Source organism: Mesorhizobium loti (assembly GCF_013170705.1).
Lineage (GTDB): Bacteria > Pseudomonadota > Alphaproteobacteria > Rhizobiales > Rhizobiaceae > Mesorhizobium > Mesorhizobium loti_D.
This window is the reverse complement of sequence record NZ_CP033334.1, coordinates 2,510,909-2,626,251: the sequence shown is the minus strand read 5'-3', so window position 1 is coordinate 2,626,251 and position 115,343 is coordinate 2,510,909. Positions and strand designations below refer to the sequence as shown.

Here is a 115,343-nt window from a genome sequence, read left to right as displayed (position 1 = left end):
GTCCTTGTCGTGGCGCTGCGGATAGATCTCGTTGTAGCGCAGCGCCGAATGCGCGTTACGGCCACGGATCGTCACCCGCGCCCATTCAAGACCGCCCTCGACCGGCAGGACATCGCCCCAGGTCGGCTCCGCGACAAGCACCGCCTTGGCGAGCTTGCCCTTCTTCACCGCGTCTATCGCGCCGAAGCCGCCGGCCTCCTCGTCAACGACGGAATGGATCGCCAATCGGCCTTGCAGCGTGATGCCAGCCTTTTTGATGGCATGCGCGGCGGCCACGCAGGCCGCGACGCCGCCCTTCATGTCGACCGCACCGCGACCATAGAGCCTGCCATTGGTGATCTCGCCGCCGAACGGGTCAACGGACCAGTCCTTCATCTCGCCCACCGGAACCACATCGATATGCCCGCACAGAATCAGGCTGCGGTCTTCGTTTCCAGCCCACTCGCCAACCAGATTGGGCCGGCCGGGCAAGGCATCCCATTGTTCGGTGCGGAAGCCATCCCGCTTGAGGATCGGTTCGAGCAGCGCCTGGACATCCGCCTCGCGGTTGATCGCCGGGTTGGCTTCGAATTTGGGATTGACCGAGGGTATGCGGACCATGTCGCGGGTCAGCCCGATCAGCCAGTCGCGGTCGGCCTCGATCTCGGCCTGCACGGCATCGATGATGGTCTGGGTGTCGGGCATCGTCGTTCCTTCCTCGCATCGCCGCGCTGTCGCTTCGACGCTATTTCCTGGGGGTTCTGGGTTTGGCGGCTTCGTTCTCCGGTGCCGACAGAGCGGCATCGAGGGTGACGGCATTGGCGCTGCGGATCTTCTCGATATCCTCGATGCGCTTGCGCACCCCGGCGCCATGGCCTTCCAGCGCATGGGCGAAGACCGTTTCCATCTGCGCGACGGCGGTGGCCAGCGTGTCGAAGGGCGAGTTGGCGTCGATCGCCGCGACCATGGTCAGATCGGCGATATCAGATATCGGCGACAGCCACACATCGGTGAACAACAGGATGGAGACGCCGCGTTCGTGCGCCTGTTGCGCGAAGCTCACCACGTCCGACTGGTAGCGCCGATAGTCGAACACGACGAGGAGGTCGCGCCTGCCAAGGTCGATCAGGAGATCGAAATCGGCAGGGCTGAGCGAACCGATGTCGCGCACGCCCGAGCGGAATTGCAGGAGGTAGCCGGCAAGCATGGAGGCGATATGCCGGCTGAAGCGGCCGCCCAGCAGCACGACCTGGCCCTTGGTTTCGAGCAGCAAATTGACCGCGCGCGTATAGGCCTGCAGCGGCACCGCCGTGCGTGTGCGCTCCAGGCTGTCGGAAACCGAGTGGAAATAGGCCAGTGCCGTGCCTTCGCTGGAGCCGCCCGGGCGCTTGGCCTCCATCATCAGCAGCGGCGAGTGCAGCCTGGATTCGACCTCGGTGAGCAGACGCGCCTGGAAATCGGCAAAGCCGACATAGCCGAGCTTGGTCATCAGCCGTGTCACGCTGGGGTCGCTGACCCCGGCGCGCCGTGCCAGACGGGTCGCTGTTCCAAGCCCCGACATCGGATAATCGGCTAGCAGGACCTGGACGATCTTTTCTTCCGCCGACGTGAACGCCAAGGTCGTGTTGGCCAGTTCTTCGCGGATCGACATGGTCATCGCCTCTCGCTGACGGGAAGACGATTACCTTACAATTTCATGTGAGATTGTCAAATTTGGAAAATATCTTACAGAACCGTCAGCGCGGTTTCGGCAGGGGTGACGGCCCGAGCATCCGTGTTGCACGACATCTGTCCACGCCGGCCGAACGGCCGCGTCCGCCCCTATTTGAAGCTGGCGATGGGCAGGAACTTGACCGCCGAACCGGTGAAGCGGCGGTGATCGGACGTCTGTCCACGCGGCTGGAATCCGTCGAGATAGACCTGCTCCGGCGCCGTGCGGATGAAATTGGCGGCGATGACAGGTGCCGCCGTCGGCCCGGCTGCCATGCCAAGGCGTCCCGCAAGCGGCCGGCCGGTTGACGCGGCTGGCACAATCATGGCGGTGGCTTCGGGATCGAGACGCGGCTGGACACGATCGGCCTTCGGGCTCGTCCTGACGCGATCCTCGGGTTTCGATGCAGGGACCGCAACCTGTCGAACTGGCAGTCCATGCCCATCGTCGGGATGATGCATGGCCAGCAAGGCAGCGACGGCATCAGCGGATTTGGCTGCTTCCGGCTGAGGCGCCGGGCTTGTCCGGCTCTGCGGCCGCCATGTCGGCACGGGGATGTTGAGCGCCACCATGACCGGCGCAACGGCCGCCGGAGCGGCATCCGTCTTGCCCAAGGGCAGTTCGGCATTGGCTGCCGCCGGCTTGACGCCCGCCAATTCGGCACGTGCCGAGGACGCGCTGGCTACCGCGAACGGTGCGGGTTGCGGCGTCGGAATGCTGGCCGTCGCGGTGGCACGCGGGGCGAAGGCCGGCAGCGGTACCGAGTCCGGCGCCATCGCCATGACGATTGCTTCCGGTGTCTTGCTGTTTTGCTCAGCGAGCGGTTCCTCGGCCGTACCGGCGGAAGCCACCTGGATGTCCGCGCGCCGGGCATCCTGCGGCGGCACGATGGCGATGCCTTGTCCCGCGGTCTTGGGTTCGACGGACCTGGCCGGTTTGCGTGGCGCAGGCACCGCCTCCGCGACATCCTCCGCCTCGTCCGCGCCGCGCCCGCCCAGAAGCGTTGCCAGCAGGCCTCGCGCCGGCCTGCGTTGACCGCCGTCGGCGCTTGCCAGCTCGATATTGGGCGTGCCGGCGGACTTGCGCGACTTGTAGGCGGCGAGCGCCTGGTCATAGCCGGGCAGCGGCCGGCCGTCGCTCGGCACATGCAGCGTGTTGCCGTTCGGGAAGACCCTGGCGAGTTCCTGCCGGCTGATGCCCGGCCAATGCCGCACATTGCCGACATCCATGTGAATGAAAGGCGAACCGGAGGTCGGGTAGTAGCCCACGCCGCCGCCCTGCATCTTGAGGCCGATGTCGCGCAGCTTCTTCAGCGGCACGTCCGGCAGGAAGAAATCCATCGCGCGGCCAACCATGTGCTGGCTTTCCCGGGCAACGCCCTTCGAGCGGCTGCGCAGCATGGCGTTCGTCGCCGGTGAGCGATAGGCGCTGACCACATGGATGTAGGATGTCGAGCCGCTGGCGCGATAGGCCTGCCAGACAAGGTCGAGCAGGCGCGGATCCATCCTGGTCGGCTCGTTGCGGCGCCAGTCGCGCAACATGAAATTGATCTTCTTCAATCCCGCCTGATCATAGCGCCCGTTGCGCTTGAAGACGATCTCGGCCTTCTCGCCGGTATGAAGATGTTGAATCCTCAAGGCGCGCGTCTCGGCGGACGCGCTGGTGACGCACAGGCAAAGGAATGCGACCACGATGGCCGGCAGCCATGTCCAACGATGGGAGGCGCCGGGTGCGCTCTGTTCGCTTTCAATCACGTTCATGCCTTGCACATTGATTCTGTTTCGGGCGATTTGACGTCTTTCGCCAGCCGCCGAGCCTTCTTTCTAAACCTCGACCTGACAAGCAGGGTTGAACAGGCGGACGGGCGGCCGTCGCACAAACTCGTCCTGTCGATGAACAGCATCTTGGTTAACGAATCGTGTCCGTACCGGGAATGGGCCTATCCGCACTGGCCGCTGCCCGGACTGAATTCAATCGATGGCTTCAGCGAAACAGATATTTCGAGACTTCCGGATTGCCGCGCCGCCACATCACATTGTCCAGGAAGTAATGGTGCACGTTGATGAATATCCAGGCGATGAAGAGGAACAGCGACGAGCCGAGCACCGCCTTGTCATAGGGAACGATGGCGGACAGCGCCATCGGCACCAGCCAGAAGCCGAGCGCGCCTAGAATTGCGCCAAAGACGATGAAGGCCAGGACGCGCAGCCTGTAGAGCGGCCCAAGAATGGACAGGGCCTTCAATCCCGGCTTCGCGACGGCATCCGCGCGGTCGCGCTCGACATTGGTCTGGTAGCGCCAGACCACCGCCAGGTATTGCAAGGAATGGAGCGCCGGCACGACGAGCAGCCAGAGCGGGTTCAGCGTCACGAACAGGATCCAGGCATAGAGCGACACGACGTAGGCAACGACGCCGTTATAAGGCAGCGCCCCACCATGCCTGCGCCAGCGATTGATGAACATCACGGCGGTGGCGGCCGACGAGGCGGCGGCAATCGACATGGCGATGGTGATGAGCCATGGCGGGACCGCGAAGGTGTAGTACTCCAGACCCCAGAATTGCCTCTCGGTGATCACCACATTCGTCTGAAGCCAGGCGAACAGCCACACGGCATAGCCGTTGAAAAGCAACACCTTCTTGTCCTGATCGCTGAAGAATTTGCGCTTCAGCACGGCATCCACCATCAGCATGCCGTAGCCTTGCTTGACATAATGCCAGCCGACGAAAAAGCCCATCGCGTTGGTCGCATAGCCCAGAAGACGGACGTTGCCCGTCAGCGAGCCATAGGCAAAGAAGGCGATCATGGCGAGCGGGACGACAATGCCCGCGAGAACATAGCGGATCTGGAGATTGCGGCCGTACCCCTCACCACGCACCTTGCGGGCGAAGTTGCGATAGAAGATCTGGTACGAATGGCCGAAATGCGGCTGGTTTATGAGGTGCGAGAGCAGGAACATCGTCAGCGTAACGGCGGCTTCGTAGCGCAAAGGCAGAAAATACAGGACCGGCAGGATCAGAAGCGCGCTTCCGCCAAGCATGAAGAAGTCGATGAACGGGCCAAAGAGATATTTTTGCGGCGTGGCAGCGACCGAAGCCGGGGCATCCGCCGAAAGGTGAAGTGCCATGGTACCTTCCCCTGTGGATGGTTCATCTAGCCATCGACCTGGTCGCTCGGCAAGGTGTCGACGCAATTCATGATCATGATCCCGTCGAGTGTCCTGGTGCGAAAACCCATTTCATCGACATGATCGCCGACGCTTCTATCGGCTTGCCTCTATCGTCCTCGTGTGCGCTGTCTCAACGAGAGATGCCATCTGACTTCACTTAAAGGGAAGTGGAGCGGCCATCACTGGCCAGGTGCAGGCACTTCCACATGACGGAAACGCGGAAAAAGCATTGGGACGCGCCGGGCATATGCATCATATTCGGGAAACGTCTGCCGAAGGATGCCTTCCTCGTTTCGTGCACGTCGATACTGCGCAAAAAACTGGACCGCGCCTAGCGCCACCATCAAAACCGAAAGATGCGAAAGGATCATTCCAAGAATGAATGTCGCCTCGCAGATGTAGAGCGGATGGCGAACAATGGAATATGGGCCAGAGGTAACCAGTTGGCGGGCCGTAGCCATGATGGAAAACGAGCGACCGAGCCAGTAGAGGCAAAACACAGAACTGACCATGCCTATGAAAATCAAGCACAACGCCGCCACTTGCACGGCCGCGCTTTCCAGCGCCGGGGTCAGAAACATTGCAATGATGATCAGGAAAGTTCCGGCTACGGAAGTGACCCTTGGTTCGATTCCCCGGGCGGTTCCTTTCGGTGGCAGACGACCGACCGTCAGGAAAACCTGCAAGCCGGAAAATACCGTCGCCAAGGCTTGGTTGACGATGGCCAGCGAATTTATCGATCCGCTCTGGTGGAAATAGTAGAACAGAGGAATCGCACTGAGAACTGTCAAGACCGTCATGACACTAACGATCGCGATACGACCAAGAAAATCTTCTTTCAACATTTTGCTCCCCCTGCGAAGCGGCACTGAAGCATTACTTGCGTGCGCCGACAAGAAAATCGTTTCCTAAGCGTTAACGGCCAAGCTAGCCGCCAGTCGACATGTATGATCGAAATCATCAAAGCCACCTGACTAGTCTAGAAAGCCAGCGCATGCTGATTAATTGTCCTGAAACCATTGCCTTGTGTGGCGGACACGAAGTGGTTCTCTCGTCCCGCTATGACATTGGAGATGGAGCGATGGCCGTTGGTCTTATTCTTTCTGGGATTTTTTGAAAGTAGCCCAGCGCCCGCCGGTTACCCCATCAATAGAGATCCTGGGGTCATAAAGCCGTATCCGAGTTGCAAGGCAATCATGCAGATGGAAGCAACTGAGATCGGTACGCCAAACGGGACTACACCCTTGCGATCAAGGTGTTGAACGTAAAGGCGGAAGGCCCCTTGCGGCAGCAAGAAGGGATTTTTCACGACCATGGCCGTGGCGAGGGCGAAAAGCAGAAGCAACACAGAAAACCCGACGAGATCATTTCCGCCGACCAGAAACGGCACGACTGCCATCAGCTTGACATCGCCCGCGCCGACCTTTCGCAACAGCCAAAACGGGAAGAGCGCCACGAACAGAACAAGCGCGGCGATCGTGCTCGCCCCTATGTCCCACCACGATCCGGACTGGAGCGACAGCAGCAAGAGCGATCCGCCTCCCAAGCAGAGCAGCAGTAGCACGTCACGGTTGGCTATCTTCTGTGTCGTGAAGTCCAGCCACGCAATCCTCGCCAGCAAGGGGATGGCGAGTGCTTTCAGCAGGAACACCTCGATAAGCAACATGCTAGCGCTCGATGTTCTGTACGCTCGACGACAGCAGCTTCAGATTGTTGGCCACGGTCGGATCGTTGGGCGCCAGTTCGTAGGCCTTGAGGAAGTTGCTGCGTGCATCCTGCAGCTTGCCGCGCAGCAGGTAGGAATAGCCGACATTGTTGTAATATTCCGGCGTAGCACCAGCCAGCTTGAAAGCCCTGCCATAGGCCCGGTCGGCGAGGTCGAAACGGTGGATGCGATCGCAGGAAGCGGCCAAACCCATCCAGGCGTTACCATCATTGGGGGCCAGTTGCGTCGCCTTGAAGAACAGCGCGCCGGCATTGCCGTAGTTTTCCGCGCGGAACTGGTTCTTGGCTTCTGCCACGGCCTGGTCCGAAGCGTAGTATTCCACGTCGCTGACGGTCTTCAACCCATCGAAGGCATCGCCAAACGACGTGACGTCGCCTTTCGACGGCTCGTTGGTGCGCACGACACCAGCAGTTGTGTCCGCCCCGTTCGTTTGACAGCCGGCGAGCGTCATCATCGACAGAATGGCTGCGGCTGCGAGGCGCATTGGCCTTGTCATTTTTGCCCCCAAGAGTCCACGACTCTATTTTAGAACCAAAGCATATACCTATTCAGAAGAAAATGCCCTTCATGCGAATGATGAGAGGCAGCATGATAACCATCATCACCACCGGGAAGATGCAGAGCCCCAATGGAATCATCATCTTGACCGGCAAGGCATTGGCGCGTTCCTCGGCCTGAAGAATCCGCTGGCTGCGCATCTCGTCGCTGTAGACGCGCAAGGCATCCGTCAGGCTGGTGCCCAGTTCTTCCGACTGCCGGAACAAAACCGCCAGCGCCCGCGCCTCTTCGAGGCCGATACGGTCCGAAAGCTCATGCAGCGCTTCTCGCAACGGCTTACCGGCACGCAATTGCAGATTCATGATCGATAGCTGAATGCCGAGCCATTTGTGGGTGCCGGCCAATTCAGTGCCGACGCGCTCAACCGCCGCCTCCAGGCTCATGCCCGCATCGGCGCAAGTGATCATCATGTCCATGAAGTCGGGAAAGCCGCGGCGGTATATCTGCTTCTGCCCATTCTCGAAGCGGTCGAGCAGGATGCTTGGCACCACGATGCAGGCGAGACCGAAGAGAGAAGCACCGGCAAAAGCGAGAAACCCGGGCAATTGGGGCGGCAACAGCCGGGACAGGAGAGCGTAACTGGCCAGAAAACCGACACAGACCGCACCGAGCCGCGACAGCGTGTAGATTATCGGCGCACTTGCTTGATGGAATCCGGCTCGAAACAATTTCGCTTCCAGCGCATTCGGCTGACCGCGCTCCTTCTCCAGCGCGCGGAAGTAGGCATCCACCGGCCGCTGCGCCGAAATCCTGGCCAATTGTTCCTGACCCAAAAGTGAGCGGCGATTGGTTATGCCCTCGGACAACAGGCTGCGGGCAACCAGCCTTCTGGTCTGGAGGACTGGCGTTATGACGAACGCGACCACCAGAAAAAACGCCGCCGCCGCCCCAAAGACGGCAAGAGAGAGTAGCACGGGCGAATTTCCAATATTGGTCACGAAGTCTATGTCCCGTCCCTCAGAGATCCAAATTGACCATCCGATACATGATGAAATCGCCCAGCAGCGCCCATGATCCAAAGATCAGAAAAACCGGCAGAATGAGCGGACTGTCCCACACGTCGCCATAAAAGGTCGGTGCGATGAAATAGAGGATGCAGAACATGAAGACTGGAAACAGCGAAATGATCCAGGCCGACACTCGGCCCTCGGCCGAAAGCGCCCTTATCTTCAGCCGCATCTTGCGCCGTTCGCGCAGCACGGATGACAGGTTGGACAGGATCTCGGTGAGGTTGCCGCCGGTCTTGGATTGGATCGAGAGCGACACGGACAGAAGGTGAAGCCCCTCGAAACCCACCCTCTCCGACAGCTTTCGGACCGCCTGTTCGAGACTGAGGCCGAATGTGATTTCATCGGACACGATGCCGAATTCGGTTCCCAGCGGATCCGGCATTTCGCGAGCGACCAGCCCGATCGCCACGGTGGTCGGGTGGCCGGCGCGTAGCGAGCGTACGATCATGTCGAGCGCATCTGGCAGTTGCGTGGCGAATTTCTGGATACGCTTGTTCCGGGCGCGCCGCAGAACCAGAATCGGCAGCGCGAATCCGACGAGCAGCAAAACAATGACCGCGACCGTAACGGAAAAATCCAGAAGCAAAGCCATCACAAGTGCCAGCGAGAGGCCCGCGAACAGGAACACTGCCGCGAAAGCCAGTGGGTTACCGGTGATGCCGGACTGGGTGTAGAGCCGGTTCAGCCCTATCGCACCGAAGCTGAAATCGCCGGCCCCTGTCAGGCCGCGCTCTTGCAGCAGTCCCTGCAAGCTCTGTTCCGCGGTCGTTTCTTCTCCAAGCCGCTTGAGCCGCCGGTTGATCGCGCCCGCACGCGCTCGTCTTCCGGCGAAGGACAGATAGAAGGATTCGCCGGCAAGGATAACCGACGCCGCCGCCAGCACGTAAATGAAGTAGAGCAAAGCCTGCCCTGTCAGCATCAGAGTGGAACCTGCGGGTTGAAGGCGTCCTTGGCGAACTGATGGCCGAGCGTCGCCGCTTCCTGGGCAAAGCGCGGCCGAACACCGGTGGCGCGGAATTCGCCCACGATGCTGCCATCGGCGCCCATATCGCGCCGGACGAAATGGTAGATTTCCTGAAGCTGGACGATATTGCCCTCCATGCCAGTGATTTCCGAGATCGAAGTCACGCGCCGGCCGCCGTCGGAGAGACGTTGCGTCTGCACGATGATGTCGATGGCCGACGCGATCTGCGCCCGGATTGAGTCATGGCTCATCGGCATGCCGGCCATGCCGACCATCTGCTCGAGCCGCGAGATGGCGTCGCGCGGTGTGTTGGCATGGATGGTGGTCATCGAGCCTTCGTGACCGGTGTTCATCGCCTGCAGCATGTCGAAGGCTTCCTCGCCGCGCACCTCGCCGACGATGATGCGATCGGGCCGCATGCGAAGCGCGTTTTTCAGCAGTTCGCGCTGGCGGACTTCGCCCTTGCCTTCGACATTGGGCGGCCGCGTCTCGAGCCGGCCGACATGCGGCTGCTGCAACTGCAACTCCGCCGCATCCTCGATGGTGATCAAGCGTTCCCTGGACGGGATGTAGGCTGACAGGGCGTTGAGCAAGGTCGTCTTGCCACTGCCTGTGCCGCCGGAAACCAGGATCGACTTGCGCGCCTGCACGGCGATGCGCAGCAGCTCGATCATCGGCTGACGGATTGAATTGAGCGCCATCAATCGTTCGAGCGAATATGGATTCTTGGAAAATTTGCGGATCGACACCAGCGGCCCGTCGACCGAGACCGGCCGCACCGCAATATTGACGCGAGACCCGTCTTCCAGGCGGGCATCGACCATCGGCGCCGATTCATCGACGCGCCTGCCGATCGCCGAAACGATCTTGCCGATGACGCGCAGCAGATGCGCCTCGTCGCGAAACCGGATTGCGGTTTCCTCGATTACACCGCGCCGTTCGATGAAGACGCGATCGTGGGTGTTGATCAGGATGTCGGAAATCGAATCATCCTTCAGCAGCGGCTCGATCGGTCCCAGCCCCAGCATTTCATCGGCGGTGTCGCTGGTCAGTTGGTCGAGTTCGCGTGCGTTCAGCGGCACGCTTCTGTTTCGGACGAACTCGCGAACGATCGGGCGGATCTCATCCAGGATCTCATCCTTCGAGGCATTTTCAAGAGTGGCGAGGTTGAACCGGTCGATAAGGTGGCGATGGAGCTCGACCTTGAGCGTCAGAAAATCGTCGCCATGCGATTCGATATCAGCGGCTGGCGAAAGGGACGGAGTGACAGGCAGCACCGCCGCCGACTCGGCCTTTGTCGCCACCTGCTGTTCGCCTGCCCCCCTGATGAATCGCCCCAGCATAATCGCTTATATTCCTCTCAGACGCATATTAGTGGAAACTAAACGTTAACCACCGTCGGCACAAGCGCCAGGATGGCCTGCGTACAGGCAATACTTTCAACATAGTTAAGGTCGTCGGCCCGGTAATCCTTTGTTTATTTGATATGGTTCGCGAACTGCAATCGTGCGATTCGCACCCCTTCCGTGCACGGCCATCCCTCCGCCCGGAACCACCGCGATGCCTCGCTTAAACCCTTAGATATAAAGGAATATGCGGTATTGCTAATTTATCCATAATCGTGCCGCATGCAGGACGGAATTGTGAACGAATGGTTAAGAACGGTTGAAAAATGATACGAATCAATCCCTTGCCAAGATGTTGAGCCGCTTTTTTCTTGGCGAATCAGGTATATGAAAGTTAAGGGACCCTTAATCCCGTTTGACTCTGCTTTTTGGCGCGACCTAGGATCAACGTGACGGGGGATGCTGGGTATGGAGTACATCCTTGGCTCTGTCTCGTCGGGTTCAACCTCCAAAAGGAGAAATTGGCATGAAGAAACTCATGACGATGACCCGGCAGTTCCGCGACGATGAAAACGGCGCTGCCATGGTCGAATACACGATCCTGCTCGGCATCATCACGGTGGCCGTGATCGCAACGATCATCGGGGTAGGCGGCTGGGTCAACACGAAGTGGACGGCCCTGAACGCGAATCTTACAACGGCGTCATAACTATCTAGCAGGCCCAACAGAAAGGTTTGGGCCTGCCGTCTTACCAAGATGGCGAGTGGCTTGAGCGGAGTTATCCTCAGGTTGTCTCGTCGTATTCAACCTCCAAAGGGAGAAATTGACGTGAAGAAGCTCATGACGATGACCCGGCAGTTCCGCGACGATGAAAACGGTGCTGCCATGGTCGAATACACTATCCTGCTTGGCATCATCACGGTGGCCGTCATCGCAACGATCATCGGGGTAGGCACATGGGTCAATGGTAAATGGACAGCGCTCAATAGCGCACTCCCCGCGTCTTGATGTTCGAGCAGGCCCAAGCCGCGTGGACTTGGGCCTGCTCCTTCGACTGAAAGATCGATCGACCTCTCGATGCGATCTTCGGTTGGCAGGCAGGCAAAGACGGTCGATTTGGGATGGCGAGAGATGCTTTGGTGGAAATCCTCGGCTCGTCAGTTCAAATCTTCAATTCAACGGAGAATTGGCGTGAACAAGCTCATTATAATGACCCGGCAGTTCCGCGACGATGAAAACGGCGCTGCCATGGTCGAATACACCATCCTGCTTGGCATCATCACGGTGGCCGTGATCGCAACGATCATCGGGGTAGGCACGTGGGTGGGTGGCCAGTGGAACACACTTAACACGGCGCTCGCTGGCTCGTGACGCTTCGGGTTGGCCCTGGCGTGGACGCCTGGGCCTACCCTCTTTTCAACCAAAGACAGGCGACCTTGGGCGGCACGTAGTCGATAGAGTGGGTTGGGGTTATGCGCGCAAACACCGTCATCATGATCGTCCTTGCCGGCGTGTTCGGCGTGCTGGCCGTGGTGCTCGCCAATATCTGGCTGGCCAACCAGCGCAGCGCCATGGCGCGGACGGAGGATGTTCAGCGCGACACGGTTGTCGTGGCCACCGTGGCGCTGAAGTTTGGCGACACACTGTCCGCCGACAAATTGCGTGAGGTCGCATGGCCGTCGGGCGCGATTCCGGCCGGCGCTTTCAAGACCACGGAAGAACTCCTGACGAAGGACGTTCCGGCCGGCGGAGCCCCCAAGCAGGCATTGCAGGCGATCGGCGTCAACGAACCCGTGCTCGCCAGCAAGATCACGGGTCCGGGCCAGCGCGCCACGCTTTCGGCGGTTCTCGGCGAGGGCATGAAGGCCGTTTCCATCCGCGTCAACGACGTGCTCGGCGTCGCCGGATTCGTCTTTCCGGGCGACCGTGTCGACGTGTTGCTGACGCGAACCGTGCGCGGCAATGATGGCGCGGACCAGAGTTTTGTCGACGTGCTTCTGCAGAGCATGAAGGTGCTCGCCGTCGACCAGGTCGCGGATGCGAGCAAGGACAGCCCGACTGTCGTCAAATCGGTGACACTCGAGGCCAGCACCAAGGATGCGCAGAAGCTGACGCTGGCGGCAGGCGCCGGACAATTGTCGCTGGCCCTTCGCCAGGCCGCGGCCAGCAAGGGCGAGACCACCGAACGTGTGACGCTTTCCGACCTGACCGGCGAAACACCGGCCGACGTCGCCGCAAGGCAGGCGGAGCTCAGCAAGAAGGCCGCGGCGGAAGCGGAGGCCGCGGCTGAGCGCAAGCGCGCGGACGACAAGATCGCCGGCCTTGCGCAGGCGGTGGAGCGGGTTGGCAGCCAGATCGACCAGTTGAGCAAGGTGAAGCCGGCTCCTGCCGTAACGTCGGCGCCGGAAGTCCACGAAGTCGTCAAGGAAGTCGTCAAGTACGTGCAGCCGGAACCGCCGGCGCGCGCGACGGTGGGCGTCTTCCGAGGTGTGAAGCTCGAAACATATGACGTGCCGCGGCAGCCATAAAGGCGCCGCGACCAGTTTGGCGCCGCCGCCAGCGGCGATTGGGGAGACCGGGATGCAAGGGTTTTGGGTGAGGATGGGGGCGGCCGCGTTGTCGGCTCTGGCTGCACTGTCGCTATCGAGCCTTGCGGCCGATGCGGCCGACCGCTTCATCGACGTGTCGAACCCCAGCGTCCATCGTGTTTTCCTGCCGATGTCGCAATCGGTGACTTTGCAGGTGAATGCCAATCTGGGCGATATCGTCGTCGGCGACGAGAAGATCGCCGATGCGCAGCCGATGACCGACCGCACGCTCTATGTGATCGGCAAGGGCGCCGGCACCACCACGGTCAATCTGTTCTCCACCGACAAGCGCTCGCTCGGCGTCATCCAGGTCGAAGTCGGCGTCGATGTCTCCGACATGGCGCAAGCGATCCGCCAGGTGGCACCCAAGTCGCGCATCGAGATCGGCTCGGTCAACGGCAGGGTCAGGCTTGCCGGTCATGTCAAGGACGGCGCCACGCTGGCGGCGATCATGGAAGTCGCACAGCAATATGGTCCTGATGCCATCATCAACTCGGTCATCGTCGACGACAGCCAGCAGGTCAATCTGGAAGTGCGCGTGCTGGAAGCCAAGCGCAACTCCGGCCGCGACCTCGGGGTGTCGCTCAAGAGCACGAACGGCAGCGGCACGACCAAAGTCGGAACGGGTATTGCCGCGGTTGATGAAAACAAGGAGGTGCTCGGCTCAGGAGCTCTGCTAAGCAACCTCCTGTCCAACTCCACCCCCTTCGGAGCGCTGCTCACCCGCGTCATCGACAGCAATATCAAGGTCGATTTGTACATCGAGGCGCTTGAGGCCAAGGGGGTGGTGCGCACACTCGCGAACCCCAATCTCACCACGCTTTCCGGCGAGCAGGCCAGCTTCAACGCCGGCGGTGAAGTGCCTATTCGCAGTCTCGACAAGGATGGCCAGATCAACATCGTCTACAAGCAATTCGGCGTCAATCTTCTGTTCACACCGGTCGTACTCGACGACGGCAAGATCCACATGAACCTGGCGCCGGAAGTCAGCGACCTGAACGGCTTCACCACCGCCGGCGACCCGATCTTCACCAACCGCAAACTGTCCACCGTCGTCGAATTGCGCGACGGCCAGAGCTTCGCGGTCGGCGGGCTTTTGTCCAGCAAGACCACCAAGCTGCAGAACCAGGTGCCGTGGCTTGGCCAGGTCCCGGTCATCGGGACGCTGTTCCGCAATTCGAGCAGCCAGAAGGAAGAAACCGAACTGGTGGTCATCGTCACGCCGCACATCGTGCGGCCGGTGAAGCCCGGCGAGCAGCTGGCGACGCCGTTCGACAAGACGCGGCCGGCCAATGATCCGGAATTCTTCGTCCTTGGTCAGCTCGAGGTGAACAAGGACATGATCCGAAAATATGAGACCGGCGACGGCGTCACCGGCCCCTATGGGCACATGCTCGACTTCAAATCGAAGGACAAGATGCTCTATGTCAAGAAATAGGATCTTGATCCCCATCCTGTGCGCCAGCGCATTGTCAGGCTGCGCCGCGGACTATCTGAATCACTACGATTCAGTGACTTTGGCGGCCGGCGACACGCAGAGATACAACTCGCTGGCGCAGACGGTCGATCCATTCAATCCGGCGTCCAGGAATACGCACATCGAAGGCGACGGTGCGCGCGCGGCCGCCGTGGCGCACAGCTACAAATTTCCACCGCCGCCGCCGCCGCCACCGGCCATCACGGTCAATGTCGGCGGGGCGGGTGTGACTACGGGGCAGTGAACAGAAGGACGCGGTTTCAGCGCGCCGGACCATACGAGGGGTCCTGGCGTCAGGGGAGCAAGGGGCAAGGACCATGCTGCGGACCATTCGCGCATTCTGGCGCGACCAGAGGGGAATAGCGCTGATCCTCGTCAGCATTACGCTGCCGGCAATCATCGGCTTTTCGCTGCTGGCGATCGACATGAGCCGGGTCAACAATCTGCACAATGATTTGCAGAAGGCGGCGGATGCCTTTGCGTTGGCCGGAGCAGCCGAACTTGATGGCTTGCCCGGTTCATGGGCCAGGGCCGAACGCGCCATGGCGACACTGGTTGCCAACGATGCCACTTTCTCGACCGTTGGCTCTACTGGCCGGTTCACCTTGACGTCTGGGCAACCAGGCGGCACCGCACAATGCAACAGCGCCGGCAACATTTCGTGGTGTTTCCTGAAGACCATACCCGCGTCGGACGGGACTTTGGTCACCAGCGCAAACTATGCCAATGCTACGCAATCCATCGGCGAGGGTGAAACCGCATTCATTGAAGTGAAGGTCACGCCAGTCGGTTTCGCCGCGATATTCCCAGCGTCGTTTCTGACGGGCAATTCGGCCAGTAATAGCTTGAACGTCGCTGCCCGGGCGACTGCCGGGTTCACGTCGGGTGTCTGCGATTACACGCCCGTTTTCATGTGCAACCCGTATGAGGACACAACCATCACCGGCGGCGTCACGCTGGAGCAGGCTGCACAGACCAGGCAATACCGTCGCCGCCAAATCGTGCTGCGCGGCGACGGATCCTACTTTCCCGGCAACTTCGCTTTCCTGGCTTCTCCGTTCGGCAACGGCGCCAACCAGCTCGAAAAAATGCTCGCCGACTCCAAACCGCAGAATTGTTATTCGCGCGACGGCGTCACCACCGAGCCGGGGCAGAACGCTGGCCCTGTCGAGAACGGCATCAACTCGCGCTTCGGCATCAATTCGTCCAACTACTCGGACGGACCCGCGGTCAATGTGCGCAAGGGCGCCAAGAACGGCAGCCAGTTCGTCCAGAGTAACAAGGTCGACTATGAAACAGACCCGACAAAGGGCGTCGGGCTTGAGCGCGATTCCTGCCAGATCGCCGGGAACTGTACGATGATGGGCGGCCGCATGGGCGCCGGTGACTGGAATTTCGCGCGCTACTGGGCCGCCAATCACCCGACACGTGCCGTGCCAGCGGCTCTGTCAGGAACCGGCACCAATCTCCCGACACGTTATGAGGTCTATCGCTACGAGATCGACAACAATATCTATCAGGACGCTGCCGTCGGCGGCGAAACGGGAATCCCGCCTGCGGCGGCAGGCACCCCGATCTCGATCCCAGACCGCCGGCTGCTTTACGGCGCAATCTTGGACTGCAATGCGCTCACGGCTGCGGGCACGAATTTCAGCGGCCGCCAGACCGGCATCCCGGTGAGGAGGTTCGGCAGTTTCTTCATTACCGAGCCGGTCAAGGACGGGAAGAATATTTACGTGGAGCTGGTCGACATCACCGGCAAGGGCGGCAGCGGCACACTCGACAACTACCTGCGCGACGAAGCGCAGCTCTATCGGTGACTGCGATGTTCCAGACGCTGTCCCGATATCTTGGTCGATTTCGACACGACCAACGCGGCGCGGTGATTGTCGAGATGACACTGATCACGCCGCTGATGCTGATCTTGTCCGCCGGGGTGTTCGAGTTCGGCAATCTGATCCACGACAAGCTGCTGATGGAGGCCGGACTTACAGACGCCGCCCGCTATGCCGCGCGCTGCAACAGTCAATTGTATACCGACTCCGGGCTGGCGGCGATCAACTGTTCCACCATTGCCGCGAACATCGCCGTCTACGGCAAGCCATCTGTAACGGTTGTTAACGGCGTCGTGACTGATAGTCCGCGCGTGAGCGGCTGGCAGACATCGAATGTCACCGTGACCACGAACAATTCCTGCCAGGACACCGTGGTGGGCGGCGTTACCCAATATCGCTCCACCACGGCACAGGTCTGCACCGTCCGCGCTTCCGGTACCTATCCATACACCGGTGTCGGTATGTTGTCGTTCATCGGCATCGGTCCGATAACGCTGCAGGGCTACCACGACGAGCGGTTGATCCGGTTCTGACCATGATCCAGCGTTTCGCAAAATCGGAAGACGGGGCGGTGATGGTGGAAATGACCATCGTATCGTTGCTGCTGTTTACGCTCGTATTGGGCTTCGTCGACTTCGGCTACGCCTTCTATCAATGGAACGCGGCCACCAAGGCGGTGCAGGTCGGCGCCCGGTTGGCTTCGATATCGGATGCTGTGGCGACCAACCTCGCGACTGCGGGCCCGATCTCGTCTCCCGGCGCCCCGACTGTCGCCGGCGCCTATGGTCCTTTCGTTTGCACCTACACCGCCGGCACGGGCGGCTGTAGCAACAGTGGCGGCTTCAGCGCAGCCAATTTCAGCCGCATCTTTCGTGGCGACACCGCAAACACCGATGACGATGTCTGCCCTGCGCTTGCCGCAAACCAGCGGCCCGGTATGTGCCACTTCTTCCCGGGCCTGCTGCGCAGCAACATCGTCGTCACCTACACGGCCACCGGCCTGGGCTATCAGACCCGGCTAGGCGGCCCGGTGCCGACCATCACCGTCAATCTCCAGAATATCACCTTCCAGTTCTTTTTCCTGAGAGGACTGATGGGTTTCACCAACATCAACATGCCCTCCATGCTGAGCACGGTCACGGGCGAAGATCTGAAGAGCACCTGGCCATGAATGCCATCAACACCAAGGTTACACCGACCAAGCGAAAGCAGGTGGCGTTGTTTTCGTCCGATCCGGCTTTCAAGCGCGAGGTGGCGACGCGGCTCGATGCCCTGGCGATCTATGATGTCAGGATCTCCGAGACGGATGATTTTCTGAAAGGTCCGCCCGCCGATACGCGCCCCGGCATCGTCATCCTCGATCTGGGCAATGGCGCCCTGCTCGGCAGGTCAGGCATTGTCGAGGCACGCGCGCTGTGGGCGTCGGTGCCGCTGATCGCGGTTTCCGATGAGCTGACGTCGGAACAGACGCGCGTGCTGGTGCGCATGAATGCTTCGGACTGGCTGCACAAGCCGCTCGACGGCAAGGAACTGCTCAACGCGGTGACCTTCCATGATACCGGCAACCAGGGAACCAAAAGCCGCATCATCACCTTCATCAGCGCCAGCGGTGGCGCCGGCGCCACGACGCTCGCTTTGTCGGCGGCCGAATTCCTGGCCTCGAAATCGACCGAGCGCGCGGCTTCGACCTGCCTGGTCGATCTCGATTTCCAGAGCGCCAATTGCGGCGCCTACCTCAATCTGTTCAACCAGTTCGACCTGGCGGGCATCATCGGCCAGCCGGAAAGGCTCGATGTCGAGCTGATGGATGTCATCAAGCTGTCGCGCCCGTCGGGTCTCACCCTCTACGCGTTCGAGAGGCCGCAGCTGCCGTTCGAGCCACAAGGCAGCGATTTCGTCTTCCGGCTGCTCGACCTCGTCGCCTACCGCTTCGACGACATCGTCATCGACCTGCCCAATCTCGAAACGCCGTGGCACAATTCGGTGCTTTCGACGAGCGACGAGATCTTCATCGTCTTCGAACTCAACGTCGCCTCGCTGCGGCAAGGCAAGCGGCTCTACAAGAAGATCCGCGAGCTGCGCGGCAATGCGGTCAGCATCACGCTCGTCGCCAACAAGCACAAGCGCAAATGGTTCGGAAACCATTTCTCGCGCAGCGAGCTTGAGAAGATATTCAAGGCGCCGCACATCAAATCGGTGGCCCTGGACAACACCCTTCTGGCCGATGCCTTGAACCGGGCGATCCTGCCTTCCGAAGTGGATGGCCGGGCGCGCTTCAACAAGGATCTGAAGAAGATGTTCAAAGAGCGGCTCGATGACGCTGCCCGGTAGACATGACGCCGCCGTGAGGCTGATCGGCGCCGGCGTGCTCGGCCTGGCGCTGGCGCTGTCGGCCCAGGACTTCGCCCAGGCGCGATCGAGGCTTTCGGATCGGCCACCGCTGCCGGCGATGGGCCCCAGCCTGCGCAAGGCGGTTGCCTTCGCAACCACGGAGCAGCCGGGAACGATCGTCATCCGCAAGAACGAGAAGGCGCTTTACCTGGTGACCCGTCAGGGCCAGGCGCTGCGCTACCAGATCAGCGTCGGACGCGACGGATTCGGCTGGACCGGCGTCGTGAAGGTCGGCGCGAAAACGGAATGGCCGCAGTGGCGCCCGCCCAGGGAAATGCGCGCCCGCCAGCCGGAACTGCCGGAGCTGGTGCCTTCAGGCCCCTATAACCCGCTCGGCGCACGGGCGCTCTATCTGCTTCGGGACGGGCACGACACGCTCTATCGCATCCATGGCACCAACGATCCCTCGGGCGTGGGGTTCGACGGCACATCTGGATGCTTTCGCCTTACCAACACGGATGTGATCGATCTTTTCAAGCGGGTGCCAATAGGCACCAAGGTGGTGGTTCAATGACGACGATCAGTGACCCGCACGTGCCGACCGTGGCCGCCGAGCCCATCGAACCGCAACTGCTCGACAAGGATGCGAGCCGGTCGCGGCTGGCCGTCGTGGTCGGCGTCGGGTTGACACTGTTCGCGGTGCTGAACGCGACCGCCGCCATCTACCTCTATCGCGGCATCACCGACCTGCGCGCCGTGGAGGGACGTCTGGAGGAGCTTGGCGCGTTCGAGCAGCGGATCGTTGCCCGGCTCGACACGGTCAACAACGGTTTTCAGAGCCGATTTGAAAGGCTGGACAGCCAGTTGCAGGGCAGTTTCAACGAAGTCAACGGCAACATATCCCGGCTGGAACAAAACCCTCCGCCAGCGCGTGACGATGGCAGCGCGGGCGCGGCGGAACCCGCCGTCGTCACCACCAGCACCGTGGCCGATGCATCCTCCAACAATATCGCGGCCGAACCCGCCGCTGTCGATACGCCGCGGCCAGCCAAGCGCAAGAGCACCGCGCCCCCTGCCCCTAACCCCTCCTACCAGCGAACCGAAACGCCGGACGGAAAGGTCTATTATCGCAAGATCAATTGAGGCGGCTCCGGATTTGGCGAAGCCGCCGGATCCGGGAAGCTGCTGATGTCCGGATCATTTGGCACTCTCTCGAACGCCCCCGTGCGCCGGCTAGATATCGCGTCGCAAAGTCATGAGACGCAGGGCGGGAGACTCTCCACGCAGCCGCGTTTCGCGGAGGAACGCGACATGGCAGTACGCACAGGCCGCGAAGCCCAGAACAAGCACGAGACTGTTCTGCCAGGTAAAATCGACCATCAGTGCGACTTGGAGGCCGTTCGACAGCGGGAATGCCGCGACAGTGCTCGCCGTCTCCGAATGACTGCTGGAAGCGATCATCAGTCCGGCAAAGAGCAGGGCGACGTGGTTGGCGAGGAAGAAGGCGGCCGGCCGCCTCATACGGCAAGCGCCCCAGCACGCCGCCGCCGCCGCAACCAGGATGACGGCATCCAGGACCATCGATCCGCCCAGTCCAAGATGGACCTGTTGCCAGAACATCGCCGTGGGGTGCAGTTCAAGCCAGATCCGCCACATGGCAGGGCTGGCGGCATAGCGTCCGAGCAGCAGGGTCGCTATTCGCTCGCTTGCCAGAAGCATCAGGATCAAAGCCGGAAAAGCGAAGAGTAATATCGGCCTGCGCTTCATTTTATCCTCGACAATCTGGCGTCAGCATAGACTGCAGAGATTGAGTGAAGCTTAACGCAGGGCGCGACTGCTTGCTTGGGGGCTCATCCCGGCGGCCAGCAATTCAGCATCGGTCCATTCGTCCCGCCACGGCGTGATCTTGGCTGAAACGTCATCAAATTTCCGCGACGGCCTTTTCAGTTCATGCGGGCCTAAGAGTCTCCCGCGTGGACCACGCCGTGCCTTTCGGCTTTCCGCTCCTGGAGACGGTCAGGCACACCCAACGGGCCAGTTGTTGTGCCATTTTTGCTACATTTCACAACCTTATGGTGAGAATTCTCCTTTTGTTGGCTTCTAATTTAATATTCACTCACATATCGCGTGAAATTGTTGGATAATCAGGCGAGCTGAGGCTTGGTTTTAGCGCTGGAAAAAAGCGTTGGGAAACGTTGGGGCGGATTAGATGAACACGACAAGCATGTCGACCATGGGCAGGCGCCTTGGTCTTTTGATGGCGGCTACGATGTTGGCCTGCGGAAGCGCGAGTGCACTCACGCTCAAGGAAGCAGTGGCGGTTGCCGTCGAATCCAATCCCGAAATCGGCCAGGCCATAGAAAATCGCGAAGCAATCGAGTTCGAATTGCGTCAGGCCAAGGGGCTCTATCTTCCCAGCGTCGACCTGGAAGCGTCGGCAGGTGCTCGCCGTCTCGACAATTCCTCCCGACGCGTGCTCTCCATACAGGACGACGCGCTTTATCCGGCGGAAACCGATCTGACGGTTTCGCAAACGCTCTATGACAGCGGTGCGAGACGGGCCGAACTGAACCGCCAGGCCTCGCGCGTCGACGGCGCGTCGTTTCGTGTTTTGGAGCGGTCCGAATTCATCGGCCTCTCGGTTGTCCAGGACTACCTCGAATACATGCTTCAGGCCTCGATCGTTTCAGAGGCAAAGAAGAATCTCGGCTTTCATCAAGCAATGCTGCACGACATCCAGGAAGGCATTGCCGGCGGCGGGTTGAACGAAGCCGACCGGCAGCAGGCCGAAGAGCGGCTGTTCGCAGCCAAGGCCCGCATGCAGGAAGCCTCGGAGGAGCTCGAGGCCTCGAGGATACGCTTCTTCAAGACTGTCGGGAAACCGTTGACCAATGCGTCGAGGCCGGCCGATGTTTCCGGCGCACTGCCAAGGTCGCTGGACGATGCGATCGGCCTTGCGCGGGAGAGCAATCCGCGCGTCCATATGGCCAACAGCGACATCGCCGCCGCAGCCTCCCTGGTCGACGCGGCCCGCGCGAAGTACGGCCCCTCGATCGTCGCCGAAGGCGTCGCCCGGGCCGGGTATGACATCGACGGCGACAATGGTGACACATCCGACCTGCAGGCACGCCTGGTGCTGCGGTGGAACCTGTACCGGGGCGGCATCGACAAGGCCAACGAGCAGGAGCAGATCCGTCGCACCAGCGAGCAGCGCCTCGCGATGCATCAGGTGCTGCGGGAAATCGAGGAAGCCGTTCGCACCTCCTGGGATCGCCGCTTCCGGCAAGCCGACCTGGCAAAGACCCTGAAGCTGCAGGCCGCCTCCAACGAGAAGCTGGTTGCGTCCTATCGCGAGCAATTCAAGGTCGGGCAGCGCTCGCTGCTCGATGTGCTGGATGCACAGAATACGCGGTTCAACACGGCGACGCTGGCCGACACCGCCTCCTATGCCTCGCTCTTTGCCCAATATCGGCTTCTGGCGGCGACCGGACAGTTGTTGAAGACGATGGATATCCGCCCGCCAAAGCAGGCCGCGGCCTACGCGCGGACCGAGTTCGCCGCACCGGAAACGGCCGACACGGAAACCTACGCGCGCACCCCTTCGGAACAGAAGAACGATCTGCCGTTCGATATCCTGGCGCCGGTCAGGAAAAAGTAAGCGGATGTAAGGGGCGATCGAAAGTCCCCGTGGGCGGATCGTGAACCAGCAACCCAATATCCTCTCCCCGAAGGAGGCGTTCAAAGCCTGCTTCTCGGCCATTGCCGGGTATCTCGGCAGACCGAGCGCGCACACGGTGCTGTTCGCCGGCGTGCCGCTGTCGGACACGCGTATCGACATCGATGCCATCCGGCATCTTGCCGAGCGCATCGGCCTTGAGATCACCGAATTCAGCCATCGCGACTTTCTTCGGGGGCGTCTCGATCTTCCCGCCATTGTGTTTCGCGCCGGCCAATTGCCGGTTGCCCTGCTGGCCGAAACAGAGGACGGCGCGTTCACCACCGCTCCCCAGGAAGACGGCCGCGTAACCATCACCAGATCAGAGCTGGCCGCCAGCTACATCAGTGGCGGCGTTTCCTTCTCGATAACCTATGCAAACGCAGCCGAAGGGATGAGCGTCGGTTCCGCGCCGAAGATCGAGCGGCGACACTGGCTGACGGGAACGATGGGCCCGTTCTGGCGCACTTATTCGAAGGTCATCCTGTCGGCAGTATTCATCAACCTGCTGGCCATCGCCTCGCCGATATTCACCATGAATGTCTACGACAGAATCCTGCCGAACAAGGCGATATCGACGCTCTGGGTTCTGTCGCTCGGCATCGCCGCGGTCATCCTTTTCGACCTGCTTTTGAAGACCGCCAGGGCGTCCCTCATCGACTATGCCGGGCGCAAGGCGGATCTGCGCATCTCATACATGCTGTTCGAGAAAGTGCTGAACTCATCCCTGTCGGCACGACCGGGCTCGACGGGTGAATATGCAAATCGGGTGACGCAGTATGAGTTCGTGCGCGAATTCTTCACGTCGAACACCATCAGCGTTTTCATCGACACGGCCTTCGTGTTCGTCTTCCTCCTGGTCATCTATGCGATAGGCGGCTGGCTGGTCATCATACCGGCGCTGGCCTTCGTGGCTTCCGTGATCGTCGGACTGGTCACCCAGCGGAGCATCGGCAAGCGCGTCGCGGCCTCCATGAACGAGGCCTCGCAACGGCAGGCCCTGCTGGTCGAATCCATCTCCACGCTGGAGACGATCAAGTCGCTGCGGGCCGAGGCGTATCTGTTGCGAAAATGGGGAGAGCATTCCAAGAACGCGTCCAACACGTCCGAAAAGATCAAGCAACTGTCGGCGGCGGCGGGCAATATAACGCAGGCCATCCAGCAGATGGTCACCGTCGCGCTGATCGTTGCCGGCGCCTACGCCTTCTCTGAAGGGCACGTCTCCACCGGAGCCATCATCGGCACCGTGATGCTGGCCAGCCGGGCGGTGTCTCCCCTTGGCCAGATCGCCATCACCTTGTCCAGACTTCGCCAGGCCATGCTCTCCTTGCGCATGGTCAACTCGATCATGGAGCAGCCGGAGGATCGCCCGGACACGGTGGGTTTCGTCAACCGGCCCATTCGCAATGGCGCCATGGTGTTCAGGAATGTCGGCTTTGTCTATCCAGGCTCCGAAAATGAAGTCCTGACCGGCCTGAATTTCTCGGTAAGGCCAGGCGAGCGGATCGGCATCATCGGCCGCATAGGCTCGGGAAAGACAACCATGGGCCGGCTGATCGGCAGGCTCTTCCTGCCGACATCAGGCGAGCTGCTGCTGGACGGGATCGACATCCGCCAGTATCACCCATCGGAGGTTCGCGCCGCAGTCGGCATCGTCGCGCAAGCCAACGATCTGTTTTCGGGCACCATCAAGGAGAACCTCCTGATGGCATGTCCGGAGGCGACCGACGAGCAGATTGTCGAAGCGGCCAAGGCCGCCGGCGTCGACGATTTCGTCTCCCGTCACCCGCGTGGCTACGACATGAATGTCGGCGAGCGCGGCACCAATCTCTCGGGCGGCCAGAGGCAGACGATGGCGATCGCCAGGCTGTTGCTGACCAAACCCAAGATCGTCTTCCTGGACGAGCCGTCGGGGTCGATGGATCTGGCCTCCGAGCGGCAACTGATCAAGCAGCTCAAAGTGGCTTTCGACCGGAACACGACGCTGATCGTTTCGACGCACCGCTTCAGCATGCTCGAGCTGGCCGACCGGCTTATCGTCATCGAGCAAGGCAGGATCGTTGCCGACGGACCAAAGGACCAAGTGATACAGGCGCTGCAGAAAACAAACGCCTGAAAAACAAACTTATTTAACGTATTCAATGCGTTGGGGCCATATGACATGCTTGCAAGGGAAGATCGGCCGCCGCTCTTCGCGTCGGCGTCCTTATTGATCGTAGGGGCACTCTTTGTGTCTTCCGTCGCCTGGGCGTCCTTTGCCGAGGTCGATGAGATCGCACGCGGCGAAGGCAAGATCATACCGGCATCCAAAACCCAGATCATCCAGGCCAGCGAGCCGGGCGTCGTCCAGGAAATTGCCGTGACGATCGGGCAGGTCGTCAAGAAGAACGACCTCATCATCCGCCTCGACAATACGTTCAACACCTCCAGTCTTGGCGAGCAGCAGGCCAAGGCGCGGGCTCTGGAGACACGCATCGCGAGGCTCAAGTTTGAACAGGCCGGTAATCTCGAAGGCTCATTTCCGTGCCCTTCCGAAATTCAGAAGGTGGCGCCGGAAATCTGCGACAACGAGCAGAAACTGCTCGGCGCGCGCCGCGACAATTTCCAGGTCAAGCTCTCGGTTCTCAAGTCGCGCCTCGATCAGCGCGAGAATGAATTGGACGAAGCCAACGCCAATCTCGAGCGCCTCACCAAGAACCTCGAAGTCAGCGACCGGGAAACCGCGCTGGTCGAATCCATGGTCAAGAAGGGGCTGATGGCGAGGACCGAGCAGATCCGCGTCGAGCGCGAGCAGACCGAACTGCATGGGCAGCTGAACCTCGCCGGTGAAACCATCAAGAAGGCCAAGGCGGCCATCACCGAGGCCCAGCTTCAAGTCAACGAGCTCGGCCTGCAGTTGCAACAGGAGGCGCTGAGCGATCTGACGCAGGCGCTGGCCGACCTTTCGGTTGTCGATGAAACCATACGCGGGGCCACCGACAAGGTGGCGCGCACGGACATTCGCTCCCCTGTCGACGGGATCGTGAACACGCTTGATGTCAACACGCTTGGTGCCTTCGTGCAGCCCGGCGCGGTCGTGGCCGGCATCGTGCCGACTTCCGAGACGCTGCTGGTCGAAGCGCGGGTTTCACCCCGGGATGTCGCCTTCATCAGGCCGGACCAGGACGCGCTGATCAAGATAACCGCTTATGATTTCTCGATCTTCGGCGGCATCGAAGGCAAGGTCTCCAACATCACCGCCGACAGCCTGGTCGACCAGAAGACGGGCGAGCCTTATTACCAGGTGCGCGTGGCAACGGAGAGGTCGACACTGACCCGGGATGGCAAGACCTATTCGATCATCCCCGGCATGATCTGCTCGGTCGACATCAAGACCGGACGCAAAACCATCCTCACCTATCTGCTGAAGCCGATCAACAAGGCCCGTGAGGAGGCAATGAGTGAGCGATAGCGCCACCTCCCCTCTCGCCGGTCGCGAGCGGCTTCTTCCACCCATGGCGACAGAGGATTTCGGGCTTGAATTCCGGGTTGTTGCGCGTGGCGGTACGCGACGCGGCATTCGTCTGGAGCGGGCTTTCTGGACCTCGCTGAAGCAGATGGCCGAAAGCCGCAAATGCACCATCGGCATGCTCATCGACGAGATCGCGGAAAGCCATACCAACACAGGAAACCTGACATCGGCAATTCGTGTGGCCTGCATGCGCGGATTGGCCGACGAAAACCAGACCTTGCGAAGGCTCGCCTCGATCAAGACGATCAGCGCCATTCTGGTCAGCTGCCCGTCACCGGCTTTCGCACTGTCTTCGTCGAAGAAGATCCTGACCTTCAACGCGCCGTTCCAGCAACTGGTCCGGCGTCAATTGCCGGTGGCGCCGAATGAAGATTCGCGCAACGACCTGAAGCTCGCCCTGGACCTCAATGTCGCCGACATATTCGCACGGCTCGACGCCAATGGCGAAACGCCGGTCGCCACCGGTTTCGTCATCGGGGCGGGCGACCGCCGCTACCGTGGGCAGTTGAACGCGGTGCGGGCGCCGGTGCTCGAGCCGGAATTGCTGATGGCCTTCGTTTTCGGCGGCTGAAGCATGTCGTCCGAAAATGTCCCGTCCCGGGAAGGCGACAGGCGCGAAAACAGGAGCTGAAGCGCCTCGCACGGATCCATTGCGACCCGGCGCACTTCACGGCGAAGACGCACCGAACCGGGCGCTTCGCCTTTCTCAGAGCGCTTACGGCTGCAGGCCTTCGCCAGGTGCGACCGTCGCAAGGCCGCCTTTGATATCGGCGACTTGGGCCGCGCCGGCCCTGGCGCCGTGGATCCACGCGCGGTCGGTGCTGAACGAGTACAACGGCACATAGTCGGGGAGATCGCTGTCGCGCGAGACAACGTTGCTCAGGCTGTCCAGGATGAACACACCGCTGCCGGTGCTGACAGACAGCACGGCATGGAAGAAACCGCGCTTGCGGTCCTGCAGCACAACGAGCGACATGCTCTGCGCCGGAATGCCTGCGCGCAACAGCGCCGCCATCTTGAGAATGGCGAAATCCTCGCAGTCACCTGCCCGCCGCTCGAGAGTTTCCGAAGGCTTGGCCCAGTAGTCGAGCTTGCCGTAAACCACGCTGTCCTTCTTGTAGGCGATTGCGTGGTTTACGCTTGAGTTGATGAAGGACAGCTTGTCGATGAACCGCTTGTCCTTGGCAACATTGACGATGGCGGTGAAGATGCTGTTCTTGCCGTCGCACGCGCTGCCCGTGGAACAGTCGACGATGGCCTTGTAGACCGGTGCCCAACGCGCGGAAACCGGGAAATTGTGCATTGACAGCGCAACCGATCCAAACACGCCGGGAATTATCGACGCCGTCTGGATGGGATCGATCCCGACATTGCCCTGCATCGCCGAAGAGCCGCTTTCCCGATCGATGGAGGCAGGCCCGTAGCTGCCGAAAACCGAACCGATCCTGTAGGCCGAGGCGGGCTGCCAGGGCTGCGGCCGCAGCAGCGAAATACCACCGAGGGTGGGAGGCGTTTCGACCCTTGCCAACAGCGAATCGACCGGACCGACGCTGCTCGGGAACGCGCTCGCGGACGATGGCTGCGGCAGGCCCGTGATTCCGATTGCCAGCAGCAGCGCCTTGAGCCCGATTGCCCCCAGGGCAGATTTTTCTTTTTTCATAACGCCCACCTTTGACTGTGGACGCTACCAATTCCGCCTCAAGTTATTGCAAATGAAGGTGGATAAGTTTCCTGTACTTGATAAGTCTCATTTTGTTTAAAATTTTATGCAAATTATACTTGTGTTTACCAAGCAACCGGAGCCGACCCGCGAAAGACGTATCTAATGCCAGTCCATGTATATCAGGTTATATGTTTCAAGTTTACCACGCGTAAAAAATCCTGAAGACCGCATATCCGAATATATGAAACAGATTGCAGGATAGTTGCAAAGTGGAAGGCGCCACTGTCTCTTTCCGGGAAATGCCGGAGGGGTTTTGGCTATGACGAACAGTAACGATTTGGACACCGTCTCGAATTCCTGGGACGAGCACTCTGAACACAATGGCTTGCCGTCGCAGGCGCAGATTCAGGTCGCGGAAGCAGCCACGGCGCAAAAGGCGGCTCCGGCAGCCGCCGAACCGGTTCCGGTCGACGTCGGCAACGGCACGCCCGTCAAACCGGAACCACCCGCGGAGGCCAAGGCCCCGGCGGCGGCGCACGAATATGTGGCCGACACCAGCAACGTGGTGAAACTGCCAGCCAACGTCTCGATCGACAACATCAAGGTCGACGGCCACAATCTCGTGCTCGAACAGGCCGACGGTTCGGTGATCGTCATCAAGGACGGCGCCCTCAACGTGCCGACCTTCATCATAGGCGACGTCGAGGTGCCGCGCGTTGCCTTGATCGCGGCGTTGGAAGCAAGCCATGTCGATGTCGCCTTTGGCGCCGACGGGTCGATGTCGGCGGGCCCGGGAGGGTCGACATCGAGCGCAGGCGGAGACTTCTCGGTTCCCCCAGGCGGTATCGGCGACGGGTTCGGCCTGTCGGCACTGTTGCCGCCGACGGACCTGGCGTTCGGCCAGCCGGACAACCGCGAGCTGTTCCCGTCTCTTCTCAAGCCCGATTCCACACCGTCGATCGGCGGCCTGACGCCCGAGCTCGGTGGCGGAGACACCATCGTGTACGAAAAGGGCCTGACCTCGGCTCCCGACACCAGTGAGATCAATACCGGCACGTTCACCATCTCCTCCCCCGACGGCGTCGGCTCGCTGACGATCGCCGGCCAGGTGATTTCGGGTGCCGCGCTTGCCAACAGCGCATCCACTTCGGTCAGCATCACCACGCCGCTCGGCAATACGCTGACCATCACCGGCTACGATGCCAGCACCGGCCAGGTGAGCTACAGCTACACGCTTGTCCACAGCGAGCCCCATCCCGGCGCCGGCATCGATTCCATCTACGACAACATGACCGTGACCGTGACCGACACCGACGGCGACACCTCCGCTCCCGCCACGCTTTCGGTCCAGATCGTCGACGACGTGCCGGTTGCGCACAATGCGAATGCCGGCGCGCTGACCGAGGACGGCGCCACGACCACGGTCGGGGGCAACGTCACGACCGACTACAACAACACGTTCGGCGCCGACGGCCCGGCGGCTTCGGGCTCGGTGGGCTGGGGCACGGCGACCGCCACGCTGAACGGCAACACGGTCAACCTGGCCGACTACGGCACGCTGGCGCAGAATGCCAACGGCACCTGGAGCTTCGTGCTGGACAACAGCAAGCCCGCGACGCAGGCGCTGGGCAGCGGCGATACCATCAACGTCTCGCTCGGCTACACGCTGACCGATCATGACAGCGACGCCGACAGCAAGACCATCACATTCGAGATCAACGGCGCCAATGACAACGCGACCGTCACGGTCACGCCGAGCGACGACGCCAATGCCGATGGCGCCGCCAGCGTCGTGTACGAACACGGTCTGACCTCGGTTGCCGACACCAGCGAGACCGACACCGGCACATTCAAAGTCACGGCCACCGACGGCATCAAGGACGTGACCATCGGCACCGAGACCCACACGCTGGCCGACTGGGTCGGCAAGACCATCAACACCGGCGAAGGCACGCTGACGATCACCGGCATGACGCCGGCGGGCGGCGGCACCGAAGCCACCTTCGCCTACAGCTATACGCTCAACGGCGCGCAGACCCATCCTGCCGGCAACGGCAACAACACGCTGCCCGACAGCGTCGCGGTCGCCGTCGACGGCATCGGCGGCACCCATGGCGAGGGCACCATCAGCATCGTCATCGTCGACGACGTGCCGGTTGCGCACAATGCGAATGCCGGCGCGCTGACCGAGGACGGCGCCACGACCACGGTCGGGGGCAACGTCACGACCGACTACAACAACACGTTCGGCGCCGACGGCCCGGCGGCTTCGGGCTCGGTGGGCTGGGGCACGGCGACCGCCACGCTGAACGGCAACACGGTCAACCTGGCCGACTACGGCACGCTGGCGCAGAATGCCAACGGCACCTGGAGCTTCGTGCTGGACAACAGCAAGCCCGCGACGCAGGCGCTGGGCAGCGGCGATACCATCAACGTCTCGCTCGGCTACACGCTGACCGATCATGACAGCGACGCCGACAGCAAGACCATCACATTCGAGATCAACGGCGCCAATGACAACGCGACCGTCACGGTCACGCCGAGCGACGACGCCAATGCCGATGGCGCCGCCAGCGTCGTGTACGAACACGGTCTGACCTCGGTTGCCGACACCAGCGAGACCGACACCGGCACATTCAAAGTCACGGCCACCGACGGCATCAAGGACGTGACCATCGGCACCGAGACCCACACGCTGGCCGACTGGGTCGGCAAGACCATCAACACCGGCGAAGGCACGCTGACGATCACCGGCATGACGCCGGCGGGCGGCGGCACCGAAGCCACCTTCGCCTACAGCTATACGCTCAACGGCGCGCAGACCCATCCTGCCGGCAACGGCAACAACACGCTGCCCGACAGCGTCGCGGTCGCCGTCGACGGCATCGGCGGCACCCATGGCGAGGGCACCATCAGCATCGTCATCGTCGACGACGTGCCGGTTGCGCACAATGCGAATGCCGGCGCGCTGACCGAGGACGGCGCCACGACCACGGTCGGGGGCAACGTCACGACCGACTACAACAACACGTTCGGCGCCGACGGCCCGGCGGCTTCGGGCTCGGTGGGCTGGGGCACGGCGACCGCCACGCTGAACGGCAACACAGTCAACCTGGCCGACTACGGCACGCTGGCGCAGAATGCCAACGGTACCTGGAGCTTCGTGCTGGACAACAGCAAGCCCGCGACGCAGGCGCTGGGCAGCGGCGATACCATCAACGTCTCGCTCGGCTACACGCTGACCGATCATGACAGCGACGCCGACAGCAAGACCATCACATTCGAGATCAACGGCACCAATGACACACCCACGATCACGGGCGACACCACGGGTGCGGTCGTCGAGGCCGGCAATGCCGACCCCGGCACTGTGATTGCCGGCACGACCTCGACCGATCCGGGCGCGCTGACGGCCGGCTCGCCGACGGTGAGCGGCACGCTGACCGCGCACGATCCCGACGCGGGCGCCACGGCCACCTGGAGCGGCGATACCGCCGGCACCTATGGCAGCTTCGCCGTCAACCCGACCACGGGCGTGTGGACCTACACGCTGGACAACAGCAAGCCCGCCACCAACGCACTGGCCGAGGGTGCCAGCGTGACCGAGACCTTCACCGTGACGGTGACGGACGACAAGGGCGCGACCTCCACCCAGAACGTGACCGTCACCATCACCGGCGCCAACGACAGCCCGGTCATCAGCTATGCGGCGGGCAACGCGGCCGGCGGCGTGACGGAAGACAGCACGCTGACCACCAGCGGCCAACTGGCCTCGGCCGATCCCGACACCGGCCACACGGCCACCTGGAGCGTCAGCCCCAACAGCCCGCAGGGCACCGGCACGGCCTACGGCACATTCAGCGTCAACAGCAGCGGCCAGTGGACCTACACCCTCAACAACGGCAGCGCCGCCGTGCAGGCACTGGCGCAAGGCCAGAGCGTGACCGAGACCTACACGGTGCGCGTCACCGACGACAAGGGCGCCTGGGACGACCAGCAGGTCACCGTCGTCATCAACGGCACCAATGACACACCCACGATCACGGGCGACACCACGGGTGCGGTCGTCGAGGCCGGCAATGCCGACCCCGGCACTGTGATTGCCGGCACGACCTCGACCGATCCGGGCGCGCTGACGGCCGGCTCGCCGACGGTGAGCGGCACGCTGACCGCGCACGATCCCGACGCGGGCGCCACGGCCACCTGGAGCGGCGATACCGCCGGCACCTATGGCAGCTTCGCCGTCAACCCGACCACGGGCGTGTGGACCTACACGCTGGACAACAGCAAGCCCGCCACCAACGCACTGGCCGAGGGTGCCAGCGTGACCGAGACCTTCACCGTGACGGTGACGGACGACAAGGGCGCGACCTCCACCCAGAACGTGACCGTCACCATCACCGGCGCCAACGACAGCCCGGTCATCAGCTATGCGGCGGGCAACGCGGCCGGCGGCGTGACGGAAGACAGCACGCTGACCACCAGCGGCCAACTGGCCTCGGCCGATCCCGACACCGGCCACACGGCCACCTGGAGCGTCAGCCCCAACAGCCCGCAGGGCACCGGCACGGCCTACGGCACATTCAGCGTCAACAGCAGCGGCCAGTGGACCTACACCCTCAACAACGGCAGCGCCGCCGTGCAGGCACTGGCGCAAGGCCAGAGCGTGACCGAGACCTACACGGTGCGCGTCACCGACGACAAGGGCGCCTGGGACGACCAGCAGGTCACCGTCGTCATCAACGGCACCAATGACACACCCACGATCACGGGCGACACCACGGGTGCGGTCGTCGAGGCCGGCAATGCCGACCCCGGCACTGTGATTGCCGGCACGACCTCGACCGATCCGGGCGCGCTGACGGCCGGCTCGCCGACGGTGAGCGGCACGCTGACCGCGCACGATCCCGACGCGGGCGCCACGGCCACCTGGAGCGGCGATACCGCCGGCACCTATGGCAGCTTCGCCGTCAACCCGACCACGGGCGTGTGGACCTACACGCTGGACAACAGCAAGCCCGCCACCAACGCACTGGCCGAGGGTGCCAGCGTGACCGAGACCTTCACCGTGACGGTGACGGACGACAAGGGCGCGACCTCCACCCAGAACGTGACCGTCACCATCACCGGCGCCAACGACAGCCCGGTCATCAGCTATGCGGCGGGCAACGCGGCCGGCGGCGTGACGGAAGACAGCACGCTGACCACCAGCGGCCAACTGGCCTCGGCCGATCCCGACACCGGCCACACGGCCACCTGGAGCGTCAGCCCCAACAGCCCGCAGGGCACCGGCACGGCCTACGGCACATTCAGCGTCAACAGCAGCGGCCAGTGGACCTACACCCTCAACAACGGCAGCGCCGCCGTGCAGGCACTGGCGCAAGGCCAGAGCGTGACCGAGACCTACACGGTGCGCGTCACCGACGACAAGGGCGCCTGGGACGACCAGCAGGTCACCGTCGTCATCAACGGCACCAATGACACACCCACGATCACGGGCGACACCACGGGTGCGGTCGTCGAGGCCGGCAATGCCGACCCCGGCACTGTGATTGCCGGCACGACCTCGACCGATCCGGGCGCGCTGACGGCCGGCTCGCCGACGGTGAGCGGCACGCTGACCGCGCACGATCCCGACGCGGGCGCCACGGCCACCTGGAGCGGCGATACCGCCGGCACCTATGGCAGCTTCGCCGTCAACCCGACCACGGGCGTGTGGACCTACACGCTGGACAACAGCAAGCCCGCCACCAACGCACTGGCCGAGGGTGCCAGCGTGACCGAGACCTTCACCGTGACGGTGACGGACGACAAGGGCGCGACCTCCACCCAGAACGTGACCGTCACCATCACCGGCGCCAACGACAGCCCGGTCATCAGCTATGCGGCGGGCAACGCGGCCGGCGGCGTGACGGAAGACAGCACGCTGACCACCAGCGGCCAACTGGCCTCGGCCGATCCCGACACCGGCCACACGGCCACCTGGAGCGTCAGCCCCAACAGCCCGCAGGGCACCGGCACGGCCTACGGCACATTCAGCGTCAACAGCAGCGGCCAGTGGACCTACACCCTCAACAACGGCAGCGCCGCCGTGCAGGCACTGGCGCAAGGCCAGAGCGTGACCGAGACCTACACGGTGCGCGTCACCGACGACAAGGGCGCCTGGGACGACCAGCAGGTCACCGTCGTCATCAACGGCACCAATGACACACCCACGATCACGGGCGACACCACGGGTGCGGTCGTCGAGGCCGGCAATGCCGACCCCGGCACTGTGATTGCCGGCACGACCTCGACCGATCCGGGCGCGCTGACGGCCGGCTCGCCGACGGTGAGCGGCACGCTGACCGCGCACGATCCCGACGCGGGCGCCACGGCCACCTGGAGCGGCGATACCGCCGGCACCTATGGCAGCTTCGCCGTCAACCCGACCACGGGCGTGTGGACCTACACGCTGGACAACAGCAAGCCCGCCACCAACGCACTGGCCGAGGGTGCCAGCGTGACCGAGACCTTCACCGTGACGGTGACGGACGACAAGGGCGCGACCTCCACCCAGAACGTGACCGTCACCATCACCGGCGCCAACGACAGCCCGGTCATCAGCTATGCGGCGGGCAACGCGGCCGGCGGCGTGACGGAAGACAGCACGCTGACCACCAGCGGCCAACTGGCCTCGGCCGATCCCGACACCGGCCACACGGCCACCTGGAGCGTCAGCCCCAACAGCCCGCAGGGCACCGGCACGGCCTACGGCACATTCAGCGTCAACAGCAGCGGCCAGTGGACCTACACCCTCAACAACGGCAGCGCCGCCGTGCAGGCACTGGCGCAAGGCCAGAGCGTGACCGAGACCTACACGGTGCGCGTCACCGACGACAAGGGCGCCTGGGACGACCAGCAGGTCACCGTCGTCATCAACGGCACCAATGACACACCCACGATCACGGTTGATACCGGCAATCCTGGTGGCGCCAACGATGTGGTGTACGAAGCCGGCCTGCCCGCAGGCTCCAAGGTCGGTCCAACTACCATCGATGTCGACGGCACATTCAAGGTTTCGGATCCGGACGGCCTGAGCGATGTTGCCTCTGTCACCGTCAAGGGCACGACCATCCTCATCGCCAATCTGGGCAACAACAATGTAATCAACGGTGATCACGGCACACTCACGATCACGAGTTACAATGCGGCAACCGGGGTTGCGACCTATGTCTACCACCTGACCTCTCCAACCACCGATGTGCCCAACGTAACGGAAACCGACGTCTTCGGGCTAACGGTTACGGACAAGACCGGCGCCAATGCCTCGGCAGCGATCACCATTGAGATCGTCGACGACGTTCCGACTTTAGGCGCCGTGCAGAATCAGCAGACCAACGATGATCCTTCGCAGACGCCTGCGGTCGGCACGCTCCATTTTGTCGCCGGTGCCGATGGCGTCGGATCAGCAATGACAATCACGGCCGATACAACTGGTCTGACCTCAGCGGGACATCACCTTGTGACGGCGCAGTCAGGCAATGTTTTGACCGCCTACGCCGACAATGACGGCAGCGGAACCTTCACCACGGGCGATACGGCGGTTTTCACCCTTACCGTCAATCCCACCGCCGGCACGTCAGGGCAGTATGTGTTCGACTTGCTGGCGCCGCTCGATGGCACGGTGACCCCTGTTTCGATCGGGAGCGGCAGTTCTTTCGGCGCAGGCCCAACTGCATCCATCGTTGTGGATGTGAGCAAGACGAACCACGAGCATATCGTCATGGTGACGGGCTGGGGTGCGTCTATCGATAACAAAGGCGATGTCTCATCCCCAATGTCCCCAAGCCAGGAAGCGGCGTGGCTATCGGGGGGCAACCCGGTATTGAAGCAGGACGTCAACGTGAACGGCTCGGCAGCCGGTTGGGGGCTGGACAACAATAATTTCGATCAAGGGGAGTTCATGCGTTTCGACTTCGGAACGCCGAACTCTTACGCAAACTCTTACACCGATCCAGCTGGCACCAACCCCTATGTTGCGCCAAATGGTATCACCATGGATAACGTCTCCTATGCGACGTTCACCTTTGGCGCGGTTGATCCTGTCACCAACAAGATTGAATTCGTCGCCCATTACGTCGACGGAACATCGCAAGCCTTTACTCCAGCGACCGGCGCTACGTCGGTGACCATCCAATCGCCGACCGGATTACAGATTGCCTGGATCGATGCGTACGAGTCCTCGGGCTCGACGAAACTCAACCTGACGAGCGTCGGGACGATTTCCACCAGTGTCGACCATACGATCCCCTTTACCCTGCAACTCGGGGATGGCGACGGGGACACGACAACGACCGCCAATTTCTCAGTCCACGTGAAAGACGGATTGGCGCCTCTCGCTGTTGCCGCTCCGATCTTGCTCGACCTCAACCACGACGGGATCCACACCACCGATCTGACGCACTCCACCGTTTCGTATGACTACAATGGCGACGGCGTCGCTTCGAAAACCGCGTGGGTCGACCAGCATGACGGCATCCTGGCGATCGATCTCAACGGCGACGGCAAGGTGAGCAATGCGCCGGAGTTTGTGTTCACCCAGCAAGCCCCTGGTGCCAAGACCGACCTTGCCGCGCTCGAGCAGCTCTACGACACGAACCATGACGGCAAGCTGACCGCCGCCGATCACGACTTTGCGCAATTTGGTGTCTGGCAGGATGCCAACGGCAACGGCGTATCGGATCCAGGCGAGTTCAAGTCACTGGCCGCCTTGGGCATCGTCGAGATCGGTCTCGAGAGCAACAATCAGTACTCGGTTTCGGCAGACGGCTCGGTCTTGACCTATGGCGAAGCCACCTTCACCACCGCCGATGGCCAGACAGGTGCGGTTGGTGACATCGGCTTCGGCAATTTCGATGGTGCAGGCCCCGCGGGCACGTCGACCATCGCCGGCACTTCAGGCGCTGACACTTTCAAAATCGACAATCTGAACATCAAGGACCTGATCTCGGACTATCATAGCGGCGAAGGCGACAAGATCGACTTGAGCGCGTTGTTCGACAAGGCGCCAGTCGGCAACATCGCCGACTATGTGCATTACAACAATGCGACCGGCGCCGTGAGCGTCGACACCAGCGGCTCGGGCAACACGGCCAACTTCGTGGATGTCGCCGTTCTGCAGAACACGCCGGCCGCCGGGACGATCAACATCCTCTACGACGACACGCAGCATCAACAGCACACGGCCACGATTTAGTACTTATGCGTGGCCGTGCTCCCGTGCTATGCATTAGCGAAACATAAAATTGCAGTTTGGAGAGGGACTTACATGAAGCGTTGTGGAAGATTGCTGGCTACGGCCGCCGCGCTGCTGCTGGCTGGATCGACGGGCTTCGCCGCCGACATCATCGAGGGACCTGTAGGCGACTATTGCCGCACCGTCGGCACGTCCAACCTGGTGCTGACCGACAATATCGTCGATCTCAAGCAACAGGTGGTGAAGCTGATGGACGAGTCGGTTGCCGTCGCCAACAGTTCGGAATGGATCAATTCATCCCGGCCGGCATTCGTGTGGGCATCGGAAGCCAAGGTCGCCTGCGGCATGGCCTATGGCTATCTGAAGACGAACTACAAGGACGAAGACACACTCAACAAATGCGAGTGCTTCCACGATCGCATGGTCGAGTACATGCACTGACCGGATAGGCCGTGCCTGTTGGCCGTCATGACAGCCGAGCGATCGATCCTGGGGGCGGTCGCCGGCATAATCCCCCTGACCAGCGTCGCCCGTTTGCCGCGCAGTCCAGTGGAACTTGGCGCGGACGGCCCGTACACCACCGCACGAAGCATCGCGCCGGGCACAATGAGCCGGGTCCCGGGTGATCCGCGCCCGCTGCCGCAGGCGAGGTCGACCAATGCTCAAGGCGGTGAGGGCCCGCCTCCTTGAAGAGCACGGCAAAACAGCACGGCACATCCGCCGCAACATGAATTGAAGACCAGACCGGGAAATACCCGGCGACAGATAGGGTGGAGCAATCATGGAAGCAGGCCGGCAGGTCCGCAACCCGCCGATTTTGGCAATCACCCTGGCGCTCGCCACGATAGTGTCGGGCTGCCAGTCGAAAGGCGGCGTTTCCGACGTGCTCGATCCGGCCGCGGTTGCCGCGCCCGCCGGCCAGAGCGGCGCCGCCGGCGCCGGTCCGGCCCAGGCGAGCCAGTCGCTCGGCACCGGTTCGACCAAAGTCACGATGTTGCTGCCCTTGTCGGCTCCCGGGACGTCGGGGGAGAACGGCAGGAAGATGCGTGACGCCGCCAAGCTGGCGATGACCGATATCGGCAATGGATTGCTGACGCTGACGATCGAGGACACCAAGGGCGACAGCGCACAGGCCAGCAAGCAGGCCGTGCAGGCCATAACGACGGGATCGAAAGTGGTCATCGGTCCGACCGAACTGCCGGCGGCGCAGCATATTGCGACGCTGTCCGGATCGAAGCGGCCGCCGGTCCTGGCGCTTGCCGACAATTTCGCTGGCGGCGCTGGGGTTTATGCCGTGCGTCTCAGCGAAGCCGACAGCGCCGCGGCGGGCGCAGCTGGGCTCGCCGCGAAAGGCCGCAAGAAGTTCGTACTGCTGGTCGCGGAAGGCTCAAACGCCAGCGCCGTGGAGAAGCGGGTGGCGAATGGCCTTAGCATCTATGGCGCAACGCTCGCGGTCACCCTGCCTTATTCGGCCGGTGACGGCGGCGCGAAGGCCATCGACCAGATGGGCTCGCTCGTGGACGCTCCCGACGCGGTCATCGTTGCCAGCGGCGACGGCAGCCCCTCGCCCGTCCTTGCCGCTCTCAAATCAAAGGGCATTCCGGGAAAGGCAATCTCCGTCGTCGGAACGGACCGCTGGCTGGAACATCCCATGGATCCGTTGTTCGAGGGGGCATACATCGCCACGCTCGATTCAAGCGAAACCGGACCGATCGCCGACCGTTTCAGGACGACATACAACTACCCGGCCGACGTCAATGTGGCCTATGCCTATGATATGGTTGCCCTGACAGCTGGGATAGCGAGCGCGGTCGGACCTGACGGCTTCAGCAAACAGGTGCTCGAAAACCCGAACGGGTTTCGCGGATCGACAGGTTTGTTCCGTTTTCGCGCTGACGGATCCAGCCAAAGATCGATGCCATTCTATCGGATAGAAAAGGGTGCGCTCAAACTGGTTGCCAAATCGACGTCGGGTTTCTGACCGGCTGCCGGGGGGACCTTGCTTGAACGCCGCGATGGCCTGATGGGCACGCCTCGGCATGTCCGACTGATGATCGCGGTCGGGAGCCTTGAACTGCTGGTCGGAATAGTCCTGATCATGCACGCCGGAGCCTTGCTTTCGGTCGACCGGCCCGGCCCTGCTCCGCCGCTGGAAAATTCCGGCAAGCAGGCGGCCCCGGCGGACACCGCCACTGTCGACGGATCAAGACGAGAACCGGCACGGCGGATTGCCGAGAGCCTCATCGCCCCGCCGCCGGTTGACGCCTCGGAAATCGAGCGGGTCGAAGCCCGGCCGCCGCTCGGTGAACTCGGCCTCGCCATCCGCCCCAGGACGCCAATGCCGCAAGACTGGCGCGAAACCCTGCTCTACCATCCCATTGCAACGTCGTCGGCGACTTTCGAATCGATGGGGCGGAAAGTGGCGATCAGCGGGGCCCTGGACATCGACGTGGCCCAGACCTGCTCCTTTCGCGACGAAGCCTGGCCCTGTGGGCTGCGCGCCCGCGCGGCCTTCAATGCCTGGCTGCGGGGGCGCGCGCTGACCTGTTTCCTGCCGCCGGAAGCCGAGCGCTTTGCCATCGCCGCGCCGTGCCGGCTGGGCAAGCAGGATGTCGGCGCCTGGCTCGTCGCCAATGGTTGGGCCATGGCGCTGCCGGGCGGCATCTATGGCAAGGCGGAAGCAATTGCCAAAGATGCCGAGATGGGTATCTTCGGGCCACCGCGATAGGCTGGGAGGGGCAGGCTCGGTCGCCAAGGTCGCGCGATGACAAGGATGGATCGTTCAAATTGTACGGTTCGGCGAAACCGAAATTACGGCAGACAGGCCTTATATCAGCCGATCTGACAGGAGATCGGCCGATGACGAGACCAATGGCGACCACCACTGCCCAGGCCTGGAAGCACGTCGCGTGGCTGACGTTCCTGGGAACCGCCGGGAGCCTCGGCCTTTCCCTTGGACTGAACTACCTGCTCCTGTTCAGCGACACGCTAACGCCGTTCGCCCGCAGCATGATCACCGCGGGACTGCTGCCGGTGATCATCGGCCTGCCGCTTTTCGCGCTGATCGGCTGGAACCGGGTCGAAATCCACCGCTACCGCCAGGAACTCAACAAGTCCGGGACGTATGACAGGCTGACGGGCTGCCTGAACGGGCCGGTCTTCACGTCGATGATTGAACGACGGGCCGCCAGGCGATCGGGACCAGGACCACGCTCGGGCGCCTTCCTGATCATTCATCCCGAACACCTTCGATCCATCAACATGCGCTTTGGCCTCGAATGGGGCGACGAGGCCTTGCGGCTCATCGTCTCGACCATACAGTCGTCGGTGCGCGAGGAGGATCTGGTCGGACGCATCGGAGCCTCGATGTTCGGGGTTTTCCTCTCGGGCGCGACGGAAGCAGAGGCCAAGGAAGTCGGCGAACGTATCCGGACGCGTGTCGCACAGGTCTACTTCGCGCCAAAAGGCACCGAGGATGCCCTCACCATAAAGGTCGGCGGTGTGATGTTGGAGAACGAGATGGAGTTCTCGGACATGTTCCGGTCCGCCGAACAACACCTGTCCGACGCGCAGGATGACGCCGGGTTCGAACTGACGCATATGCACAGCTGACAACGGCCGGGGCGCCAAGGCAGGCCGATTCAAGAACCAGGAAACTGGTTCTGCGAGAATATAGGAAACGGCCTTTCCGCCCATTGGCGAGCCGGGATGATCCTGTCAGGCGAGCCCACGCTCCAACCTCGTAGCGGCCGACGACGACGCTTCCGTTGGTGGTGGCCTCTGCGTCTGCACCGAGCTTGGCATGCGTCCGCCGAAGACCGCCGCCACCATGCGAGTGCTGAAGCCATTGTCGCGGATTGCCATTGCGGCGGTCCCGGCGCTCCAGCGGTATGCTTCAAGAGTGCGTCCCACGCCATTCAAGGTGCTCTGTCTGCCGTGGAGCGCGTGGTTCAGGTCGGGAAGGCCCGGGCCATTTCGGTCGCAGGAGACCTCAAGGCTGGAATGACGGCTCTCGATGAATCGCTGCCTTATCGATTCGTTCAGATTGCCAATACCCCGCTGGAGCCCAACATTGACAAGTTGAAGGAGCGCTCACGGGCACAGAACGTTTGTGACGCATGGGATATTCTCTGGCCGAGATCGAATCGTCGAGACGTCAAATACGTAAAAGGAAATACTGGCCGCTCTTGGCGACCTGCCGCGGCAGTCCGACTGAAGTTGCCGGCGCATTTCTAGCCGATTACGCATTCGCAACCAATTCAGCAGGCGTCACCCTGGTCTCCATGTTCAAGAAGAAGCACCTCGATTTCAATCTGCTGCGATTGGAGAACCATCCAACGCCCGAGCGGCCAAATGCCATCGCCGCCGCGCTCGCCATGGCCTGAAAGACTGATCAACTCGCGGCCTGCCGAGGTCTCCAATGAGGCGCGAAGCGGCCATTGATTGCGGATCGCGGCTATGCATCGAGCACAAGCGCATCCTCGACGTTGAACCCAAGCCATCCTGACAGGCTCACCGATCGATTCCTTACAAATTCGTAAGGAGCGGTTCATGCGAACGGAGGAAGCTGGCTAACAAAAAATGGTGCGAATTCACGTGCGTAGCAGCCTGCTGGTTGCTTCGAGAACGTGTTCGAATTCGCCCCTTGGTCGTTGTTCCCGTGGCCGGTCGGGGGACTTGGCTTGGAACATATCACCGGAGCCGGATCGCGTGATTGTCGAGTTATTTGGCCCTGCCGGGTCGGGCAAAACAACATTTGCACATGCACTTCAGCGCCGTCTGCAAGCTCAGGGCTACGTTGCGAAAGTCGTGCTTTCCTATCAACCCGGTGCCCATTCCACACCATTTGACCCTGGCGGGCTTTGGTACGCTTTCCAGCGTGTTGTCAGGGCGATACTGCGAACGGCCGCGTTTGCCTTGCGTCCCTTGAACAAGGCGGATGAACTCAGGCTGACAGTCAAGCTGGTCCGAACTTTAACGCCGAAAAATCCGATTTGGTTGATAAGGTTCAGCCGCTACATCCTTGCTCTATCAGTGGCTTGGCAGTATTCGGTCGGCGATCGGGAAATTGTGATTTTCGATCAGGGTTTCATTCAGGCCGTCTGCTCTCTTAGCCTGTTTAGCGGAGTTGCGGACACGGCGTCACTGGCAACGGTCCTGGATCTGATACCCACTTCGGATCTTGCGATAAGTGTGGACGCCGCCGAACCATTATTGTCGAAACGGCTGAAGGACCGGCTCTTTCATCAGAGCTATATGGAGCGGCTGTTCGAGGCAGATCCGAAAACCAACTTGCAATCGATACCAATCATCCACCGGGTAAAAAGCCTCCTTCTCGGCAAAGAGAGATCAACATTAAGCATCGACATGTCCGATGAACGCAGCCTCCAGGAGGCTGTATTTCGCGTCGAAAGAGAGATTGCCGAAATGCGTGGCTAGGATCGTTTCAGGTCAATCAAGCGGCCACGATCTCAAGGCAGGTGCAGGTAAGGTAATCACGCCGCGGGGTTGCGAGAACGCAAGGGAGCAAAGTCCGTGGAAATTCCACCGGCAAAATGCCGTGCTGCGCCTTCGTCCGCCTGCCAGTGCCGGGAAAAAGTGACCGGCAACGACATCACATTGAAACTGGTTGGAAGAACTGGTGCTGCGAGAGAGGATTGAACTCTCGACCTCTCCCTTACCAAGGGAGTGCTCTACCACTGAGCTACCGCAGCCGCTGATGGCGGGGCTTCTGCCATATCGAACCGGTAAGCGCAAGGCCAAGAACAACGCTTCTGTGAAAGCCTTTGCCGGATAGCTTTCAATGACATGGCGGCGCCACAATGTTGGCTATCCCTGAACGACAGGCCGCCGGCCGGGACGGGACGATGAGCGACAAGACGATATCACCGAAAAAGGGCGGCACGGACCGCAAGGACCGGCTCGCCGAGCAGTTGCGCGCCAATCTGCAGAAACGCAAGGCGCAATCGCGCTCGCGCCGTACAGGGGAAGCCGACCAGAGGCCGGATGGGCTCGGCACGGCCAGGGAAATACAAAAAGATTAACTCAAATCGGCCACTCTTGGACCGGAGCGGGCGAAATCCTATTTCTTGAACCAGATTGGCCAATGGTCTAGACGGGCCGATACTCAAACGATTGAACCGGCCTTTTTGAGCCGAGAGGGACGTTCTTCCATGGATCGCATCAGAATTGTCGGCGGCAACAAGCTCGCCGGAAGCATTCCGATCTCGGGCGCGAAAAATGCCGCCTTGCCGCTGATGATCGCCTCGCTTTTGACCGACGACACGCTGACGCTGGAAAACGTGCCGCATCTGGCCGATGTCGAGCAGCTGATCCGCATCCTGGGCAATCACGGCGTCGACTATTCGGTCAATGGCCGCCGCGAGAAGCAGAATGAAGGCTATTCGCGCACCATCAATTTCTCCGCCCGCAACATCGTCGACACGACGGCACCTTACGAGCTGGTGTCGAAGATGCGCGCCTCGTTCTGGGTGATCGGCCCGCTGCTGGCCCGCATGGGCGAAGCCAAGGTGTCGCTGCCCGGCGGCTGCGCCATCGGCACGCGCCCGGTCGACCTGTTCCTCGAAGGCCTGCAGGCGCTCGGCGCCGATCTCGACGTCGACACCGGCTATGTCATCGCCAAGACCAAGAATGGCCGCCTGGTCGGCAACCGCTATGCCTTCCCGAAAGTCTCGGTCGGCGCCACCCATGTGCTGATGATGGCGGCATCGCTGGCCAAGGGTGAAACCGTGCTGGAAAACGCCGCCTGCGAGCCCGAAATCGTCAACCTCGCCGAATGCCTCAACGCCATGGGCGCGAAAATTTCCGGCGCCGGCACGCCGACCATCACCATCGATGGCGTCGAAGCGCTGTCGGGCGCTCGGGTGCGCGTCATTCCGGACCGCATCGAGACCGGCACCTATGCCATGGCCGTCGCCATGACCGGTGGCGATGTCGTGCTCGAAGGCGCGCGTCCCGAACTGCTGCAGACCGCGCTGGACGTGATTTCGCAGACGGGAGCCGAGATCACACAAACCAATTCCGGCATCCGCGTGAAGCGCAACGGCGCCGGCATTTCGCCGGTCGACGTGACGACCGCGCCCTTCCCGGCCTTCCCGACCGATCTGCAGGCGCAGTTCATGGGCCTGATGACCATGGCCAAAGGCAAGTCGCGCATCACGGAGACGATCTTCGAAAATCGCTTCATGCATGTGCAGGAACTGGCCCGGCTCGGCGCCCACATCACGCTTTCAGGCCAGACGGCGATCGTCGACGGCGTGGCGAAGCTGAAAGGCGCGCCGGTCATGGCCACCGATCTTCGTGCTTCCGTCTCGCTGGTCATCGCCGGCCTTGCCGCCGAAGGCGAGACCACCGTCAACCGCGTCTATCATCTCGACCGGGGCTTCGAGCGGCTGGAGGAGAAGCTCTCCAATTGCGGCGCGGTGATCGAGCGGATTTCGGCGTAGCAAGGGCGACCCTGCCTTCGGCGCTGGCGATTTGCGAAAGCAGATGTTGCATCCAATCTCCCTCCTTGCGGGGGAGATCGGCAGCTTGACCGGTCGCAGCTCCCTTGGCGCGGTTGCACGGATCGCCAAGACCGCCTAACAGAAGGGCTGAACCGTCAACTTCAGGTGCAAATTCCGCATGGCCCTCAAGCTTATCGCGCTCGACGACCAGGATCTGAGCATCGTTTCGGCTCATGTCCAGGACGCCGTCCTGAAAGTCAGTGATCTCGAATACCTGCCCTCGGCCAAGCGCTTCGTGCTGACCATGAACCGTTTCGTCTGGGAGGCGAAGTCGGGCCTGTTTCGCCAGCACAATGAGCGGCGGCAGGCCGTTCTGCATTTCGATCGGGTGCTGGGCGCCAAGACCAATGGCATTGCCCGCGACAAGCCCGCCGAGGTGCTGTCCCTGCTGGCGATCAGCTTCATCGAGATCAGCAAGCCGGCAGGCATCGTCGAGCTGATCTTTTCGGGCGGCGGCACCATCATGCTCGATGTCGAATGCATCGAGGCACGCCTTGCCGATATTGGCGGCGCGTGGGAAGCCACGTCGCGTCCCGTCCACAAGGCTTGAGCGCCCCATGGCCATCACGCTTCGCCAGTCCGATGCCGATTTCGAGCAGCGTTTCGCCTCCTTCCTGACGACCAAGCGGGAAGTATCCGCCGATGTCGAGGCCGCGGTGCGCGCGATCATCTCTCGGGTGCGCGCCGATGGTGATGCGGCGCTGATCGACTATTCCAGTCGCTTCGACCGCGCCGACCTGAAAAGCGTCGGCATCGCCGTATCGAAAGACGAAATCGCCAGTGCCTATGATGGCGCCGACGCACAGACGATCAAGGCGCTCGAATTCGCGCGCGACCGCATCCGCGCCTATCATGAACAGCAGCTTCCGAAGGACAATCGCTATACGGATGCCGCCGGTGTCGAACTCGGCTGGCGCTGGACGGCGATCGAAGCCGTCGGGCTCTACGTGCCGGGCGGCACCGCAAGCTATCCAAGCTCGGTGCTGATGAATGCCATACCGGCCAGGGTTGCCGGCGTCGAACGCGTCGCGATCTGCGTGCCCGCCTCCGGCGGCGCCATACCGCCGCTGGTGCTTGTGGCGGCCGACATCGCTGGCGTTTCCGAAATCTATCGCGTCGGCGGCGCCCAGGCGATCGCTGCCCTTGCCTATGGCACCGAAACGATAAGGCCGGTGGCCAAGGTCGTCGGCCCCGGCAATGCCTATGTCGCGGCAGCCAAGCGGCAGGTTTTCGGCACGGTCGGCATCGACATGATCGCCGGCCCCTCGGAAGTGCTCGTGGTGGCCGACGGCAACAACGATCCTGACTGGATCGCCGCCGACCTGCTCGCCCAGGCCGAACACGATGTATCGGCGCAATCGATCTTGATCACCGACGATCCGGCCTTCGGCAAGGCAGTCGAACAAGCGGTCCAGCGCCAGCTGCAGAGCTTGCCGCGCGGCGAGACCGCGGCTGCGAGCTGGCGCGATTTCGGCGCGGTGATCGAGGTCGCGACCATCGAGGCCGCGCTGCCGCTGGTCGACCGCATCGCGGCCGAACATGTCGAACTGGCCATCGACGATGCCGAAGGTTTCCTGTCGCGGATGCGCAATGCCGGTGCCGTCTTTCTCGGCCGCCACACGCCGGAAGCCATCGGCGACTATGTCGGCGGTTCCAACCACGTGCTGCCGACGGCCCGCTCGGCGCGCTTCTCGTCGGGCTTGTCGGTGCTCGACTTCGTCAAGCGCACCTCGGTGCTGAAACTCGGGCCGGAGCAGTTGCGTGTCCTGGCGCCGGCGGCGATCGCGCTCGCCAAGGCGGAAGGGCTCGAGGCGCATGGGCGCTCCGTCGCCATACGGCTGAATATGTAGGCTGAGATGACGGGCCCCGATCAAACCCGCGCAAAGCTGATCGATGTCGAACTCGATGAATCGATCGGCCGTTCCACGCCCGATGTCGAGCACGAGCGGGCGGTGGCGATCTTCGACCTCATCGAGGAGAACAGTTTTCAGCCCGTCAACGACAGCGGCGCCGGTCCCTACCGGTTGAAACTGTCGCTGGCCGAGCAGCGTCTGGTTTTCGCCGTGGCGCGCGAGGACGGTACCGCGGTGGTCACCCACATCCTGTCGCTGACGCCGCTCCGGCGCATCGTCAAGGACTACTACATGATCTGCGAAAGCTATTACGACGCCATCCGCTCCTCGACGCCGAGCCATATCGAGGCGATCGACATGGGCCGGCGCGGTCTGCACAATGAAGGTTCGCAGACTCTGATGGACCGGCTCTCCGGCAAGATCGACATCGACTTCGACACGGCGCGACGGCTGTTCACGCTGGTCTGCGTGCTGCACTGGCGGGGCTAGCCCTGGTACCCGGCGCCCTGCCCCGCTCGATCCTGTTCCTGTGCGGCATGAACGCCGTGCGCTCGCCGATGGCCGAACAACTGGCGCGCCGGATGCTGCCCGCCACCATTTTTGTCGCCTCGGCCGGCGTGCGTGCCGGCGAACGCGACCCGTTCGTCGACGCCGTGCTTGCCGAGGAGGGCCTCACGCTGGGCGAGCGTCATCCAAGGACGCTCGACGATCTCGAGGACGACTATTTCGACCTGATCGTCACGCTGGCGCCGGAGGCGCACCATGCCGCACTGGAGCTCACGCGCTCGCTCGCCGTCGAGGTCGAATACTGGCCGACGCAGGACCCAACCGGTGCCAGCGGAACGCGCGAGCAGATCATGGCGGCCTACCGCGACGTGCGCGAGCGGCTGAAGTTGCGCATAAGCCGGCGTTTTTTGCCTCCGGAAGCAAAAAACGCGACGGATTAAGCGTGTTCACAAGCGCTCGATTATCATATAGGTTCCGCCGAAATTCCGGCCTGGGCGCCGGAACTGCCATCCAAGCAAAGGTATCGAATGCCGAAGGAAGAAGTCCTCGAGTTTCCGGGTGTCGTGACGGAATTGTTGCCCAACGCGATGTTCCGGGTAAAGCTCGAAAACGAACACGAGATTATCGCCCATACGGCCGGCCGCATGCGCAAGAACCGCATCCGCGTACTGACCGGCGACAAGGTTCTGGTCGAGATGACGCCATACGACCTGACCAAGGGCCGCATCACCTACCGCTTCAAGTAAGATCAAGGCCGACTGGTCCGCGATGAGCATTTTGCAGAAGCTGGTGCTTGCCTCGGGGTCGCCGCGCCGCATCGAACTCTTGCAGCAGGCCGGCATCGAGCCGGACCGGATCCTGCCAGCCGATATCGACGAAACGCCGTTGCGTGCCGAGCATCCGCGTTCGCTCGCCAAGCGGCTGTCGAAGGAAAAGGCCGAGAAGGCGTTCGCATCGCTGAAGACCGAGACGGACTATGCGCCAGGCTTCGTGCTGGCCGCCGACACGGTGGTCGCGGTTGGGCGGCGTATCCTGCCCAAGGCCGAAACGCTCGATGATGCCGCCAACTGCCTCGGCTTGTTGTCCGGTCGTTCGCACCGTGTCTATTCCGGCATCTGCCTGATCACGCCAGGCGGCAAGCTGCGTCAGCGGCTGGTCGAGACGCGGGTGCGTTTCAAGCGGCTGCCGCGCGAGGAGATCGACGCCTATGTCGCCTCGGGCGAATGGCGCGGCAAGGCCGGCGGCTATGCCGTCCAGGGCCTCGCCGGCACCTTCGTCGTCAAGCTCGTCGGCTCCTACACCAACATCGTTGGGCTGCCGCTCTATGAAACGGTGGCGCTGCTGTCGGGCGAAGGCTTCAAGATCCATCAGAGCTGGCTCACCGCACGGCCATGAACTCCGACTCCAAGGTCACGCCGCTACGCCGAAAGCGCCCCTGCCCCGAATGCGGCAAGCCATCGGCGCGCGACACCTTTCCGTTCTGCTCGACGCGCTGCAAGGACATCGACCTCAACCGCTGGCTGAAGGGTGCCTATGTCATCAAGGCACGCGACGACGAGGAAGAGCCCGACGCCGACGAGCCGAAATAAGGCCAGGCCATCGGCACGGAGCCAGTGGCGGTTGATCACATGCAAAGGGAACGTCAGTACAAGCGCCGTCGGTGAGGTCTTTCCCGCGGTTGCCTTTGATCAGGCCGCGTGCGTCTTGCGGCTTGTCCGCGCCCAGGCCGGCAGCCAGTCGCCATGGGCCTCCAGGAGATCATCGACCAGCGACCCGATCTGGTCGAGATCGAGCTCCGCCGCCGTGTGCGGATCCATCATTGCCGCGTGGTAGATGTGCTCGCGGTTCTTGCTCACCAGCGCCCGCACCGTCAGTTCCTGGACATTGATGTTGGTGCGGATCAGCGCCGTCAGCTGCGGCGGCAGGTCGCCTATATAGGTCGGCTGGATGCCAGAGGCATCGACGAGGCAAGGCACCTCGACGGCACAATCGCTGGGCAGCGAGGTGATGCAGCCATTGTTGCGGACATTGCCATAGATCACCGACGGTTCGCCGGTCCAGACCGAATTCATGATCGAGGAGGCATATTCCGAGGACTGCTCGACCTCGATGCGGTCGGCCGAACGATAGGCTTGCGCCTGGCCCTTCCAGCGCTCGATCTGTTCGATGCAGCGCTTGGGATATTCATCGAGCGGGATGCCGTATTTCTCGATCAGGTCGGGGCGGCTTCCCTTGATGAAATAGGGCGTGTATTCGGCGAAATGCTCCGAGCTTTCGGTGACGAAATAGCCGAGCCTGGTCAGTATGTCGTAGCGCACCTTGTTGGGGCAGCGCGGGTTCCAGCCGGTTTTTGGCGCGCGGCCTTCGCGATAGGCGCGAACGAGATCCGGATAGAGATCGCGATAGGAACCGTCCGGCTGGCGATGCTCGAATTTCAGATAGAACGACATGTGGTTGATGCCGGCCGAGCGATAGCGGATCTCCTCGTAGGGAAGATCGAGATCGTGCGCCAGTTCCTTCGCCGTGCCCTGCACCGAATGGCAGAGGCCGACCTGCCGGATGTCAGGGTATTTCTCCGATATCGCCCAGGTGTTGATCGCCATCGGGTTGACGTATTGCAGCATGATCGCCTGCGGGCAGACGGCGAGCATGTCCTCGCAGATCGCCCACAGATGCGGCACGGTTCTCAAGCCGCGCATGATGCCGCCGACGCCGAGCGTGTCGGCGATGGTCTGGCGCAGGCCGTATTTCTTCGGCACTTCGAAGTCGGTCACGGTGCAAGGCTCGTAGCCGCCGATCTGAAAGGCGACGACGACGAAGTCCGCACCGACCAGCGCCTTGCGCTGGTCGGAATAGGTCTCGGCCCTTGCTTTCACGCCGAGCGTCGCGATCAGCTTGTTGACGACGACAGCGCTTTCTTCCAGCCGCTGCGGATTGATGTCCATCAGCGCGATTGTTGCTCCCGACAAGGCCGGTCGCTGCAGCACGTCGCCGACAATGTTCTTCATGAACACCGTCGAGCCGGCGCCTATGAATGTGATCCTGGGATTTCTTGCCACGCCACTCTCCGGCATAAGTTCAGGCTTGATGCGGCCTCGACTATGCCGCGTGCAAGCCGCCCCCGTCCAGCCTGGGCGAACCGGACGACAGCCTGCGGGCGCTGGACATCGCGCTTTCGCCTGCTGAACTCGAGTGCGAGCTCGAGCGCATGGTCGCGCCCGACGCGATCGGTGAAGAATGGCAGCACCGGGACGGAGGCTGGCTGGCGACAAGGGGCCGGACCTCAGGCCATTCCGGCGATGAAAGCGCCGAGGAAGCCGCCTTTCGACGGCATCTCTTTTCCTACCAGAAATCGACAGCTGGGCGCTGGACAGGCCGAATTCCCGTGCTATAACCCACGCGCTTTCAAGGGGCGCCCGTGGCGCCCTCATGAAATCCGGTTCACGAGAATTCGTTTGCCGGAACAGGCCCAGATAGCTCAGTTGGTAGAGCAGCGGACTGAAAATCCGCGTGTCGGTGGTTCGAATCCGCCTCTGGGCACCATCCCCCCTTCTCCCGACTGTCTCTTTCGCCGAAGCATCTACGCTTTTGTCTCGGCAAATGTCTGAAATCCTTGGTGATTTTTGCACGCAAGGCGCGGTTGGTCGTGTTTTGTGGAATTTCGGCGTAGTTGGTCCAACGAGGCGGAGGGCTGGTATTTTCGGTGGTATTGGAGATCCTGATGGTATCGATGCAGCCAAATGGAGCTCCCGAAAATGGCGCTTTCCGACGTAAAATGCCGAAATGCCCGACCCGCTTCAAAGCTCGTGAAATTGTCTGACGGTGGCGGGCTCCAGCTTTGGGTTCAGCCTACCGGATCTCGCCTATGGCGCCTCGCCTATCGTTTTGGCGGCAAGCAGAAGCTTCTGGCGTTGGGCAGCTATCCGCTCATCTCCCTCGCTGAGGCACGCGAGGCGCGCGATACCGCCAAACGTATCCTCCTACGTGGCATCGACCCCGCCCAGGAGCGTAAGTCACAAAAGGCTTCGGCAGAGGACACCTTTCGCTCAATCGCGGAGGACTATGTCGACAAGCTGAAGAAGGAGGGTCGTGCCGACCGGACCATCACCAAGGTCAAATGGTTGCTCGACTTTGCCCATCCAACGTTGGGGGACAAAAGCGTTCGGGAGATTGATCCGGCCACAATTCTTGCCGCTCTCCGCAGCGTGGAGGTTCGCGGTCGATACGAGTCGGCCAGGCGACTGCGCTCCACTATCGGCAGCGTGTTTCGATATGCAATCGCAACCGCACGCGCCGATACAGATCCGACGATCGCCCTGCGGGGAGCACTCGTCGGTCCAACGGTCACGCCGCGCGCCGCCGTTACCGATCCTAAGGCCTTGGGAGGCTTGCTGAGGGCGATCAATGCATTTGACGGGCAGCCTACAACCCGAGCCGCCCTAAGGCTGATGGCCCTGCTGTTTCCCCGCCCCGGCGAGCTGCGCGCGGCCGGATGGGACGAGTTCGATTTCGAAAGCTCGGTGTGGAGCATCCCTGAAGGGCGCATGAAAATGAGACGGCCGCACCGCGTACCTCTCTCGAGGCAGGCCGTCGGGGTCCTGACCTCACTTAGAGAAACCTCTGGTGGTGGCACGCTGTTGTTTCCCAGTGTTCGATCGGGCTCGCGTCCGATTTCCGACAACACCCTTAACGCCGCCCTGCGCCGCATGGGCTACGGTAAGGAAGAAGCTACCGCGCACGGTTTTCGAGCAACGGCATCAACTCTGCTAAACGAATGCGGAAAGTGGCATGCGGACGCCATAGAGCGGCAACTGGCCCATGTTGAGAACAACGACGTTCGTCGCGCCTACGCCCGGGCAGAGCACTGGGAAGAGCGAGTAAAGATGATGCAATGGTGGGCCGATTATCTGGATGAACTCGAGCGCAAAAACGCGCGGGTGAAAATTACCGACGGTTGAAGATCCCAAAAACTGGGCGACTTATGGTCTGGCAAACCCGATGACCAAGACGAATCGTGATTTGAAGCGCTACGCCACTGTACTGAATTAAATTCTGCGAGAGGGTGATCCTCCCGCTTTTCGGGACACATTAACACTGCCCAAGGTTCCATGCCTTGGTCGAGACTTGCGCGGCCATTCGCTCCGTCATGCCAAGTAGCTGCGCCGCCCGCCACGGTCTGGCGATGAATCTGTCATCGCGGTCACATGATCCCTACCAACGCTTGTGGCACCCGTAAATTTGGTCTGGCGCACATCTTCTTTTAAGCGTCAGAGTATTGTAAACGCGGCAGAAATAACTGCGTTGGGGCGCAAACAACAATGCACGACTGCGGACCGCCATCCAGGGCGATGGATCGATGGCTAGAACCTTATTCAACAGTCGAAGGGACCTATGGTCATCTTCTGCTTGAAGAAAAAGAGGACAGAAATCGGAACCTCGCTTCCGCTCTTGTTCCATATTTTGAGTCAGCCCACCGCGACGCCCGCGAGCACTTTGCTGAACAGATAGGGATCGACCTCCATCCAGACGCAGAACAGGACGACGTCGATGACGCGGCACTGCTGTATCCCGGATGCCTTCCCATGACCGCCAAGCGGGGCCTTTTCGGAGAGGTAATCGCAGGGCTGGTCACCGAGCAATATGAGTTTGTGGGCAAACACAAATGGTCGATCCCGATTTTTCTGTTTCGCTATCATGCTGATGTAGAAAAATATCTGTTCGATCTTGCTCGCGATGCGGCTCGCGTCAGAGCTGTCTTTGGACGCTTAGGCTCCGATTTTCTCGGCATATCTCTCGACCACGACGGCGCGGTTGTTCGGCTGATTGTGGGGGAAGCGAAATGGCGCGAAACGCTTAATAGGAGCACCGTCGACAACTTGATGTTGGGCGACTGGAAAGTACGAAGATCAACTGGAGAAAGGTTCCGCAAGGGTGGCGTTTGGTTTGAAATCAACCGCGACCTTCCCGTTCCCCATGGTGTGCGCCAGCTTCAGCGCCTTCTCTCGGAACGCGACCGGGATGGTTATGCAGCAGCAATTGTTTCTCTCGACAGGGCATTGGTACTGCGCAACCCGGTGCCCATCCCGCGGACAAACTTGATAATGATCGCCGGTGATGGCGCCGCGACCAGGGAGCCTCGGTCGGCCTTGATCGGATGGGAGGAAACGCCTGCAGAGTACACGTCGCCCAACGACCTTCAAGTTGTCGAACTGATCTTAAACCGCGGGGCCGCGCTGATCGACCAAATCTACGACCTTCTCTGGGCAGAGGACTAGTCAGTGGCGGAACGAGATGAAGAACGCCTCGGGATAGCCAACGAGGTGAGGCTCGAGATCGGCGTGGAAAACGTGCTTTCCTCTAGGCAGGCACGTTCCTTTGTGCGTTGCCTCCAGACGGCTTGGCAGGTACCGGTGATCCAATGGGGCGATCCGGAATCCGGCTCAGAGCTCACCGATGCCCGCCGGCTGCTGCATGTCGCTGAGATCTATCGAGAGATAGAAGGCAGCGCCTCGGCTGGTGCAATAGAATGCTATCGGAGGGCCGGCGAGCTTCTCGAATGGCTCACCCGATCGAATGACCGAACCCGAAGTGTGGCGCCGATTGAACTTTTTGCCGCCGCTGCGTATCAGTTGGGCGGCCTTCCGGCGATGGCGAATGGCTTGCTCGCACAAAAAGCAGGTGAGGATGAGGGGTCCCGGCTCTACGCCAGCTTCCTGCGTGCCGACTTCGACGAGGTTCTGGCTATCGCCGCCTCATTCTGGCAGCAAAACTCGGAACTGACCGACCGCGAGGCCCCTCGGCGGCTGCTCGAGGATGATGGAGAAGGCCGGATCGCGTGGTACTTCACCGTTGAACTTGTCCGAAGTCTTGGCCTCGTTGCCAACGCCTTGCGACGAGGACAGGCCGATCGCCTCGCCCGCGCAATCCAGAAACTCGACGCATTGGAAAAAATGGCGACGCGGACGTTCAGCGAGGACACGTCGCTACTGATAACGCTCGCGCGGGCGGTGGCCCACAGCTACACCGAGGCCTCAATTTACCTACCGGTGAATGAGCTGGCCGCCCTTAACCCCGCAAGGGCGCCGCGCCTCGCGCGCTTCGCCCGCGGGCAATATAGCCGTCGCCGAGGTATCTTGTGGTCGTCGCAGCGCGCCGGCCTCTCCCGGCTCTTGACCGATTCATCGTTCGCGCTGTGTACCCCCACAGGCTCCGGGAAGACCCTTGTCGCCAACCTTGCTCTTGTAAAAGAACTCCTCATCCCAACGGGTCTCGCCTCCTCCCCGCTCGCCCTCTACGTCGTGCCATCACGGGCATTGGCGGGAGAAGTGGAAGCGAAGCTCAAGAGCGAACTTGGCGATGACATGATCATCACAGGCCTCTATGGGGGCACCGACTGGGGAATTACCGACTATTGGCTGGAAGCTGAAACGCCTACCGTCCTTGTTGCGACCGTTGAGAAAGCGGAGGCCCTGATGCGATTTGTCGGACCTCTTTTGGTCGCGCGGCTGCGGCTGTTGATCATCGACGAAGCCCATCAAGTCGTTGCCGAAAACAACACCCGAACCAAGGCCGACCTGGCAGAACATAGCAATCGTGCCATTCGGCTCGAAAGCTTCGTTTCCCGGCTATTGGTGCGGGCTCCCCACATAGTTCGCATCGCCCTTACCGCTGTCGCAGGCGGCGCAGCACTTCCAGTGGCCAAATGGATCGAAAAAAGGAACGACGCCACAGCAATTGGGACACGCTATCGCAGCACGCGCCAGTTGATCGGGGTTCTGGAGACGAACCCGAATGCGTCGGATCGGATACTGCTTGATGTGATGAACGGAAAACCTCTGTCCGTCCGCGGACGCGATGCGCCCGTCTATCTGCCTTTGCGCACACCAGTCATGCCCGTACTGCCGAGGCTTATGCGACAAAGCCTTTACCGCTTCAACCAAACGAGCGTCTTGTGGACGGCGCTGCATTTATTGGAGACGGATCGCCGCATCCTGATCTCAGTTATGCAAGAGCCGGAGCTGACCATGCGCTGGTACGTTGAGGCGTTTCAACTTCCCGACTGGGCAAATATTCCCGCTTTCACGCCACCCGAAGGCCGAGCCGGTGAACTTTTCCAGGAGGCGCGTGCCGCGGCCGCCGATTACTGCGGCGCCGAATCCTACGAGGTCGCCCTGCTCGACAAAGGCATCGCAACGAGCCACGGGCAGATGCCTCAGCGCCTTAGGCGGTTGATGGTCGATCTCATCGATAAGCGCATCTGTCCGATCACGGTCGCGACGGCTACGCTGACGGAAGGGGTCAACCTCCCATTCGACATTATCTTGCTGACCTCGCTGAAGCGGCGGTCATTCGATCCCTTAACAAACCAACCTGTCGTGGCACCACTTCCAACGGCGGAATTCCGCAACCTGGCCGGAAGGGCAGGGAGACCCGGCGCCTCTAGCGGGATGGAAGGTATGACCCTCATTGCAATCCCACAGGCCAATTCCAGCAAGACGGCATCCGAGCAGCGGTTGCAGACTCGGCAACGGCGGGAATTGCAGGCGGATTATAATACTCTCTTGGTCAACGTCCTGCGAGACGAGCGAGAAGCAGCGGCTGTGCAAAGCCCTCTGGCCCTGTTGCTGACTGCAATCCGCGAGCGGGCGGCGGCCATTGGCATTGGCGCAGACGAATTTCTGGATTGGCTCGACGCGATAACCCCAAATGCCATAAGTGTTAACGCTGGCGTCGCAGCCACCACGTCACGGGCCCGGTTAGCAGACAGTGTCGATGAGCTCGACGGTTTTCTCCTGACGGCACTGGAGGAACTGGGCCATGATGACGTGGCCGACATGGATGGACCACAGGCCGAATCCTATTTGATCGCCCTATGGCAACGGACTTTCACCAGCGTTGCCGCAGTCCAGGAAGCATGGATGGAGGATGCTTTCATTCGTCGAGGCCGGGCAATTATCGAGACCATCTATCCGGATTCCGATGAACGCGAGCGACTATATCAATACGGTTTTACGCCTTATGTCGGCCGCCGTTTTGAGGCGATCGCCGTTGAAATTAAGCAGCTACTGGCGGACGCTACCGAATACGGCGACGCTGCCACCGCGGAACGCCTGCAGGCGGTTGCTGGCCGACTGGACTGGCGTCCTCGCCTGGTGGTTACAAGGTCCCGACGCGCCGGCACCCATTCCGGCCGCTCTTCGCAGCTGGCAGCGTTTTCTCGCCGACAATCTGGAATTCCGTCTCGGAACCGTTATCGGTGCCGTAGTCGCCCAAGCATGGTCGAGCGGTGCCGATGATCCCGCCGCTGTCCCCTCGCTCGAAGATTGGCGAGCAACCACGGGCCTGCCCTGGTTTGCCTTTTGGGTCCGTGAGTTGCTTCGCTGGGGTACGTTAGATCCATTCGTCGCATTTGCACTGGCACAGGGTTTAGCGAAAACCCGTGACGCCGCCGCCGTAAGACGGGCTGACTTTGAGCAATGGTTGGCAGCGTCAGGCTACGGTGCCGATTCCGAGAACAAGATTGATCCTCAGCTATACCTGGAATGGCAAAGTAGTATTCGACGCGATGAGAGCGATCTTTTTGACGAGGAAGCAGACGAAGCTACGTTGGTTGGAACCGATGGTCGGAATAGGCGCTATTCGGTCATTCCGGTACCTTCCGATGACGCAATCAATTGGCTGGATCCGTCGGGCTTCATACTTGCGAGAACGAAGGGAAGAGAAGAAGGTCTTTCCTCCACCTCAAACCGCGACGATTTTGAGCTTATAGTTCGTCCCAGACGCGTGACTGTCTCGCGCATCTTCATCTCACCGCAATGACGTCTGAGTTCGATGGCGGGCGGTCACGACTCATTTGGCGGAGTTAGCGGCGCGAGCGGCATGTGGCGGCGCTTGTCGGGATCGATGCGTGCAGTTCGTGCATCATTGGGCTCGCGAGCTAATCGCGCGTGGCCACGATGTGCGGCTGGTGCCGGCACAGTATGTTAAGCCGCATCTGAAGCGGCAGAAGAATCATGCTGCAGAGGCGATCTGCGAGGCCGTGACACGCCGACGATGCGCTTCGTGCCGGTGAAGTCGCCTGAGCAACAGAGTGTGATGATCTGCACCAGGTTTTGATTGATGCTCGACCGCCAGAGCACCGAATCGAACGCACTGCGGGCGCACCTACCCGAGTTCGGGGTCCTGGCGCCGATCGGGCGTAATGGAATTGAGCAACTTCTCGTGGTCATCAACGACGAGAACGATGCCAGGATACCGGCCGACGCACGGCTTTGCCCGAGGATGCTTGAAGCACAGCTTCGTGTCGTGAAGGAACAGATCCTCGAAAACGATCGTCGGGTCCGTGCGAGTGCGCGAGAGACCGAACTGGGTCGCAGGTTGATGGAGATTCCGAGCGTTGGCCCGCTGCTGGCGAGTGCGTTCGTTGCGACCGTCGCCGATCCGCACGCATTCAAGTCGGGGGCGATGCCTCTCGGCTTGGATCGGGCTCGTGCCGAAGCAAAACTCGAGCGGGGTAAAGAGAAGCTCGGCAGCATCTCAAAGGCAAGTAATCGCTAACTGCGCCAGCTGCGAGGAGTATCTGGCTTGCCGCCTGATGACGGCCCGTCCTCCGGCCCTCGCCTAGCGACGCTCGATCTTGTTCTCGGGAAGGCCGAGCTGGCGTTCATAGGCGACGATGTTCAACATCATCCGCTCGAATTCCCACGGGAAGTGCCCTAGGATCTCGGCCATCAGCTCGCCTGCCAGGATGGTGAGCTCGCGCGCACGAGGCTCGCCGATCCTCTCGGTCGGCGTGACGGCGCGCCCCTCCGCCATGTCGACATAGAGGCACTGTTGCCGTGTCTTCTCCAGCTCGTCGCTCTCGGCCTCGTGAAGCACGCGCCGGACGGTGTTCTTCCCCAGAATGCGCTCCAGTCGGGCGTTGACCAGCGCGCCGGACATGACGCTGATGAAATGCTTCTTGCGATGACTCTTTTCGACGACTGGGTGGCGGGCGATCGGCAACGGCGCGTCGAGATAGATCAGCTCCTCTGCCAGCCGCGTGAGCTTGCCAACTTCCTCGATGACGAGGATCGACATGAACGCCGCCATCGGGAAGTTGCCGCGATGGAAGAGCTCGCAGGCATCCGTCCAGAGCTTTTCGACGTAAGCGATGAGAACCCCGTACTGCTCAAGCCGCTCGGGAAAGGTATTCGCTGTGAGCAACGAAGCCTGCGTGTTGAAAGCATCGGCTCGCTCGGCGAGCAATCTGGGGAAGCGTCTTGCGCCATCCTTGCGCGCGAGTTCCTTGTAGATGTCGCCGTTGTCCGGGTCGTGGATCAACTTACCGCGCATCTCCACCATGAGGCGTTCAAGAACGCGACGGTCCGCAATCAGCATCCGGGATAAGCGTGCCTGCTGCACGAACGCGAAATAGTCGCCCTCCGGCGCGGAGCGCATGACCTCCATCACGGACAGACGGCCCGCAACGATCTCTTCGACCAGATCTTTGAGCGCCGCCATGGCATCCGTGTCGGGCGCGGCCGGTTCCATTTGTACTGTCTCGGTCGCCATCGCCGCTACATCAACAGGCGGTAGTCATAATTCGCCTCGCCAAAATTTTCCATCAAACGCCCGATGCGCGCGATCTGACCGGACGTCTCGAGGGTGGCCGGTACCTGGGTGTAAAGATCGAAGCTGTTCCAGTTCATCTTTGACAGGCCGAGGATCTCGGTCGCCAGCGTCTGCAGGTCGGTCGTACCTGCGTGCCGGCGGATCCGCAGCGGCGCGGGGATGCGCCGCTTGCCTTGGTAGTAGCGCCAGTTGTTGCGTATCGCCGCGGCGCTGCCATGCACCCAAAGCAGCGCTTCCTGGTCGCCTATTGGAATGACGGTCCCTCGGGCAACCGGGAACTTGTCGACCTCAAGCTTGCCCGAATACATCTTGGAATTCACGTAGCGGAATGCATCGTCGACGGTGATCTCAACCATATCGACCTCAGCTATACCGGCGAGACCCTCAAGCAAGCCTTCGCGCTCGTCCCGCCGGAATTCGAAGCGCTTATGGATGATGATGCGGCGAGGCAGGGCGCTACGAGCCTCGAAGAACAGCTGGCGAATGGATTCGCCGACGCGCCGCGCATCGTCGCGGGACAGGAACGCGTTGCGCTGGCGGCGGTCGAAGCTCGGGTTCTCGACCTTGCTCAGACGGTACTGCAGGCCTTGGCCCTGCTGGTTGAAGATGTGGCTGCAGCCGAGCACGACTTTGCGGCCGTGTGGGCCATGACGGTCGATGCTCGTACCGAGGCCGACATAGGCGGTATCGGCGCCTGCCGCCTGCAGGACGAACGGGGTGCGGAAGCTCTTCGCGTACAGGGCTAGCGACAGCCACCACCGGATGCGGCAGGTCTGCGGATCGGTCAGGGTATCCTCGTCGAGGAATTGCGTCGCGATGCCTTTGCGGGCGCAATAGGCCTTGACGAAATCATGCAGGTCGAAGCGTTCGTTGTCGGTCTCGAAGGAGCGCCAATTCGCCCAGCGAAGCGGCGTGACGATCAGGATGACGTTCACGCGCTGTGCGCTGCGTAGTTCATCGATGGCCTGTATCACAGCACGCGCCGCGAAACGGGTACCACGCTCCTTCGTCAGGTCCGGGGACGGCTCATCGGGCGCGCGCCATGACAGGTCCTGCGGTCGGGGGATGACGAGGGGTAAGCCGAATGCCTGCGCGAACCCCGGAAAGTCCAGGAGGTAATCCTTTTCCGTTTCACTGGGGCTTGCCGCTTGCTCCAGCATGGTGAGCCGCGCGGCCGTGGCAGAGCCCTCGGGCTGTGGGCAGATGACCCCGAGCTTGATGTCGTGCGCCATGCCGGAACGCGTGAGGCTGAAATCGAACGGGCGGTTCGACACCAGGCCCCGCACCGGGTGCGGGTCATTAACCATCCCTGTGTTGCCCTTGCTGGCGAATAGCAGGTTGGGCTCCCTGATCCTGAAACCCTTCTGCACCGATTTCGCCGCGGCCTTCTCGGGTATTGCGGCCTCTCCCGGCGCTGCCACGATCGCCGCCGACACGGGCGCGCGGTCGATCGTGAAGACGAAGCCGCTATCCTCGCTCGGCGGGCAGCTGAACTGAGTACCCTCGCCAAACAACTGGCGGCGCCAGCGTTCGACGGCCGCGTCGAACTTGTCGTTGTGCTGATAGCCGAGAATACCGAGCTTGATCGCCTTCTCGTCCTCCTTCGGGGCCGGCGACCCATCGGCAGCAAGGACCTTCACCGTAGGCTTCAAGACCAGGAACGTGTCCCGGCCGGCGCGACGGATGAACAGCAGGACCGCGTCCTGGACCTTGTAGCTGCGGCCATCGACCTGCCTGCGTTGCGGCTTTTCCGGATCCCACAGCAAAGGTCCCTCCGATGGCAGGCTCCGGGCGCCGGCGATCGCAAGGGCGAGGGAACGCACAAGCAGATGCGTGACCCCGCCGTCCTCATGGCGTAGCTCGCTGATGTCGATCGGGACGCGAATAGGCGCTTCGGCCATAGGATCCGCGAACACCTCATGGATACTGGTCAGGGTGCCAAGCGCCAACACCCTTCCCTTGTAGGGCACGGCCATCAGGTCGCGGCGTTCGCCGATCGCCTCGCGCACCCATCGCCATACGCCCTGCTCGGGCATCGAGGCAGGTTTGAAGGAGTACGCTTCGACCGGGCAGCGGAGCTTGAAGGCCGTGCTCTTGACTATACCGCCGATCGCGCCCGCCGGCACAGTGAAGGGCATCGAGGCCGGCTGTTCCGTGCCCGATTTGGCGATGATGCCGAGCACATCCTCGCGGTCCGCACCACCCAAGGTGGCCAGGGCCAGGCGACGCATGACGTCATCGAAGGCGGCACCCGGGACATAATACGCGGTACGTCCGGCCTTGCGCGCAACGGCGATGAGGCTGGCAACAGCTTCAGGCGGCGGCCCGTCACCGAAGCCGCACCAGTAAAGCACGCCTGTACCGGAACGCGAGTAGCAGTCGGTCAGAGCTTCCATGATCGAGTTGTCTCGGCCGCTATAGCCGAGCACGATGATTGGGGAGGAGATGGACTGGTCGATCAGTGCCTGCCGCAATTCTCTGTCGAGGCGCTGCACTTCGGCATCGGTGTTGCGAAGCGTGTCGTAGCGGTAGTCGCCATGCAGCGCGACGCAGCTCAGTTCGCCGGCGCGGTTGGTGCGGACGATCCTGTTGGTCGAATCGAGCCCGATCTCCACCGGGGTGACGGACGTCTCCGCGAGCGCTCGTGCAATGAGGCCGTCGAAGTTGGTGGTCCAGGCCAGCCGGAACAGGTTGTTCTTGGCTAGGCGCGCAGCGATCCGGTAGCCGCTGCTCAGTTTCGCGCCCTGGATGTGCCGCTGGAAGAACGAGCGGCGATCCTCGATGCGCGGATAGCAGCGGTCGATATAGAACCCGTACTCCCCTGCATCGCCAGCACGCGGGAAGCCCGGCTGCGTATCGAGCCAATCCTGGATGCGTTCCTGGACCATGCCGAGCGACAGCTCGTCGAAATTGCGCTCCATCCCAGGATGGTTTGACAGGAAGATCGATCGCTTCCATTGCCAGATACAGGTCGACGCGGACGGTATTCGCGATGATATCGACGCGCCGGCGCCGAGCAGCAGCATGTGGCCCACTTCGGTGTTGATGGAGATCGAACGGACGAACGCGTCGAGGGGGAGGACGCTTTCATCACGACCGCCGATGCGGCCGAAGGTATGATCCTGGTGATTCATCGTCACTCCGCCGGCTCGAGCAAATGGCCAAATGGTTAGGCAATCTGCGCGATTCCTTCCAGTATTGCCACTCGGAGCATTCTGTTCGAATCGGATTTCATCCCACATCGAAGAATCCGCGGGAGCCCCGCAAGAATGGCAGCAGTAGCCTCGTCGGAATGGCACTCCGAGCGTCGGCTTTCGTCAAGGCGGAACAACAGCTTCTCGCGTCATCCCAAGACCTGTCAGTCCGCTCCCGTGAAGATTTTCGGGCGCCGGCAGGCGTACGAAAGTCCGCTGACGCGACGTCTGAGTAATGGCTCACTGATCGCCAGCTCAGCGAAATGCCGTCCGCCCACTTGCTTCACGGATTGCTCTCCTGCCGGAATGCCCCCGCTCACACGTTGCTGCCGGTTTACGCCGAACGAACTAGTCAGGCCGCTTCCGCTTAACGAGGCTCTTCCTATTTTAGCCACACACGATCTCCTCGCTACGAAACGGCAACTAGGATGTGGCTTTGTGCTTCGATACCCACATGCCCGGAATATCAGGACCGAGGCAGCGTCCATGAAGAGTGACGCAATCTCGTATGCCCCACGAGGGTTATCTCGTGAGGAAGCGGCTCGCTACATCGGTGTCGGATCAACGCTTTTTGACGAGATGGTTGCCGATGGGCGGATGCCGAAGCCCAAGCGCATCAACAGCCGCGCTGTCTGGGATCGTGTAGCCCTGGATATTGCTTTCACCTCGTTGCCGGACAAAGATAGCGGCCTTCAAGAGTTGTTGGAACGAAGCAGGCGGGACGTAGAAAAACGATAGCAACTACGCTCATTGCGTATGTTCCATCGAAAGCAAAACCCGTTCGGTACGGGCAGATCTGAAAGGGTCCTGAAAGGAGCATTTGATGGCTCGTCCATTTAAGGACCCCAGTTACCCTGGGGTATCTTCGCGCCTCAAGAACGGCAAGCTAATCTATCGCTACCGCGCAAGAGGCGTGCCCGAAATCCGCCTTCCGGGTAAGCCCGGCGATCCCGAGTTCGAGGCCGCTTACGAGAAGGCCGCGCAGGGCCAACACAAGAAGGCAGCTATCATCGATTTGCCCGGTCGGGCATTGCCAAAAACTTTTGGGCATGCCGCGCGCCGGCTTGAAACGACAATGGAATGGCTCGATTTTGATGAAGCGACGCAGCGGAAGAATGCGCGACTGATTGAGCGTTTTCTTAATCTGCGGGTCGATCCAAATTACCCACTCACTTGGCGCGATACTCCGGTGCAACATCTCGACGCGGATCGGCTTCGCGCCATCATCGAAAGCATCTTCAGTAGCAACCGCACAGTCGCCAAACATATGCTGGTTGCCATCAAGAAGCTTGTATGGGTCGCGACCGATGTCGAGAAATGGATAAAGCCGCAGGATGATCCTTCACTGTCAATCCGCGTACGCGTGCCCAAATCGACCAAGAACCCGGCTTGGCCAATTGCGATCCGAGAAAAGTACGAGGAGCGGCATCCGATCGGAACGCCGGCTCGGACGTGCTACGCGCTTGGTTTCTGGCTCGGCAACCGACGAGGCGACATCGCTGACCTTGAATGGGATGATCTCGTGACCGAGGAGATCGAACTGTTCGACGGTTCCTTGGCATTGATCGAGGCGTTCGCCTTCCGACAGAAGAAGAACCGAAACCGTCATGGCGGACGGGAGATGTTTATCCCGGTGGTGGACAAACTGGCGGCTGCGCTAGACCCGCTTGACCGCTCGAAGGGTGGAACCGTCTTGAAGAATGGCTATGGCAACCCGTTTTCAGAAAAGAGCCTGACAGGCATGATGCAGCATTGGGCACGACAGGCCGATATTCCTGACGGCTATACGCTTCACGGCCTGCGCCGTACCTTCGGCACCTACCTCGCTGAATGCAACATCCAGGCCCGGGCCATCATGGACGCCATGGGGCATTCCTCCATGACGGTGACGGATGACTACGTGCGTGAGGCCAACAAGAAGCGGATCGCGGTTGATATTGCTCGCGCGATCAACGAGCGCGAGGCCAAACGCGACGCCATGAAGCGACGGGCAAACCTCCGCATCGTCAGATAATCACACCGAGTCGGAACAAACCGGGACCACGGTCCTTGTTTTGGCCCATAATGGACCCAAAACGTTTTGGGCCGAGGGCACTTTTCCGAAATAAAATCAATGGTCATGGTGGGCCCGGAGGGACTCGAACCCCCAACCAAGCGGTTATGAGCCGCCGGCTCTAACCATTGAGCTACAGGCCCCACGCCGGCTGGATTAATGTTTTTCGCATCGCAGCACAAGGCTTTCGCGACGGGCTTTCGCTGATCGCCCAAATCAACCCATAATCGCGCTCTAGGCGACGCTTGCGACCTGATCGCATACCACGGAGATTTTCATGACCAGACATCTTTTGCCCCTCGCGCTCGCCGCTGCAATCGCTTTTCCGGCGATGGCTGGAGCCGCCGATTCGCCGACGCCCGCCCGCATCATCGTGTCGGGCGAAGGCGAAGCGACCACGCCTCCCGACCTGGCGTTGCTCTCGCTCAGCGTCATGCGCGAGGCCAAGACGGCGCGCGCGGCGCTCGATGCCAACAACGACGCCATGGCCGCGGTTATCGCGGCGATGAAGGCGGCCGGCATCAAGGATCGCGACCTGCAGACCGCCGGCATCCAGATCAATCCGCGCTACAACTTCACCAACAAGCCCGACGGCAGCCAGGAGGCAGAGCTCGTCGCCTACCAGGTCACCAACACGCTGGCGGTACGGGTGCGCGACATCGACAAGACGGGCGAGATCCTCGACAAGGCGGTGTCTCTCGGTGTCAACCAGGGTGGCGGCATCTCCTTCACCAATGACAATCCTGATGCCACCATCACCGAAGCCCGCAAGAAGGCGGTTGCCAACGCCATCGCCAAGGCCAAGACGCTGGCCGAGGCCGCCGGCGTCAGCATTGGCCGGGTGCTGGAAATCTCCGACCAGAACATCGCTCCCGCGCCGATGGCCATCAACGCCAAGGCATTCGACGCGGCCCGGTCGGCGGTGCCGACCCAGGCCGGCGAAAACGCCTACAATGTCCAGGTGACCGTCACCTTCGAGCTGAAATAACAGCCGGCTGAAGCAACGGTCATCCGTCGCCGGCAGTGCCGGCGACGGATGATCCGCAGCCGATACGATGCAAGGAAAAAACCCCGCGGGATCGCTCCCGCGGGGTTTTTTCGAGCCGCGCCCGTCCGATCGGACAGGGGCTCTGCCATCAAGAGGCCTCAGCGGTTGATGATCGGGCAGCCGCGCTCATTGGCGAAGACGATGACGACGCGATCGCCATACTGGCGGCCCATCACCTTCACCACGCGGCGGTTGGCGTCGACGATGCGGGCACGGCGCAGCCCCATGCGCTCGGCCTTGTCGAGGGCGCGGTCGGGCGAGCAGCCACGGCGCCAGTCGTCGCGGCGCTCGTCGCGGCGGTGGCGATAGCCGTCATCACCGGCATAGACGCCGAAACGCGGATCCTGGTTGTTGCCGAAGCCGAGATAGAGGCTGTCGGCATGGGCGGGAATGGCGGCCAGCGTGCCGAGGCCGACCAGCGCCGAAAGGGCTGCCGTCTTGATCTTGGTGTACATGGTTCTCTCTCCTTGTTGCGGGCTTGCGCCCGTCCTCGTGAAACCGATGGCGGGACAATGCACTGGCCTGTCTGAACTATTTACGAACTCGCCGTTCATCTGCGGTTCATGTGGCGGTAAGGAAACCTCCGCCGATCTTCGAACCCCCAATACCCCGCCCAGATTCCTGGCGCCTGGCGGACACCAGCCTCAAGGCTCGTCGTCGAGTATATAGTCAAAATAATCTTCGAGCTCGGCCAGTTCGGTCTCGCTCGCCTTGACCCGGCCGCGCATCGAGATACCGGCCTCGTGCACGGTCTCGGCACTGCCCGACACCAGCCGGTGCCACCAATAGAGGTCGCGGCCCTCGGCCACCAGCCGATAGGCGCAGGTGCTGGGCAGCCAGCTGATGGTGCGTACATTCTGCGGCGTCAGGCCGACGCAATCGGGAACGCGCGCCAGCCGGTTGGCATAGTCGGCGCAGCGGCAGCTCTGCGCATCGAACAGCCGGCAGCCGACACTTGTCCAGTAGATCTCGCCCGTATCCTCGTCCTCGAGCTTCGACAGGCAGCATTTGCCGCAGCCGTCGCACAGCGATTCCCACTCGGCCGGGCTCATCGCTTCCAGCGTCTTTGTTTTCCAGAATGGCGTTTCCATCTCGCGGATGTGGCCCCGCCCGCCGTCGAGGTCAAGCGCGGTAGGGACTGGAATCGGACCTTAGGCTGGCCTAATGACATGAAGTTGCCTTCAAAAGGCCGGCCAATCGCCCTGTACGGCATCTATCCCCACCAAACTGGAACCAATCGGTCCAAGATCGGTTTCGGCAAGGATGGGACCCCACAAGGAGAGCTTTCGATGAAACGCCAACCACGGATTCTGGCAGGTACCGCACTTGGCCTGCTGATGGCATCCGCGCCGTTGGGCGCGTTCCCGCTTCAGGGAAATGCCGCGTTCGACACCATGCAACGCGGTGGAACGCCGCTGATTCTGGCCCAGGACGCACCCGCCGACGAGGGACAACAGAGCGACCAGGAGCAGCGGCGCAAGAAAAAGCGCGACCAGCAGCAGACCGAGCAGGCCCCCGCCGAGAAGGCGGCACCGGCAGCCGAGCAGGCCGCTCCAGCCACCGAGGAACAGCAGCCGCGCAGGAAGAAGCGCGATCAGCAGCAACAGACCGAGCAGGCGCCAGCCGAGCAGGCCGCTCCAGCCGCCGAGGAACAGCAGCCGCGCAGGAAGAAGCGCGACCAGCAGCAGCAGACCGAACAGGCTCCCGCCGAACAGACAGCCCCTGCCGCTGAAGAACAGCAGCCGCGCAGGAAGAAGCGCGATCAGCAGCAGACCGAGCAGGCTCCCGCCGAACAGACAGCCCCTGCCGCCCAAGAGCAGCAGCCGCGCAAGAAGAAGCGCGACCAGCAGCAACAGACCGAGCAGGCGCCGGCCGAACAGACAGCCCCTGCCGCCCAAGAACAGCAGCCGCGCAAGAAGAAGCGCGACCAGCAGCAACAGACCGAGCAGGCGCCGGCCGAACAGGCGCCCGCTGGGCAGACAGAACCCGCCAACGACAACCAGCAGACCAAGCCCGGCAGGAAACACAAGCCGGACCAGCAGAAAGAGGCTCCCGCCGCCCCGGCGGTGACGCCGGAAGCCGCTCCGACGCCGAAGCAAGCTCCCGCCGGCGAAGCGACGACGCCCAAGGCTGAAACGGCTCCGGCCGGCGAACAGCCGGCGACCCAGGGTGAGCAGCCCCAGGACAAGACGAAGAAGCACGGCAAGAAGCCGACGGGCGAACAGCCCGCGAATGGCGAGCAGCCGGTCACGGGCGCGCAGCCAGCCACCGGCGAACAGCCGGCCAATGGCGGCAAGACCGCGCCTGTCCAGGGCGAAAATCCCGTCCAGGGCGAAGCGCCCGCCGACAAGAACGCTGCCCCCCTCCTCGACAGCCAGAAGGACGCCGAACGCAAGGGCGGCGGCCGCAGGCAGGGCGACAAGAACGGTCAGCAGAGTGGCGAGCAGCAGAATGGCGGCCAGAACGCCCAGCAAGGCGGCGATCAGGGGCGGAAGCCCGCGGTCGCTCCCGTCGACCAGGGTCCGCCTCCAACCGACGACAAGGCAGCCCAGCAGGAGATCAAGCCCGAAAAGTTTGTCCCGGTGACGGAAGAGAAGGGCAAGCGCCGCGACCGTGCGCCCGATGAGAACATCCGCGACCGCCGCCGTCCCCAGGGCGTTGACGTGCTCAAGGAGATCGGCGACCGCGTCATCATCCAGCTCGGCGGCCAGACGATCGTCCAGAGCAATGAAGGTCGGCGCATGAACCGCGGCGCCAGGGACGTCTACTACGAGGACCTGCCGCAGGGCCGTACACGCGAGACGGTCGAGCGCGACAACGGCATCCGGATCGTCACCATCCGTAACCGCTACGGCGATGTCATCCAGCGCTCACGCATCACGCCTGACGGGCGCGAATATGTGCTGAGCTATGTCGACGAGCGGGACTACCAGGATGAGGGCGACTGGCGCGATCCCGGCGATGACCTGCCGCCGATGCGGCTGACCATCCCTCGCCGTGACTACATCCTCGATTCCGAGGACGTCCAAAGCCCTGACGACTACTACACCTTCCTCGAACAGCCGCCGGTGGAAAGGGTCCAGCGCCTCTATTCGATCGACGAGGTCAAGCGTTCGGCCCGTGTGCGCGACATTGCGCGCCGCGTCGACCTCGACACGCTGAACTTCGAATTCGGCTCGTCCTCGATCTCCGACACCGAGGTGCAGAAGCTCGAGGGCGTCGCCAACGCCATGGAGAAGCTGTTGAAGAAGAACCCGGCCGAGACCTTCCTGATCGAAGGCCACACCGACGCCGTCGGCACGCCGGAGGCAAACCTTGCTCTGTCCGACCGCCGCGCCGAAGCGGTTGCCGAAGCGCTGACCAATGCCTTCGGCATCCCGCCGGAGAACCTGACGACGCAGGGCTATGGCGAGGAGTATCTGAAGGTAAACACCTCGGCGCCCAACCGTGAGAACCGGCGTGTCGCCATCCGCCGCATCACGTCGCTGGTGGCACCCGTTGCCAGCAACAATTAGATCATGATTTCAAAATCATGACCTGATTTGCGGACTCAACGCTGGAAGCACCCATCCCCGGCTCGGCCGGGGATGGGAAAGGTTCGGATCCGGAGCCTCGGCTCAAGAAGATTTGTCCCGGCATCAAAGCCGGCTCATTGAATCGCGAGCCCGCTCACCCCAGATTCAGGACTGGGCGTTCCCTGCCCCGTCCCGACTCCAGCGGGACGCATTGAGCCCCGCCGGCCCTCTCCGGCGGGGTTTTTTGCTGTCTTGCAAAAAGCGTTCGCGTGGTCGAAATACCGCCTGATCACCGATCAGAGAACAACTGGAACCACTCTATGAAGCGTCTCGAACTCGCCATCGAATCCATCATCCTCGCCTCGCGCTGGCTTCTTGTCGCCTTCTATATCGGTCTTGGCCTGGCATTGGCCGTCTATGCGTTGTCGTTCGCCAAGAAGCTCTACGAGTTCATCACCATGGTGTTCCTGCTCGGCGACACCGACACAATCCTGAAGATGCTCGGCCTGATCGATGCCGCCCTCGTTGCCTCGCTGGTGGTGATGGTCATCATCTCAGGCTACGAGAACTTCGTCAGCCGCTTCGACGACCCGGATGGCAGCGGCGTGCATTGGCTGGGCACGATCGATGTCGGATCGCTCAAGGTCAAAGTGGCCTCGACCATCGTCGCCATCTCCTCCATCCACCTCTTGCAGGTCTTCCTCAACTCGTCGTCCTATTCGACCGACCAGCTGATGTGGCTGACCATCATTCACCTCACCTTCGTCGTCTCGGCGCTGATGCTGGCCTATATCGACCGGCTGATGGGCCTGAGCAAAGGCAAGAAGGACGAGGCGTGAGGCTCCCTTGTCCCCGTCACTGTACGGGGACAAGGTGCCGGCAGGCGGATGAGGGGCAGCGCCGGCAGGGCGTGGTTTCCATCAGTAAATGCTTCTGACCTTCGTCTCCGAATTCGCAAACACCTCGTCCGGCACGAAAAAGTCGCCGGCCAGCGGCCCGGCCGCGTCGGGCGCATAGACCGAAAAGTCGCTGACGCCCTCGGCGCGCAGCACCTCTTCGTCGATGTAGAAATTGCCTGATGCCTCGCGCGAGGGCCGCATGAAGATGGCGTGCGCGGCGTCGGCCATGATGTCGGGCGACCGGCTCATTGCCGCCACCGTGGCGCCCCCCAGCAGATTGCGCACCGCCGCCGTGTCGATGGTCGAGATCGGCCACAGCGAATTGACCGCGATACCGTCCTTGGCGAATTCGGCGCTCATGCCCAGCGTGCACATCGACATGCCGAACTTGGCCATGGTGTAGGCGACATGGTTCTTGAACCACTTGGCCTTCATGTCGAGCGGCGGTGCCAGATTCAGGATGTGAGGATTGTTGGCCAACTTCAGGTGCGGAATGCACATTTTGGACACAAGGAAGGTGCCGCGCGTGTTGATCTGGTGCATGAGATCATAGCGCTTCATGTCGGTCTCCAGCGTGCCGGTGAGCTGGATGGCGCTGGCGTTGTTGACGCAGATGTCGATGCCGCCGAATCTCTCAACGGTCTTTGAAACCGCCTCGGCGACCTGTGCCTCCTCGCGGATGTCGCACAACACGGGCAGCGCCTTGCCGCCGGCCCGCTCGATCTCTTCGGCGGCGGTGTAGATCGTGCCAGGCAGCTTCGGATGCGGCTCTGCGGTCTTGGCCGCGATCGTCACATTGGCGCCGTCGCGCGCCGCGCGCAGCGCGATCGCCAGCCCGATGCCCCGCGATCCGCCGGAGATGAACAGCGTCTTTCCCTTGAGCGACATTCCTTGCGCCTCCCTTGCAACATGGCAGGCGCGAACCTTTGCGCGGCGGGCGACCACGGCGCAAGACCCGAGATGCCTGCATGTGGGTTACGCAGCGGAGGCTAGACCAGCACCAGCCCCTGCCGCATCGCGATCGCGATGGCATCGGTGCGGTTGGCGGCCCCCAGCTTGATCAGGATCGCGGCGACGTGGAACTTCGCCGTGTGCACCGAAATGTTGAGCCGCCGCGCGATCACCTTGTTGGGCGCGCCTTCGGCGAGCAGCGCCAGCACTTCCGCCTCGCGCGGCGACAGCGCCGGGCGAACGGCATGGTCATCGGCCGGTTCATCCTCGAATGGCGCACCCTCGCCCGTATTGAAATCCTCATCGCGTCCGTGGCCGCCATCGCTGGTGACGCGATAGCCGGCCGCCGCCAGCCGCGCCGCCGCGGCGATCAGCAGATCGTCGGCGCCCGAGGGCATGACGGCGAACACGTCGCCGCCGGGGCGCTCGCCGCCCGCACGCCCCAGCAGCACCCGTGGAACCGAGGCCGGCACGGCATCTCCGCTCCTGTCGTCGATGATGGCGACGTCGGCCCTGCCGCCGCCTGCCGCCACCGGCAGCAGGTCGTCGCTGGCGGCAAGCGTCGCAGCCAGGCGCTCGGCGCGCGCGGCATCGGCAAGCGCAACCAGCACCACAAGCCGCCGCGAAGCGGCACCGTCACTCATGATCCGGTCGCTCGAGAGCGCTTCCATCAATCCTCTCAGCTCAGCGGCTTTTCGCCGATGGTCAATGTCACATCGCGCTGTTCGCCGCCACGGACCACGCCAAGCGTCACGGAAGCGCCGGCGCTGTCAGGGCCGAGCCTGCGGATCAGGTCGCGCGGGCCGTGCACGGCCTCGCCGTTCCAGGCCACGATGATATCGCCCAGCGACAGGCCAGCGGCCTTGGCCGGGCCATTGTCGTCGAGGCTCATCACCATCGCGCCCTTCGCGTCACGGTCGCGCACCGGATGCAGGCCCGCGCCGAGATAGCCACGGGCGACATGCCCCTTCTCGTGCAGCGTCGCGACCGCTCGCTCGATCGTCTCATAGGGCATGACCAACGCCCGGCCGCGCGGCCCGAACAACAGCATGCCGATCAGCCCGCCCTTGGCGTCGAGGACCGGACCGCCCTCGAAACGGCCGCCGGCGCCGACGGCCAGATTGATGCGCCGGTCGATCGTGCCGCCGCGCATTGAACGCCAGGCCGGGCCGACTTCGCCGACCGAGCCCGACACCGCCAGCGCCGAGCCCTGGCTGTTGCCGATGGCAATGGCGACATTGCCGGGCCTTACAGCGCCGGCCTTGGCCAGCGGCGCGGCATTCACGGCAGTTGCCGGCTTCAGCAGGGCAACGCCCGTCGAAGGATCGCGCCCGGTGAGCTCGGCCTTCACCGTCTCGCCCGAAGCCAGCGTCAGCTCGATCTCCTCGCCGGCCTCGACCGCCTCCTCGGCGGTGACGAAATAGCCGTCGCTCCAGTGGAAGGCGCTTGCCGTGCGTTGATGATGGGTAGTGAAGCTCGCGGTCGCCGGCGCCGCTTGTGCCGCAAGGTCGGCAACGGCTTGCGAAAACGCATTCAGATTGAAGTCACTCATGATGGTCTCCTGGGGTTCGTCATGTCCCAGATATCGCCCGACGGCGCCCCTGGAGGTACTCGCCTGACGGCTAGTTGGCGGTTTGACTGGCCATCTGGTCAGGTCGCGGCGGTTCCAGCCGCTCCGCACATATAGTGCGTGTTGCCCAAAAGTGCTCAGCGGTTTTGGAACAGCGATACGCACAAGACAAAGGCATCGTCATGCCTGAAAACACGGAGCCCGCCCATGGCCCTCGCCGCCGCCAAATTCCAATCCGACGACACGCTGCTCGACGCCTATTCCATGACGGTCGCCGATGCTGTCGACCGCATCGGCCCGGCCGTCTGCCGCATCGAACGCATTGGTGGCCAGGGCGGCCATGGATCCGGCTTCGTGATTGCGCCGGACGGGCTGGTCGTCACCAACTTCCACGTCGTGGGTGACGCGAAAACAGTGCGCGTGTCGATGCCCGACGGCGCGTCCAGCGAGGGCCGTGTGCTCGGCCGCGATCCCGACACCGATATCGCCCTGGTGCGCGCCGACGGCAGCTTTGCCGATGTCGCGCCGCTGGGCGATTCCAAGCGGCTCAGGCGCGGCCAGATCGCCATTGCCATCGGCAATCCGCTCGGCTTCGAATGGACGGTCACCTCGGGCGTCGTCTCCGCACTTGGCCGCTCGATGCGCGCCTCGACCGGCCGGCTGATCGACGACGTCATCCAGACCGATGCGGCACTCAATCCCGGCAATTCCGGCGGGCCGCTGGTGTCGTCGGCGGGCGAAGTCATCGGCGTCAACACCGCCATGATCCACGGCGCGCAAGGCATCGCATTCGCGGTCGCCTCCAACACGGCCAATTTCGTCATCTCGGAGATCATCCGCTTCGGCCGCGTGCGCCGCGCCTTCATCGGCATCTCGGCCGACACCACCAATCTGCCGCGCCGCGCCGCCCTTTTGTCGCAGGTGTCGACCAGCACGGCAGTGCGGCTGCGCAGCGTCGAGAAGAACGGCCCGGCGGACAGTGCCGGCCTCAAGGAGGGCGACATCATCGCGGCAATAGATGGGCGCCCGGTTACAGGCGTCGACGACCTCGTGCGCATGCTCGACGCCGAGCGCATCGGCCGCGAGACGCTGTGCACGGTGGTGCGTCGCACCGGCGTCAGCCAGGTGGCGGTGACGCCGGTGGCACGGGCTGGGTGATCGCCTATCGCTGCTGGAAAACGCGCGTCAGCGCCGCCCCTCATCCGCCTGCCGGCACCTTCTCCCCGTATAGTGACGGGGATAAGGTGGCTGGACGCAACCTCGGCGCTTTTCTTGCAAGGTTGATGGCTGGCGAAATCACCGATGAGGGCGTCTTTCTCCCCGTCACTATACGGGGAGAAATGCCCGGCAGGGCAATGAGGGGCGGCGCGGACTTCAGCGATAAATAAATCTGGCCACAGCCCTCCCGGAACAGTCGCTCACATCCCCGCGGCGCCCTCGGCGTACTGCGCCAGAAATTCCTCGCTGGGCGGGATCGGTTTGATGACATCGATCAGAACGCCATTGGGATCCCTGGTGATGAAATGGCGCTGGCCGAAGGGTTCGTCGCGCAGTGTTCGAAGAACCGGCAGGCCGGCGGCCAGGACCTGCTCGTAGACCGCATCGGGATCGCGGACCTCGAAGTTGATCAGCAGGCCCGAGGTGCGCCCCCGCCCCTCTTCCGGGATGGTTTCGTGGTCGCCCTGGACAATGCCCAGATTGACGCGCTTGTTCTCGATGGATTGCAGATGCACGTACCAGTCGCTTTCAAACAGCGGCTGGAAGCCGAAATGCTTGACGTAGAAGGCCGCCGTGCCGGCGACGTCGCCGGTCATCAGCACCGGGTAATAGCTGGTGGTCTTCATCTTTCCTTCTCCCTGGACATAACATACAGTCTGTATGTAAATTGAATTAACATACAGGCTGCATGTATGCAACAGGACCACGGACGCCGTTCCAACCGCGACCGCACCGAGGCAACGCGCGCCGATTTGATCGCGGCGGCGCGAAAGCTGTTCACCGAGAAATCCTATGCCGAGACCGGCACGCCGGAGATCGTCGTCGCGGCCGGCGTGACGCGCGGCGCGCTCTACCACCACTTCGCCGACAAGCAGGCGCTGTTTGCCGCCGTGGTCGAGCAGGAGGCGCAGGCGGTGGCGCAGGAGATCGACCGCGCTTCGCCACCCTCGCTCGAAGCCCGCGATGCGCTGATCGCCGGATCCGACGCCTATCTCGCCGCCATGCGCGTGCCCGGCCGCACGCGGCTGTTGCTGCTCGACGGCCCGGCCGTGCTCGGCCGCGCCGCCATGGATGCGGTCGACAACCGCCACGGCAACCGCTCGCTGCGCGAAGGCCTGGTCGCGGCGATGCGGGCCAACATGATGACGAGATTGCCGGTGGATGCACTGACCGCGCTGCTTGCCTCCGCCTTCGACCGCGCCGCACTCGCCATCGAGGCCGGCGGGTCAGTCGAGGATTATCGCGCCGTGCTCATGGCGCTGATTGACGGATTGTCTCCAACTCCTCGCCAGGCACCTCGCCCGGCTCGAACTCGTTGAAGCAGCCGAGCTCCCGCTTGAACTCCTCGATCAGCCAGGCGGCGGCCGGCTTCGGGCTGCGATCGGCGCGGTGCATGGCAAACAGCGACGAATTCACTTCCTTGTAGGGTTCCAGATCGAGTTCAACGAGGCGACCGGCGGCCAGGTCGTCGGCGATCAGCCAACGCGGCAGCCCGCCCCAGCCGAGCCCCTCGCGCATCAGCATATGTTTGGTGCGCACGTCCGTCAGCCGCCATGTCCGGTAGGCAAAGACGCCATAGTCGCGCCCCTTGGTGCGCTCGGACTGGTCAGTGACGACAAGCTGGATATGCTCGCGCACATCCTCGATCGCCACGGGCTTCGGCAACTGTGCCAGCGGGTGGCTGGGTGCGGCGGCCGGAACCAGTGTCATGAAGCCAATGCGAATGAGATGCACGTCGACCTCGCCGAGAAGGCCGCCAATGCCAAGATCGGCCTGTCCGCTGACGACATGATCTGGAATCACGCCGAGCGTGCCGATATGCAGGCGCAGCATCACGGTAGGAAACTGCGCCTCGAACGCCTTCAGCACCCGCACCAGCACCGGTGCGGGCAACGAGACATCGACCGACAGCGCGACTTCCGCCTCCAGCCCATGATGGTGGCCGTCGACCCGAGAACGCATACGCTGCAGCACGCCGATCATGCGCCTTGCATCCTCCAGCATCGCCCGGCCGATCTCGGTCAGCTGCGGCTCGCGGGTGCCCTCGCGTTCGAAAAGCTTCAGCCCAAGCTGCGCCTCGAGATTGGCGATGCCGTAGCTGATGACCGATTGGGCGCGGTTGAGCTTGCGGCCGGCGGCCGAGAAGCTCCCGGTATCGGCAACGGCGACAAGGATCTGAAGCTGATCGAGGGTCGGGTTGGGTTGCGCCATTGTACCTACTTTGTGGATGGATTGTATAGAAAATATACCAGTTTATCTGATGGGTTGATAGCCCCATATACAGCGGGACAATTCATTCCACTGGAGAGACCCGCTATGTCCATTCTTCTTGTAACCTCGAGCCCGCGCGGCGCTGCCTCGCACTCAACCCGCATCGCCACCGAATTCGCCGAGAAACTCCTCGCCGCCGACCCGTCGAACACGCTTGTCGTGCGCGACCTCGTCGCCAACCCCCTGCCGCATATCGATGCCGACTATTCAACCGGCATCTATACGCCTGCCGAAGCGCGCACGCCGCGCCAGGCTGAAGTCGTCGGCGTCTCCGACGTCGTGCTCGACGAGCTGTTCGCCGCCGACACGGTGATCCTGGCCACCGGCTTCATCAACTTCAACATCTCCTCGACGCTGAAGTCCTGGGTCGATCACATCGCCCGTTCCGGCAGAAGCTTTGCCTATGGCGAGAACGGCCCCAAGGGCCTCGTCACCGGCAAGAAGGTCTATATCGTGCTGGCTTCGGGCGGCATCTATTCCGAAGGTGCTGCCATCCAGTTCGATCACGCGGTTCCCTATCTGCGCGGCGTGCTCGGCTTCCTCGGCATGACCGACGTCGACGTCATCCGCATCGAAGGCGTCGGCATGGGCCCCGACGCGGTGACCGCGGCGCTCGCCAAGGCGACCGCCAAGGTCGACGCCGTGGTGGCCAGCCAGCAGGTTGCTGCGGCTGCGTAAGCGCAGGCCATTCCCGACCCGAATTCAAAAAAGGCAGGCGCTCCGGCGCCTGCCTTTTTTGTTGTTCCAGGAACGTCAACCGGAACGGAGCAGTGCATGTCGTGAAACGCGCTGCGAGATCGCCACGTAACCGTATGCGCTTTGTCGGGTAAATCCTCTTCACATGTGTTTGATTGTTCAGATAAGTTCCATTTTGAGTTTTATGCCAAGTACAGTAAGCGCAAGTCACATGCGTGATGAATGACAAGCCACCTCAAAACCGCTCATGGAGACTTGTTTGTCTGAGTTCCCAATTCTCGGCATTGACCTTGGCACGACAAATTCGTTGGTAGCTCATTTTACCGAACAAGGCCCCATATTGATCCCCAATGCTATCGGCGCTTTTCTGACGCCTTCCGCCGTTGGACTTAGCGACAGCGGTGACTTGCTGGTCGGCCAGGCAGCCAAGGACAGGCTCGTGTCCAATCCCGATATAAGCACGGCACGATTCAAGCGTTACATGGGCACGGACCATGTGGTTCGTCTCGGCCGCAAGACATTTCGACCGGAAGAGTTGTCCGCGTTCGTTCTGCGCTCCTTGAAAGCGGATGCGGAGGCGCATCTCCAGCACCCTATCGACGATGCGGTTATTTCCGTGCCGGCCTACTTCAACGATGTGCAACGCAAGGCAACGATCGCTGCCGCACAACTCGCGGGCCTTAAGGTAAGCCGGCTGATCAATGAACCGACCGCGGCTGCCTTGGCTTATGGCCTGCACCGCAAGCACGATGAAAGCACCTTTCTCGTCGTGGATCTTGGCGGCGGCACATTCGACGTTTCAATTCTGGAGATGTTTTCTGGCGTTATGGAGGTGCGGGCCTCGGCCGGGGACGCATTTCTGGGCGGAGAAGACTTCACGGATATCCTTGTGGCGTTGCTGGGCAAGGATCTTGGCCGTGATGATTTGGGGAAGGGAGATCTGTCACGGCTGCGTGCGCTGGCTGACGAAGCAAAGCACAAGCTTTCAACCAGCAAAGACGCCGATATCCGATATGTCCTGGACGGCGAGCAGAAGCATCTCTCTGTCTCTGCAGATCGTTTTGAGGAGGCAACGACGCAGTTAGTCAACCGGATGAAGGCCCCTTTACAGCGCGCGATGCGCGACGCACACCTAGGCAACGACCAGATCGACCGGATCATACTCGTTGGCGGCGCAACGAGAATGCCGGTCATCAAGTCTGCAATAACCAAACTTTTCAAGCGTTTTCCGGAACATGATCTCGACCCCGATCATGTCGTGGCCTTGGGCGCGGCTGTACAGGCCGGGCTTGCTTCCCGGCATCAGGCGCTCGACGACATCGTCATGACCGATGTTTCACCCTTCACCTTGGGTATCGAGACAAACCACAAAGTCGGACCGAACGGCCAAACCCTGCCCGGATATTTCGCTCCGATCATTGAGCGCAACACGGTCATTCCGGCGAGCCGGGTTGAGCGTTTCTATAGTGCCGTTCCTGGCCAGCAGAAAGTGGAACTCAATGTCTTTCAGGGCGAGGCGCCGCTGGTACGCGACAATGTGAAGATAGGCACATTGAGCGTTCCTATTCCCGTCAATCACAACGCAAATGAAGCGGTCGATGTTCGCTTTACCTACGATACGTCCGGAGTGCTTGAAGTCATCGCAACGGTCGTCACCAACGGCAAGGTTCATCGACTTGTCATAGAAGGCAATCCGGGCGCTCTTTCGCAAAAAGACATTCTGCAACGCCTGGCGGAACTTGAACGGATCAAGATCCACCCACGCGAAGAAGCGGTTAACGCGGCGCTTGTCGCGCGCATCACGAAAGCTTTTGAAAATGCCTTGGGGCCGCAACGCAAGGTGTTGTCGGCACGGCTTGGGGAATTCGAGGCGACCCTTGCCCGGCAACACCCCAAGGAAATCGCCGCCGCGCGATCCCAAATCACGGAAGAACTCGAAGCGTTAGAGAAGTACGATGTTTATTGATGCTTTTTCCACGCTCGGAATATCCGACGGGAAAGACGTCACCGAACGCGAGATCAAGCGCGCCTACGCTACAAAGCTCAAACTGATCAACATCAATGGCGATCGCGACAGCTTTATCGCATTGCGTCAGGCATTCGAGCAGGCGCGCGATCAAGTCAACAGGCGGGAGTATTTCAGGGAAATTACTTCGCCTGACGAGGCACACATTGCCGAAGACATCGACGCGCTCGCGTTGAAGAACGTGCCGGTACCCAAAGAGAGGCCGGTTCCCGCTACCCTCGAAGCGCACGCTTTACGGGCCATCGAAGATGATATCGAGACGCTCCTTATCGAAAATATCGAACCACATGCGCCGAGAGAAGCGGCTCTTGCCCGCACGGCTTCAATTGCCATCGAAGCGCCTGCCCTGCGCGCCATGAATGCTGTTGAAACGCTTATCGCCGAACCATCGAAATGGCAGAGAATAGACAGCTGGCTGGCCATTCTGGATGGCGAGCTCCTGCAGACGATTGATGATATTCAAGAGTTTGAAACCCGAATGCGGACCTATGTTTGCGAGCAATCAGGCTTTGGCGAGCGGCAGCGTCCGTTGGCCAAGCCCTGGATGATGCCGCGCTTGCTTGACTTGCTTGACGAACGCTTTGGCTGGACACGCAATCGCGGATCAAACTATTGGGAGCGTCAACAGCTTGACTGGTTGCACGCGCTAATCGATCCTGAGACGGCACCCCAATATCGTATTGCGTCCACGCCGCGACAAGACCCTGAGCCCGAAACGATCGCACCATCGAGCCAGACCACCGGTTCGGCGCGTCAATCACCCATTTCCGGGTGGGTGTGGGTTCTGATCATCCTTGTGCTTATCAAACTTGCCGCCGCTCTTTCAGGCTCAGATGAGCCCGCGAAAACATTCCCACAACCCCATGCCACACAACAAGTGCCCGCAGGCGTTCTTGGTGACCTCTGTCGTAATCTGTCGTTTGACGAATGTTTCAAAAAGATGACTGGGATGCCGAAGCCATAAGTCGAAAAATTATCGAACGGAAATCGGAGGGAATATAAACAGCTGGTGCAATGTTGGCCACCGATCATCTGAACTGAGAGGCTGGCGCCCCGCGCCTGCCTTTTGTTTTATCAGCCGTCCCCTGCATGCCCAGTCGTACCCGTCGCGTCCTGCTGCTGCTCCGACAGCGGTGGCAGCACGACAGCCGGATGGCGGCCTTCGCGCAGCATCAGCCCGAGGCTGTAATCGACAGCCAGCTTCATCGCGCCGAGCGCCGTGCCGCCGTCTTCCAGCGAGCTGACGGCGATCCGTGTCGGCCAGGCGAGTTCCGCCGCGACATGCGCGACATTGTCCGTCATCAGCGGGTTTCTGCCGACGCCGCCGCCAAGCACGATCAGCCCGGGGTCGAGCATGCCGATGCAGCCCGCCGCCAGCCTGCCGATATCGGCGGCATGGCGCGCCACGGCCGCCACCGCCGGCGGCGAGCCCTCCAGAGCACGCGCGAACAGATCCTTGGCCGAGTCCGGCGGCATTCCTTCATGTTCTGGCCAGTCGACACGGCAGCGCTCGATCAGCGCCCGTGAGCCGAGATAGTGTTCCAACCCCTCACGATAGGGCGTCTCGCTGGTCGACCACGGAAACGGCATGCGGCCGATTTCGCCCGCCGCACCGCCGGCGCCGCGAAACAGGCGCCCCTCGGTGATGAAGCCGAGGCCGACCCGGACGCCAACCTGCAGGAAGGCGAAGGTCTGGTGGCCTTGCGCGGCGCCAAAATGCATTTCGCCGATGGCCGCGCAGTTGACGTTGTTTTCCAGGATGATCGGCACCTCGATGCCGCGGCGCAGCAGGCCAAGCACGGCGGACGGCCCACCAGGGCGGTCAAAACGATCGTTGGACACGATGCGCGGCACCGCCACCGCGATGGCGCGCAGCGCGCGAAAACTCCTGGCCACCCCAGCCATGGTGGCACGCGCCACCGACAGCACGACGGCGCCGATCTCGTCGGCATCGCCGGCTATCGTTTCCGGGATGGGCTCTTCCGCCGACGCCAGCTTCTGCGCGTCCATCGAATAGGCCACAGCGCGCACTTGGGCGGCGCCGACATCGATGCCGATCGCATAACCCGCACCCGGGCCGATGCCGTAGATCGTCGCCGTGCGGCCGATGGCGCCGCGCTCAATCCCACGCGAGGCGACGAGGCCGAGCGCGCTCAGTTCCGAAACCGCCGCCGACATGGTCGGCTTCGACAGGTCGAGCATGGCGCCAAGCTTCGGCCGTGTCACCGGCCCATGCGAAGCGAGCAGGCGCAGCACGGCGCGGGCGCTGTCGGTCAGATTGGGGATTTCCGCAGCCGCCATCTCAGCCGTTCGACCTTTGCCCGAAATCCTGCCTCCAGTCGGTGAAAGCGAGATCGCCGCCCCGACTCGAAAGCCGCATCCCTCTCTCAATGCCCCATTGCCAGCCTGTTTGGCAATTTCCACGCTGACGTCAGACTTCCGTCGGCGACCACGGCTTAAGCTTGGTGTCGGTCTGGCGATAGCGGAAGGTGATGTCCGTGAGCCCGGCCGCGTCCTGCATGTCGCCGGCGACAAGCTGGATGGCGATGATTTCCAATATGGCGTCCGCCATGGCGTTGCCGAGGGTTGGAATGGAGATCACCACCAGACTTTCGGCATCGGCGACATCCGTGCGCCTCGTCACCAGCGCGCAAGGACAGCCGAAGCCGGCCATGTCCTGCGCGATCTTGACCTCGCGGCCGTCGCCGATGGCGATCACGCCGGTGGCCACATCCTGAGATTCCATCGGCCCATGCAGGTAGTTCAGCGTATCCCATCCCGAGGCCGGCACCCGAACGGCTTCGCGGATCAGCATCGCGGCCTCGCCGGCATTGGCGAAGCCGACACCGGCGCCGACAATGTCGATTGACGTCCTGCCTTGCAGCAGCCGCGCCGCTTGCCCGGCCGCCTGTTGTGCGCCGGACAGGACGTTGGCGACAGCACCGGGCAAACGCGTCCAGTCGAAACCGTTGCCGGCAAACCTGTCGATCAGCATGCCGAGCGCCAGCAAGGTCCCTGTGTAGCCCGTCGAACTCGCACCATTGTCGGCGCCCGAATCCGTGGCCAGCACCGCGCCGGTCAGATCAGCCAGCGGATTGTCGCTGCCCCGGCAAACCGCCAGGCGTGGCGACGCTGATGCCTCGCGCATGACATCGCAGATTTCGCGGCTCTGCCCCGAGGCAGAGAGCGCGATGAAGGCATCGGCGGCTTCATCCGTGCGGCCATAGAGATCGGTCGGCGTGTAGGCGAAAGCCCTGATGCCGGAAGCGCGCAGGTACAGCGCGCCGGCCAGCGCCGCCTGATAGCTGGCGCCGATGCCTGCAAGCCCGATCGTCTTGCCGGCAAAAGCGCTGAGATCGAGACCCTTGAGCGCCGCGGCCACCGACGCCCGGCCGATCTCGAGACTTTCCGTCTGGCGCGCCACCGCCTGGCGATAACCGATACGCTGCTGCATTCAAATGGCTCCAATTTGTGAGGACAACCCTTGGCCGACGAGCAGTCGCCTGGCCAAGGCGACCGCGCCAAGCACCGGTGGCTCGCGCAGCAGCAGCACCTGGCTCGACGGCGACACTTTTGCCATGGCCTCGACGAATGCCGTCATCAGCATCGGCTGCTCCGAAATGACACCGCCACCGGCCACCACAAGGGCGGGATTGGCGCCGCGTTCGATCAACAGTTCGACCAGCGCGGCAAGCCCAGCCCCGCCTTCCCGAATGACGCGGTTTGCCAGCACCGAGCCGGCGATCGCCGCATCGAACACGGCGTTGGCATATCGGCCCCAGACCGCGGCACCGCGCGTTTCGTTGAGCAGGATGCCGAGCTTGGTCTGGTCGTCGGTGTTGAGTTCGCGCATCAGCGCGGCAATCAGCGGATCGCCCTGCTGACCCCGATCGAGGCTGTGGCGGATTGCCTTCGCGGCCTCGCGCACCAGGGCCGGCGCGCTGCCCTCGTCGCCGAGGATCCAGCCCCAGCCGCCGGCCGCCAGCATCTTGCCGTCAGCCGTGCGCGCCACCGCGATGGAGCCGGTGCCGGAGACGACACCGATGCCATCGACATGGCCGGCGGCCGGCACCATGAGCTCGGCGTCGTTGACCACCTGCACCGCGCCGCCGGTCCTGGCTGCCAGCAGCGCCTGGAAGTGCAGGCATTGTTCACCCGTGTCGCAGCCATGGGCGCCGACCGCCAACGCGGCGGGCGCGACGCCGCCGCACAGATTGGTGACGATGCCGGCCAATGTCGTCGCATCGGTCTCCATCTGGCGAATGCGCCAGCTCTCCGTCACCAGCACCTCGTCGGCGATCATGCGCTCGCCCAGATACGCCATGATGCGCGTCTTGGTGCCGCCGATATCCACGCCTGCAATGATTTTCTGGGTCACCGATATCCACCGCGCATGCCGGACGGAGCGGGTTGCCGCGTCCAATTCACATTAGTTAGGAAACTTTACAAACTATCTTTCCAGACGGCAAGAACTATGATTTGATAATCGTCGTAAAAAGCGCATCAAGCGCATTGGGAGATTGCAACATGAGCAGGAGAAGGATGGGTCTGGCCCTCGCGGCCGCGTCTTTCGCATGGGGATTGGCAGCCGGCGTGGCGCATGCAACCGACATCTCGTTCTGGACCTGGCGCCAGGAAGACAAGGCCGCCTACAACGAACTTTTCGCCGATTTCACCAAGGAGAACCCGGACATCCATGTGAAGTTCGAGTCGTTCCCGGATGAGAACTACCCGACCATCGTCTCGACGGCGCTGGCCGCCGGCAAGGGCGGCGACGTCATCCACACCCATGCTTACGGCTGGCTGGAGCAGTTCGTTAAATCAGGCTATTTCGAGCCGCAGGATCTCACCACCGTCCCCTCGCTCGCCAACCAGCCCGCCGATGCGCTGGTGGCCGGCACCTACCGCGCCGACAAGAAGGTCTATTCCCTGCCCTTCGCTTCGCAGACGCTCGGCCTGTTCATCAACAAGAACGTCTTTGCCAAGGCCGGGTTGACGCCGCCGACCACATGGGACGAGTTCATCACCGTCAGCAAGGCGCTGAAGGACAAGGGTATTTATCCCCTCGCCAACGGCATGGGCACCAGCTGGTTCAACGAGATGTTCGTGGCCATCTTCACCAACCCGTTCCTCGGCCAGGATTTCGTCAGCGACCTGACGTCGGGCAAGACCACCTTCAAGGACCCGCGCTATGTCGCGGCGCTCGGCAAGCTGCTCGAACTGCGCGACTACATGCCTCCCGGTTTCGAAGGCATCGACTACGACACCGCGGGCCAGCTGTTCATCAGCGGCAAGGCGGCGATGCTGGCCGGCGGCAGCTTCGACATCGCCACCTACAGGAGCCAGAACCCGGCCATCAACATGGACTTCGTCGCCCCGCCCATGGCCAAGGCCGGCGATACACCGCAGGTGACCAAGTTCTTCGACGGCGGCTATGCGGTCAACGCCAAGTCAGCCAACAAGGGGGCGGCGCTCAAGCTGGTCAACTGGATGGGCACCAAGGAGTTCGGCGACAAGTTCTCCGCCCTTCTCGGCAACATCTCGCCCATCAAGGGCGTCGTCATCAAGGACGAGCTGCTCGCCCACGTCGCCAAGTTGAACGAAACCGCCATGCCGCATATCAATGTCGTCTACTTCCGTTTCGAGAAGCCGACGGGATCGGAACTGCTGCAGGGCGACATCACCAAGATGATGTCGGGTTCGATCACCCCTGACCAGTTGGCCGCCGACCTGACCGACGGTCTCGCCAAATGGTACAAGCCTTTCCAGGGCAAGTGACATGAACATCGGCCGGCGCCACACCACAAAAGCCTTTCCGTGGCGCCGGTCACTCTGGATCGCGTCCCTGCTGACACCGGCCCTGGTGGTCATGGTGCTGTTCGTGCTGTGGCCGCTGCTCTCGGCCTTCCGCCTTGCCTTCTACGAGTTCAACGGCTTGCAACCGACCGGATTCATCGGCTTTGAAAACTTCCGCAAGGTGCTGTTTGAACAGCCTTATAGCGGCTGGACCTACAATGCGCTGAAGCACAACATCATCGCTTTCGTGGCGCTGATGGTGTTCGAGAACGGCACCGCCTTCCTGCTCGCCTATTCGCTGTTGAAAGCCCTGCCCGGTCACCGCATCCACCAGGTCATCGTCTTTCTTCCGGTCGTGCTTTCGGCGGTCATCGTCGGCTTCCTGTGGAAGCTGTTCCTGCATCCGCTGTTCGGCCTGGTGAACCAGACGCTGGCGCTTGTCGGCATCGGCGCCGTCCCCTGGCTTGGCAATGAATCGACGGCGCTGGGCAGCGTCCTGTTCGCCAACATCTGGCACTGGCTCGGCTTCCCGACACTGGTGCTGCTCGCCGGCATGCAGCGCATCAGCAAGGAAGTGATCGAGGCCGCCCGCCTCGACGGCGCCGGCGACTATGTGCTGATGACCCGCATCATCTGGCCGCTGATCGCGCCCAGCGTCACCATCGTCACCATCCTGACCTTCATCGGCAGCTTCAACTGGTTCGAGATCCCCTATGTCATGGCCGGCCTCACCGGTTCGCCCGGCGGCGCGACGGACGTGCTCGGCCTCTATTTCTACCGCACCGCCTTCGGCTCGACGACGACAGGCATCCAGGATTTCGGCCAGGGCAGCGCGCTGGCCGTGATGATGTTCATTATCGTTGCCGGCGTCACCGCAATCGCGCTTCGCTACCTGCGCCGTCGTGAGATCGAACTGTGAGCACAGCGGTCGGCACCAGGGAAACAGGCGAGCTGTTGAAGAACGGCGCCATCCAGCTGATGCTGGCGATCAACGCCGTCATCATGATCTATCCGCTGTTCGTCATGGTGATGTCGTCCTTCAAGACCAATGCCGAGATCTTCAGCTCCCCCTTCGCCCTGCCGGCGCATTTTTCGCTGGCCAATGCCGAACGTGTGTGGAGCGAAACCAATTTCGTGCGCTACCTCGCCAATTCGGTGGGCATCACCGCGGCCGCGGTGGTGCTGATCCTTCTGTTCAGCACGATGGCGGCTTACGCGATCGCCCGCTACCAGTTCCGGCTGAGCGCGCTGGTGCTGATGTTTTTCCTGAGCGGCATGACCGTGCCGCTGAAGCTGGCGATCATTCCACTGTTCATCCAGCTGGATTCGCTTGGCCTGGTCGACAGCTATGCCGGCCTGGTGCTGGTCTATGTCGCCATGGGCATTCCCTCGGCGGTGTTCATCATGACCGGCTTCCTCAGGACCTTGCCGCGCGAGCTGGAGGAGTCCGCTCGCATGGACGGCGCCAGCGAATTCCGCATCATGCGCTCCATCATGCTGCCGCTGGCGCGCCCGGCACTGGTCATCGTCGCGATCCAGAACGCGGTTCCGATCTGGAACGACTTCTTCTTCCCGCTGGTGCTGATCACCTCCGACAATCTCAAGACGCTACCACAGGGCCTCACCGTCTTCGTCGGCGAGTTCACCACCGACTGGGGCGTGCTGTTCACCGGGCTGACACTGGCGGCGCTGCCGATCACACTGCTCTATATCGTGCTGTCGAAGCAGTTCATTTCCGGCATCACCCAGGGCGCGGTGAAATAGGCGCGGGCAAACAAGCGAGGATCCTTTCAAGTGGCGAACCAGAACAAGATCATCATCACCTGCGCGGTCACCGGGTCGATCCACACGCCGTCCATGTCGCCGCATCTGCCGGTCAGCGCACAGGAGATCGCCGACGCCGCGATCGGCGCGGCCGAGGCCGGTGCGGCCATCGTTCATCTGCATGCGCGCAATCCCGCCGATGGCCGGCCCGACCAGTCGACCGAGGCCTTCGCGCCCTTCCTGAAAGTGATCAAGCAGCGCTCCGACTGCGTGGTCAACATCACCACCGGCGGCGCGGCGACGATGAGCGTCGAGGAGCGGGTCAAGCCGGCGGCGACCTTCGCGCCGGAGGTTGCCTCGCTCAACATGGGCTCGATGAATTTCGGCCTCTATCCCATGCTCGAACGCTTCAAGACCTTCGAGCACGACTGGGAACGGCCCTATCTCGAAGGCTCGCGCGACCGCATCTTCCGCAACACCTTTGGCGACATCGAACACATCCTGCGCACCTGCGCGGAAAACGGCACGCGTTTCGAGATCGAATGTTATGACATCGGCCATCTCTACACGCTGGCCCATTTCGTCGAGCGCGGCCTGGTCAAGGCGCCGTTCTTCGTCCAGAGCGTGTTCGGCATATTGGGCGGCATCGGCACGCATCCGGAGGATGTCGCGCATATGAAGCGCACCGCCGACCGCCTGTTCGGACAGGACTACCGATGGTCGGTGCTGGGCGCTGGCCGCAGTCAGTTGCCGATCGCCACCCAGGCGATTGCGCTCGGCGGCAATGTGCGTGTCGGGCTGGAGGACTCGCTGTGGATCGGCAAGGGCCAACTGGCGAAATCCAACGCCGAGCAGGTGATGAAGGTGCGCCAGATCATCGAGGGTCTCGGCGCCTCGGTCGCCACCCCCGACGAGGCGCGGCAGATCTTGCAGCTCAAGGGCGGCGACAAGGTCTCTTTCTGAGGAACGACAAATGAGTGCGGTCACCATATCCGATGTCGAGAAGGCCTATGGCAAGGCGCGGGTCATCCACGGCGTGTCGGTTGATATCGCGTCGGGCGAATTCGTCATCCTGGTCGGCCCGTCCGGCTGCGGCAAGTCGACCTTGCTCAGGATGATCGCCGGGCTGGAAGACATCAGCGCCGGCGAAATCGCGCTCGACGGCAAAATCATCAACGACGTCGCGCCGAAATCGCGCGACATCGCCATGGTGTTCCAGAACTACGCGCTCTATCCACATATGACGGTGCGCGAGAACATGGCTTTCGCGCTGACCCTGAAGAAGACCGACAAGAGCGAGACCGACGCCAAGATCGCGCGCGCCGCGACGATCCTCGGGCTGCAGGATCTGCTGGACCGCTACCCGCGCCAGCTCTCCGGCGGCCAGCGCCAGCGTGTCGCCATGGGCCGCGCCATCGTGCGCGATCCCAAGGTCTTCCTGTTCGACGAGCCGCTCTCCAACCTCGACGCCAAGCTGCGTGTGCAGATGCGCACCGAAATCAAGGCGCTGCACCAGCGCCTGGGAACCACCATCGTCTATGTCACCCACGACCAGGTCGAAGCCATGACCATGGCCGACAAGATCGTCGTCATGAATGGCGGCATCGTCGAACAGGTCGGCGCCCCGCTCGATCTCTATGACCGGCCAGCCAATCTGTTCGTTGCCCAGTTCATCGGCTCGCCGTCGATGAACATCCTGCAGGGCCGCACGACGGCGGACGGCTTCACGGCCGGCGACGGCACCGTGTTTCCCTTGCCGGCGCTGGAACAGGGCGAAAGCGCTTCAGCCTGGGGCATCCGCCCTGAACATCTCAGGCTCGCCGATAGCGGCGTGCCGGCCGTGGTCGAAGTGGTCGAGCCGACCGGCTCTGAAACGCTGGTCATGGCCAGGGCCGGCAACAACACGCTGAGCGCGCTGTTGCGCGAGCGGATTCCCGTGATGCCTGGCCAGCAGGTTTTCCTGGCGCCGGACCTGACCCAATTGCATCTGTTCGACACCAAGGGTCGGCGCATCACGTCCACGGTCCAGTAGACGCAGGCGCCATGGCGGAGTTTGCCGGGGCTAGCCTATCAAATGCCTCAGCAGACCCGCCGAAGCGACCCCGGTCAACACGGTCGGCAGCATGGACAACCGCGTCGCGGCGACGAAGATGATCGCCAGCGCCAGAAGGTCGGCCGGGTTCCGCGACACGAAGGCAGGCGCGATGACCGAGATCAGCACGCAGCCCGGTGCCGCTTCCATCACCACCGTGGCGCGCGCGCTGAGCACGCGGTTGCGCAGCACGACATAGCCGCCGATCCGCGTGAGATAGGTGACGCCGGCCATCAGCACGATGGTGAGCAGGGTTGCCATGCCGATCATGCGTCACCTGCCATCAACCAGGCAGCAAGCAGCCCCGACACCGCGCCCGCCGCGACATACCAGGCGCCGGGAACGAGGAGATAGGCAAGGGCTGCGACGACGAGGCTGACCAGCCAGGGCCGCGCCGCCGCCACGTTTTTCCACATGCCGCGCATCAGCACCAGGAAGACGGCCGGAAACGCCATGTCGAAACCATAGGTCTCGACATGGCCGAGCATCGGGCCGAGCAAGGCGCCCAGCGTGGTGAAGGCCACCCAGGTCAGATACATCGCCAGGGCCGCGCCCATGTAGTAGCGGGGGCTGAAGGCCGGAGTGATGCCCGCCGCGGCACGCCGTTTGGCGTCGGCCAGGCCCAGCGCCCAGCTTTCGTCGCACAGGAAGAACAGCGCCGGAAACACCTTGCCCCGCGGCAGGTCGCGCAGGAACGGCGCGAGCGCCGCCCCCATCAGCAGATGCCGGCTGTTGACCAGGAAGGTGATGGCGACGATGAGAAGGATATGCGGCGGTGACGTCCACAACTGGATCGCCGCGAATTCCGAGCCGCCGGCGAAATTCAGCCCGGTCATCATGGACAATTCGACCGGGCTCAGTCCTCTCTGGGTCGCTTGGGCGCCAAGCACCAGCGCATAGGGAATGGTGCCGAACAGCACCGGCGCGCAGGATGCCACGCCGCGGCGGAACTCTGACCCCGAACCATCGCCCGCCGCTTCGACTGCCTGTGAAATGCTCATGGCTTGCCATCGGCCGGCCTCGCGGCCGCCGCTTCCCTGGGTTCGAACTCTCATGATACCGGCGGCAAATGTACCCACATTTCTCCGCAATTTGGTTGCGAAGATTGTTGTATGTCGTTCAATTTTGGCATCTGATGTCACGCGTGGCCAATAAAATGGAATTGTGAGCCATGAAGCTGGATGACATCGACAAACGCATCCTGCGCGCGCTGCAGCGCGACGGCCGCATGGCCAACAACGATCTGGCCAACGAGGTCGGCCTGTCGCCCTCGCCTTGCCTGAGGCGCGTCAAGCTGCTGGAGGAAGCCGGCGTCATCGACCGCTATGTCGCCGTGCTCAACCCGGCCAGCATCGGCAAGGGCCTCACCTTCTTCACCCGCATCTGGCTGAAGGCACAGGACGAGGACACGATCGAGCATTTCGCCACCGAAGTGGCCAAGCTGCCCCAGGTCATGGAATGCTACCTGATGCTGGGTGACTGCGACGCCATGGTGCGCATCGTGGCGGCTAGCATCGACGACTACCGCCGCTTCCAGTCGGAGCATCTGAGCCGCATCAAGGGCGTCCAGAACGTCAAGACCGACGTCCCCAGCCAGACGATCAAATACACGCTGGAACTGCCGATCTGACAGCGCCCGCAAGGCGCGGGGGCAGCTGGAAAACAGCGCCATTCCAAACTGGATAAAAAATGCAACCAGATTGTAGGATCGGCCTCGACGGAAGCGTCCTTCGGACGCAAGCAGCGCTCGGCGCTGCGCTCTGGCATGGGAGATTTGCATGAACCTTTCCTATCGTTGGGTCATCGTCGCGGCAGGCGCGCTGATGTCCTGTGTCGCCATCGGCACGATGTTTTCGCTGGCGATCTTTCTTGAGCCGATGGCGCTCGACACGCAGTGGTCGCGCGCCGGCATATCAAGCGCCATGACGCTCAACTTCCTGGTGATGGGCCTTGGCGGCTTCGCCTGGGGTGCCCTTTCGGACCGCTTCGGCGCCCGTCTCGTCGTGTCGATCGGTGCCGTGCTGCTCGGGCTGGCGCTGGTACTGGCCAGCCGCGCCGGCTCGCTCCTGACCTTCCAGATCACCTATGGCGTCCTCGTCGGACTTGCCGCCAGCGCTTTCTTCGCGCCGATGATCGCGCTGACCACGGGCTGGTTCGACACCCACCGCGGCCTCGCGGTTTCGCTGGTCTCCGCCGGCATGGGCGTCGCCCCGATGACGATCTCGCCCTTCGCCCGCTGGCTCATCTCGGCCTATGAGTGGCGCGCCGCCATGTTCGATATCGGCATCATGGCCTGGGTGCTGTTGCTGCCGGCGGTGCTGTTGGTGCGCCAGCCGCCCAAGCCCGCTATTGCCGACGCGGCTTCCGCGCCGGTCGCCGAGGGTGCGGGCATGAGCGTCGGCCAGGCGCTGCGCTCGCCGCAGTTCATCGTGCTCGGGCTGACCTTTTTCGCCTGCTGCGCGGCCCATTCCGGCCCGATCTTCCATATGGTGAGCTATGCCATGCTGTGCGGCGTCGCGCCCATGGCGGCGGTCACGATCTACAGTGTCGAGGGTCTCGCCGGCCTGGGCGGCAGGCTTCTCTACGGCGTGCTGGCCGACCGGATGGGCGTCAAGCCGGTGCTGGTCGCCGGCCTCGCGATCCAGGCAATCGTCATCGCCGCCTATCTAACGGTCAGCCAGCTCGACCAGTTCTATATGCTGGCCGTCATCTTCGGCGCCACCTATGGCGGCGTCATGCCGCTCTATGCCGTGCTGGCGCGCGAATATTTCGGCCAGCGTATCCTCGGCACCGTGTTCGGCGCCGCCACCATGCTGTCCAGCCTCGGCATGGCCTTGGGACCGCTCGCCGGCGGCATGATATTCGACGCCTACGCCAGCTATCACTGGCTTTTCATCGGCTCGGCCCTGATCGGGCTCGGAGCGGCGGGCATAGCGATAGCCTTTCCGCCGCTGCCGCGACGGGAATTGCAGGCGGCGTAGGAGCCGCTGTCTTCGAAACAACGAACGATCCCGGTTTTCAGCCGAGATCGTTCATTCGCGAAAAATGGCTTTGCAGCGCGGTGCGAAACTTCTGCATCGTCTTTTCGGTCGTCTGCGCATCGGCCGCCGCGAAGCCCATGACAAGACCGTTCTGCTCCGTGCCATGGCGGTACTGGATCGACAACGCCGAGACGTTGATGCCTTGCTGGAGGGCCGCCTCGGCAACGGCCCTGTCGCTGCATCTGCCGCGGAAAATCCCGACGACCTGGATGCCGGATTCGGTCGTGTGGAAATCCAGCCATTCCCCGAGATGCCTTTGCGCGCTTTCCAGGAAGAACTGCCGCCTCTCCGCGTAGAGACGCCGCATGCGCCTGAGATGGCGGGTGAAATGCCCCTCATTCATGAAATCCGCGAGCGCGGCCTGGGTCAGCAACGGGGCGAACTGGCCGCTGACGCTCAGCGCCGAGACGATCGTGTGATCGATCGCCTTGGGCGCCACCATGAAGCCGAGGCGCATGGCCGGGAAAAGGATTTTGGCGAAGGTCCCGACATACACCACCCGGTTTGACGCGCCGATGCCTTGCAGGGCCGGGATAGGTTGTCCCTGAAACCGATACTCGCCGTCATAGTCGTCCTCGATGATCCACGAGCGCCAGGTCTCGGCCATATGCAGCAGATTGAGCCGCTGTTCCATCGGCATGGTTATGCCGAGCGGGTGATGGCAAGAGGGTGTCACGAAAATCATGCGCGGAATGACAGGCGGCGGATCGAGGTTCCAGCCTGCATTGCTGACGCGCAGCGGCGCCAGTTTCGCCCCGGCCGAGACAAAGGCTGAACCGGCGCCATAATAGCCCGGCTCCTCCATCCACACCGTGTCGCCCTCATCGATCAGCAACCGGGCCAGCAGATCGAAGGCCGACTGGGCGCCATTGGTCACCACGATCTGCTCGGCGGTGCACTTCACCCCGCGCGAGGCGGTGAGGTAGCGTGCTATCGCCTCGCAAAGCGGCGGATAGCCTTTGACGTGATAGGTGCCGAAAAGATCGATATGCGCGAATTTGGCGCGGCGGCTGAGCAGTTTGGACCAGGTGTTGAACGGGAAATTGTCCGGATCCGGCATGCCGGGATGAAAGGCGAGCATGCCCGGCCGGCCATGATGATAGGGTTGGGCGAGCATCGTCTGCCCGCGCAGCGATAACGGATTGGCGTCCTCGACAGACACATGTTCCGCTGCCGCTGAACGGGTCGGCAGGTCCATGACCACCGAAGGCCTGCGTGGCCGTATGGCCAGGTAGCCCTCCAGCGCGAGCTGGTCGCAAGCGGCAATCACCGTGTTGCGCCCCACATTCAGATCCCGTGCCATGACCCGTGTCGAGGGCAGCGCATGGCCGCTCGGCAGCACGCGCCGTTCGATCAGGCCGCGCAACTGGACATAGAGCTGCCGGTGCAGATTGACGGGACCGTCGCGATCCAGGGCGATGCCGTCGATGGGAAAACTGGTCTTCATCTGGTTCCTGAAAATCAATGGAATCTGGTTCTAACAATGGAACCAAAGGCGTCCTAGGCTCAAGAAAAAAGCGTTCGGATTCAGATGGGGCTGGCCGATGCAGTGCATGAAAGTGGGAGTGATCGGGGCGGGTGGCGTCGCCCAGGTCGAGCACATACCGAATCTGCTCAAGTTGCACCGGCAGTTCAAGATCGTTGGCGTCTACGATCCGTCGCGCAAGGTCCGTGCCTTCGTCGGCGAGGAATTCGGCCTCGAGACATTCCCTGATCTCGACGCGCTTCTCGCGATGCCGCTCGATGCCGTGGTCATCGCCTCGCCGGACGCGCTGCACCGCGAACAGACTCTCGCCGCCTTCGCCCGCGGGCTGCATGTCTTCTGCGAAAAGCCGCTTTGCTACGGCGCCGCGGACATCGACGAATTGATCGCCGCCAGGGATCGCGCCGGAAAGGTGCTCCAGGTCGGCTACATGAAGCGTTTCGACCCGAGCTACGAGGCGGCGCTGAAAATGCTGCCGGGCACGGCGCGGACGCTTCGCTACATTTCGGTCGAGGTCAACGATCCCGACGCCTGGCCCTTCATCCGGCACACCTCCACTCGCCGGGGTGACGACGTCGCGGAGGGGTTGGTTGCCTCGACCGAAGCCAAGCAGCGCGAGCAGGTGGAGCGCGCGGTGCCCGGCATCGATCATCCCGACGCCTTTCGCGGCTTTGTCGGCGCCTATTGTTCCTCGATCGTCCATGACGTGAACGCCGTCCATGGGCTGCTCGATGCGCTCGGCGTCGCCGATGGCGAAATTGTCGGCGCCTCGCTTTTCGCCAGAGGCGAAGGCGGCCAGGGCACTGTCCGGCTGCTCGACGGCCAGGCGCTGTGGACCATGGCGCATGTCGCCATTCCGAGGCTGCCCGACTATCGCGAGCGCATCACGCTCTACTTCGACGACGCCTCGCTCGAGCTGGAATTCCCCTCGCCCTACCTCAACCACCAGCCGACGCGGCTGACGGTTCGCACCGGCAGCGGCCACACGCTTTCCAGCGCGGACATCCGCAGTGGCTACCAGGAGGCGTTCGTCGAGGAATTGAAAGGCTTCTGGTCGGCGATCGTCGAAGGCACGCCCGTGCGCAACACCGCCGAGCATGCCCGTCGCGACATGACGCTGCTGGCCGGCCTCGCCCGCCATCACCTTGCCCAGTCTAAGCAATCAGGAGTTCGCCCGTGAAGGTTCGCATCGGCATCAATCCGATCACCTGGACCAATGACGACGTGCCGGAACTCGGCGGCGACACGCCGCTGGAGGTGTGTCTGGCAGAAACCAGGCAGGCCGGCTATTCCGGCACCGAACTTGGCGGCAAGTTTCCGCGCCGGTCGTCCGAACTGAAGCCGATCATGCAGCGCCATGGCCTTGCGGTGGTTTCCGGCTGGTATGATGGCCGCTGCGACGAAAAGGACGTCGGCGCGGAGATGGATGCGATCACGCCGCATCTCCAGCTTTTGAAGGATATGGGCTCGACTCATGTTGTCTATGCCGACACCTCGCGCGGGCGCCACAACGCCATCTGGGGGCCGATCTCGCAGCGCCCGGTCCTCAGCGCGGAGGAATGGCCGGCCTATGGCCGCAAGCTGACGGCACTCGCTGAACGGATGGCGGATTTCGGCGTGCGCATGGCCTTTCACCACCATATGGGGACCATCGTCGAGACCGATGCCGAAGTGGCCCTCTTGATGCGCCACACCGGCCAAGCGGTCGGCCTGCTCTACGACACCGGCCATTCGATCTTTTCGGGCGGCGACCCGCTGGCCCTGATCAAGGCGCAGGTCAAACGCGTCGTGCATGTGCATTGCAAGGACACCCGCAAGGCCGTGCTCGAGCGTGCCCGCGCCAGGGACATGAGTTTCATGGGCGCGGTCATGGAAGGGATCTTCACCGTTCCCGGCGACGGCTCCATCGACTATCCCACTATTTTGCGCGTGCTGGCCGACAATGGTTACAGCGGCTGGCTGGTCGTCGAGGCCGAGCAGGATCCCAGCAGGGCGATCCCACTGACCTATGCGACAATGGGCTTCCAGAACCTGTTGCGCATGGCGAAGGAAGCCGGATTTACCGTCATTGAATGATTGGGGCCGCGTGCGGCCCCCAGGGAACCAGTGCTGAGGAATGGAACTGGAATAAAGGGGCAACTGGAACCGCCGACCGTAATTGCGGCGGCGGAAAACAAACAGGAGGTTCTATGTTTTCGCTTGCGAAATTAGTAAAGCCTGCGCTTGGCCTGCTGGCCGGCTTCACGATGATGGCGGCGGCCACGACCCTTGCGGCCGCCGATGAGACGCGCGTGGTGTTCGTCACCCATGGCCAGAGCGGCGACCCCTACTGGTCGGTGGTCAAGAACGGCATGGACGATGCCGCCAAGACCCTGGGCGTCAAGGCCGAATACCTGGCGCCCGAAACCTTCGACATGGCCAAGATGGCGCAGATGATCGACGCCATCACGGCTTCGAAGCCCGACGGCATGGTTGTCTCGATCCCCGACGCGGCCGCCCTTTCGACGCCGGTCAAGAACGCGGTCGCCGCCGGCATCCCGGTGATCGTCATCGATTCCGGCGGCTCGAAGCTCACCCATGACCTTGGCGGCCTGCTGTTCATGGGGCAGGATGAATTCCAGGCGGGTGTCATGGCCGGAGAGCGCATCAAGGCGCTCGGGCTCACCAAGGCGGTCTGCGCCAACCATGAGGTCGGCAATTCGAGCCTTGACGACCGCTGCGCCGGCTTTGCCAAGGGTCTGGGGGTCGACGTCCCCGTGATGAACGGCGTCATCGACCCGACCGAAATGAAGAACCGCGTGATCGCCTACATGACCGCTCATGCCGACACACAGTTCATCCTCGCCGTCGGCGCCAGCGGCGCCGAGCCAACGCTGGCCGCCCTTGATGAAATGGGCCTCTCGGGCAAGGTGAAGACCGGCACGTTCGATCTCTCCCCCACGATCCTGCAGGCCGTCGTCGCCGGCAAGATGGAATGGGGCATCGACGCCCAGCAATATGCCATGGGCTACATCCCGGTCGCCATGTTCGACCTCTGGAAGAAGTACAAGATCATGCCGATCGCCGACTATCCGACCGGCCCCGGCTTCGTCACCAAGGACACCGCCGCCTCGGTTATCGAGCTGTCGAAACTCGGCAAGCGCTGACATTGGCGGCCGGGGCTTCGCTCCGGCCGCTTTTACTAGCTGAAGGGCAAAAGCAGTCATGGTTTCAGAGATTCGCGACGAGCGGGTCCGGTCGGTCTCACGCCTGAGCCGCCTGTTGAGCAGGCCGGAACTTGGCGCGGCGGCCGGCACCGTGCTGGTCTTCGTGTTCTTCGCCGTCACGGCGGGAAGCTCGGGACTTTTCAGTGCCAAGGGCATCGTCAACTTCCTCGAAGTCTCGGCCCAGCTTGGCATTCTCGCCGCACCCGTGGCCCTGCTGATGATCGCCGGCGAGTTCGACCTGTCGGTTGGCTCGATGATAGGCTTTGCCGGCATCCTCATCGCCATCCCTTCGGTGTTCTGGGGCTGGCCGATCTGGCTTTCGCTGCTGTTCACCTTTGCCGTCTGCGGTGGCATCGGCGCGTTGAACGGGCTCGCCGTCGTCAGGACCGGCCTCCCGTCCTTCATCGTGACGCTCGGAAGCCTGTTCATGCTGCGTGGCCTCACGCTCGGCCTCACGCGCGGCATCTCAGGCCGAACCCAGGTGTCGGGCGTGCACGAGCTGGCGTTGCACGATCCGCTCAACAGCCTGTTCTCGGGGCAGGTGTTCTCCGGCCTGATCGCCTGGCTTTCCGACATCGGCCTGATCGGCAAGCGGGCGGACGGCCTGCCGTCCATATCAGGCATTCCGGTGTCGATCGTGTGGTGGATCGTGCTGACACTGGCCTGCACCTGGCTGCTGACGCGCAGCCGCTTCGGCAACTGGATCTTCGCCGCCGGCGGAGAAGCCAATGCCGCGCGCGATCTCGGCGTGCCGGTGGCGCGCACCAAGATCACGCTGTTCGTCATGACCGCCCTCGCGGCAGCCCTGTTCGCGGCGATCCAGGTGCTGGTCACCGGCTCGGCCGACACGCTGCGCGGCACGCAGAAGGAATTTGAGGCCATCATTGCCGTCGTCATCGGCGGCACGCTGCTCACCGGCGGCTATGGATCGGCCATCGGCGCCATGTTCGGCGCCCTGATCTTCGGCGTGGTGCAGATGGGCATCTTCTACACCGGCATCGATACGGACTGGTTCAAGCTGTTCATGGGCGCCATGATGGTCATCGCGGTGCTGTTCAACAGCTATGTACGCAACCGCGCCATGAGGAGCCGGTGATGGCCGAGCCCTATGTCGAACTGAAATCGGTGAGCAAATATTTCGGCTCGGTCGTCGCACTCAAGGACGTGTCTTTCGATGTCTGTCCCGGCGAGGTGCATTGCCTGCTCGGCGACAACGGCGCCGGCAAGTCGACGCTGATCAAGACGCTATCGGGCGTCTACACGCCGGACGAAGGCGAAATCCGCGTCCAGGGCAAGCCGACACGGTTCGCCTCGCCCGCCGATACCCGCGACAGCGGCATCGCCACGGTCTACCAGGACCTGGCGCTGGTGCCGCTGATGAGCGTGGCGCGCAACTTCTTCCTCGGGCGCGAGCCGATGCGCAAGTTCGGGCCGATCAGCCAGTTCGACAGCGACTTCGCCAACCGCACCGCCCATGACGAGATGTCGGCCATGGGGATCCAGCTGCGTGATCCCGAACAGCCCGTCGGCACGCTGTCGGGCGGCGAACGGCAATGCCTGGCCATTGCGCGTGCCGTCTATTTCGGCGCCAAGGTGCTGATCCTCGACGAGCCGACATCGGCGCTGGGCGTCCATCAGGCATCCGTGGTCCTGAAGCTCATCGTCCAGTCCAAGGCGCGCGGCATCGGCGTCATCTTCATTTCCCACAACGTCCATCACGCCTATGTCGTGGGCGACCGCTTCACGCTCTTGAAGCGCGGTCGGAGCACCGGCACCTACGCCAAGGGCGAAATCGACCGCGATCAGCTGCTCAATCTGATGGCCGGCGGCAAGGAACTGGTGGACCTGGAACAGGAATTGGCAAAATCGGCCAAGAACGGCCCGGCTTGAGGCGCGGCGCGCCTTTGCCGGCAACGAAACGCGCCGCCAAACAAGCACTCACGCGGGCGAAGGCGCGCATGGCTGCCTTGCCGCTCGAGGCAGCCATTGGCGCCAGGCATCAGGCGCGGATGCGACGAAAAAGCGTTTCCACAATCACGTCGAAACGTTCCGGGTCATCAAACGCCCGGGCCGCAGGCATGGCTCCGTATACGGTCGCCATGAATGCTTGTGCCTCGATGTCGGGGGATGCCTCGATATGCACCGCCCCTGCTCTGATCAGGCTCCGTATGTGGCGATCGGCTGGCCGAACATGCCGGGCTCGGGCTTCACGCCCAGGCCTGGCCGCTGCGGCACGGCGATATGCCCCTCGCGGATGACAATCGGATTGCCAGGGTCGAAATGCCCGTCGATATACTCTTGGGCGATCCATGCGCCTTCCATCCGGCGCGGCTCGACGGTCGCCGCGAGATGAACGCAGGCCGCCGCGATGATGTCGCCTCCCCAGGCATCGTCGCAGCTGTGCGGCAGCGAGCGGATGGCGCAAAGGTCGCGCACGGTCGTCATCTTGGTGAGGCCGCCAAGGCGGGTGACCTTGAAGCCGAAACCATCCGCGATGCCCAGCGAGATCGCCCGCAGCACCACGTTCTGGTCCTCGGTGCTCTCGTCGAGATAGACCGGATGTGTGACGCGACCCTTCAGCGTCGCGACCTCGTCCATGGTGTTGCAGGGCTGTTCTAGGACGAAAGGGATCGCCTGGCAGAGCCTGTCGAGATGGATTGCCGCGGCCGCCGTCAGGCCTCTGTTGCCGTCCACAGCGATGCGCGCCTTGTAGCCGACCGCCTCCCAGACCTTGTGGACAGTGGCCACGTCCTCTTCGAGATTACGCCCCGAAATCTTGACCTGCAGACGCGGATAGCCTGCCTTCACCTTGTCGGCCGCGATCCTGGCCGTTTCATCCGGCGGGCCGACGATCAGCGAATAGTAGGCCGGTACGCGATCCGTGAGCGCGCCGCCCAGAAGCGTCGACACGGGCACGCCGAGCTTCTGGCCGAGGAGGTCGAGAAAGGCCATGTCGAACGCGGCCTTGGCGTAGCCATGCCCGTTCAGGCGCTCGTCCATCCGCTTCGCCAGAAGCCTGATCGAGGCAATCTCCGCGCCGATCAGGCCTGGGGCAATTTCGGCGATCGCGGCGCGGGCGCCGAGCGCGTGATGCGGCTGGTAGATCGGTCCGATCGGGCAGGTCTCGCCCCAGCCGGTCAGGCCGTCATCCGTCACGATCTCGACCAGGGTACTGTCCAGCGACTTTACGTCGTCGCTGGCCATGCGATAGGCGCCGCCCTTGACGGGCAGCCGCGCCGTGTAGACGTTGATCCGGTCGATGCGCATCTTCTCTCGGCCCTTGCGATCAGCCGCGCGCCCTGGCCGAGCTGGGATCGTAGGGCGAGTCCGCGATCACCTCGGCGACCTTCCATTCGCCCAGGATCGCCACGTCGAGCTTGGTGCCGGGCTTGCCGAGGCGCTCGGGCAACAGCGCCAGCGCCACGTCATGCCCGAGCGTATAGCCATAGCCGCCCGATGTGATGCGCCCGAGGAGTTCGCCATCGATGTAGAGGCCCTCGTTGGCAAGCGTGCTGGCGCCGTCGGTCTCTATCCTGAGCGTCACCGACCGGCGCTGGTCGTTACGATCCTTGTATTTCAGCACCGCCTCGCGGCCGACGAAATCGCCCTTGTCGAGGCGGATGAACCGCTCGAGCCCGCTCTCCAGCGCGTTGAGCTCGGGATTCATGTCCCGGTACATGGCGCGGTAGGATTTCTCCAGCCGCAGCGATTCCAGCGCATGCAGCCCGACGAGCCGCATGCCGTGTTTCTCACCTTGCTTCAGGATCGCGTCGAGCAATTGCCGCTGGTAGGCCATGGGATGATAGAGCTCCCATCCGAGCTCGCCTTCGTAGTTGACGCGCAGCAGCCGCACGTCGCTGGCAAGCGCCACGCTGCCGGTCTTCACGCCGAACCAGGGAAAGGCGGCGTTCGACAGGTCGATCTCGGTCAGCGGCTGCAGCACATCTCGCGCGTTCGGCCCGACGACCGTGAAGCAGCCGCGCTCATTGGTGACGTTCTTCAAGCTGACACCGCCCTCGGCGGGGAGCAGTTTTGAGAGGTCGTCGAAATTCCAGCGCTCCGCGCGCGGCGTCGAGATGAGATAGAAGCCGTCGTCGGCGAGGCGCGCCACCATGTATTCCGCCTGCACCCCGCCCGCGGGGGTGAGGTGATGCGCCAGAACAGCCTTGCCGACTGCTGGCAGGCGGTTGGCAAGGATCCTGTCGAGCCAGGCGGCCGCGTTTGCTCCCGAGACCTCGAACTTGGTCATCGGCGTCATCTCGACCAGGCCAACGGCATTGCGCACGGCCTGGACTTCCTCGCCGACGAAAACGCCCTTGGCGGTCCAGCGCCAGCTATACTGGTCCTTGGCCTCGACGCCCTTGGGCGCGAACCAGTTGGGCATCTCCCAGCCGTTGAGCACGCCCCAGACCGCGCCCAACTCGCTCAGCCGCGCGTAGGATGGCGCAGTCTTCTGCGGCCGGGCGGCAGGCATGTCCTGTCCGGGATATTTCTGCTCCGCATGCGTGCCCCAGGCTTCGCGGACTTTCTCGCGCGTCCAGGCCTTGTTGGCGTAGTCGCCGAAGCGGCGAGGATCCAAATCCGAGGTGTCGAGGCTGTTGCCGCCTTCGACGATCCGCTCCGACAGATAGTAGCCGATCGTGCCGCCCCACAGGATGCCGCCCGGCACGCCCTCGGCCAGCCACACATTGGGCAGGCCCCAGGCCGGTCCCATCAGCGGAAGCTCGTCCGCCGTCATCTGGAAGGGGCCGCGGACATTGGCCTTGATGCCGGCTCGTCCCAGTGACGGCACAAGTTGCGTTGCCTGCTCCCAGTTCCATGATACCGCCTCGAAATCCTCTTCGACGAGGTCCGCGCCGAACCAGGTGGGAACGCCATCCTCGGCAAACAGCTTGAGGTGTTCGGTCCGCTCATAGGGCCCGAACATGAAGCCGTCGCCCTCCTCGCGCAGATAGCCCTCAAAACCCTCGTCGCGCAGGATCGGCATTTCGGGACGTCCCTGCTTTTTGCGCTCCACGACCTCCGGCACCGGCTCGGTGATCCAGTACTGGTGCAGGATCGGAATGGCGGGGATCTCGAGGCCGAGCAGCGCGCCGGTCTGGCGCGCGTAATTGCCGGTCGCGCAGACCACATGCTCGCAGGTGATGTCGCCCTTGTTCGTCTGGACCCGCCATTCGCCGCCGGCGGTCCGCTGGAAGCCGGTGACCTCCGTGTTCAGATAGATCTTGGCGCCCAGATCCCGCGCGCCCTTGGCCATGGCATGGGTCACGTCGGCCGGCGCGATATGGCCGTCGTCTGGATGATAGAGCGCGCCGAGCATGTGCTTGTTGTCGAGAAGCGGGCACAGCGCCCTCGCCTCCGCCGGCGACAGCAGATGCGCCCGCATGCCCTGAACGTCGGCGACGCTCATATAGCTCTTGTATTCGTCGAGCCGGTCCCTGGAATTGGCGATGCGCAGCTGGCCGCATTTGTGCCATCCGACTGGCTGCCCGGTCTCGGCCTCCAGCCCCTCATAGATCTCGATGGTCTTGTTGATCATCCGGCCGACATTGATGTTGCGGGCGTAGGACGGGACGAGGCCCGCCGCATGCCAGGTCGAGCCGGCCGTCAACTGGGTGCGTTCGAGCAGTGCGACGTCGGTCCAGCCGCGTTTGGCAAGACCGTACAGGATACCCGCGCCGACGCATCCGCCGCCAACAATCACCACCCGCGCATGTGTCTGCATCGATCCACCAAATCCCTGGCATTTTCAACGAACCATCGTCGAGGCTACAGGCGGCGAAAGCCCCTGTAACGTCTTCAAAAACTGGGGATCATGATAAGCTGGATTTATGCAGCTGGGCCCTTTCGGCAGCGCATATGCGCCGTCGCTAAAGTCCTCCCCCACGCGTTGCCCCTGCCGGCTGGTAACACTATAGATGGACCATCGTGCGCGAAGACATTCACACGACGGGCATTCCTGTTCTCTGCGTTTCATGCGAAGCGCGGCATCGCGGCATTTGCGGCGCCCTCAACCCCGATCAGCTTGTCGCCCTGTCCAAGTCGACGAAACGGCACAGGGCGGAGACAGGCAAGGAATTGATGAGCGACTGCGGAAGCGTCGACCGGTTCTCCAACGTTCTTTCCGGTGTCGTGAAACTCACCAAGACGCTGTCCGACGGCCGCCAGCAGATCGTCGGCCTGCAATTCGCTCCCGATTTTCTGGGCAGGCCTTTCCAGGCCGAGAGCACATTGACCGCGGAAGCCGCGACCAATGTCGAGCTGTGCTCTTTTCCGCGCCAGACGCTGGAGCGGATGATGAAGGAGCAACCCGACCTCGAGCATCGGGTGCTCGAACAGAAATTGCGCGAACTGGACCAGGCGCGCGACTGGATGGTGGCGCTCGGCCGCAAGACCGCCGCCGAGAAGATCGCGAGCTTCCTGTTGATGATCGCGCGCAACATAGATCCGGCCGCCGGCCCGGAACACCGCGTCACCGCTTTCGACCTGCCGCTGTCGCGCGCCGAAATCGCGGATTTCCTCGGCCTGACCATCGAAACGGTGAGCCGGCAATTGACCAGGCTGCGGGGCGACAACGTCATTCGCATCGACAACAACCGTCACATTGTCGTCGGCGACCTCGCGCGCCTGGCAGCGCGTTCCGGGGACTGATCGCCAACCAGACGCGATGCGATGAAGCGCTCAGCGCTGCCCGAGAATCCCCGGCAGCACATGGTCGCGCTCGAAGGCGATATGGCGCCGCATGGATTCGAACAGCGCGCGCAGCATGTAGCCGAGCGCCTCGGGGTTCTCGATGGGCCTCCCGTGGCCATGCGCAAGCAGGACCTCACTGAGATCAGCCGCCGCGCAGTCGTCCTCCAGATGCTCCACCTTGAGCCGCGCGACGATGTCTTCCCCGCACTGGAGCCGCGCGAAGGCGGGGAAGACAGTCTCTTCCTCGAAGCGATGGCACTCTCGCAGCACCGGCAACAGATCGGCCGCCACGGCAAGGCACTGGAAGCGGTCGACGCGCGACGGCAGATCGTCGGCGATGCCTTCAAGCATGTGACAGAGCGCAAGCATCCGCACATGCGCCCGCTTCATGTCCGCCGGCCCGCGCAGCGGTCCGAGATTAGACTCGTTCATGATGCCTCCTCCGCCACGGCGGGCTCAAGGCGTGGGCAGGGCGACGGTGTCCTCGGCGGGCTCCTCGCGGACGGTGCGCAGTTCGTACCAGAGCGCATTGAGGATGCCGACGGAGGCGGCCAGTCCGAGGCCGAGGATCCAGGCAAAATACCACATGGTCAAAACTCCGGTTGAATCAATAGGCCGACGAGCCGGCTTTCTCGACGCTCTTCTCGCCGACCTTGCCCCACAGCACGCTGTAGACCCACGCGGTGTAGGCAAGGATCAGCGGCAGGAAGATCACCGTGGCGATCAGCATGTTGCGCAGCGTGGCGCGGCTCGAAGAGGCATCGAACACGGTCAGCGAATGGCTGGGATTGCTGCTCGACGGCAGAAGGATGGGGAACATGGCAAGCCCCACCGTCGCGATGATCATCGCAACGCCGAACTGCGAGGCAAGGAAGGTCCAGCCTTCACGCCGGGCCCGGAAGCCGATGGCCGCCAGCAGCGGTGCGACGACACCGAGCGCCGGCACGATCCACAGCAGCGGATGAGCATGGAAATTCGCCAGCCAGGCACCGCTGTCCGCCGACACCGTCTTGAGCAGCGGATTGGACGGCCCGTCCCACACGATCGGCGAGGTCACGCGGTAGCCGCCGAGCAGGCCGAGCCAGACCAGCACGCCACCGCCGGCAAAGAGCAGCGAAGTGATGACAGCGGACCTGGCGCCGACCGCGCGCGCTCGGTCCCCGACGATGCCTTCCGCCTTGAACGCGAGCCAGGCCGCGCCGTGGGTTATCAGCATGGCGACCGAGACGAGGCCGCAATAGAGCGCGAGCGGGTTGAGCAGGCCGAACAGGCTGCCTTCATAGATGGGGCGCAGATCCGGTGTGAAATGGAACGGCACGCCCTGCAGCGTGTTGCCGAGGGCGACGCCGAAGATGAGCGCCGGCACCGCGCCACCGACGAAGAGCGCCCAGTCCCAGCGGCTGCGCCAGGCGGGATCGGGCCGCTTCGAGCGATACTTGAACGCAACGGGGCGCAGGATCAGCGCCAGAAGCACCAGGAACATGGCAAGGTAGAAACCTGAAAAGCTCAGCGCGTAGAGGGCCGGCCACGCCGCGAAGATGGCGCCGCCGCCCAGGATGAACCACACCTGGTTGCCTTCCCAGACCGGGCCGATTGTGTTGATCGCTACACGCCGTTCGGCATCGGTCCTTGCAACGAAGGGCAGCAGCGCGCCCACGCCCATGTCGAAACCGTCGGTCGTGGCGAAACCTATCAGGAGGATGCCGAGCAGGATCCACCAGATCACGCGCAGCGTTTCATAGTCGAAGAGAAAGTCGATCATCGTCGTGATCCTTTTTCACTCTGCGGGTTGCAGTGCGGGGTCGGCGTTCGGGCGCAGGTCATCGATGACCCTGGCGATCTCGGGCCCCTTGCGGATTGCGGCCAGCATCAGCTTGACCTCGATGATGGCGAGCACGCCGTAGACGAGCGTGAAGCCGGAGATGGTGAGCGCCAGGTCGGTGACGCCAAGCTCGGATGTGGCGAGGAAGGTCGGCAGCACGCCATCGATGATCCAGGGCTGGCGTCCGAACTCCGCCACGAACCAGCCGACCTCGATGGCGATCCAGGGCAGCGGCATGGCGATGAGCGCGGCACGAAAGAGCCAGCGTGGCGCTTCGGTCTCCCGTGTGGTGTGCCACAGCGACACCGCGAACAGCGCGGCGAGCACGAAACCGCAGGCCACCATCAGCCGGAAGCCGAAGAACAGCAGCGGCACGTAAGGCACGGTCGACCAGGCGGCATCCTTGATCTGCTGCTCGCTCGCCTGCCTCGGATCCGGCAGGTACCGCTTGAGCAGCAGCGCGTAGCCGAGATCCCCGGAGCTGGCATCGAAGGCGGCGCGGGCGGCGGTATCGGTGCGATCCGACTTGATCTTCTCCAGCGCGTCATAGGCGGCGATACCGTTGCGGATGCGCATTTCGGCATGGGCGACCAGTTCGTCGATGCCGGCGATCTGCCTGTCGATCGAGCGTGTGCCGATGATGCCCATCACCCACGGGATGCGGATGGCGAAATGCGTCTCGCGGTCGCTTTGGCTGGGAATGCCGAATGCCGTGAATGACGCCGGCGCGGGCTCCGTCTCCCACATGGCCTCGATGGCCGCGAGCTTCATTTTCTGGTTGTCGGTCAGCGCATAGCCGCTTTCGTCGCCGAGCACGATCACCGAGAGTGACGAGGCCAGGCCGAAGGCCGAGGCAATGACGAAAGAGCGCTTGGCGAGCTGGACATGGCGCCCGCGCAGCAGGTACCAGGCCGAAACGCCGAGCACGAAGGTGGCAGCGCAGACATAGCCGGCCGAAACGGTGTGCACGAACTTCGCCTGCGCCACCGGATTGAAGATCACCGCCATGAAGTCGGTGACCTCCATGCGCATCGTGTCCGGGTTGAAGGCCGAGCCGACCGGATTCTGCATCCAGCCATTGGCGATCAGGATCCAGAGCGCGGAGAAATTGGTGCCAAGCGCCATCAACCAGGTCACGATCATATGCGCGCGGGCCGACAGCCTGTCCCAGCCGAAGAAGAAGAGCCCGACAAAGGTGGCTTCGAGGAAGAAAGCCATCAGGCCCTCGATGGCGAGCGGCGCGCCGAACACGTCGCCGACATAGTGCGAATAGTAGGCCCAGTTCATGCCGAACTGGAATTCCATGGTGATGCCGGTGGCGACGCCGAGGGCGAAATTGATGCCGAACAGCACGCCCCAGAACTTGGTCATGTCGCGCCAGATGGTGCGACGGGTCATGACATAGACGGTCTCCATCATGGCGATCAGGATGGAGAGGCCAAGCGTCAGCGGCACGAACAGGAAATGGTAGAGGGCTGTCAGCGCGAACTGCAGCCGGGATAGGTCAACGAGGAGAAAGTCGGGCATGGGAGCATCCTTTTTGGACACCCGCTCATAACGCGCCGCGAACATCCGCGGCTTGATCTGGATCATTTCGTTTCATCATTGCGTGTGCGAGAGCCGGGGCATGAAAACGTCAGCTGTTCCCGCACCGGATCCGAAGGGCATCCCCTCCGGCCCCGCCCCTTTCCAGGCACTGTCGATCGCCGAACGGCTGGCAAGGCGCGGCTTGCGTCGGCTGCTCGTCCTGCAAGTCGCGCGCACCGGGCTGCGCCTCGGCTTCGCCGCGTCGGCGGCGATCGCCACCGGACGGCTGGTGATGGGCGATCCCGTCGATCCATGGCCGGCCGCGGCTGTGATCGTGCTTCTCGCTTCTGTGTGCCTCGCCGGGCTCGCCTCAGACAGGGCGCAGGCATCGGCCGAAACCGCCGTGTCGGTAGGGTTGCGCGGGGCTGCGGGCGAGCGCCTGGACGACATGCCGGCGCGACAACTGCAATCGCTGTCGGTCGGCGGCGTCATCGTCTCGATGCAGCGACATCCCGAGGCGGTGGCCGGCCTTGTCGTCGGCCATCGCGCGGCCAGCAGGATGATGGGTGCCGCACCGGTGCTTGCGGCCATCGCACTTTTCCTCGTTTCCTGGCAGGCTGCGCTGCTGGTCGTGTGCCTGACGCCGGTGATGATCCTGTTCCTCGCGCTGGTGGGCGATGCCATCCGCCGGCGCGCCGACGCCCAGGAACACGCCTTCGGCCGGTTGGCGGGCCAGTTCGCCGACCGCATCCGCACGCTGCCCACGATCCTCGCCAACCACGCGATGGCTACCGAGGACGCCAAGCTGGCCCGACGCCTCGAAACCTATGCGGACAACACCATGAGCGTGCTGCGCATCGCTTTCATCAATGCCGGCATCATCGACTTCTTCGCATCGCTGTCGATCGCCATCCTCGCCGTCTTCCTCGGCCTTGGCCATCTGAAGCTCGCGATGATTCCTGGCTTCTCCAACCTCGCGCTCTGGCAGAGCCTGTTCATCCTGATGATCGCGCCGGAATATTTCGCACCCTTCCGGCGCTTTTCGGAACAGTATCATGCCAAGGCGGAAGGCCTAGCCGCGGCGGCCGCACTTGACCGGCTGCTCGATGCCGAGCCGGTCGGGGCAAAGGCCTTGCCGGTTCTCGACCGCCTGTCCCTGGCGTTGCCGGAACAGGGCCTCGTCGCCATTGTCGGCCCGAGCGGATCAGGCAAGTCGACATTGCTGCGCCGACTGGCCGGGCTCGAACCAGGCGGAGCGCTCGACGCCGATGCACTCGCCGGCCGGGAAATCGCCTGGGTTTCCACCGACAGCTACGTGCCCGAGGGAACGCTTGCCGAGGCCCTTTCATGGAGTATCGACGTGCCGGCCGGGGACAACCTCAAGGCAGCCGCCGGCGCGATCGGCCTGGTCAACGATGCGCTGTTGCCCGGCGGCCTCGAAGCCAGGCTGGACAGGGGCGGAGCCAATCTTTCCGGTGGGCAACGACTGCGCATCGCGATCGCCCGCGCGCAGCTTTCCGGCCGGATCGTACTGGCCGATGAACCCACGGCAAAGCTCGACCGCCAGACGGCCGAAGCGGTGCGGCGCATGCTGCTTGCGATCTCGCGATCGCGGCTTGTCGTCGTGGCCACCCATGACCGCGATCTCGCCGCCGCCGCGGACATGACGGTCGATCTCACCCCCAACGATGCCATCGAGGTGGCGGCATGAACACTCTCCTTCAATCCTCGAGCCGGAAGTCGTGGCGGCTGGCTACGGGCTTTGCCTTCTCGGCACTCTGCTGCGGCGTATTGCTCGGCGGTGTTTCCGCCTGGCTGTTGGGATCGGTGGCGATCGCCGGCCTTTCCGCCACCGCCTTCACCTTCAACTTCCACATACCGGCCGCGCTGATCAGGCTGTTCGCGGTGGGCCGCACGGCCGCCCGCTATGGCGAGCGGCTGGCCGGCCACAAGGCAGCACTCGCGGACCAGGTCGCGCATCGCGTCGAACTTTTCGCCGCGATGGCGGCGGCGCCCGCCGTGCGCCGGGCCGGGTGGCAGCTCGGCGATGACGCAAGGCTGGCCGACTATCTCGATGATGTCGAGGATCTCGACTACGCCCGGCTGCGTGCCGGCCTGCCGGCGCTGACGCTGGCCTGCGGCCTCGCCGTCCTCATCGCCGGTTCGGCGGTGCTCGTACCGCCCTCGCTTCTACCGATCCTGCTTCTGCTGCTCGCCATCCTGTTCGCGGGGAACCGGGTGGCCAAGGCTGGCGCCATGGCATGGGAGCGCGCCAGGTCGATGCGTCGCGGGGGCGCAGGCAGGCTTGGCACGGCCATGGCGTCAGCCGTTCCGCTCAAGGCCGAGGGTGCCTGGCGCCACGAGTGTGGCGAGGCGCTTGCCGCACTCTCCCGCGCGGATGGCGAGATGCTTGCCCTTCGCCGCCTGCAGGCCGGGCTCGACACGCTCTGCGCCGCCCTCGGTCCGATCGGCGGCATAAGCGTGATGGCGGCTGCCTGGTATGCCGGCCGGCAAGGCACGGAGCTTCTCCTGCCAATGCTGCTCGCGTTCTCATGGTTGGCGCTGGGCGAAGCGCTGAACGGCGCGTCGCGCATGCTCGTGGCCGTGCTTCGCCGCAATGCCGCCCGGGCCGAGATCGGCAGGTGGACCGAGGCCGCTTCGGCGGACAGGCAAGCGCACATGCCGACCGAACCGCGCCAACTGCGCAACGGCGCCCTGCAGCGCCGCGCGCCGGACGACCGTCCCATTGGTGCGCCGGTCGCGCTGACACTTGAAAGAGGTCGGCCGACGGTGTTCGTCGGCGCCAGCGGCTCGGGCAAGACCAGCCTGCTCAAGCAGGTCGCCGGCTGGATCGGCGAGGATGGATTTGCCGCCGGCGACCGCATCCTGTCGGCAGGCGAGCGGCGGGCACTCTCGGCACTGGTGCTCCATGATGCTGTCATCATGGAGGACACTGTGCGCGCCAACCTCTTCGTCGGCAACGCACCGGACGCGGCCCTGTGGCGCGCGCTGGAAATCGTCGAGATGGACCGGCGAATCCGTGAGGCAGGCGGGCTGGATACCTGGATCAGGCAGGACCGGTTTTCGCTCGGCGAGGTGCAGCGCATCAACCTCGCGCGCGCCTGGCTGTCCGCCATGCCGCTGGTGCTGCTCGACGAGCCGACGGAGCATCTCGACGACGAGCAGGGCGAGCGCATCCTGGAGCGGCTGCTCGCCCAGCTGAGCGACCGGATCGTCGTCATTTCCACCCATCGCGCGTTCCCGCTTCGCGACACGGGAACCATCGAGCTGAAACCTTGAACCCGGGTTTCGTGGCGAGGACCATCGCCTCGCATTTTCGACACCTGTCTGGCCTCGGGCAATGCGGTTTGAGTGGGACAAGGCGTTACCGAGGTTTGCTCCGCGAGCAAGCCTCGCGACAAGCTTGGCCGCGCCGGCATTTGCCGCCTCTGGTGCAATGCGGGCGGTCGCCTCGAGCAGTCCGCCTAACCGAAGATCCGGTCGCCCTGTTCATCCACCAGCTGGATGCCCTTCTTGATCGAAATGTCGACGGCGTCGTCCAGCCCGGCGAAACGGTCGGCGCGGATGAATTTGTGCTCCTTCACCACGCCGTCGACCTCCTTGGAAACGACACCGCAGGTCTGGTACTGGCCATCGGTCTTGTAGGGCGTGGCGCTGATGAGGAAACCCTTATGCTCGACCTGCTTGGCTGGCGCCGCACTTTTGGGCTCGGCCGTCTCACCGCCGCCGCCACCACCGAAAAGACGCTTCAGAAAAGACATCGCTCAAATCTCCTTGTTCGTCCTGCAAACCACGGTCTGTTCGCGATTCACGACGCTGTCGTCCCAGCATGCGCGAATGCGCCGCCGCGTTCCAGCCCCCTGATGAAGACGGCGACCAGGAGGTCGATCTGCTGGTCGATCTCGTCCGTCTGCCCGCGCACGGATCTGGCCGCATAGCCGCTGGTGACGATGCCGTGCACGCTTGACCACAAGGTGCGCGCGGCGATCCGTCGCGTGTCGGCGTCAAGGTCGAAATCGCCGCTGGCGAGCACGCCGGCAATGATCTCGAACAGCTGGTCGAGCCGCGCCTCGTAAGCATCGGGTTCGGCCAGTGTTGGACGCCGCCTGTTGAAGGCAAGCAATGCGGGCCAACTGCCCGGATGCGCTTCGACGAAGCGCACATAGGCGCCCGCCAGCGCCAGCAGGCGCTGGCGCACATCGGTGATGCCGCGCCGGGAAAGATCGGCCATCGCCGCTGCCCCCGCCGCCCCGAGTCGATCAAGCAGCCGCATGTTGACGGCACGGTGCACCCCGTCGAGATCGGAAAACAGATTGTAGACCGAACCGACCGAGATGCCCGCCTGCTCGGCGATGGTCCTCGCCTTCAGATTGTCCATGCCGCCCTCGTTGAGCAGCACTTCGGCAATCGCCAGCACCCGCTCGCCCGTCTCTTCCTTGTCCAGTGCCATATCAGTCCTTGTGGGTGCGAATGCTTTGCGCGGCACGCTGGTTCGAACCGCGATTTCCCCCTGTTTACCATATGCGAAGTTTCGTGAACAGCGTTCAAAAACGTCTTGAACAATGTTCATTTCCTGTTATGTTGGCCTCGTGAACATTGTTCACAGAACAATTCGAAGGGAGAAGAACCATGCTTAGCCTGATCAGAACATTGCTCGACGGCGCCAGCGCGCGGGCCGAGGACGGCCTGAAGGATCGCTTCGCCATCGACCTTCTGGCACAACGCATCCGCGACGCCGAGGCGGGCCTTGCCGCCGCCAAGCAGACCCTCGCCTCGCTGATCGTGCGCCAGCGTGCCGAGCAGGCCGGGCTCGACCACCTCGAACGCCGCCACGCGGATCTCGAAAGCCGCACGCTGAGCGCACTGGCCGCCGGCAACAACGGGCTTGCCGAAAGTGGTGCCGCGGCTGTCGCGGAGTTGGAAAATGAACGCGAGGTTCGCCGCGCCACCGTGCAGAGCCTTGGCGAAAAGACCTTGCGGATGCGCGTTTCGGTGGAGCGGGCGCATCGCCGCATCATCGACCTCAACCAGGGCATGATCTCGGCCCGGGCCATCGATGCCGAGCGCAAGGCGCAGTCACGCCTCGTCAGGTCGATCGGCCATTCGGCGAGCCTCAACGACGCCGAGGAGCTTTTGGCCCGCATCAAGGGAGCCGGCGACCCATTCGAGGAGGCCGGCATTCTCGACGAGATCGACGGCGAGCTGCGTCACGAAGCAATCCGCGACCGCCTTGCCGACGCCGGGCACGGCGCGGCGGTGAAGGTGCGCGCCAAGGACGTGCTCGAGCGCCTGAAGACCATCAACTGAAACCCGCCTTGAAGACCTGACTTCCATCAAATCCATCAAACCAACGGAGAACACCCATGAACGCCAATCAGACCTACATCATGTTCAACACCGCCTCGGTCGGTGCCGCCTATTTCATGCTCGGCCTGTCGCTGTGGCTGGCGCCGGTCGACCTGGCGACCAAGGGTTACTGGGCGATGGGCATTCTGCTGCTCACCGGCAGCCTGGTGAATCTGGTCAAGTACCGCACCGACGAGCGCCTCTCGGCCGAGATGACCGCCAAGATCGAAAAGGCCCGCAACGAAAAGCTGATCAGCGAATATGTCGGCAAGGAATAATGCCGGCCCGCCCTGACGCAAAGAAGCCCGGGTCGTCGCCCCGGGCTTTCTTGCGTCTGTCGCGACGAGATCAGCGATGCGTCAGCGCTTCCAGCGCTTCCGCCGCGGCTTCGAGGATGGCGATCGCCTCGGCCTGCTTTTCAGCCGGGGCATCGACGATGTCGCCCAGCGCCGCGCGCAGGCGATGGCGGATGGCGCGGAATTCGTCGCGCGTTTCCGAACGCTCGCCACGGCCGCCGCGACCGCCGCGCCGGTCCTCGCCATCGTCGTTCCAGCCGAACCAGTCGCGCGCCTTGGCCATCTTGCGCCCGAAGCGTTCGAGGTGGTCGAGCACGCCGTCGATCATCTCGCGATTGTCGGCGAGATGCGCCTGGCCGGCCTCGGTGATGGAAAATACCTTCTTGTTGCCTTCGCTCGATGAGACGGCATAGCCTGCCTCTTCCAGGAAGGTCAGCGTCGGGTAGACCACGCCCGGGCTCGGGCTGTAGATGCCGCTGGTGCGCTCTTCCAGCGCCTTGATGATGTCGTAGCCGTGGCGAGGCGCCTCGGCCAGCAGCGACAGCGTGATCAGCTTGAGGTCGCCGTCGGCCAGCATCCGCCCGGCGCGGAACATGTCCCCCGGCCCGCCGCGGCCGCCACCGCGGCCGCCATGGCCGAACGGGCCGAAGCCGCCGCCCCCTCTGCCACCGAACTTGCCGGCCATGTGCATGAACATGCGCTCACCGAAATGGCCGCGTCCGAAATGATTGTCCTTGTGCATTGGATTGCTCCTTGAGTTCTATCTTACGATATATCTTAGTTAGGGTCGCCTTCCCATGGAGTCAAGATATATCTTACGATGTATCTGAATGTCATGCCAGACGCTTGCTTTCGCTGGCCGATAAAGCCGGCGGACAAGGGTTAGGAGACACGCTCCGAACCCTTGCGCATCACCGCGCGCTACCAGCGGCCCTTGCGGCGGTTCCAGGCGTAGAGCAGATCAGCGAACCGGTCATAGGCGAAGCGCGTCATCGGCAGGGTCAACCGGTTGCCGAGAAGCGTGGCCAGCCAGCCCTCGCCCGGCGTTATCCGCCACACGGCGATGGCAACATCGGCGCCGACCAGCAAGCGGCCATCCGCATCGGTGGCGTGCAGCCGCCGGCGGATGTCCTCCAGCGAGGCGCCGTGTCCGGCCAGGGCCGCCGGCTCCAGATTGATGTCGCGAAATTTGATCCGCCCGGCCCTGACCGCTTCGATCAGCCGCCGCTTCTGCCTGGTAATGCCGCCATCGCAGACGGGGCAACGCGTGTTGTACCAAACGGTTAGTTCAGGCCTTGGCGTTTGCTTGAGCATGATTGGCATGCTCAGCCGTGGCCGTGCCTGTGGTGCAGGTCCGGATAATGCGGATGGCGGTGGCGCATCGGCGCATGCCGGTGCCAGTGCGAATGCGGCTCGCTCACCGGCCCGTCATGATCGTGCTGGTGGTGTTCGTCATGCACATGGCTGTGCTCATGTTCCAGCGCCTCGTGGTCGTGCTCATGGTCGTGGCGTTCCGACAGATGCAACCATAGGCCGATACCCATCAGAAGTCCCGCCAAGGCCAGCTTGAAGGTGACGGCATCGCCCAGGATGACGATGGCCAGCAGCGCACCGATGAACGGAGCCAGCGAGTAATAGGCGCCTGTCCGCGCGGTACCAAGATGGCGCAATGCCAGGATGAACATCACAAGGCTGACGCCGATGCCGAGGAAGCCGACGGCGGCCGTGGCCACGACAATGGATACCGCGGGAAACGACGCTCCGGCGGCAAGCGCCAACCCGACATTGGCCGCGCCCGCCACCAGCCCTTTCAGCATGGCGATCACCACCGGGTCGGTCGCCGAGATTTTGCGGGTGAAGTTGTTGTCCAGTCCCCATGCCAGGCAGGCCCCGGCGACGAGCAGCGCGCCGAGATTGAAGGCGACACCCTCGCCCTGCCATGACAACAGGACCGCGCCCGCCAGAATGGCGAAGGCGCCAACAAGCAGGCGCCGGTCGACATTCTCGCGATAGACGAGCCAGGCGATCGCCATCGTCGCCAGCCCTTCCAGGTTGAGCAGCAGCGCTGAACTGGATGCCGTGTTGAGGCTGAGGCCGAACATCAACAACACCGGCGCGAGGATGCCGCCCATGCCGATCGCCAGCGCCAGCCAAGGGACATCCCTGGCGGCCAGCTGCGCTTCGCCGGCCGCGGCCTGTTTGCCGCGAAGCAGGCGATACAGGGCAAGGCCAATGCCGGCGCCGAGATAGAGCAGGCCGGCCAGCATGAAGGGGCTCACGCTGTTGAGCAGCAGCTTGGAGAGGGGCGGCGTGGCGCCAAACAATGCGGCCGAAAACAGGGCAAGCGGCACGCCGGGCCACAGATGGGAATGCGGGTGCGGGTCTGACATGGTCCTATCCTTGTACCCAGGCGGCGACGTGGCTGCTATTTGTGGCGCATCGCGGCCTTTGGGCCGATGCATTTGTTGTCGCGAAACAGCGCCCATTCCTCGCACAGGCGCCCATCGGGCAAGCGGCAGAAGCCATATTCGTTGCCGGCCTTGTCTTTCCTGATCGTCAGGCGGCCGCCAATCTGACCGCAATGGACCGAGGCCGGATTGGCCATGCCGACCGGTTTTGTCGTGGCGCCGGCCTCGAGCGGCATTGATGATATCAAGGCAAAAGCGACGGCCAGTATCGAAAAATTGTTCATCGCGATCCCTCCTGGCCGCATATCTACCACGGCGAGACGTCCTGTCCCGAGACAACTGTCAAATATGTCGGAACGCGCGGCGGATCAGGTGCCATCAAGGCGGCACCTGATCCGGTTGTCCGCAAACACTAGCCGAGCGAAGTTATGATCTCGCGATAAGCGAATTCGGGGAAGGCCTTGAGCGTTCGCGTCCGGATATTGCCGCTCGCCGCCAGCATCAGCGAGAAACGCGCCAGCACCGCGTCGTCGGGGGCTTCGACCACGGCCACCATGTCGTATTCGCCCATGGTCAGATAGAACGACTTGAACGAGCCGCCCATATCTCCCAACTGCTTCCTGGCGGCGTCGAGCCGCTTGGGTGAATCGCGCACGTTTCTGGCGCCCTGCTCCGTCCAGTTCATAAGCACGATGTAGCTTGTCATGGCTCACCTCCCTCCGGGGCCACGGAGCACGGCGGCTTCGCCGGGGCGGGCATCCGGGTTGTCGCCCAGAAAATGCATCCGACGTCAAATTATCCTCCCGCGGCGAACGTCCTGCAAGGACGCATCCACGCATCATTTGCGGGCTGGAAGGGACACTCGGCGGCGACCGGCGAAAGCCGGTTTGAAAACCCGCCTGATTGCTGCAATCTCCTTCGTGGCCATGGTGGAAATCCCAGGCCGATGTCCAGGATCGATCCAGCCGCCGGAGGGCTTCATGCGCGAGACGACAGACCTGCCCCCGGCATCGATCGAAATTCCCGCCGCATGGACCGGCGAGGACATGGCGAAGCATCCCGGCCGCTGGCTGGTCGAACTGGACCCTCGCGACGTCGCCGAGCTGGAATTGGCGGCAACCGGCTTTCTCGCCGGCTCGCGCGATATAGGCGGCCTGACCAAGGCCGATTTCCCCTTGCCCCGGCTTGCCGGCCATCTTGCCGCCCTTCACGGAAAACTGATCGCCGGCATCGGCTTCGAGGTCCTGCGCGGCCTCCCGGTCGAGAGATATTCCGCTGAAATGGCGGCAACCATCTTCTGCGGGATTGGCGCGCATCTGGGAAGCGCACGCTCCCAGAATGCCCAGGGCCATATACTCGGCCATGTCCGCGACATCGGCGCCGACGCCAGGGACGCCACGACGCGCATCTACCAGACGGCGGAGCGCCAGACGTTTCACACCGATTCCGCCGATGTCGTCGGCCTGCTCTGCCTGCGCGATGCCATGCAAGGCGGCGAATCCCTGCTGGTCAGCACGGTTACGATCTACAATGAGATGCGCAAAAGCCGGCCCGATCTGGTCCGCCTGCTGTTCGATCCGATCGCAACCGACCGGCGCGGCGAGATCCCGGAAGGCGAAAAGCCCTATTTCGAAATCCCGGTCCTCAACTGGCATGCGGGACTGCTGACCGGCATCTACCAGCGCCAGTACATCGACAGCGCGCAGCGCTTTCCGGATGCCATGCGGCTGAGCACCGCCCATGTCGAAGCGCTGGATCTCTTCGACAGCCTTGCCAATGATTCGAAGCTGCACCTGTCGATGCGGCTTCAGCCCGGCGACATGCAGTTCGTCTACAATCATTCGCTGCTTCACGACCGCATGGGGTTTCGCGACTGGCCGCAACCCGACAGGCGGCGCCACATGCTGCGCCTATGGCTGTCAATTCCCGGCGACCGCCCGCTGCCCGAATGTTTCAGGCAGCGTTATGGCTCGATCGAGATCGGCGACCGGGGCGGCATCATCGTCAAGGGGGCGCGGCTGAACGTGCCGTTGTAACGCAATTCCCGGAAGGTCCGAAAACGACTTTCCATTGATGTGAAAACGAAA

At 62.7% G+C, this 115,343-nt stretch carries 107 protein-coding genes and 3 tRNA genes (1 of these 110 cut by a window edge); 66 read left to right on the top strand and 44 right to left on the bottom strand.

The window, feature by feature from the left end; translation table 11 throughout:
• The 10 genes from EB815_RS12855 to EB815_RS12810 form a co-directional block, all read right to left on the bottom strand.
• Nucleotides 1–684, bottom strand: partial view of a M20 family metallopeptidase gene (locus tag EB815_RS12855; protein ID WP_056566005.1) — the 5' portion only. 633 nt of this gene lie to the left of the window's left edge; 684 of the gene's 1,317 nt are visible here — the first part of the coding sequence; it begins with the start codon at nt 682–684; the stop codon falls past the left edge of the window.
• Nucleotides 685–724: 40 nt separating this feature from the next.
• The gene (locus tag EB815_RS12850) at nt 725–1,630 is read right to left on the bottom strand and encodes a MurR/RpiR family transcriptional regulator (protein ID WP_056566343.1); all 906 of its coding nucleotides are present in this window, start codon (nt 1,628–1,630) and stop codon (nt 725–727) included.
• A 170-nt stretch (nt 1,631–1,800) separates the two neighbouring features.
• Nucleotides 1,801–3,450 (bottom strand): DUF882 domain-containing protein, encoded by a 1,650-nt coding sequence (locus tag EB815_RS12845; RefSeq protein WP_056566002.1) that lies wholly within the window; start codon nt 3,448–3,450, stop codon nt 1,801–1,803.
• Nucleotides 3,451–3,673: 223 nt separating this feature from the next.
• On the bottom strand, nt 3,674–4,816 hold the full coding sequence (locus EB815_RS12840) for a hypothetical protein (RefSeq protein ID WP_056565999.1): 1,143 nt from the start codon (nt 4,814–4,816) through the stop codon (nt 3,674–3,676).
• 221 nt (nt 4,817–5,037) lie between these two features.
• A complete protein-coding gene (locus EB815_RS12835) occupies nt 5,038–5,703 on the bottom strand; it encodes a methyltransferase family protein (protein WP_056565997.1) in 666 nt (221 codons plus the stop codon).
• Nucleotides 5,704–5,996: 293 nt separating this feature from the next.
• A complete protein-coding gene (locus tag EB815_RS12830) occupies nt 5,997–6,524 on the bottom strand; it encodes a prepilin peptidase (protein WP_056565994.1) in 528 nt (175 codons plus the stop codon).
• A gap of 1 nt (nt 6,525) precedes the next feature.
• Nucleotides 6,526–7,080: a tetratricopeptide repeat protein gene (locus EB815_RS12825; RefSeq protein WP_065005671.1), complete on the bottom strand. Its 555-nt coding sequence runs from the start codon at nt 7,078–7,080 to the stop codon at nt 6,526–6,528.
• Nucleotides 7,081–7,132: 52 nt separating this feature from the next.
• Nucleotides 7,133–8,080 carry a type II secretion system F family protein gene (locus EB815_RS12820; RefSeq protein ID WP_081295157.1) on the bottom strand — a complete coding sequence of 316 codons (948 nt, stop codon included), beginning with the start codon at nt 8,078–8,080 and terminating at the stop codon, nt 7,133–7,135.
• A 19-nt stretch (nt 8,081–8,099) separates the two neighbouring features.
• Nucleotides 8,100–9,071, bottom strand: coding sequence for a type II secretion system F family protein (locus EB815_RS12815; protein ID WP_056565988.1), 972 nt, complete (start codon nt 9,069–9,071; stop codon nt 8,100–8,102).
• Nucleotides 9,071–10,459 (bottom strand): CpaF family protein, encoded by a 1,389-nt coding sequence (locus EB815_RS12810; RefSeq protein ID WP_056565985.1) that lies wholly within the window; start codon nt 10,457–10,459, stop codon nt 9,071–9,073. Before EB815_RS12810 ends, EB815_RS12815 begins: the two co-directional genes overlap by 1 nt.
• Nucleotides 10,460–10,988: 529 nt before the next feature.
• On the opposite strand from EB815_RS12810, the gene EB815_RS12805 reads away from it, so the two are divergent.
• From EB815_RS12805 to EB815_RS12750, 12 genes are all read left to right on the top strand, one after another.
• Nucleotides 10,989–11,171, top strand: coding sequence for a Flp family type IVb pilin (locus tag EB815_RS12805; RefSeq protein ID WP_056565982.1), 183 nt, complete (start codon nt 10,989–10,991; stop codon nt 11,169–11,171).
• Nucleotides 11,172–11,291: 120 nt separating this feature from the next.
• Complete coding sequence (locus tag EB815_RS12800) at nt 11,292–11,471, top strand: Flp family type IVb pilin (RefSeq protein WP_244493938.1); 180 nt, start codon at nt 11,292–11,294, stop codon at nt 11,469–11,471.
• 183 nt (nt 11,472–11,654) lie between these two features.
• Nucleotides 11,655–11,834 carry a Flp family type IVb pilin gene (locus EB815_RS12795; protein WP_056565978.1) on the top strand — a complete coding sequence of 60 codons (180 nt, stop codon included), beginning with the start codon at nt 11,655–11,657 and terminating at the stop codon, nt 11,832–11,834.
• Nucleotides 11,835–11,935: 101 nt separating this feature from the next.
• Entirely contained in the window at nt 11,936–12,991 is a 1,056-nt protein-coding gene (gene cpaB / locus EB815_RS12790) for a Flp pilus assembly protein CpaB (protein WP_056565976.1), read from the top strand.
• A 52-nt stretch (nt 12,992–13,043) separates the two neighbouring features.
• Complete coding sequence (locus EB815_RS12785; protein ID WP_056565973.1) at nt 13,044–14,489, top strand: type II and III secretion system protein family protein; 1,446 nt, start codon at nt 13,044–13,046, stop codon at nt 14,487–14,489.
• Nucleotides 14,490–14,493: 4 nt separating this feature from the next.
• A complete protein-coding gene (locus tag EB815_RS12780; RefSeq protein ID WP_244493937.1) occupies nt 14,494–14,772 on the top strand; it encodes a hypothetical protein in 279 nt (92 codons plus the stop codon).
• A gap of 73 nt (nt 14,773–14,845) precedes the next feature.
• Nucleotides 14,846–16,348, top strand: coding sequence for a TadE/TadG family type IV pilus assembly protein (locus EB815_RS12775; protein WP_056565966.1), 1,503 nt, complete (start codon nt 14,846–14,848; stop codon nt 16,346–16,348).
• Between the two features lie 5 nt (nt 16,349–16,353).
• Nucleotides 16,354–16,896: a TadE/TadG family type IV pilus assembly protein gene (locus EB815_RS12770; RefSeq protein ID WP_244493936.1), complete on the top strand. Its 543-nt coding sequence runs from the start codon at nt 16,354–16,356 to the stop codon at nt 16,894–16,896.
• A 2-nt stretch (nt 16,897–16,898) separates the two neighbouring features.
• Nucleotides 16,899–17,534 (top strand): TadE/TadG family type IV pilus assembly protein, encoded by a 636-nt coding sequence (locus tag EB815_RS12765; protein WP_056565961.1) that lies wholly within the window; start codon nt 16,899–16,901, stop codon nt 17,532–17,534.
• Nucleotides 17,531–18,694: an AAA family ATPase gene (locus EB815_RS12760; RefSeq protein ID WP_056565958.1), complete on the top strand. Its 1,164-nt coding sequence runs from the start codon at nt 17,531–17,533 to the stop codon at nt 18,692–18,694. Before EB815_RS12765 ends, EB815_RS12760 begins: the two co-directional genes overlap by 4 nt.
• Complete coding sequence (locus EB815_RS12755; protein WP_056565955.1) at nt 18,678–19,268, top strand: L,D-transpeptidase; 591 nt, start codon at nt 18,678–18,680, stop codon at nt 19,266–19,268. Before EB815_RS12760 ends, EB815_RS12755 begins: the two co-directional genes overlap by 17 nt.
• Nucleotides 19,265–19,837: a hypothetical protein gene (locus EB815_RS12750; RefSeq protein ID WP_056565952.1), complete on the top strand. Its 573-nt coding sequence runs from the start codon at nt 19,265–19,267 to the stop codon at nt 19,835–19,837. The genes EB815_RS12755 and EB815_RS12750 overlap by 4 nt, the downstream gene beginning before the upstream one ends.
• Nucleotides 19,838–19,927: 90 nt before the next feature.
• Here the strand turns inward: EB815_RS12750 and EB815_RS12745 are convergent, their stop codons facing one another.
• Nucleotides 19,928–20,461: a hypothetical protein gene (locus EB815_RS12745; protein WP_056565949.1), complete on the bottom strand. Its 534-nt coding sequence runs from the start codon at nt 20,459–20,461 to the stop codon at nt 19,928–19,930.
• A gap of 442 nt (nt 20,462–20,903) precedes the next feature.
• On the opposite strand from EB815_RS12745, the gene EB815_RS12740 reads away from it, so the two are divergent.
• Genes EB815_RS12740 through EB815_RS12725 form a run of 4 tightly spaced genes read left to right on the top strand, consistent with a single transcriptional unit; the run spans nt 20,904 to nt 26,491 of the window.
• Nucleotides 20,904–22,352, top strand: coding sequence for a TolC family protein (locus EB815_RS12740; protein WP_081295156.1), 1,449 nt, complete (start codon nt 20,904–20,906; stop codon nt 22,350–22,352).
• Nucleotides 22,353–22,392: 40 nt separating this feature from the next.
• Nucleotides 22,393–24,525, top strand: coding sequence for a type I secretion system permease/ATPase (locus EB815_RS12735; protein ID WP_081295155.1), 2,133 nt, complete (start codon nt 22,393–22,395; stop codon nt 24,523–24,525).
• A gap of 45 nt (nt 24,526–24,570) precedes the next feature.
• Nucleotides 24,571–25,860 (top strand): HlyD family type I secretion periplasmic adaptor subunit, encoded by a 1,290-nt coding sequence (locus tag EB815_RS12730; protein ID WP_056565943.1) that lies wholly within the window; start codon nt 24,571–24,573, stop codon nt 25,858–25,860.
• Entirely contained in the window at nt 25,850–26,491 is a 642-nt protein-coding gene (locus EB815_RS12725; RefSeq protein WP_056565941.1) for a ribbon-helix-helix domain-containing protein, read from the top strand. The genes EB815_RS12730 and EB815_RS12725 overlap by 11 nt, the downstream gene beginning before the upstream one ends.
• Before the next feature lie 144 nt (nt 26,492–26,635).
• On the opposite strand, the gene EB815_RS12720 is transcribed toward EB815_RS12725, so the two are convergent.
• Nucleotides 26,636–27,580, bottom strand: a complete 945-nt coding sequence (locus tag EB815_RS12720; RefSeq protein ID WP_056565938.1) for a transglutaminase-like cysteine peptidase — start codon at nt 27,578–27,580, stop codon at nt 26,636–26,638.
• 322 nt (nt 27,581–27,902) lie between these two features.
• On the opposite strand from EB815_RS12720, the gene EB815_RS12715 reads away from it, so the two are divergent.
• The 7 genes from EB815_RS12715 to EB815_RS12685 all read left to right on the top strand — a co-directional run bounded on the left by EB815_RS12715 (nt 27,903) and on the right by EB815_RS12685 (nt 42,260).
• Nucleotides 27,903–36,821 carry a VCBS domain-containing protein gene (locus tag EB815_RS12715; protein ID WP_171883287.1) on the top strand — a complete coding sequence of 2,973 codons (8,919 nt, stop codon included), beginning with the start codon at nt 27,903–27,905 and terminating at the stop codon, nt 36,819–36,821.
• A 72-nt stretch (nt 36,822–36,893) separates the two neighbouring features.
• The gene (locus EB815_RS12710; protein WP_065005669.1) at nt 36,894–37,262 is read left to right on the top strand and encodes a hypothetical protein; all 369 of its coding nucleotides are present in this window, start codon (nt 36,894–36,896) and stop codon (nt 37,260–37,262) included.
• A gap of 340 nt (nt 37,263–37,602) precedes the next feature.
• Complete coding sequence (locus tag EB815_RS12705) at nt 37,603–38,802, top strand: ABC transporter substrate-binding protein (RefSeq protein ID WP_056565923.1); 1,200 nt, start codon at nt 37,603–37,605, stop codon at nt 38,800–38,802.
• Nucleotides 38,803–38,820: 18 nt separating this feature from the next.
• Entirely contained in the window at nt 38,821–39,549 is a 729-nt protein-coding gene (locus EB815_RS12700) for a thermonuclease family protein (protein WP_244493935.1), read from the top strand.
• Nucleotides 39,550–39,680: 131 nt separating this feature from the next.
• On the top strand, nt 39,681–40,433 hold the full coding sequence (locus tag EB815_RS12695; RefSeq protein ID WP_244493934.1) for a GGDEF domain-containing protein: 753 nt from the start codon (nt 39,681–39,683) through the stop codon (nt 40,431–40,433).
• 506 nt (nt 40,434–40,939) lie between these two features.
• A complete protein-coding gene (locus EB815_RS33575) occupies nt 40,940–41,206 on the top strand; it encodes a hypothetical protein (RefSeq protein WP_244493933.1) in 267 nt (88 codons plus the stop codon).
• A gap of 325 nt (nt 41,207–41,531) precedes the next feature.
• Nucleotides 41,532–42,260 carry a hypothetical protein gene (locus tag EB815_RS12685; RefSeq protein ID WP_155772542.1) on the top strand — a complete coding sequence of 243 codons (729 nt, stop codon included), beginning with the start codon at nt 41,532–41,534 and terminating at the stop codon, nt 42,258–42,260.
• A 200-nt stretch (nt 42,261–42,460) separates the two neighbouring features.
• Here EB815_RS12685 and EB815_RS12680 read toward each other — a convergent pair.
• Nucleotides 42,461–42,535 (bottom strand) — tRNA-Thr (locus tag EB815_RS12680).
• A 153-nt stretch (nt 42,536–42,688) separates the two neighbouring features.
• Between EB815_RS12680 and EB815_RS12675 the strand changes: the two genes are divergently transcribed.
• The 9 genes from EB815_RS12675 (at nt 42,689) to yacG (ending at nt 48,296) form a co-directional block, all read left to right on the top strand.
• Nucleotides 42,689–42,865: a hypothetical protein gene (locus EB815_RS12675; RefSeq protein WP_081295154.1), complete on the top strand. Its 177-nt coding sequence runs from the start codon at nt 42,689–42,691 to the stop codon at nt 42,863–42,865.
• Nucleotides 42,866–42,994: 129 nt separating this feature from the next.
• Nucleotides 42,995–44,287 (top strand): UDP-N-acetylglucosamine 1-carboxyvinyltransferase, encoded by a 1,293-nt coding sequence (murA, locus tag EB815_RS12670; protein WP_056565913.1) that lies wholly within the window; start codon nt 42,995–42,997, stop codon nt 44,285–44,287.
• A gap of 178 nt (nt 44,288–44,465) precedes the next feature.
• Entirely contained in the window at nt 44,466–44,897 is a 432-nt protein-coding gene (locus tag EB815_RS12665; RefSeq protein WP_056565911.1) for a DUF2948 family protein, read from the top strand.
• Between the two features lie 7 nt (nt 44,898–44,904).
• A complete protein-coding gene (gene hisD / locus EB815_RS12660; RefSeq protein ID WP_056565908.1) occupies nt 44,905–46,197 on the top strand; it encodes a histidinol dehydrogenase in 1,293 nt (430 codons plus the stop codon).
• 6 nt (nt 46,198–46,203) lie between these two features.
• Nucleotides 46,204–46,689, top strand: coding sequence for a UPF0262 family protein (locus tag EB815_RS12655; RefSeq protein ID WP_056565905.1), 486 nt, complete (start codon nt 46,204–46,206; stop codon nt 46,687–46,689).
• Nucleotides 46,690–46,736: 47 nt separating this feature from the next.
• Nucleotides 46,737–47,147: a low molecular weight phosphatase family protein gene (locus EB815_RS12650; protein WP_056565903.1), complete on the top strand. Its 411-nt coding sequence runs from the start codon at nt 46,737–46,739 to the stop codon at nt 47,145–47,147.
• 87 nt (nt 47,148–47,234) lie between these two features.
• On the top strand, nt 47,235–47,453 hold the full coding sequence (gene infA / locus EB815_RS12645; protein ID WP_006200926.1) for a translation initiation factor IF-1: 219 nt from the start codon (nt 47,235–47,237) through the stop codon (nt 47,451–47,453).
• A 22-nt stretch (nt 47,454–47,475) separates the two neighbouring features.
• Nucleotides 47,476–48,102 carry a Maf-like protein gene (locus EB815_RS12640; RefSeq protein WP_056565900.1) on the top strand — a complete coding sequence of 209 codons (627 nt, stop codon included), beginning with the start codon at nt 47,476–47,478 and terminating at the stop codon, nt 48,100–48,102.
• On the top strand, nt 48,099–48,296 hold the full coding sequence (gene yacG, locus EB815_RS12635) for a DNA gyrase inhibitor YacG (protein WP_056565898.1): 198 nt from the start codon (nt 48,099–48,101) through the stop codon (nt 48,294–48,296). The genes EB815_RS12640 and yacG overlap by 4 nt, the downstream gene beginning before the upstream one ends.
• Nucleotides 48,297–48,395: 99 nt before the next feature.
• Here yacG and EB815_RS12630 read toward each other — a convergent pair whose 3' ends face one another.
• The gene (locus tag EB815_RS12630) at nt 48,396–49,766 is read right to left on the bottom strand and encodes an alpha-glucosidase/alpha-galactosidase (RefSeq protein ID WP_056566327.1); all 1,371 of its coding nucleotides are present in this window, start codon (nt 49,764–49,766) and stop codon (nt 48,396–48,398) included.
• A gap of 408 nt (nt 49,767–50,174) precedes the next feature.
• Between EB815_RS12630 and EB815_RS12625 the strand changes: the two genes are divergently transcribed.
• The 6 genes from EB815_RS12625 (at nt 50,175) to EB815_RS12605 (ending at nt 57,264) form a co-directional block, all read left to right on the top strand.
• Nucleotides 50,175–50,250: transfer RNA gene (locus tag EB815_RS12625), tRNA-Phe, on the top strand.
• Nucleotides 50,251–50,462: 212 nt separating this feature from the next.
• A complete protein-coding gene (locus EB815_RS12620) occupies nt 50,463–51,665 on the top strand; it encodes a tyrosine-type recombinase/integrase (RefSeq protein ID WP_065005683.1) in 1,203 nt (400 codons plus the stop codon).
• Between the two features lie 390 nt (nt 51,666–52,055).
• Nucleotides 52,056–52,982, top strand: coding sequence for an aminotransferase (locus EB815_RS12615; RefSeq protein ID WP_348625445.1), 927 nt, complete (start codon nt 52,056–52,058; stop codon nt 52,980–52,982).
• 3 nt (nt 52,983–52,985) lie between these two features.
• Nucleotides 52,986–56,003 (top strand): DEAD/DEAH box helicase, encoded by a 3,018-nt coding sequence (locus tag EB815_RS12610; protein WP_245303388.1) that lies wholly within the window; start codon nt 52,986–52,988, stop codon nt 56,001–56,003.
• 76 nt (nt 56,004–56,079) lie between these two features.
• Complete coding sequence (locus EB815_RS33570; protein ID WP_245303387.1) at nt 56,080–56,526, top strand: hypothetical protein; 447 nt, start codon at nt 56,080–56,082, stop codon at nt 56,524–56,526.
• Between the two features lie 300 nt (nt 56,527–56,826).
• Nucleotides 56,827–57,264 carry a transposase gene (locus EB815_RS12605; RefSeq protein ID WP_155767376.1) on the top strand — a complete coding sequence of 146 codons (438 nt, stop codon included), beginning with the start codon at nt 56,827–56,829 and terminating at the stop codon, nt 57,262–57,264.
• Between the two features lie 63 nt (nt 57,265–57,327).
• Here EB815_RS12605 and EB815_RS12600 read toward each other — a convergent pair whose 3' ends face one another.
• Complete coding sequence (locus EB815_RS12600; RefSeq protein ID WP_081295152.1) at nt 57,328–58,260, bottom strand: AbiV family abortive infection protein; 933 nt, start codon at nt 58,258–58,260, stop codon at nt 57,328–57,330.
• A gap of 5 nt (nt 58,261–58,265) precedes the next feature.
• Complete coding sequence (locus EB815_RS12595; RefSeq protein WP_171883286.1) at nt 58,266–61,454, bottom strand: SIR2 family protein; 3,189 nt, start codon at nt 61,452–61,454, stop codon at nt 58,266–58,268.
• A gap of 546 nt (nt 61,455–62,000) precedes the next feature.
• Here EB815_RS12595 and EB815_RS12590 point away from each other — a divergent pair.
• Nucleotides 62,001–62,252 carry a helix-turn-helix transcriptional regulator gene (locus tag EB815_RS12590; RefSeq protein WP_065005665.1) on the top strand — a complete coding sequence of 84 codons (252 nt, stop codon included), beginning with the start codon at nt 62,001–62,003 and terminating at the stop codon, nt 62,250–62,252.
• Nucleotides 62,253–62,337: 85 nt separating this feature from the next.
• Nucleotides 62,338–63,528: a tyrosine-type recombinase/integrase gene (locus tag EB815_RS12585; RefSeq protein ID WP_065005664.1), complete on the top strand. Its 1,191-nt coding sequence runs from the start codon at nt 62,338–62,340 to the stop codon at nt 63,526–63,528.
• Between the two features lie 106 nt (nt 63,529–63,634).
• Here the strand turns inward: EB815_RS12585 and EB815_RS12580 are convergent.
• Nucleotides 63,635–63,710: transfer RNA gene (locus tag EB815_RS12580), tRNA-Ile, on the bottom strand.
• Nucleotides 63,711–63,844: 134 nt separating this feature from the next.
• Here EB815_RS12580 and EB815_RS12575 point away from each other — a divergent pair.
• A complete protein-coding gene (locus tag EB815_RS12575; RefSeq protein ID WP_056578449.1) occupies nt 63,845–64,555 on the top strand; it encodes an SIMPL domain-containing protein in 711 nt (236 codons plus the stop codon).
• A gap of 158 nt (nt 64,556–64,713) precedes the next feature.
• Here EB815_RS12575 and EB815_RS12570 read toward each other — a convergent pair whose 3' ends face one another.
• Both EB815_RS12570 and EB815_RS12565 read right to left on the bottom strand, forming a co-directional pair.
• Entirely contained in the window at nt 64,714–65,070 is a 357-nt protein-coding gene (locus EB815_RS12570) for a hypothetical protein (protein WP_081295150.1), read from the bottom strand.
• A 189-nt stretch (nt 65,071–65,259) separates the two neighbouring features.
• A complete protein-coding gene (locus EB815_RS12565; protein ID WP_056578456.1) occupies nt 65,260–65,706 on the bottom strand; it encodes a YcgN family cysteine cluster protein in 447 nt (148 codons plus the stop codon).
• A gap of 198 nt (nt 65,707–65,904) precedes the next feature.
• Between EB815_RS12565 and EB815_RS12560 the strand changes: the two genes are divergently transcribed.
• Together EB815_RS12560 and EB815_RS12555 are read left to right on the top strand one after the other, a co-directional pair.
• Nucleotides 65,905–68,130: an OmpA family protein gene (locus EB815_RS12560; protein ID WP_056578971.1), complete on the top strand. Its 2,226-nt coding sequence runs from the start codon at nt 65,905–65,907 to the stop codon at nt 68,128–68,130.
• A gap of 320 nt (nt 68,131–68,450) precedes the next feature.
• A complete protein-coding gene (locus EB815_RS12555; protein WP_056578459.1) occupies nt 68,451–68,969 on the top strand; it encodes a TIGR00645 family protein in 519 nt (172 codons plus the stop codon).
• A gap of 81 nt (nt 68,970–69,050) precedes the next feature.
• Here EB815_RS12555 and EB815_RS12550 read toward each other — a convergent pair whose 3' ends face one another.
• The 3 genes from EB815_RS12550 to EB815_RS12540 form a co-directional block, all read right to left on the bottom strand.
• A complete protein-coding gene (locus EB815_RS12550; RefSeq protein ID WP_056578462.1) occupies nt 69,051–69,917 on the bottom strand; it encodes an SDR family oxidoreductase in 867 nt (288 codons plus the stop codon).
• Between the two features lie 101 nt (nt 69,918–70,018).
• Nucleotides 70,019–70,651 (bottom strand): helix-turn-helix transcriptional regulator, encoded by a 633-nt coding sequence (locus EB815_RS12545; RefSeq protein WP_056578465.1) that lies wholly within the window; start codon nt 70,649–70,651, stop codon nt 70,019–70,021.
• Between the two features lie 8 nt (nt 70,652–70,659).
• The gene (locus EB815_RS12540; RefSeq protein ID WP_056578468.1) at nt 70,660–71,532 is read right to left on the bottom strand and encodes a S1C family serine protease; all 873 of its coding nucleotides are present in this window, start codon (nt 71,530–71,532) and stop codon (nt 70,660–70,662) included.
• Between the two features lie 225 nt (nt 71,533–71,757).
• On the opposite strand from EB815_RS12540, the gene EB815_RS12535 reads away from it, so the two are divergent.
• Entirely contained in the window at nt 71,758–72,708 is a 951-nt protein-coding gene (locus tag EB815_RS12535; protein WP_056578471.1) for a S1C family serine protease, read from the top strand.
• 260 nt (nt 72,709–72,968) lie between these two features.
• Here EB815_RS12535 and EB815_RS12530 read toward each other — a convergent pair whose 3' ends face one another.
• Nucleotides 72,969–73,394 carry a VOC family protein gene (locus EB815_RS12530; RefSeq protein WP_056578474.1) on the bottom strand — a complete coding sequence of 142 codons (426 nt, stop codon included), beginning with the start codon at nt 73,392–73,394 and terminating at the stop codon, nt 72,969–72,971.
• A gap of 66 nt (nt 73,395–73,460) precedes the next feature.
• On the opposite strand from EB815_RS12530, the gene EB815_RS12525 reads away from it, so the two are divergent.
• The gene (locus tag EB815_RS12525; protein ID WP_056578477.1) at nt 73,461–74,087 is read left to right on the top strand and encodes a TetR/AcrR family transcriptional regulator; all 627 of its coding nucleotides are present in this window, start codon (nt 73,461–73,463) and stop codon (nt 74,085–74,087) included.
• Here EB815_RS12525 and EB815_RS12520 read toward each other — a convergent pair.
• Nucleotides 74,020–74,979: a LysR family transcriptional regulator gene (locus EB815_RS12520; RefSeq protein ID WP_056578480.1), complete on the bottom strand. Its 960-nt coding sequence runs from the start codon at nt 74,977–74,979 to the stop codon at nt 74,020–74,022. The genes EB815_RS12525 and EB815_RS12520 overlap by 68 nt on opposite strands.
• A gap of 105 nt (nt 74,980–75,084) precedes the next feature.
• Between EB815_RS12520 and EB815_RS12515 the strand changes: the two genes are divergently transcribed.
• From EB815_RS12515 to EB815_RS12505, 3 genes are all read left to right on the top strand, one after another.
• A complete protein-coding gene (locus EB815_RS12515; RefSeq protein ID WP_056578483.1) occupies nt 75,085–75,717 on the top strand; it encodes an FMN-dependent NADH-azoreductase in 633 nt (210 codons plus the stop codon).
• A gap of 277 nt (nt 75,718–75,994) precedes the next feature.
• Complete coding sequence (locus EB815_RS12510) at nt 75,995–77,701, top strand: molecular chaperone HscC (protein WP_196772396.1); 1,707 nt, start codon at nt 75,995–75,997, stop codon at nt 77,699–77,701.
• Nucleotides 77,691–78,725 (top strand): hypothetical protein, encoded by a 1,035-nt coding sequence (locus EB815_RS12505; RefSeq protein ID WP_056578489.1) that lies wholly within the window; start codon nt 77,691–77,693, stop codon nt 78,723–78,725. Before EB815_RS12510 ends, EB815_RS12505 begins: the two co-directional genes overlap by 11 nt.
• A 110-nt stretch (nt 78,726–78,835) precedes the next feature.
• Here EB815_RS12505 and EB815_RS12500 read toward each other — a convergent pair whose 3' ends face one another.
• From EB815_RS12500 to EB815_RS12490, 3 genes are all read right to left on the bottom strand, one after another.
• Nucleotides 78,836–80,062 (bottom strand): ROK family transcriptional regulator, encoded by a 1,227-nt coding sequence (locus tag EB815_RS12500; protein WP_056578492.1) that lies wholly within the window; start codon nt 80,060–80,062, stop codon nt 78,836–78,838.
• Between the two features lie 130 nt (nt 80,063–80,192).
• A complete protein-coding gene (locus EB815_RS12495; protein WP_056578495.1) occupies nt 80,193–81,215 on the bottom strand; it encodes an SIS domain-containing protein in 1,023 nt (340 codons plus the stop codon).
• On the bottom strand, nt 81,216–82,139 hold the full coding sequence (locus EB815_RS12490) for a BadF/BadG/BcrA/BcrD ATPase family protein (protein WP_244494152.1): 924 nt from the start codon (nt 82,137–82,139) through the stop codon (nt 81,216–81,218).
• A gap of 149 nt (nt 82,140–82,288) precedes the next feature.
• Between EB815_RS12490 and EB815_RS12485 the strand changes: the two genes are divergently transcribed.
• The 5 genes from EB815_RS12485 to EB815_RS12465 are packed head-to-tail and all read left to right on the top strand — an operon-like array spanning nt 82,289 to nt 87,353.
• On the top strand, nt 82,289–83,539 hold the full coding sequence (locus EB815_RS12485; RefSeq protein WP_056578498.1) for an extracellular solute-binding protein: 1,251 nt from the start codon (nt 82,289–82,291) through the stop codon (nt 83,537–83,539).
• 1 nt (nt 83,540) lies between these two features.
• Nucleotides 83,541–84,476, top strand: coding sequence for a carbohydrate ABC transporter permease (locus tag EB815_RS12480; RefSeq protein WP_056578502.1), 936 nt, complete (start codon nt 83,541–83,543; stop codon nt 84,474–84,476).
• Nucleotides 84,473–85,321: a carbohydrate ABC transporter permease gene (locus EB815_RS12475; protein ID WP_056578505.1), complete on the top strand. Its 849-nt coding sequence runs from the start codon at nt 84,473–84,475 to the stop codon at nt 85,319–85,321. The genes EB815_RS12480 and EB815_RS12475 overlap by 4 nt, the downstream gene beginning before the upstream one ends.
• Nucleotides 85,322–85,351: 30 nt before the next feature.
• Entirely contained in the window at nt 85,352–86,284 is a 933-nt protein-coding gene (locus EB815_RS12470; protein WP_056578508.1) for a 3-keto-5-aminohexanoate cleavage protein, read from the top strand.
• A 10-nt stretch (nt 86,285–86,294) separates the two neighbouring features.
• Nucleotides 86,295–87,353 carry an ABC transporter ATP-binding protein gene (locus tag EB815_RS12465; protein WP_056578511.1) on the top strand — a complete coding sequence of 353 codons (1,059 nt, stop codon included), beginning with the start codon at nt 86,295–86,297 and terminating at the stop codon, nt 87,351–87,353.
• A gap of 30 nt (nt 87,354–87,383) precedes the next feature.
• Here the strand turns inward: EB815_RS12465 and EB815_RS12460 are convergent, their stop codons facing one another.
• Together EB815_RS12460 and EB815_RS12455 are read right to left on the bottom strand one after the other, a co-directional pair.
• Complete coding sequence (locus EB815_RS12460) at nt 87,384–87,683, bottom strand: AzlD family protein (protein WP_056578513.1); 300 nt, start codon at nt 87,681–87,683, stop codon at nt 87,384–87,386.
• Complete coding sequence (locus EB815_RS12455; RefSeq protein WP_056578515.1) at nt 87,680–88,414, bottom strand: AzlC family ABC transporter permease; 735 nt, start codon at nt 88,412–88,414, stop codon at nt 87,680–87,682. The genes EB815_RS12460 and EB815_RS12455 overlap by 4 nt, the downstream gene beginning before the upstream one ends.
• 170 nt (nt 88,415–88,584) lie before the next feature.
• On the opposite strand from EB815_RS12455, the gene EB815_RS12450 reads away from it, so the two are divergent.
• Nucleotides 88,585–89,043, top strand: coding sequence for an Lrp/AsnC family transcriptional regulator (locus EB815_RS12450; protein ID WP_056578518.1), 459 nt, complete (start codon nt 88,585–88,587; stop codon nt 89,041–89,043).
• Nucleotides 89,044–89,191: 148 nt separating this feature from the next.
• Nucleotides 89,192–90,394 carry an MFS transporter gene (locus tag EB815_RS12445; protein ID WP_056578521.1) on the top strand — a complete coding sequence of 401 codons (1,203 nt, stop codon included), beginning with the start codon at nt 89,192–89,194 and terminating at the stop codon, nt 90,392–90,394.
• A 37-nt stretch (nt 90,395–90,431) separates the two neighbouring features.
• Here the strand turns inward: EB815_RS12445 and EB815_RS12440 are convergent, their stop codons facing one another.
• On the bottom strand, nt 90,432–91,901 hold the full coding sequence (locus tag EB815_RS12440) for a PLP-dependent aminotransferase family protein (RefSeq protein ID WP_056578524.1): 1,470 nt from the start codon (nt 91,899–91,901) through the stop codon (nt 90,432–90,434).
• A gap of 106 nt (nt 91,902–92,007) precedes the next feature.
• On the opposite strand from EB815_RS12440, the gene EB815_RS12435 reads away from it, so the two are divergent.
• The 5 genes from EB815_RS12435 (at nt 92,008) to EB815_RS12415 (ending at nt 97,033) form a co-directional block, all read left to right on the top strand.
• Nucleotides 92,008–93,117: a Gfo/Idh/MocA family protein gene (locus EB815_RS12435; RefSeq protein WP_244494153.1), complete on the top strand. Its 1,110-nt coding sequence runs from the start codon at nt 92,008–92,010 to the stop codon at nt 93,115–93,117.
• On the top strand, nt 93,114–94,013 hold the full coding sequence (gene iolE / locus EB815_RS12430) for a myo-inosose-2 dehydratase (RefSeq protein ID WP_056578529.1): 900 nt from the start codon (nt 93,114–93,116) through the stop codon (nt 94,011–94,013). The genes EB815_RS12435 and iolE overlap by 4 nt, the downstream gene beginning before the upstream one ends.
• 113 nt (nt 94,014–94,126) lie before the next feature.
• Nucleotides 94,127–95,083 (top strand): sugar ABC transporter substrate-binding protein, encoded by a 957-nt coding sequence (locus tag EB815_RS12425; protein ID WP_056578532.1) that lies wholly within the window; start codon nt 94,127–94,129, stop codon nt 95,081–95,083.
• Between the two features lie 58 nt (nt 95,084–95,141).
• Nucleotides 95,142–96,239, top strand: coding sequence for an ABC transporter permease (locus EB815_RS12420; protein WP_065005663.1), 1,098 nt, complete (start codon nt 95,142–95,144; stop codon nt 96,237–96,239).
• The gene (locus tag EB815_RS12415; RefSeq protein WP_056578537.1) at nt 96,239–97,033 is read left to right on the top strand and encodes an ATP-binding cassette domain-containing protein; all 795 of its coding nucleotides are present in this window, start codon (nt 96,239–96,241) and stop codon (nt 97,031–97,033) included. Before EB815_RS12420 ends, EB815_RS12415 begins: the two co-directional genes overlap by 1 nt.
• Nucleotides 97,034–97,142: 109 nt before the next feature.
• Here EB815_RS12415 and EB815_RS12410 read toward each other — a convergent pair whose 3' ends face one another.
• From EB815_RS12410 to EB815_RS12400, 3 genes are read right to left on the bottom strand one after another with little or no spacing between them, the layout of a single operon-like run.
• Nucleotides 97,143–97,286, bottom strand: a complete 144-nt coding sequence (locus EB815_RS12410; protein ID WP_196772395.1) for a hypothetical protein — start codon at nt 97,284–97,286, stop codon at nt 97,143–97,145.
• Nucleotides 97,287–97,300: 14 nt separating this feature from the next.
• Entirely contained in the window at nt 97,301–98,410 is a 1,110-nt protein-coding gene (locus tag EB815_RS12405; protein ID WP_056578540.1) for a mandelate racemase/muconate lactonizing enzyme family protein, read from the bottom strand.
• A gap of 19 nt (nt 98,411–98,429) precedes the next feature.
• A complete protein-coding gene (locus EB815_RS12400) occupies nt 98,430–100,868 on the bottom strand; it encodes a GcvT family protein (protein ID WP_056578542.1) in 2,439 nt (812 codons plus the stop codon).
• Nucleotides 100,869–101,071: 203 nt separating this feature from the next.
• On the opposite strand from EB815_RS12400, the gene EB815_RS12395 reads away from it, so the two are divergent.
• Complete coding sequence (locus EB815_RS12395; RefSeq protein ID WP_320412016.1) at nt 101,072–101,794, top strand: Crp/Fnr family transcriptional regulator; 723 nt, start codon at nt 101,072–101,074, stop codon at nt 101,792–101,794.
• Nucleotides 101,795–101,824: 30 nt separating this feature from the next.
• Here the strand turns inward: EB815_RS12395 and EB815_RS12390 are convergent, their stop codons facing one another.
• From EB815_RS12390 to EB815_RS12375, 4 genes are read right to left on the bottom strand one after another with little or no spacing between them, the layout of a single operon-like run.
• Nucleotides 101,825–102,268 carry a hemerythrin domain-containing protein gene (locus EB815_RS12390; protein ID WP_244494154.1) on the bottom strand — a complete coding sequence of 148 codons (444 nt, stop codon included), beginning with the start codon at nt 102,266–102,268 and terminating at the stop codon, nt 101,825–101,827.
• A gap of 24 nt (nt 102,269–102,292) precedes the next feature.
• The gene (gene cydX / locus EB815_RS12385; RefSeq protein ID WP_065005662.1) at nt 102,293–102,424 is read right to left on the bottom strand and encodes a cytochrome bd-I oxidase subunit CydX; all 132 of its coding nucleotides are present in this window, start codon (nt 102,422–102,424) and stop codon (nt 102,293–102,295) included.
• Between the two features lie 19 nt (nt 102,425–102,443).
• Nucleotides 102,444–103,598, bottom strand: coding sequence for a cytochrome d ubiquinol oxidase subunit II (gene cydB, locus EB815_RS12380; RefSeq protein ID WP_056578547.1), 1,155 nt, complete (start codon nt 103,596–103,598; stop codon nt 102,444–102,446).
• Between the two features lie 15 nt (nt 103,599–103,613).
• Complete coding sequence (locus tag EB815_RS12375; protein ID WP_056578979.1) at nt 103,614–105,185, bottom strand: cytochrome ubiquinol oxidase subunit I; 1,572 nt, start codon at nt 105,183–105,185, stop codon at nt 103,614–103,616.
• A 100-nt stretch (nt 105,186–105,285) separates the two neighbouring features.
• Here EB815_RS12375 and EB815_RS12370 point away from each other — a divergent pair, with 100 nt between their 5' ends.
• Both EB815_RS12370 and EB815_RS12365 read left to right on the top strand, forming a co-directional pair.
• Nucleotides 105,286–106,896 carry an ATP-binding cassette domain-containing protein gene (locus EB815_RS12370; RefSeq protein WP_056578551.1) on the top strand — a complete coding sequence of 537 codons (1,611 nt, stop codon included), beginning with the start codon at nt 105,286–105,288 and terminating at the stop codon, nt 106,894–106,896.
• Nucleotides 106,893–108,485 carry an ATP-binding cassette domain-containing protein gene (locus EB815_RS12365; protein WP_065005661.1) on the top strand — a complete coding sequence of 531 codons (1,593 nt, stop codon included), beginning with the start codon at nt 106,893–106,895 and terminating at the stop codon, nt 108,483–108,485. Before EB815_RS12370 ends, EB815_RS12365 begins: the two co-directional genes overlap by 4 nt.
• 185 nt (nt 108,486–108,670) lie before the next feature.
• Here EB815_RS12365 and EB815_RS12360 read toward each other — a convergent pair whose 3' ends face one another.
• Together EB815_RS12360 and EB815_RS12355 are read right to left on the bottom strand one after the other, a co-directional pair.
• Complete coding sequence (locus EB815_RS12360; protein WP_056578557.1) at nt 108,671–108,967, bottom strand: HlyU family transcriptional regulator; 297 nt, start codon at nt 108,965–108,967, stop codon at nt 108,671–108,673.
• A gap of 47 nt (nt 108,968–109,014) precedes the next feature.
• On the bottom strand, nt 109,015–109,656 hold the full coding sequence (locus EB815_RS12355) for a TetR/AcrR family transcriptional regulator (RefSeq protein ID WP_056578560.1): 642 nt from the start codon (nt 109,654–109,656) through the stop codon (nt 109,015–109,017).
• 179 nt (nt 109,657–109,835) lie between these two features.
• Between EB815_RS12355 and EB815_RS12350 the strand changes: the two genes are divergently transcribed.
• Together EB815_RS12350 and EB815_RS12345 are read left to right on the top strand one after the other, a co-directional pair.
• A complete protein-coding gene (locus tag EB815_RS12350; RefSeq protein ID WP_056578562.1) occupies nt 109,836–110,513 on the top strand; it encodes a PspA/IM30 family protein in 678 nt (225 codons plus the stop codon).
• Between the two features lie 56 nt (nt 110,514–110,569).
• Entirely contained in the window at nt 110,570–110,830 is a 261-nt protein-coding gene (locus EB815_RS12345; RefSeq protein WP_023779112.1) for a YiaA/YiaB family inner membrane protein, read from the top strand.
• A 70-nt stretch (nt 110,831–110,900) separates the two neighbouring features.
• Here the strand turns inward: EB815_RS12345 and EB815_RS12340 are convergent, their stop codons facing one another.
• From EB815_RS12340 to EB815_RS12320, 5 genes are all read right to left on the bottom strand, one after another.
• Nucleotides 110,901–111,590: a PadR family transcriptional regulator gene (locus EB815_RS12340; protein WP_056578565.1), complete on the bottom strand. Its 690-nt coding sequence runs from the start codon at nt 111,588–111,590 to the stop codon at nt 110,901–110,903.
• Between the two features lie 179 nt (nt 111,591–111,769).
• Nucleotides 111,770–112,162, bottom strand: a complete 393-nt coding sequence (locus EB815_RS12335; RefSeq protein ID WP_056578983.1) for a thiol-disulfide oxidoreductase DCC family protein — start codon at nt 112,160–112,162, stop codon at nt 111,770–111,772.
• An 11-nt stretch (nt 112,163–112,173) separates the two neighbouring features.
• The gene (locus EB815_RS12330) at nt 112,174–113,238 is read right to left on the bottom strand and encodes a DMT family transporter (RefSeq protein ID WP_056578568.1); all 1,065 of its coding nucleotides are present in this window, start codon (nt 113,236–113,238) and stop codon (nt 112,174–112,176) included.
• A gap of 35 nt (nt 113,239–113,273) precedes the next feature.
• Complete coding sequence (locus EB815_RS12325) at nt 113,274–113,540, bottom strand: putative hemolysin (protein ID WP_056578570.1); 267 nt, start codon at nt 113,538–113,540, stop codon at nt 113,274–113,276.
• 128 nt (nt 113,541–113,668) lie between these two features.
• On the bottom strand, nt 113,669–113,962 hold the full coding sequence (locus tag EB815_RS12320) for a GYD domain-containing protein (protein ID WP_056578573.1): 294 nt from the start codon (nt 113,960–113,962) through the stop codon (nt 113,669–113,671).
• A gap of 274 nt (nt 113,963–114,236) precedes the next feature.
• On the opposite strand from EB815_RS12320, the gene EB815_RS12315 reads away from it, so the two are divergent.
• Nucleotides 114,237–115,292, top strand: a complete 1,056-nt coding sequence (locus EB815_RS12315) for a TauD/TfdA family dioxygenase (RefSeq protein ID WP_056578985.1) — start codon at nt 114,237–114,239, stop codon at nt 115,290–115,292.
• The last annotated feature ends 51 nt before the right edge of the window (nt 115,293–115,343 follow it).

Bases quoted from the DNA above. Each gene is read 5' to 3' on its own strand.
- EB815_RS12850 (WP_056566343.1), bottom strand. From the start codon at position 1,630: ATGTCGATCCGCGAAGAACTGGCCAACACGACCTTGGCGTTCACGTCG.
- EB815_RS12845 (WP_056566002.1), bottom strand. From the start codon at position 3,450: ATGAACGTGATTGAAAGCGAACAGAGCGCACCCGGCGCCTCCCATCGT.
- EB815_RS12840 (WP_056565999.1), bottom strand. From the start codon at position 4,816: ATGGCACTTCACCTTTCGGCGGATGCCCCGGCTTCGGTCGCTGCCACG.
- EB815_RS12835 (WP_056565997.1), bottom strand. From the start codon at position 5,703: ATGTTGAAAGAAGATTTTCTTGGTCGTATCGCGATCGTTAGTGTCATG.
- EB815_RS12830 (WP_056565994.1), bottom strand. From the start codon at position 6,524: ATGTTGCTTATCGAGGTGTTCCTGCTGAAAGCACTCGCCATCCCCTTG.
- EB815_RS12825 (WP_065005671.1), bottom strand. From the start codon at position 7,080: ATGACAAGGCCAATGCGCCTCGCAGCCGCAGCCATTCTGTCGATGATG.
- EB815_RS12815 (WP_056565988.1), bottom strand. From the start codon at position 9,071: ATGCTGACAGGGCAGGCTTTGCTCTACTTCATTTACGTGCTGGCGGCG.
- EB815_RS12810 (WP_056565985.1), bottom strand. From the start codon at position 10,459: ATGCTGGGGCGATTCATCAGGGGGGCAGGCGAACAGCAGGTGGCGACA.
- EB815_RS12805 (WP_056565982.1), top strand. From the start codon at position 10,989: ATGAAGAAACTCATGACGATGACCCGGCAGTTCCGCGACGATGAAAAC.
- cpaB (WP_056565976.1), top strand. From the start codon at position 11,936: ATGCGCGCAAACACCGTCATCATGATCGTCCTTGCCGGCGTGTTCGGC.
- EB815_RS12785 (WP_056565973.1), top strand. From the start codon at position 13,044: ATGCAAGGGTTTTGGGTGAGGATGGGGGCGGCCGCGTTGTCGGCTCTG.
- EB815_RS12775 (WP_056565966.1), top strand. From the start codon at position 14,846: ATGCTGCGGACCATTCGCGCATTCTGGCGCGACCAGAGGGGAATAGCG.
- EB815_RS12770 (WP_244493936.1), top strand. From the start codon at position 16,354: ATGTTCCAGACGCTGTCCCGATATCTTGGTCGATTTCGACACGACCAA.
- EB815_RS12765 (WP_056565961.1), top strand. From the start codon at position 16,899: ATGATCCAGCGTTTCGCAAAATCGGAAGACGGGGCGGTGATGGTGGAA.
- EB815_RS12760 (WP_056565958.1), top strand. From the start codon at position 17,531: ATGAATGCCATCAACACCAAGGTTACACCGACCAAGCGAAAGCAGGTG.
- EB815_RS12755 (WP_056565955.1), top strand. From the start codon at position 18,678: ATGACGCTGCCCGGTAGACATGACGCCGCCGTGAGGCTGATCGGCGCC.
- EB815_RS12750 (WP_056565952.1), top strand. From the start codon at position 19,265: ATGACGACGATCAGTGACCCGCACGTGCCGACCGTGGCCGCCGAGCCC.
- EB815_RS12745 (WP_056565949.1), bottom strand. From the start codon at position 20,461: ATGAAGCGCAGGCCGATATTACTCTTCGCTTTTCCGGCTTTGATCCTG.
- EB815_RS12740 (WP_081295156.1), top strand. From the start codon at position 20,904: ATGAACACGACAAGCATGTCGACCATGGGCAGGCGCCTTGGTCTTTTG.
- EB815_RS12730 (WP_056565943.1), top strand. From the start codon at position 24,571: ATGCTTGCAAGGGAAGATCGGCCGCCGCTCTTCGCGTCGGCGTCCTTA.
- EB815_RS12720 (WP_056565938.1), bottom strand. From the start codon at position 27,580: ATGAAAAAAGAAAAATCTGCCCTGGGGGCAATCGGGCTCAAGGCGCTG.
- EB815_RS12715 (WP_171883287.1), top strand. From the start codon at position 27,903: ATGACGAACAGTAACGATTTGGACACCGTCTCGAATTCCTGGGACGAG.
- EB815_RS12710 (WP_065005669.1), top strand. From the start codon at position 36,894: ATGAAGCGTTGTGGAAGATTGCTGGCTACGGCCGCCGCGCTGCTGCTG.
- EB815_RS12705 (WP_056565923.1), top strand. From the start codon at position 37,603: ATGGAAGCAGGCCGGCAGGTCCGCAACCCGCCGATTTTGGCAATCACC.
- EB815_RS12695 (WP_244493934.1), top strand. From the start codon at position 39,681: ATGACGAGACCAATGGCGACCACCACTGCCCAGGCCTGGAAGCACGTC.
- EB815_RS33575 (WP_244493933.1), top strand. From the start codon at position 40,940: ATGGGATATTCTCTGGCCGAGATCGAATCGTCGAGACGTCAAATACGT.
- EB815_RS12675 (WP_081295154.1), top strand. From the start codon at position 42,689: ATGAGCGACAAGACGATATCACCGAAAAAGGGCGGCACGGACCGCAAG.
- murA (WP_056565913.1), top strand. From the start codon at position 42,995: ATGGATCGCATCAGAATTGTCGGCGGCAACAAGCTCGCCGGAAGCATT.
- EB815_RS12665 (WP_056565911.1), top strand. From the start codon at position 44,466: ATGGCCCTCAAGCTTATCGCGCTCGACGACCAGGATCTGAGCATCGTT.
- hisD (WP_056565908.1), top strand. From the start codon at position 44,905: ATGGCCATCACGCTTCGCCAGTCCGATGCCGATTTCGAGCAGCGTTTC.
- EB815_RS12655 (WP_056565905.1), top strand. From the start codon at position 46,204: ATGACGGGCCCCGATCAAACCCGCGCAAAGCTGATCGATGTCGAACTC.
- EB815_RS12650 (WP_056565903.1), top strand. From the start codon at position 46,737: ATGAACGCCGTGCGCTCGCCGATGGCCGAACAACTGGCGCGCCGGATG.
- infA (WP_006200926.1), top strand. From the start codon at position 47,235: ATGCCGAAGGAAGAAGTCCTCGAGTTTCCGGGTGTCGTGACGGAATTG.
- EB815_RS12640 (WP_056565900.1), top strand. From the start codon at position 47,476: ATGAGCATTTTGCAGAAGCTGGTGCTTGCCTCGGGGTCGCCGCGCCGC.
- yacG (WP_056565898.1), top strand. From the start codon at position 48,099: ATGAACTCCGACTCCAAGGTCACGCCGCTACGCCGAAAGCGCCCCTGC.
- EB815_RS12620 (WP_065005683.1), top strand. From the start codon at position 50,463: ATGGCGCTTTCCGACGTAAAATGCCGAAATGCCCGACCCGCTTCAAAG.
- EB815_RS12615 (WP_348625445.1), top strand. From the start codon at position 52,056: ATGGATCGATGGCTAGAACCTTATTCAACAGTCGAAGGGACCTATGGT.
- EB815_RS12605 (WP_155767376.1), top strand. From the start codon at position 56,827: ATGCTCGACCGCCAGAGCACCGAATCGAACGCACTGCGGGCGCACCTA.
- EB815_RS12600 (WP_081295152.1), bottom strand. From the start codon at position 58,260: ATGGCGACCGAGACAGTACAAATGGAACCGGCCGCGCCCGACACGGAT.
- EB815_RS12595 (WP_171883286.1), bottom strand. From the start codon at position 61,454: ATGAATCACCAGGATCATACCTTCGGCCGCATCGGCGGTCGTGATGAA.
- EB815_RS12590 (WP_065005665.1), top strand. From the start codon at position 62,001: ATGAAGAGTGACGCAATCTCGTATGCCCCACGAGGGTTATCTCGTGAG.
- EB815_RS12585 (WP_065005664.1), top strand. From the start codon at position 62,338: ATGGCTCGTCCATTTAAGGACCCCAGTTACCCTGGGGTATCTTCGCGC.
- EB815_RS12575 (WP_056578449.1), top strand. From the start codon at position 63,845: ATGACCAGACATCTTTTGCCCCTCGCGCTCGCCGCTGCAATCGCTTTT.
- EB815_RS12570 (WP_081295150.1), bottom strand. From the start codon at position 65,070: ATGTACACCAAGATCAAGACGGCAGCCCTTTCGGCGCTGGTCGGCCTC.
- EB815_RS12565 (WP_056578456.1), bottom strand. From the start codon at position 65,706: ATGGAAACGCCATTCTGGAAAACAAAGACGCTGGAAGCGATGAGCCCG.
- EB815_RS12560 (WP_056578971.1), top strand. From the start codon at position 65,905: ATGAAACGCCAACCACGGATTCTGGCAGGTACCGCACTTGGCCTGCTG.
- EB815_RS12555 (WP_056578459.1), top strand. From the start codon at position 68,451: ATGAAGCGTCTCGAACTCGCCATCGAATCCATCATCCTCGCCTCGCGC.
- EB815_RS12550 (WP_056578462.1), bottom strand. From the start codon at position 69,917: ATGTCGCTCAAGGGAAAGACGCTGTTCATCTCCGGCGGATCGCGGGGC.
- EB815_RS12545 (WP_056578465.1), bottom strand. From the start codon at position 70,651: ATGGAAGCGCTCTCGAGCGACCGGATCATGAGTGACGGTGCCGCTTCG.
- EB815_RS12540 (WP_056578468.1), bottom strand. From the start codon at position 71,532: ATGAGTGACTTCAATCTGAATGCGTTTTCGCAAGCCGTTGCCGACCTT.
- EB815_RS12535 (WP_056578471.1), top strand. From the start codon at position 71,758: ATGGCCCTCGCCGCCGCCAAATTCCAATCCGACGACACGCTGCTCGAC.
- EB815_RS12530 (WP_056578474.1), bottom strand. From the start codon at position 73,394: ATGAAGACCACCAGCTATTACCCGGTGCTGATGACCGGCGACGTCGCC.
- EB815_RS12525 (WP_056578477.1), top strand. From the start codon at position 73,461: ATGCAACAGGACCACGGACGCCGTTCCAACCGCGACCGCACCGAGGCA.
- EB815_RS12520 (WP_056578480.1), bottom strand. From the start codon at position 74,979: ATGGCGCAACCCAACCCGACCCTCGATCAGCTTCAGATCCTTGTCGCC.
- EB815_RS12515 (WP_056578483.1), top strand. From the start codon at position 75,085: ATGTCCATTCTTCTTGTAACCTCGAGCCCGCGCGGCGCTGCCTCGCAC.
- EB815_RS12505 (WP_056578489.1), top strand. From the start codon at position 77,691: ATGTTTATTGATGCTTTTTCCACGCTCGGAATATCCGACGGGAAAGAC.
- EB815_RS12500 (WP_056578492.1), bottom strand. From the start codon at position 80,062: ATGGCGGCTGCGGAAATCCCCAATCTGACCGACAGCGCCCGCGCCGTG.
- EB815_RS12495 (WP_056578495.1), bottom strand. From the start codon at position 81,215: ATGCAGCAGCGTATCGGTTATCGCCAGGCGGTGGCGCGCCAGACGGAA.
- EB815_RS12485 (WP_056578498.1), top strand. From the start codon at position 82,289: ATGAGCAGGAGAAGGATGGGTCTGGCCCTCGCGGCCGCGTCTTTCGCA.
- EB815_RS12480 (WP_056578502.1), top strand. From the start codon at position 83,541: ATGAACATCGGCCGGCGCCACACCACAAAAGCCTTTCCGTGGCGCCGG.
- EB815_RS12465 (WP_056578511.1), top strand. From the start codon at position 86,295: ATGAGTGCGGTCACCATATCCGATGTCGAGAAGGCCTATGGCAAGGCG.
- EB815_RS12460 (WP_056578513.1), bottom strand. From the start codon at position 87,683: ATGATCGGCATGGCAACCCTGCTCACCATCGTGCTGATGGCCGGCGTC.
- EB815_RS12455 (WP_056578515.1), bottom strand. From the start codon at position 88,414: ATGAGCATTTCACAGGCAGTCGAAGCGGCGGGCGATGGTTCGGGGTCA.
- EB815_RS12450 (WP_056578518.1), top strand. From the start codon at position 88,585: ATGAAGCTGGATGACATCGACAAACGCATCCTGCGCGCGCTGCAGCGC.
- EB815_RS12445 (WP_056578521.1), top strand. From the start codon at position 89,192: ATGAACCTTTCCTATCGTTGGGTCATCGTCGCGGCAGGCGCGCTGATG.
- EB815_RS12440 (WP_056578524.1), bottom strand. From the start codon at position 91,901: ATGAAGACCAGTTTTCCCATCGACGGCATCGCCCTGGATCGCGACGGT.
- EB815_RS12435 (WP_244494153.1), top strand. From the start codon at position 92,008: ATGAAAGTGGGAGTGATCGGGGCGGGTGGCGTCGCCCAGGTCGAGCAC.
- EB815_RS12425 (WP_056578532.1), top strand. From the start codon at position 94,127: ATGTTTTCGCTTGCGAAATTAGTAAAGCCTGCGCTTGGCCTGCTGGCC.
- EB815_RS12420 (WP_065005663.1), top strand. From the start codon at position 95,142: ATGGTTTCAGAGATTCGCGACGAGCGGGTCCGGTCGGTCTCACGCCTG.
- EB815_RS12415 (WP_056578537.1), top strand. From the start codon at position 96,239: ATGGCCGAGCCCTATGTCGAACTGAAATCGGTGAGCAAATATTTCGGC.
- EB815_RS12405 (WP_056578540.1), bottom strand. From the start codon at position 98,410: ATGCGCATCGACCGGATCAACGTCTACACGGCGCGGCTGCCCGTCAAG.
- EB815_RS12400 (WP_056578542.1), bottom strand. From the start codon at position 100,868: ATGCAGACACATGCGCGGGTGGTGATTGTTGGCGGCGGATGCGTCGGC.
- EB815_RS12390 (WP_244494154.1), bottom strand. From the start codon at position 102,268: ATGAACGAGTCTAATCTCGGACCGCTGCGCGGGCCGGCGGACATGAAG.
- cydX (WP_065005662.1), bottom strand. From the start codon at position 102,424: ATGTGGTATTTTGCCTGGATCCTCGGCCTCGGACTGGCCGCCTCCGTC.
- cydB (WP_056578547.1), bottom strand. From the start codon at position 103,598: ATGATCGACTTTCTCTTCGACTATGAAACGCTGCGCGTGATCTGGTGG.
- EB815_RS12375 (WP_056578979.1), bottom strand. From the start codon at position 105,185: ATGCCCGACTTTCTCCTCGTTGACCTATCCCGGCTGCAGTTCGCGCTG.
- EB815_RS12370 (WP_056578551.1), top strand. From the start codon at position 105,286: ATGAAAACGTCAGCTGTTCCCGCACCGGATCCGAAGGGCATCCCCTCC.
- EB815_RS12365 (WP_065005661.1), top strand. From the start codon at position 106,893: ATGAACACTCTCCTTCAATCCTCGAGCCGGAAGTCGTGGCGGCTGGCT.
- EB815_RS12360 (WP_056578557.1), bottom strand. From the start codon at position 108,967: ATGTCTTTTCTGAAGCGTCTTTTCGGTGGTGGCGGCGGCGGTGAGACG.
- EB815_RS12355 (WP_056578560.1), bottom strand. From the start codon at position 109,656: ATGGCACTGGACAAGGAAGAGACGGGCGAGCGGGTGCTGGCGATTGCC.
- EB815_RS12350 (WP_056578562.1), top strand. From the start codon at position 109,836: ATGCTTAGCCTGATCAGAACATTGCTCGACGGCGCCAGCGCGCGGGCC.
- EB815_RS12345 (WP_023779112.1), top strand. From the start codon at position 110,570: ATGAACGCCAATCAGACCTACATCATGTTCAACACCGCCTCGGTCGGT.
- EB815_RS12340 (WP_056578565.1), bottom strand. From the start codon at position 111,590: ATGCACAAGGACAATCATTTCGGACGCGGCCATTTCGGTGAGCGCATG.
- EB815_RS12335 (WP_056578983.1), bottom strand. From the start codon at position 112,162: ATGCTCAAGCAAACGCCAAGGCCTGAACTAACCGTTTGGTACAACACG.
- EB815_RS12330 (WP_056578568.1), bottom strand. From the start codon at position 113,238: ATGTCAGACCCGCACCCGCATTCCCATCTGTGGCCCGGCGTGCCGCTT.
- EB815_RS12325 (WP_056578570.1), bottom strand. From the start codon at position 113,540: ATGAACAATTTTTCGATACTGGCCGTCGCTTTTGCCTTGATATCATCA.
- EB815_RS12320 (WP_056578573.1), bottom strand. From the start codon at position 113,962: ATGACAAGCTACATCGTGCTTATGAACTGGACGGAGCAGGGCGCCAGA.
- EB815_RS12315 (WP_056578985.1), top strand. From the start codon at position 114,237: ATGCGCGAGACGACAGACCTGCCCCCGGCATCGATCGAAATTCCCGCC.